Raw genomic sequence first — 83,503 nt, 5'->3', positions numbered from 1 at the left:
CCGGTGCAGTATGTGAACCGCCCCAACCTCGATTTTCGCGGCTTCGCGGGGACGCTCGCCTCCGGCATCCTGCGGGTCGGCGACAAGCTGGCGGTGCTGCCATCGGGCAAGGAGAGCACAGTGACCCGCATCGTCACCTTCGACGGCGATCTGGAGTACGCCCTGCCGGGTCAGGCCATCACGGTCACCTTCGCCGACGAGATCGACATCAGCCGCGGCGACCTGCTGGTGGATGTCGCCAAGCAGCCGCAAGTGACCCAGAATGTGCTGGCCCATATCGTCTGGATGGGGGAGGAGTCCCTGCAACCGGGTCGGGTCTACGACGTCAAACTGGCCACCAAGAAGAGTCGCGGTCAGGTGGAGGCTATCCGCCACCGCATCGAGATAAACAAGCTGGACGAACTGCCCGCGAGCGAGCTCAAGCTCAACGAGATCGGCCTGTGCGAGCTGAGCTTCACCGACCCGGTGGCGTTCGACCCGTATCAGGAGATCCGCGATACCGGCAGCTTTATCCTGATCGACCGGCTGACCAACGTCACCGTCGGCGCCGGCATGATAGTGGAAGGCTTGGCCGCCAAAGCGGTAAAAGGGCACTACAGCGAGTTCGAAATCGAGCTCAATGCGCTGGTGCGCAAGCACTTCCCGCACTGGCAAGCCCTTGCCATCGGTAACGACACAAGCAAGGAGTAAACCCATGACCTGGCAACAATTCCTGGTGCTGGGTCTGCTGGCTGCTCTCGTGGCCCTGCTGATCCAGGGCAAACTCCGCCCGGCGCTGCTCTTCTCGGGCGCCGTGCTCATCACCTACCTGAGCGGGCTGGCGGATATCAATGCCGTGGTGGCGGGTTACACCAACAGTGCCCTGCTGACGCTGGTGCTGTTGCTGCTGGTGTCGCTGGCGGTGGAGAAGACCCGCATCATGAGCTGGTTCGCCAATCTGGTGGGCACGGGTTCATTCAACAAGGTGCTGGTGAAGGTGTGGTTCTCCACCGCTTTCCTGTCGGCTTTCGTCAACAACACCGCCGTGGTGGCCTCCATGCTGGGAGCGGTCAAACGCAACCCCAACCATGCGCCGTCGCGGCTGCTGCTGCCCATGTGCTTCGCGGCCACCTTTGGCGGGGTGCTGACCCTGATCGGCACCTCCACCAACCTGATCGTCAACAGCTTCCTCATCAAGATGGGGGCACCGCCGCTCGGCATGTTTGACTTCTTTATGGTGGGGGCGGGCACCCTGCTGACCGGTCTGGTGGCCGTGCTGCTGTTTGCCCGTCACCTGCCGGAGCAGGATACCGAGATGAGCCGCGAATCCGGCTACTTTCTCGAAGCCAAGGTGGGCGCCGGTTCACCGCTGGCGGGGCGCAGCGTCAAGGAGAACGGCCTGCGAAGCCTGAAAAGCCTCTATCTGGCGGAAATCATTCGCGGCGAGCAGGTGATCTGCCCGGTGCAGCCGGAACACGAGCTGCACGAAGGGGATGTGCTGCTGTTTTGCGGCGACGTGGAGAGCGTCGGCGTATTGCAGGAGATGAAGGGGCTGGATCTCTACGGCCAGCACCGCCTCAACGGCCAGCATCTGGTGGAGGTTATTGTCAGCCACAGCTCGCGGCTGGTGGGTCAGACCATCAAGGATGCCGAATTTCGCACCCACTTCGATGCGGTGGTGCTGGCGGTGCGCCGTGGCGAAACCCAGCTTACCGGCGGCCTCGGCCAGATTGAACTACACGCAGGGGACACTCTGCTGCTGGCCCCCGGCCCCCAGTTTGCTCGCAACAAGTCGCTGGGGCGGGAGTTTGTGGTGGTAAGCGGGCTGGAAGCCTCCACCCGCCTCGATGGCAAGCGCAGCGCCGCCGTGGTGCTGGGTTTTCTCGGGGTGTTGGCGCTCTCTGTGTTTGATCTGGTGCCGCTGTTCAAGGGTTTGCTGCTGATGCTGGTGGCGCTGCTGCTCACCCGCATTCTGACCCTGGACGAGATCCGCCGCCGCTTCCCGCTGGATATCTGGCTGGTGGTGGGCGGGGCGCTGGCCATCGCCGATCAGCTGGAAAAGAGCGGACTGGCCAAGCTTATCGCCGACTGGCTGATGGGAGAGTTTAACGGTGCCAGCCCCATCATCGCCTTTATCGGTATCTATGTGTTTACGCTGGTGTTGACCGAGCTGATGAGCAACAACGCCGCCGCCGCGCTGGCCTTCCCCATGGGTTACCAGCTGGCGCTCAGCATGGATGTCTCGACCATGCCGTTTATTCTGGCGGTGCTGTTCGGGGCCAGCTCCAGCTTTATCCTGCCCTACGGCTACCAGACCAACCTGATGGTCTATGCCGCGGGCAACTACAAGATGCCGGACTACCTCAAGCTGGCGCTGCCGGTCTCGCTGGCCTATAGCCTCGGGGTGATTGTGATGGTGCCCCTGCTGTTTCCGTTTTAAGGCGTGAGCGCCAATCAAGGAGTGTGGGATGAGTAATATCGTATGGCACAAGCATGCCGTGGACAAACAGAGCCGGGCCGAATTGAAAGGACAAAAGCCGCTGGTGATCTGGTTTACCGGGCTCTCCGGGGCGGGCAAATCCACCCTGGCGGGGGCGCTGGAGCAGGCGCTGGCGGCACAAGGCAAGCACACTTATCTGCTGGATGGGGACAATGTGCGCCACGGCCTCTGTGGCGATCTCGGTTTCGATGATGCCGCGCGGCAGGAGAATATCCGCCGGGTCGGCGAGGTGGCGAAACTGATGGTGGATGCGGGCCTGATCGTGCTCACCGCCTTTATTTCGCCGTTTCGTGCCGAGCGGGCGCTGGTGCGCAGCCTCTTGGGTGAAGGGGAATTTGTCGAGGTCTTTGTCGATGCGCCGCTCGCCATCTGTGAAGAGCGCGACCCCAAGGGGCTCTATAAAAAGGCGCGGGCAGGGGAAATTCGCAATTTCACCGGTATCGACTCCGCCTACGAGGCACCGGAGCAGCCGGAAATTCATCTGCTTAACGCCGGTAAATCGGTGGAGGCGCTGGTGGATGAGCTGCTGACTGCCCTGCGGCAGGGGAACTACCTGTAGTGGTTGAGTTGTGCCATTTGATAAAGGGAGCTGGATTGTTATCTGGGCAACCGGTCCGTTGGCCACCACAGGTGCTGATGAGTTGGCAGCTTCTTTCATTTACGAAACTCCAATATCACTAACGCCTCAAACACCGGCGCAGCTTCGCTGCGTCCGGGTGATTTGACTTGTTATGCCTTATCTATTCATAGGAGAAGTAAATATTATCTTCTGCTTTTAAGGTTTTATAAATTTCGGTCAACTCTTTCACATAAGAAAGATTTTCTCTAATTTCTTTGATGGTTGGATTATCGTCAATTTGAAAAAATATTTTCTCCAGCTCTTCTTGCCTTTCATCTTCAATGAGCGTGAGTAGGATCTTCCGATTATCTTCGGTTAGTTCTACGGAAAGAACGTTATACTCCTCTCCCTCTATTGTAAGATCGTTATTTTCATACGCTACCTTTTTCGAAAATCCGATCTTTGCCAATCTCTCGTAACAATGTTCGGAAACACGAATAATCTTAGGCTCGTTCGTTGAATCAAAAAATGTTAACTCTAACATTATTCAGTCTCCTTTTTTTCTTTTAACTCTAATTCCTTAGCGACAGTCTCTCTTATGCGTTCAACTTCACCAGGCTCCAGGCCCTCATACAAAGTCACCCCCCCCTTATCAAGAATCGCCTTCGTCTTATGGGATGCGATCGCTTGTATTAGTAATATACTAACATTCCCTTTGTCTACGATATCTTGTGCTTGAGAAGGAAATATATTCTTCCTCGTCTTTACTTCTCCGAAAGATCTACTCATCATTACCATCCTTAGTGTACTTATACTTGCCTAAGTACTTGTCTAATGCACTGATTAAATCTTTTTTTCTATCCAGAGGATATTCAAAGTCTCCTCTACAATCATTATTTATAGATGGAGTAACAGGTATATCATGTAGCCTAGCAATTTCTACCACAAGTTTAATTGTATCTCTATGTTCCTCAAGTTTTTTTATCATCTTATCTTCATCAGTGCACAAAGCTAACCTCCTTGTTTCTGTCTCTGAGTGATTTCATAAAACGTTTTGTGATCTAAAAAATGATTTTTGCTTAATCCTTCCTTGCCTCCTGAAATTAATTTTTTCATGTAAGTCTTTGAGAATATTGATTTTAACTCACCCAAGGTGTGTTTTCTTTTAATATAGTCATCGAATACTTCCTCAATTGATTTTTCTTCAAGATGAAGCCCTGTAACCTCGGACAGATCTCTGAAAAATTTATTGAAAGATGATTTATCAAGCTCTATATTAAAGTCTTCGTCAAAGAAAAATCTCCTAAGAATCGAGGTATCAATGTTATCTTTAACATTGGTGGTGGCGATAATTATGTGTCTGTAGATCTGATTGCTACGCACCAACTCATCAATAATCGTGTTAAAGGTAAGCAATATTCTTTTTATGCTTTCGTTGTCATTTTGATACCTGCTTATTGTGAATGAGTCCACCTCATCCATCACGATAAAGCAGTATGAATTGTTTTGTTTTATTTCCTTATTTATTGACTTAAAGTAACTCCTCAAATTGGAGGAGGATTCTCCAAAATTATGAGATATTAGTTCGTCAACATTTAACCTTTTAATGTCAATATTATACTCACGCTTGAGCTTTTCATAAACAATGCTTGCAACTGAGCTTTTCCCTGTGCCAGGGTATCCATCAAATAAAAATGTCGGATATATCGACAGCTGTGAAAACTTCGATACTTGACTTGCGTCAGCATCCAAAAAAGCCTTGCAGTATTTGTATAGCCGTTCGATCTTTGCATCCATACAGTACAACTTAGTGAAGCTACTCAATATTTTTTCTCCTTTCACAAACATTGTCAATTTGAGGCATGACGCACCGATTACCGGAATTTTGTGAGCGAAGCGAATAAAATTTCCGAGTGCGGTGGCTTGTTAAATGTTCAGAGGCGCCGAACAGCGCCGGCTATTAGAAAATTCATTTGAGATACATTGCTAAAATACTTTAACAAATGATTCCTATTATTTTTGCTCATACCTCTTGTACCAACAGCAGATGACCAAGAAAGCCAATCAGCCCTCCCAACTCTCAGGTATTGCTCTCGTATATCTGGTAAGCCGAATCTTACATCTGGAATTTCTAATACCTTGCTTTTACTAATATCAGTAGCGTATTTATGTTCCAAAAGCTTTATCAAGATTGAGCTGTATTCAGAAGTTCCACTTAAATATTCTTCAGCTATTTTTGCAAACCAAAATAGTTGCTCTTCTGTAACAATTACTGAGTTGTCTAGGTGATCAATCATGACCTGAGCCAAAGAGCTTTTATCATCAATGTTTTTGCAGAAGTAAAATAGCTTTTTACTTAAATTTGGAAATCTATCAAAAAAAACTTCTATATATTCAAGTACATCTTCACCTTTATCATTCATAAAAGTAAGGATAAGCTCCGCATCCATTTCTTCTAGCTCTGGGTTATGAAGAAGGTTATACAAGTATTCTTGTTGCTCAGAATCAAGGGTCAATTCATCCTCAACCTCAACCTCCTCTTCACCGTTATACGTTTCTACGAGCTCTGTTCTTACATACAAAAGCTGCTTTCTAACTTCCTCTATGTGATCATCGATGCTCTCAATAGCAACCTTTCCCTGTTTTGTTTTAGAGTTATTGAAGCTAAGACCTTTCTCCCCTGCTAGCTGCTGAAGAAGAATAAAATCATGCTCCACCTTTTGCAGGTTATTTGAAAACAGATAAATATCATCCATAAATCGAAGCATTAAATCTGATTTCAATATTCTTGAGTTATCTAAGAACTTAAGGAACTCCGCGCCAATAACTTTGCATGGATGAATCCCCTGAGGTAAGCAATCTACACTTCGACCAGAGTTGATTTCTCTCAAAAACTGCCCCAGCCCCTCAACGTCTGATTGGTCCCTAGCTCCATCATCAAACCACTTTACAATGTCATGGTGATAAAGTGAGTTGAAATATGTAGCAATATCTAGTTTCAATCCATGTTCAAACTTGGCATTTGCTTCTGCGACAGATTTTTTAAAATCTCTATAGGCTTTGCTTAGAGGGATGGGCTTCCCGCTTTCGAAACGGTGCCCAAAGCTAATTCGGTTCTCTGAAAAATCTTTTCTGAATGAGGTTCGGTTTCTATTTATTAAGTCATATATATAAAATTCGGCAACGGGATCTAATTTTAATGTTCTCCTAAGATGCAAACCATGTTTTGCCGCATGGCATCTAGCTTGAGGAAGAAAGTGATGCGACTCTTCGTTATCATTCAATATGCTTTCATATATGTACTTGCTCAGTTCAGCTGCCGAATTTTCAATAACAATTCGATTTGTGTCCAAAGGGAACAACCCTTTAGAAAAGTCGTCATTGAAATACTCTACCGTTTTATCAACTGATGCCATTATTTACCTTAATACGTTTAACGGTGATTAGATGGAAGGCGGCACTAATCCGTTAGCAGAGCATTCCATATAACTCCGTAACATATTCACTGCCGTTAAGTAAAAATAATCATTAAATCATGATGTTATCAGCTTTCTTCTCGTGCTGGGAGCGTTCGATCGACCCCCTCTTTTTATGCCACTGTTACTACTGTATGAAAAAAAATCTCGTATGTTGGGCTAAAAATCTTAGGTTGGAGCTGAACGAAGTGAAGCCCAACGTTTACCGCGAAACGTATCTGCAAATTTGTTTTACCGATCGACCCAACCCATGTTTATTCCGCTCTGGTTGGCGTAATAATGCGCATCTGTTGGGCTTCGCTACGCTCTGCGCCAACCTACAAAAACCACGCTACCGCCCCTGAATTTCAGCCTCCAGTCTGCTGCTTGTTACCTGCGTTTTGGCACTGGTTTGGTTCATGGCTGACTCCTGCAAGAGGTTGCCAAGCGGCTATGTTACCGAACGGGGCTGGGGTGAAAAGCACAAGCGGGTCGTTTTCTGAGCAAGATCAATAAATTAATCATTAATGGGTTTAAATGTGGTCGCTCAACCGCTTGGGCCCATCAGCGCAGAGGGAAATCGGACAGTGAAACGGCAGTGTCGCCTTTTGCTGGCGGGCATTAAAAAACCCTATAGACCCAAAGGCCCATAGGGTTTTCTGCGGTGATTGTTTGTGTCGTGGTTATCTGGCCTGGCGAACCGGCACGGCGCGGGTGGTGGCCACTTCGTAGCGGCTCTGGGGCGCTGGAGCCCCTTTCTGGAACTGGCGTACCAGCCGGTCGAGATCGCTCAACTGGTTGACCAGCTGGGTGATGCCGTGCACGGCATGCTGGTTGCCAACGCTGGAGTCATCGGCCAAGGTCTTGATGCTGAGCACGTTGCGGTTGATCTCGGCGGTGACGTGGAACTGCTCCTGCACCGCCTGGGCAATCTGGCCGCTGCCGGAGGCCACCTGCTGCAGCATATCGTTGATCTGCTGGAGTATGGTGCCGGTCGCCGAGGCTTTTTGCTGGCAGCTTTCGGAGAGTTGGCAGCCCTTCTCCATCGCCTGCTCAGCCTCGCCAGAGCTGTTTTGCAGCTCGGTGATCATCTTCTGGATCTCGCTGGTCGAGGATTGGGTCTTGATGGCGAGGGTGCGGATCTCGTCGGCGACCACCGAGAAACCCCGACCCGCTTCGCCAGCCCGGGCCGCTTCGATGGCGGCGTTGAGGGCCAGCAGGTTAGTCTGGTTGGCGATGTTGTTGATCACATCGAGGATGCCGTCGATATCGCGGCAGTGGCCGACCAGCGCACTGATCACGCTCTTGGAGGTGGTCAGCTCGCTGTTCATACCCGCCACGGCAGCCACGGTTTCGGCCACGCTGTGGTTGCCGCTCTTGAACAGGTCGGCGGTCTCGTCCAGCAGGCTGGAGGATTCGCTGGAGCTCTGTGAAACCTCGCGAATGGATTCCGACATCTCGGTCACGGCAGTGGCTACCTGATTGGTTTCGGCCTGCTGCTGTTGCAGGTTGTCGGTGATGGATTCGGCGTTGCGCAGATCCCCCTCGGCGGCCTGCAGGATCTTGCTGCAAGTCTGCTGGGTACGGGCCAGCACGGCGTTGAACTCGGCCTGATTCATCACCATCGAGAGTTCGATGGCGGCGATGTTGTCCACCTTGTTGGTGTAGAGCAGCTGCATCAGCGGGTTGTCAAAGCGGCTGCGGGCCATCTTGTTGAGCTTGCCGAGGCGACGGGAGAGGACATTCAGGGTGATGGCCGCTATCGCCAGCGGCAGGGCGACCAGCGCCAGTTGCCAGTTCATGTCGTGGTTGTAGCCCAGCGCAAACATGGCGAGCAGGCTCAGCAGCAGGCAGAGGTTGATGGTCAGGGTATGGGAGAAGGTGGGCAGCTTGAGCGCCAGTGGCAGCTTGTTGTTGCGAAGGTCGGCATAGACCTTCTCGGCCCGCTGTTTGATCTCCTCGCTCGGGGCGGTGCGCACCGACTGATACTCCACCACCCGGCCGCTGGCATCCTTGATGGGGGTGACAAAGGCGCTGACCCAGTAGTGATCGCCACTCTTGCAGCGGTTCTTCACCGGCCCCATCCAGCTCTTGCCTTCGCGGATATGGTTCCACAGATCGGCAAAGGTCTGTTTCGGCATGTCAGGATGACGTACCAGATTGTGGTGTTCCCCCACCAGCTCGTCGAGCTGGAAGCCTGCTATCTCGCAGAACTCATCGTTGGCGTAGGTGATGCGGCTCTCCAGATCCGTGGTGGAGATCAGGCTCTGGTGGTCTGGATAGAGACGTTCTCTTTGGGTAACCGGTTGATTGATTCTCATGGCCTTACTCCCGAGCTGTGATGGTTAGATTTTGATCTACATCAAGACATCTGCAAGGGGTGGGCCAGCTGGCAAAAGCTAATGATTGATATGTTATTAGTGCCGTTTTGGCAGGAAAAGAACGTTGCTGTTTGCAATATGCAACGGAGCAGACGGGTGTGCCTCTGCGGCATCTGCAATTTGCAACCTATTCTGGTCAAGCCCATAAGCTTGGAGCCAGCAGCTGGATGCGAAGGAACCACGAACCGACGGGGCATCCGCTGCCCCGCCAGAGATCAGGGGAGAGGGTCGGGAGCGGGTGAAGAGGGGGCGCTGACGAGCTGCATCACTTCAATCTGGATCCCCTGCACCAGCACGGTTTTCAGATCCTGCAGGTACTCCTCCAGCGGCGACTCTTGCAGCAGTTGGGCGAGCTCGTTGCCCACCGGGGTGAGGCGGTAGTAGAGCAGGGTGATGTTGTTCTGCTTGCACTGCAGCCGCCAGCGCTGGTTGCCGAACTCCAGCTCGACCCCATCGGCGGGCAGCGGGCCGGATTCCAGCTCCGCGCGATGCAGCAGCCCCAGCTCAAACAGTTGCAGCAGGGCGTTGTAGGGCAGTCGGTATTTGCCAAGGCCGAGGCGCGTCGCCTTGGCGCGGCTCAGCAAGCTGGCCCCCTTGTGCAGCCCCAGCAGCAGTCGCTGCTCGTCGCTGCCGGTGTAGTGGCAGGTCAGCGAGCAGATGCGCTGGAACAGCTGGGCCTCGCGCTGGGTCATCTCTTTGAGGGTGGCGAGCGCCCGAATGGAGAAGCGGCCCGGCGTGGCGACTTCCAGCGCGAAGATCCGCCCCCACAGCTGCTGCATCGGCACCATGCTGATATCTTCCGCCAGTTGCAGGAAGCGGGTCAGCCAGTCGCTGTCCATCTCGCCGCCAGCCGCGGTCTCTTCGCAGTGGCGGGAGGCCATCACCATGATGGCTTCCAGATTGCGCTGGCGAGCAGCCTGATCTGCCAGATGGCGAAAGGTGGCGCGCTGTTCGAAGGTGCTGTCGGTATTGCGGGTGAGCATGCCGTCGATGCCGCGACTGCGGGCCAGGCGCAGGGTCTGCTCCTGGCTGCTCAGGATCGAACTCTCTTTTTTCGGGGGGGGGAGGTCTGCCATGCTGACTCCATTCGCACAGGTTCTGGAGCTGAATGTTACTCCAACCGGGATGCCAAGATAACAAAGCGGCCTCCGTGGAGGCCGCTTTTTTTGCAACGAGAGGATTACTCCTCGTAGACGCTCACCTCGACCGCTTCCATCGAATAGGAGGCGGTGGCCATCTCGTGGCTGGAGCTGATCGTGCGCATCTTGCCCTTCACCCAGATGGCATCCCACAGATCATCCACCGGCGCACCCTTGGGGTAGCTCACATAGATCACCTGATTGGTGGGGGGCGGCGGCACATGGATGCAGGCGCCGAAGTAGGGCACCAGCAGGAAGGCGGTGATCTTCTTGGCATCCCCTTCCAGCGGCACCACGAAGCCCGGAATGCGCACATCCTGGTTGTCCAGCTTCTTGTTTACCCCGCCCACCGGTTGCGGCACGGAGGCGAGATCCCCATCATGGTTCACCTGCGGAGGTGGCAGGAGTTTCTCCCCTTCCGGGATGAGCACATCCCAGTCGATGGTCTTGTAATCGGCGGCCAGGGCGGGCAGCACCAGCAGGCTGGCGAGCAGCGCCACAATTTTCCACTTCATCATCTGTCCTTCTGTTTCTATTTTGGGGCGTCTCGCTAGACGCGAATGCTCATACCATCGCTCAGGCTGTAGCGGTAAGCGCGGGCAGCAGGAAGCAGGCCAATCACCATGCCCGCCAGCCACACTACCCCCAGCAACTGCCACTCATAGGTGCTCGGCAGCCCCAGACTCAGTTGCAGGCCATAGTGGCTGAGCAGCCAGGGCGAGGCAAGCCCCTGCCCTAGATAGAGCACGGCGGCCCCGAGAGCGATGCCGACCGTGGTCAGCGCCATGGCCTCCAGCGCCAGCAGCAGGAACAGGTGGGCAGGGCCCGCGCCGAGGGATCGCAAAATGGCGAGCTCCCGACGCCGCTCGTTAAGCCCCGCCAGCAAGGTAGTCAGCATGCCGATAAGGCCCGCCACCACCACGAAACCGGCGATGACCGACAGCGCGGTTTCCGCCACGCTCATCAGGCTCCACAGCTCCTGCAGGGCGGCCCCCGGCAGGATCGCCATCAATGGCTCTTTGGGATAGGTGTTGACGCTGCGTTGCAGCTGGAACGCCAGGATCCGGTTACTCAAGCCCACCATAAAGGCGGTGATGGTTTTCGGGGTGAGATCCTGAGCCAGCGCCTGCTCCGGTGTCACGTTCTTGCTGTGGCGGCCGGTGTCCCAGCCCAGATGGATCGCCTCGATCCCCGCCAGCGGCACATGGATGGTGCGATCGATTGGGGTACCGGTCGGCGCCAGAATACCCACCACCTTGAATGGCAGGTTGTCGTGCTGGCTGAACGAGGTGTTGCCAGCGCCGTGGGCGATGACGATGGATTGGTCGAGGTGATAGCCGAGCTTATCGGCCACCTGGGCGCCGAGCACAGCTTCAAACGGCGTGTCGAATGGCCTCCCTTCCTGCAATTGCAGCGACTGTTGCTGACCGTACTTCAGGTGGGTGAAGTAGTCGCCATTGGTGCCGAGCACCCGAAATCCCTTGTGGGAGTCACCAAGGGAAAGCGGGATGGTCCAGGCGACGCCCGGTTTCTGTTTGATGGCTTGATAAGAGTCCCACCCCACGTTGTTGGTGGGGTTGCCGATGCGAAACACCGAGTAGAGCAGCAGATTCACCTGACCGGAGCGGGCGCCGACGATGAGATCGGTCCCCGAGACGGTGTTGGAGAAGCTTTCACGGGCCTGGGTGCGTACCCGCTCCACCCCGAGCAGCAGGGTGACGCTGATGGCGACGGCCAGCAGGGTGAGCCCGGCGGTAAGGCGGCGGGCCCAGAGACTTTGCAGGGCTAGCTTTAGCATGATGCCCTCCGGTTAAGTTGTTGCAGGTTTTCTACCCGCGGGAACAGGGGTTCGAGATAAGGGTCGTGGCTGACGAAGATCAGGGTCGAGCCCTGCTTGTCGCACTCCTCGAACAACAGCTTGATAAAGGCGGCCCGGTTGTCGGTGTCGAGTGCCGAGGTGGGCTCGTCGGCGATCACCAGCGGTGGCGAGCCGATCAGCGCCCGTGCGGCAGCAACCCGCTGCTGCTGGCCAATGCTGAGGGCATGGACGGGGCGATGCAGCGCGTCATCCGGCAGTTGCAGCTCCGCCAGCAGACGGCGCGCCTCCTGCTCCGGACTCCCTTGCAGGCGGGCCCGTTTGGCGGGCGAAAAGGTGAGGGCAGCGGTCACGTTGTCCTGCACCGAGAGAAAGGGCAGCAGATTGAACTGCTGGAAGATATAACCCAGATTGGCCGCCCTGAAGTGGTCACGGGCACGGCCAGAGAACTGGGCCAACGGTTGGCCCAGCACCTCCAGGGTGCCGTGGTTGGCGGTCTGGATCCCGGCCAGCAACCCGAGCAGGGTCGACTTGCCAGAGCCCGATGGGCCCTTGATAAAGACCCGCTCACCCTCGCGGATGGTGAGGGCGGGCAGATCGAGTACAGCGTCGCCACCTGGCCAGGCAAAGGCCAGATCGCGGATCTCAACCACGGCTTTTTTCATGGCGTTACCAGCTCAGCTTGTTGGCGGACGGGGTCAGTTCGGCAGCGGTCTGGCCGGTGGGCAGGATCCCCTGCACGCTCAGCTTCTCAAGGCTCGGATAGACGCTGAACAGGGTCGCCTCAAGGCCGGTCAGTTTGACTGGCGTGGCGCAGGTGTAGGTATACATGGCGCCCATGTCCGCGTGACCCGCTTCGTCATGATCATGGTGGTGTTCATGCTCGTCGCTGGCAGCCTTGTCATGGTCATGGTCGTGATCATGCTCTTCTTTGGCGGCTTGCAGCTCCTGCTGGGTCAGTTTGCAGCCAGCGGCCGGGTCGAAGCGGAACAGGGCATCAGGCTGCTGGAGGCGGGCGACCGCCTTGGCATATTGCACCTTCTCTTCATCGCTCTTGGCAGCGTGCTCGAAGCCCACCAGATCGGCGGCGGGGGCCTGCAGTTCGATCATCAACTGGTCGCCATCGACCACCAGATTGAGGTGGCCGTGGCCATGCTCGTGGGCACCGTGGCTGTGGCTCTCGTGTTCGTCGTGATTTGCGTGTGCGCCAAAGGCCGCAGCGGCCAGCAACAGAGTAACTGCTTTCATCTTTAATCCTTTTTCAAAACAAATAGCGAAATTAAACAAAGGGATAGAGAAAAGCAGAGGCGGGCGGCGCACGGATGGCATAGCTGTGAAGCGTGGCGGTATCCGCCGATCGTTGCATGGTTGCAACTACGGGCAGAACAGAGGTCGAACCGGAGAAACAATAGGGGGTAGCGGTGATGATCTGCTTGCCATCCAGATGGAGGGCGCAGACCAGGCAGTGATGGTCGTCGTGGCCGGGTAGGGCAGATTCAAACTGGTGCCGGGCAAGGGCAGGCTGCAGCCATAACCAGCCCAGCAGCAAGATCCAGATTTTCAGCTTGATACGACCCATAGACCCTTATGGAAAGGGCGCCATCAGCGCCCTTTCTCTCTGACTTAGAGATGGGACTTGATGAGCCCCATCACGGTAGCAATGTTGTTGGCATCGAGCTGGCCATCTTTGGCAAACAGCACTTTGCCCTCTTTATCCAGCAGAATGATCGCCGAGCTTTCCGGCGTCAGATCCCAGGCGTTGCGCGCCATGCCCTTGGCATCCAGCACCATGGCGGACCAGGGGAACTCTTTTTTGCTGTCCTCGGCACTGCTCTTCACGAAGCCGGAGGTGCCCCAGATGGCGTCATTGCTGTTGATGACGGTAACGGTCTGGTACTTGTCTTGCGGCAGCTTGGCGGCCTTTATCGCCTCGATCATCGGGGCGTTCAGCTCCTTGGCACTGGAGCGACCGGCAATATGCTGGATCAGGAACACCTTGCCGGTGAGCGAGGTGCTCTGCCACGGCTGGTAGCCGATATCCTTGCCATTCAGTACCAGCTCACCCTTGTCACTGATATTGACCAGCGGCACCGGGTTGCCATCCTTGAAGTTGTGAGCAAAGACCAGAGATGGCAGCAGCGCCAAAGTAAGTACGAGATGTTTCATCCTGATGACACTCCATTTGTTATGTTATAACGAGTTTCGGATTGAGGGAATGGGCGAGCTTCATCCTAAACTGATCGGATCTGTTTAAAAAGTGTTAAATAAGATCGCAATTCAGAAGCGTCGGCGCCCCGCCAGCCAGGTGGTTGGCTGGCAAGGGCGGCTAGGATGGCATGACATCGATAAAAATCAATGAATTGGCTGCTGGTCTGAGCTGTCTGCGTCAGTAGAGCGACTCGCTGATGAGGGGGATCTTGGCCATGGTCATCTGCTGGGCCAGCAGGGACGACCCGGTCAGCAGCACATGGCGCTGATTGTTGATCACCACCACATCACCGGGTACGCCACTGTCTGCCGTAATGGCCAGCCAGGCAGGGGAGACGCTGCCGATGCTGATATCCGGGTAGATGATGCTGAGCACATATTGCGGGGCCAGCTCCGCCAGCAGACTGGCCATCAGCAGCGCCTTCTCATCGCTGTCGGCCTTGTTATCCTGCAACGCCTGCAGTGGCGGTGCGAAGTGATCCAGCTGCTCCGGCTGGGTGGGAATGGCGTTCAGCCACTCCTGCAGCAGGCTGACGCTGGTGGCGAGATCCTTGGCGGCAAACTGCTGCGCCAGCGGCTTGAGATGCCCCTTGAAGTGGTAGAAGAGCTGGGAGTAATCGGGTCGCACGCAAGGCAGTTTGCGATTGGCAGGATGGACGCAGGGTATCACCCTCATCTGGTAGAAGGCATCCTCCTGATACTGTTGGTAGGCTTGCCAGAACAGCAGCGACTCCATGCTGTCGTCCCGCAGGGTGAAGGCCTGCTCCAGATTGCGAAACTTGGTAGCGGTCTCGGGGCTGCTCTGGTTGATCAGGTTGATGCTGTTGTAGAGCCGCGGGCTGATGTAGGCGTAAAGGGTCTCCAGCGGATTGGTGAGGGAAGCTTTCAGCAGGCTCATCTCGTGGCGACTGGCGGCCATCACCTGATCGTCGGTGGTCAGCTGGAAGTGCTTGCGCTGGCCATCGGTGGATTGCCACTGCCAGCTCATGTTGATTTCGCTGGCATTGCTTGTAGAACCAAGAGTGGTGCTGAGAGTGAGGCTGAGCAACAGCGCGGGGGTCAGCTTCATGGTGGTGCTTCCTGCAGTGGACGATAATTAACAACTAGGTGAGCCGGCACCACTTTGGTGATGTTTCGTTTTGTGATCTGGATAACAGATTGATGTGACTTTTAATTTAATTGTGAAATTAAGTCACTCTGGAGGGGTTATGAAGCCTTGGATCATAGTGCTGTTTGGGCTGCTCAGCCTGCCAGCCATGGCGGGTCAGGTGATCGTCAACAAGGGGATGTCCGTTGCTGATACCTTTGCCCTGCGCGATCAGTTGGCGCGCGAACACGAATGGCAGGAGTGGCTGCGCTACCAGCAGGCTATCAAGTGGCTGGAGGTATTGCCGGTCAACTGCGAGCTGATGAGCCAGCCGGGCGGCGGCTATCGCTGTGGCGGTGATTACTATCGTCCCTACCAGAAAGATGGTCGTGAAATATACATTCAGGGCAATCCTAGCGGAGATGCGGCCGGTCAGCTGCCGCAAATACCGACAAAAAAGGCGCCATAAGGCGCCTTTTTTACAAGCGAAGTGACGCTTACTTGGCAGCGTAACGCTCGGCAGAGGTCTTGATCTCGGCTTCTGCAGCGGCCTTGTCGCCCCAACCTTCCACCTTGACCCATTTGCCCGCTTCCAGCTCTTTGTAGCGCTCGAAGAAGTGCTGGATCTGGGCTTTCAGCAGTTCCGGCAGATCGTTCACATCCTGGATGTGGTCGTACTGCTTGGTCAGCTTGGAGTGCGGCACGGCAACGATCTTGGCATCTTCGCCAGATTCGTCGGTCATCTTCAGCACGCCAACCGGGCGGCAGCGAATGACGGAGCCGGCCAGCAGCGGGTAGGGGGTCGGAACCAGTACGTCGACGGGGTCACCATCCAGAGAGAGGGTCGCGTTCACGTAGCCGTAGTTGCACGGATAGAACATCGGGGTAGACATGAAGCGATCAACGAAAATAGCACCGCTGTCCTTGTCGACTTCGTATTTGATCGGGTCGGCATTCTGCGGGATTTCGATGATGACATAGATATCGTCGGGCAGGCTCTTGCCAGCCGGTACCAGGTTCAGGCTCATGATAATTCCTTCGTTGTTAGTATCAGGTTTGCAGGCCGATATTATAGCGATGTGATGTTAAATGACCATATTTCAGCGGTTATCGTTAACAAAGAAGGGGGATGTTTCCGCTTTGCGGCACTTTGATGTGTGCGGGATGCAACAAAACGGCTGTTTTGATGCTCTGCCGGTGAGCAAGGTCACCGGCAGAGCATGTGGAGTTGCGAGTAAAGAGGGTCAGAGCGAGTAGGGGAGTCTCGACTCGTTGACCAGTCGCGACAGGGCTGTCACTACATGAGGGTCAAACTGGGTACCGGAGCGGGACTGGATATACTCCATGGTCTGCGTCAGCGTCCAGGGCTCCTTGTAGGGGCGCTTGCTGAGCAGGGCATCGAACACATCGACTACCGCCACAATCCGCGCCGACAGCGGGATCTGCTGGCCAGCCAGCTGCTGCGGGTAGCCCTTGCCATCGAAGTGCTCATGGTGGCCCCGGGCGATCTCTGCCCCCAGCGAGAGGTAGCTGGTTCCCTCCACCATTTCGCCCGCCTTGTGCAGGATATTGGCGCCGATACCGGCGTGCTGCTCCATGATGGCCCGCTCTTCCGGGTCGAAACGGCCGGGCTTGTGCAGGATATGGTCCGGGGTGCCCACCTTGCCCACATCGTGCAGGATGGAAGCCATACCGATCATTTCGACAAACTCCGGAGTCAGTTGCTCCGGGTAGACCGCCATCTGCTTCAATTCGGCCACGATGGCATCCGAGAGCTTCTGCACCCGCAAGACATGCTCGCCGGTATCGGAATCACGAAACTCCGCCAGCGCCGCCAGCGCCACCACGGTGGCCTCCTGGGCACGAAGCAGCTGGTTGTAGAGATAGAGATTGTCGTAGGCCGCCGAGATGCGCTGGCAGAAGACATCCAGCAGGTCGCACTCGAGAGGATCCAGAGGCTGGGTCGGGGTGAAGCTCAACACGAACTCGCGGCCATTCTGGGCTGCAATATAGAGAGAGTCCTGCGGGTGTTCAAAGCGGTTGCAGCGCTCGTTTAACGCCTTCATGACCGACTCTTTCAGGGCAGAAAATTCATCAAGGCTCTTCTCCTCCAGCAGCGCCTCGTAGTCTCCGGTTGCCGCCAGGATCTCAAGCCCATGTTCGCCTGGACGGCGTTCGGCACAGATGGCCCCTTCGGTGCCCACATCGAGAATGGCGCTGATCTGTTTGAGCACGCCGGAAGCAAACTCCTTGAGTGAATGGAGATGGTAGAGATCGCCCGCGCCCTCCAGAATTTTGCCGAGTCCCTGTCGGCTCTTGTCGATGGCGCTGAGGGTTTCGTAGGAGCGAAGGGAGGCGATGACGGTGGTGAAGAGTTTTTGTACCGTCAACTCGGTCTTGGTCTTGTAGTCGTTGATGTCGTAATCGAGGATCACCCTTTGTTCCGGTGCCTGACCGGGTTGGCCGGTACGCAGCACGATCCGCACCAGCGAGTTGCGCATCTCGTTGCGGATCCGGTGCACCAGCCGCAAACCGGCATCTTCGGTCTCCATCACCACATCCAGCAGGATCAGGGCAATCCTGGGATTGGCCTCCAGCATGGTGGCGGCTTCTGCACCACTATAGGCGTTGAGCAGCTCGAGCGGGCGAGATTTGTATTGAATATTGGAGAGGGCAAGCCGGGTGGCGTGATGAATATCCGGCTCATCATCCACGATCAGCACTTGCCAGGGATTGAGTGCCTTGGGGACCACGACCTCTTCATCATCGAGTTCGATGATGTCGTCATCCAGCCAGATATCGTCCTTGTCTTGGGCACTGCTCATATCGGTTACGCCTCCGGCGCTCAATGAGTATGTGAAGAGTATGCACGATCACCTCTGTCAGGATCATCAGGATAAGCAGATATCGTGAGCTGGCACCGCCTCTTTCATCTTTACTCGAAAGGCTCAAGATAACTCTGGATCGATTTTTTCAACCAGGCCAATACTTTGCCGTGATAGGCATTTTCTGCCAGATAGACGCCATAGTCTCGCCACTGCAGGCTGAACTTGTGCTTCAGGGTCAGCAGGGTGCCTTGTCGCAGCTGGCTCTGGATCAGTGGCGAGGGGAGCACCGCCCAGCCCAGTCCGTCCAGCACCGCATTGCGCATCAACTCGAAGCTGGAGAGACCTATATGCTGGCCTCCCACAGGTAGCAGGCTTTTTACCGAAAATTCATCTACATACGAGAGGGTGACCTGGGTGTGATCGGTCAGATCCTGCTGTTTGACCCGCTTCAGTCCGGCTAGCGGATGGCTGGGGGCCACCACCATCAGGGTGCGGATCGGGTTGAGCACGTCGATATTGAGGCCGCTGCGCTCCTGATCTTCTGTGATAAGGCCAAAAGCGGCATCGACGAACCCCTCTTCCACCAGCGCTGGCAGTTCAGGCGGAGAGGCGAGCACCAGCGAGATACTGGTGCCGGGAAACTGGCTGTGCAAGGCGGCCAGCATCTCGCGCCACACTTGCTCGGGGATGGCGTCATCGCGGGCAACCCGCAGCGCCACTTCGGCCCCCGAGGCGTAATGTTTGCACTTCTGCTGCAAGCTGTTGGCTGCCTGCAGCAGGCGAGTGCAATCATCCAGCACCAGCTCGCCGATCTCGGTCAGGCGACTCTGATTGGCACCTCGTTCAAAAAGTTCGACGCCAAGCTCAACTTCCAGCGCCGCGATGGAGGTGCTGACGGCGCTGCGGCTTTTGCCGAGGCGACGGGCAGTGTTGGCAATAGAGCCACTATTGGCGGACTCTACAAAGAGTTCTATCTGATATAGCTTCATGTTTTACAGGCTATGGCGGAGTTTTTCACCATCACCTTAGCGTGTCGAACCAAGGCAAGGCAAACCTGTGGCGTCGGAATAATCGACGCTGAGCGATTGTCGCGAGTTGCTTCTCCCCGTTTACCATCTCTCCCGTCGAAGCAACAAAGGCATCTTATATGTTATTAAGTCGTATGTTTCTGGCCCGGCTGTTTTTGACCGGCGCCATCGTGACCGAGGTCGCCGGTACCTCCAGCATGGCCATGATCCCCGAGCAGGGAGCTGGCTGGATGAACTACATCCCGATGTGGCTGTTGATCGGTTTCTCGTACTGGTTGCTGGCGAAAGCCGCCAAAACAATCTCCATTGGTATTGCGTTTGCGCTTTGGGAGGGGCTCGGGATCACCTTGATCACCATAGTGTCGGTCATGTTCCTTGGTTACGATGTGACCGTTCAGGAGCTGATTGGCCTGGCTCTCGCGATAGTGGGGATTGTTATGGTGACCATGGGGGAGACCCATGATGAGCCCGCAGACAAGTCAGTAGAAGCGGAGGCCACAGCATGAGTCCGTTTGTGATTGTACTGGGTGCCGCACTGATCGATATCGGCGCCAACATGGCCATCAACCGCTCCAAGGGTTTTCGTTACAAGGGGTGGGGATTCCTCGGGATCATGCTGGTACTCGGCGCCTTTACCCTGCTCTCGGAAGCGGTAAGTGGCGGCCAGATTGACCTGGCTGTTGCCTACGCCACCTGGGGGGCTATCGGCATCGTCGGTACGGCGCTTGGCGGTTTGCTCTTCTTCGGTGAGCGGCTCAAGCCCATCGGCTGGGCTGGCATGATGGTGATGGCGCTGGCTGTCGTTATGCTGACTACCGCCTGATAACCGGAAGCAATAAGAAAAGCCGCCCGGTTTCGCCGGGCGGCTTTTTGTTTGGCCGACTGTTTGACCGACTCAGGCTCAGCACGGCGCTTCGTAGAGTTCCAGCGGCAGGCCGTCGGGGTCGGCGAAGAAGGTAAAGCGCTTGCCGGTCAGCTCGTCTACCCGGACCGGCTCTACCTCGACCCGATGGGCCAGCAGATGGGCGATAACCCGGTCAAGATCGCTGACCCGAAAGGCGAGATGGCGCAGGCCGCACGCCTCGGGGCGGGAGGGGCGCTCGGGAGGCGCGGGGAAGCTGAACAGCTCCAGCTGGCTGCCGTCCGGCAGGGCCAGATCCAGTTTCCACGACTGGCGTGCTTCGCGCAGGGTCTCGGCGATAATGGGTAGCCCCAGCACCTCGTGGTAGAAGTGGCGCGAGCGAGCGTAATCGCTGGCGATGATGGCAACGTGGTGGATGGCCTCAAACAGCGGCTGGTGCATGGTGACTCCTTGTAAGCGGGATGGCGAGACGGGCAGCCCGGGCTACCCGTCTCCCTCGGTCAGTTGAAGAATCCACCGAACCAGTCGTCCAGTGCGCTGCGTGGCGTACCCGGGCTGCTGCAGCTGGTCGGTGAGCCCATGGTCGATACCTTGGCCGGCACCTGCAGGCTGCCCGGGCAGTCGCTGGTGACGCGGGTGCCGCTGGCGCGGGAGAAGTTAGCCCAGGTGACCCCTTCCGGCATCTTCAATCCCAGACTGTTGACGCCGCGCTGGCTCATGTAGCCGCTAAAGAGCTGCAGGGCTCCGCTGGCACCGGTCAAACCTGCCGGGGTGTTGTCGTCGCGACCGACCCAGATACTGACCAGTTCGTTGTTGTCCATCCCGGCAAACCAGGAGTCGCGCAGCTCGTTGGTGGTGCCTGTCTTGGCTGCCATGGTGGCGCCGGGGAACTTGGCACTGAGGGCGCGGGCCGTGCCCTGACTCACTGTCTTGGTCATGGCGAACAGGGTCAGCCAGCTCGCTTGCTGGTCGGTGACCCGCTTGGCGGTCTGATCATGCTGATAGAGCAGGCTGCCATCTCCGTTCACCACGGCGCGAATGGCCGACAGCGGCTGGGTCAGCCCCTGATTGGCGATGGGCAGATACATCTGGTTCACCTCCAGCGGGGAGAGGGCCACCGCCCCCAGCACCAGCGACGGGTAGGGCTTGATTTCCTGCTGGACTCCCAGCTTGTGCAGGGTATCGACCACTTTTTCCAGCCCGACTTGCAGACCGAGATTGACGGTCGGCACGTTGAGGGAGCTGGCCAGCGCATCCATCAGCGGCACGCTCTGGCGGAACTTGCGATCGTAGTTTTGCGGCGTCCAGACCTGACCATCCTGACCGCGAATGCGGATCGGCTGATCTTTGAGCGGGGTCGCGAGCGTCAGACCGTTGGAGAGACCGGTGAGGTAGACCGCCGGTTTCACCAGCGAGCCGATCTGGCGGCGGGCATCCAGCGCCCGGTTGAACCCTGCGTAGCGGGGATCGCGGCCACCCACCAGCGCGACGACTTCGCCCTTATGCCAGTCGGAGACCACCATGGCCGCCTCCAGCTTCTTCTTGCCGCGCAGCTTTTCGATATCGGCGAGGCCCGATTCGACCGCCCGCTCGGCCGCGTGCTGGGCGATGGGGTCGAGACTGGTGAAGATCTTGAGGCCGGACTGCTTGAGCAGATCGGCGCCGAAGCGGCTCTGGATCTCTCGCTTGAGCAGTCCCATAAAGGCCGGGGTGCGGCCATAACTCATCTGGCCACGGGCGATGATGCCGAGGGGTTGGCGGCTGGCCAGTTCATACTCGGCCTGGGTCAGGCTGCCGTGATCCATCAGCAGCTTCAGCACCAGATCACGGCGGGTCTTGGCCCGATCCGGGAAGCGCCATGGGTCGTAATAGGAGGGGCCTTTCACCAGACCGACCAGCAGGGCGACCTGATCGATATCCAGCTCGTTGACCGGAATGCCGAAGTAGAAGTAGGAGGCGAGGCCGAAACCATAGACCCCTTGCGAGAAGTTTTGCCCCAGATAGACCTCGTTGAGGTAGGACTCCAGGATCTCGTCCTTGCTATAGCGATAGTCGATCAGCACCGCCATATAGGCTTCCTGCAGCTTTCGCCACAGGCTGCGTTCACGGGTCAGGAAGAAGTTTTTGGCCAGCTGCTGGGTCAGGGTACTGCCCCCCTGCACGGTGCGACCCGCGATCAGGTTGGCGAACATGGCGCGCATGATGGCCACTGGCGAGACGCCGCCATGCTGGTAGAAGTCGCGATCTTCGGTGGTGAGCAGGGTCACCAGCAGGCTGTCGGGCACTTCGGCGATACGCACCAGCAGGCGATCTTCCCGATCTTCGGTATTGAGGCGATCGAGCAGCACCGGATCCATCTGGGCGTAACCGAGCTGGCGCTGGTTCTCCAGCGACTGGATCCCCTCAAGGCGCGGGCCGTTGAAGGTGAGGCGCAGGCCGCGGGCTCCATCGGCGCCATCATAGAACTCGAACGGGCGGCGAATCAGCTCGATGCGGTTGCCGTTGATGGTGTATTCACCCGGCGTGTGAGGCTGGCGCACCTGCTTGTAGCTCAGCATGTTGAGCTCGCGCAGCATCTGGTCTCGCGACAGGCGCTGGCTGGGGTAGAGCTCCAGCGGGCGGCTGTAGACCATCACCGGCAACTGCCACTTCTCGCCATCGAAGCGCTCGCGCACCTTGGTATCGAGGTAGATGCCAAACACCACCATAAAGGCCGCCACCACCAGAGATAGCTTGAAGCCAAGCCAGAACAGCTTGCGCCAGATGGTGCGTTTGGGCGCTGCCTTCTTGGGGGCTCGCTTGCGTCGTTGGGTTGCCATAAATCCTCTTTGCTTTCTTTTCTACTTGTTATGTCGCATTCGCGAACGTCCGATCGGGCCTGGCCAATCGAACCTAGATACCCATCTTCTTCTTGGTGACCCTGGTCGGCATCGCCTCCAGCGGATTATCCGGCCAGTAGTGGCGGGGATAGCGTCCCTTCATCTCTTTTTTCACCTGTTCGTAGGATCCAGCCCAGAAAGCAGCCAGATCGGCAGTGATCTGCAGCGGTCGCTGGGCAGGGGAGAGCAGCTCCACTACCAGCGGCACCCGGCCATCGGCCACGCAGGGGGTCGAGCCTTGCCCGAACATCTCCTGAATCCGCACCGGGATCACCGGTGCCTGCCCTGGCTGATAGCGGATCCGCACCCGGCTGCCGGTGGGCGCTGCAAAGTAACTCGGCAGCGCCTCGTCCAGCCGTTTGGGCAACGGCCAGGGCAGGGATTGGCGCAGGATGTCGCTCATATTGAGCCTCTTCAGCTGCTCCAGCCGGGTCATACCGCTCACCGCTGGCAGCAGCCACTGTTCTAGGTCGGCCAGCAGGCTGTCGTCATCCATGGCTGGCCACTCCTCATCGGGCAGCCACTCACGGGCGCAGCGCAGACGGGCCAGCAGCCCTTCGCTGCTCTCGTCCCACGGCAGCACGTGCAGCCCCTTGCGGCGGATGCCCTGCAGCAGGCAGCGCCCTTTCTGCTCGTCAGAGAGTTCGGTCAGCGGTCGCTGGCTCAGCACCAGCTCGCCGATCACCTGCTGGCGCTCGGCGCGCACCCGCTCTTCCCGCTCATCCCAGTCGAACCACTGCCGTTCGCTCACCAGCTCCGGCAGCAGGCGTACCAGCTCGTCCAGATCGACCGGTTCGGCGATAAAGATGCGGCTGCCGCGATCGTTCTGCCCCATCTCGATGGCGATCAGCGCCCCTTGTCCCTGACAGGGATGACCTTCTACCAGATCGCAGCTCACCCCACCACTGAGTTGATAGCGACTGCCGCTACGCAGTTTGCCGATGCGATCCGGCCAGGCGAGGGCGCAGAGTAGCCCCAGCCACTGACCCTGCGCACTGGCAGGGCGCACGCCAAGCCGTTCAAACCAGCGAGCCGCCCCCTGACGCAGGGCACTTTGACGGCGGTGGAACAGCACAAAGAGGCGCTCCGATCCTCGCAGATCTTCTTCCTGCAACGCCACCAGATAAGCGGCATCGGCGACAATCCCTGTCAGACCCTCGGACTCCAGCTCGCGGGCGCGCAGCAGCATGCGAGCGAGGCGAGGGTGGGTACCGAAGGCCGCCATGGCGCGGCCAGCGGGAGTGAGTTGTTGCTCACCCTCCGGCTTCATGGCGCCAAGGGCCACCAGCAGCCGCTGGGCGCTGGCCACCGCAGCGGCGGGGGGCATGTCCAGCAGCGGCAGATCTTCCACCTTTGCTCCCCACTGGGCGGCGTCCAGCAGCAGGCCGGTCAGCTCCTGAGTGAGGATATCTGGCGGGCTCTGCTCGGCGAGTCGCTCCTGCACCTCGCTGCTCCAGAGCCGGTAGCAGACGCCGGGGCCGAGACGACCGGCGCGACCGGCCCGCTGGGTGGCGGAGGATTTGGCTATCTGGCGAGTCTCCAGTCGGGTGACACCGCTTTTCAGATCATAGGAGGCCCGTCGTTCCAGCCCGCTATCGATCACCACCGAAATCCCTTCGATGGTGAGGGAGGTCTCCGCCACATTGGTGGTGAGCACCAGCTTACGGCGGCCGGCAGGCGCCGGTTCGATGGCTGCCTGCTGCGCCGCCATGTCGAGGCGGCCGTAGAGGGGGGCGAGGGTCACGTCGTCCGGCAGTTTGTCTGCCAACCATTGCGCCAGTCGCTCGATCTCCCCCTGTCCCGGCAGAAAGACCAGCAGGCTGCCATCTTGCTCGGCCAGCGCTTCGATTACCACGGCGCCGACCTGCGGCTCCAGCCACTGCTGGCGATTGGCGGGGCGGTAGTGGTAGTCGATGGGAAAACCGCGCCCCTCGGAGCGAACTACAGGGGCATCCGGTAACAGACGCTCAAGCGCCATGCCATCCAGGGTTGCGGACATCACCAGTAGCTTGAGGTCATCGCGTAATCCCTGCTGGCTCTCGATGGCGAAGGCCAATGCGGTATCGGCGTGCAGGCTGCGTTCGTGGAACTCATCGAAGATGACCAGCGAGACGCCATTCAGCTCAAGGTCTTGCTGCAACATCCGGGTCAGCACGCCTTCGGTGACGATCTCTAGCCGGGTCGCTGAGCTGGTGCGGCTCTCGCCACGCACTCGCAGGCCGATGCGCTCGCCCACCTTCTCCCCCAGCTGGCGCGCCAGAAAAGTGGCGATATTGCGCGCCGCAAGGCGCCTTGGTTCCAGCATGATGATGCGGCCGGGCAGCCGGTTCTGACGCACCAGCTCCAGCGGCAGCAGGGTCGATTTGCCCGCGCCGGGGGGCGCCTGCAGGATCACACTGGTGTGGCTGTCGAGGGCGGCAAAGAGTTCGGGTAATACCGAAACGATGGGGAGCTGGGACAAAGCGATGAGCACCTTCTGTGGCAACCGGTAAAACGGCGCCTATTCTGCCACAGCCACCCGCACCACCGTGAGTGGATGTGCGGAGATGGTCACTCGGGTGGGAGGGTGGCGAGACATGGCCGGATGGCTGCCATAGAATGGGCCCATCCAATGAGCGTGAAAAAGGCATTATCACCACATGGCCAAACTCTTCTTTGCCCTGCCCGTCAAAGAGCTCGCCCCCGAGCTCATCGCCTGGCGCGATCAGCTGCCCTGGCCCTGGCCCGGTCAGCCGGTGCCGCAAGCCAACCTCCACCTGACCCTGGCTTTTCTGGGTGAGGCGGACGAGTTGACCACCCGCCGCCTGATCGCCGCCGTAGAGCGTCAGCACTGTCCGCCGCTCTCCATCAGGCTGGATGAGACCGGCTGGTTCAGCCGGGCCAAGGCCGCCTGGATTGGCCCGAAAGAGTGGCCCAACGAGCTGAACGTGCTGGCTAGGGCGCTGCGCCGCCACGGCGAGAAGTTGCGTCTTGGCAATGGCGAGCAGGGTTATCGCCCCCATGTCACCCTGTCGCGCAAGGCGGTCGAGGCCCCTGCCACCCTGCCTGCCCCAAATTTTCTGCTGCAGGCTGACGAGTTCTGCCTCTATCAATCCATCTCGACCCCGGACGGGGTGCGCTACGAGCCGCTTGCCTGCTGGCCGCTGCGCGCCCGGGTAAAAGAAGACGCGCGGAGGGCTAACCCGTGATCTTTGATCCCCCCCTGCAATCGGGCCAGCTGGTGGCCCGCTACAAGCGCTTTCTGACCGATGTGCAACTCGATAACGGCGAGGTCATCACTATCCACTGCGCCAATACCGGTGCCATGACCGGTTGTGCCGATCCGGGCACCCGGGTCTGGTACTCCACCTCCGATAACCCCAAGCGCAAGCTGCCCAACAGCTGGGAGATCGCCGAAAGCCCGGCGGGCCACTTTATCTGCGTCAACACGGCACGCGCCAACCTGATTGCCCGGGAGCTGATCGAGCAGGAGGCCATCGCTCCGCTGGCGGGTTACAGCCGGTTGCGCACCGAGGTGAAGTATGGCGAAGAGAACAGTCGCATCGATCTGTTGCTGGAAGATGACGAGAAGGGCAATTGTTACATCGAGGTAAAATCGGTCACCCTGCTCGACGAACGTGAAGATCCGGGTATGGGCTACTTCCCCGATGCGGTCACCGCCCGTGGTGCCAAGCATTTGCGCGAGTTGATGGCGATGAAAGCGGCGGGCCACAGGGCCGTGCTGCTCTTTATGGTGTTGCACTCCGGAATAAGCCGGATGCGCCCTGCAACCCATATAGATCCGCACTATAGTCTGCTAATTGAGCAGGCAATCGCGGCGGGGGTTGAAATTTTATGCTATCGGCCCCATGTTGGGGTGCAAGGCATGGTGGCTCAAGGGTTTATCCCGTTTGAATCTGGTCACCTGTTACCCGAGGGGAGTGCATAAATATTGGAGTGGGTAACATTATTGGTACGGCTCGTTTGCTTACCCGTTACCCTTCTGCTATAGATGTCGCCCTCAATTTATGGATGGCACGGGTAGCGTGCTGAATTAGGAGACAGGGCATGCCAACAGGCGAAAACAGGAAATCTCTGGGCCCCCTGGCCATTGCGGGTGTCGCGCCTTACCAGGAAAAGCCGGGTGAGGAGTACATGAATGACCAACAAAAGGCGCATTTTCGCAAGATCCTGGGTGCCTGGCGCAACCAACTGATGCAGGAAGTTGATCGTACCGTCGACCATATGAAAGACGAGGCTGCCAACTTCCCGGATCCCGTGGATCGTGCCGCGCAAGAAGAAGAGTTCGCTCTTGAACTGCGTACCCGCGACCGTGAACGCAAGCTGATCAAGAAGATCGAGAAGACCTTGCAGCTGCTTGAAGACGATGATTTCGGTTACTGCGAACACTGCGGTATCGAGATCGGTATCCGTCGTCTGGAAGCCCGTCCGACTGCCGACCTCTGTGTCGATTGCAAGACGCTGGCCGAGATCAAGGAAAAACAGATGGCCGGTTGATCCCGACCCTCTGGTATATGAAAAAGGGAGCTCGCGGGCTCCCTTTTTTATTGAGCTTTTGGCGGTCGCGCCCCAGAATGCAGCCTCAATGAATCGCTTACCCGAATAGTCATGCCAGTGAATTTCCCGTCCTCACCCCTTGTGCGCCCCTATGTCGGCCGCTTTGCCCCCTCACCCTCAGGCCCGCTTCATTTCGGTTCGCTGATCGCCGCCCTCGGCAGCTTTCTGCAGGCCAGAGCGCAGCAGGGACGCTGGTTGGTTCGCATCGAAGATATCGATCCGCCGCGGGAAATGGCGGGGGCAGCGCACCTGATCCTCAAAACCCTTGAGGCATATGGCCTCGAGTGGGATGGGGAGGTGATGTTCCAGAGCGCGCGCCATAGTCGTTATGACGAGATCATCGACCAGCTCTATCGGGCGGGGGATCTCTACTGGTGCCGCTGCACCCGGCGAGAAATCATGGCCGCGGGCGGTCTCTACAGCGGCCACTGCCGCACCCTCGGGCTTGCGGCCGAAGGTTGCGCCGCCCGGCTGCGCCAGCACCATCCGGTCTACCACTTCGACGATCGCTTGCAGGGCCATATCGCGGTCCCGGCGGCGCTTGCCGAGGAGGATTTTATTATCCGTCGCCGCGACGGGCTTTACGCCTACAACCTGGCAGTGGTGGTGGATGATATGGACAGCGGCATCACCGAGATAGTGCGCGGTGCCGATCTGCTGGAGCCCACGGTGCGCCAGATTGCCCTCTACCAGACCCTGGGGGCGCCGGTGCCCGACTGGGTGCACCTGCCGCTGGCGGTACTGGCCGATGGCAACAAGCTCTCCAAGCAGAACCATGCGCCTGCTCTGGCGCTCGATGAGGTGCGACCCGCCCTGTGGCAGGCGCTGCACTTCCTCGGCCAGTGCCCGCCGCCCGAGCTGATGGCAAGCCGGATCGACGAGATCATCGAATGGGGCATCGCCAACTGGCAGCTAGAACGGGTGCCCGCCAGCGAGAAAATCCCGCTGGACCTTGAGTAAAAAGAGCCGGTTTTCGTGTAATAAGGCGTGAGCTGGGCGCTGATAGACCGCTATTTTCGCTGGCAGACGGTTTCATGCGGGATCAATTGTCGGCACGGTTTTTCATTTGGTTAGGCGTGAGCTATGATAGGCCGCTATTTTTTGGCCTCCCGTCAATCTAGAAGTCATGAAGAGGTGTACCATTTTTTCCCAGATCGCAAACTTTTGCCGCAAGGTGCTCGGCAAGGAAGACGGCGAGCAGTCGGTGGAATCCCCCATTCCAGCCCGTGTCGCCGGTCAACGTCGTACCTTAAGCCGTGATCAGCACCCTATTTCGCGCAAAGAGATCAGCGAGAATGCACTCAAGGTGCTCTATCGCCTGAACAAGGGCGGCTACGAAGCCTACCTGGTCGGCGGCGGAGTCCGGGATCTGCTGCTCGGGAAGACGCCCAAGGATTTCGACATCGCAACCGATGCGACGCCGGAGCAGATCAAGGCGCTGTTCAGCAACTGCCGCCTGATTGGCCGTCGTTTCCGCCTGGCCCACATTGTCTTTGGTCGTGACGTGATCGAAGTGGCCACCTTCCGGGGTCACCACCATCAGGTCAATACCAGCAAACATGTGTCGGCCCAGTCTGATGAAGGCATGCTGCTGCGCGACAACGTCTACGGCACCATCGAAGAGGATGCCGAGCGCCGCGACTTTACCGTCAACGCCCTCTACTACAGCGCCAAAGATTTCACCCTGCACGATTTCGAAGGGGGTCTGGAAGATCTGGCCGAGCGCAAGCTTGAGCTGATCGGCGATCCCGAGACCCGTTATCGTGAAGATCCGGTGCGGATGCTGCGCGCCGTGCGCTTCGCCGCCAAGCTGGATATGACCATCAGCCCGCGTACCGCCGCCCCCATCAAGGCGCTGGCGCCTCTGCTGCAGGATATTCCGGCGGCCCGCCTGTTTGAGGAGACCCTCAAGCTGTTCCTGGCTGGCGACGGTCTGGCAACCTACAAGCTGCTGCGCGAGTATGGTCTGTTCCAGCAGCTCTTCCCGCAAGTGGCTGCGCTGTTTACCCCGCACGGCAACTCGCCCTACGAGCAGTTTATCGAGCAGGCGCTGATCGATACCGACACCCGCGTTCGTGAAGATAAGCGCGTCACCCCCGCCTTCCTCTACGCCACCCTGCTGTGGGGCTGCGTCGAGGCTCGCGGTCGGGTGCTGGAGAACGAGAGCGGTCTGCCCTGGTATGACGCCTTCATGCTGGCGGTCAACGAGGTGCTGGACAATCAGGTGCGGATCATTGCCGTACCTCGCCGTTTCACTACCGATGTCCGCGACATCTGGGCACTCCAACAGCGTCTGACCCGTCGTCAGGGCAAGCACCCCGAGCGCGCCATGGAGCATCCCAAGTTCCGCGCGGCGTTCGACTTCCTGTTGCTGCGCAACCGGGTCGAGCGCGGTCTCGGCGAGCTGGCCAGCTGGTGGGAGCGCTATGTTGCCTCCAATCCGGATGTGCGCCCGCAACTGCAGCGTGAAGCGACCCGTCGCCCGGCCAGCGGTGAGCGCGGTCGGGCCGGCGAAGCCCGTAGCCAAGATGGCGAGAAGCGCAGCAGCAACAGCCGCAACCGCCGCCGCCCGCGCCGTCGTAAACCGAAAACGGCCGAGTGACCACAGACGTGATGACCGAGGTCTTCATCGCCATTGGTTCCAACCTGTCTGATCCGCTGGGTCAGGCTCGTCGCGCCGTTGCCGCCCTGGCAAGGTTGCCGGAATCTGTGCTGGTGCAGGCCTCGTCGTTTTACAGCAGCCGCCCCATGGGGCCTGCTGACCAACCGGACTACGTCAATGCCGTGGCCCGGCTCAACACCCGGCTCGCACCCCTTGCGCTGCTGGATCAATTACAAAAAATCGAGCTGGAACAGGGACGTGTGCGCAAAGATGAGCGGTGGGGACCCAGAACCCTGGATCTCGATCTGTTGCTCTATGGGGATCAGGTGATCAACCATGAGCGCCTGATCGTACCCCACTACGGCATGAAGGAGCGGGAGTTCGTGCTGCTGCCTCTTGCCGAAATTGCGCCTGCTCTGGTGCTGCCCTGCGGCACCCCGCTCGCCCGACTGGTTGCCCGCTGCCCGCACAATGATTTGGCCATCATTGCCCCGCGTGCAGACGTACAGGAGCCTCTATGAGCAAGATCACCACCGCCAGCCTGCTGAAGATGAAGCAGGAAGGTCAAAAGTTCACCGCCATCACCGCCTATGATGCCACCTTTGCCAAGCTGTTCGACGACGAGGGGGCCCACGTGCTGCTTATCGGCGATTCGCTGGGCATGGTGCTGCAAGGGGGTCAGGATACCCTGGCGGTCAACATGGATGAGATGGTCTATCACACCCGCTGTGTGGCGCGCGGTGCCAGCAAGGCACTGGTGGTCGCCGACATGCCGTTCATGAGCTACGCCACCCCCGAGCAGACTTACCAGAACGCTGCCCGCCTGATGGCGGCCGGTGCCCGCATGGTCAAGATGGAAGGGGGCGACTGGCTCTGTGACTCTATCCGTCACCTTACCCGCAACGGGGTGCCTGTGTGTGGTCACCTCGGTCTCACCCCGCAATCCGTTCATGTCTTTGGCGGCTTCAAGGTGCAGGGGCGTGACGAGTTTCAGGCGCAGGAGATCTACCGCCAGGCCCTCGAACTGCAAGCGGCCGGTATCCAGCTGCTGGTGCTCGAGTGTGTGCCCACTGCGCTGGCCGAGCGCATCACCAAGGCGCTTCGCATCCCGGTGATTGGCATTGGTGCCGGCCCCGCGACCGATGGTCAAATTTTGGTGATGCACGATGCCTTTGGCGTCACCTCTGGCTATGTGCCCAAGTTCACCAAGAACTTCCTGGCCGAGACCGGCGATGTGCGTGCCGCCATCCGCCTCTATGTCCAGCAGGTGAGCGAGGGGAGTTTCCCCGGCCCGGAGCACAGCTTCAACTGACCCTGGCAGTTGCATGATGGGGGGGCTGCGGCCCCCGTCTCTGCTTCTCAGCCTCGCACAGTTAACCCGTATAGCTAATCCGTCTCTTATTGATTCATCTAAAGGTGAACTGCTGATAGCCATTTTCGTGCTTCATCCCGCCCGAGTGCTACTGGTAGATGCAACCCGTCTCTCTTTTTGATTTATCGGAAGGTGAACTGCTGATGTTGGTCGTAAATAATCCCGTCGTTCTGCGTGAGCAGATCAGCCAATGGCGCCGTGAAGGGCGTGCCATCGCATTCGTGCCCACCATGGGCAACCTGCATCAGGGCCACCTGACGCTGGTGAAAGAGGCGCACAGCCACGCCGAGAAAGTGGTGGTCAGCATCTTCGTCAACCCGATGCAGTTCGACAAGGCCGAGGATCTTGCCAACTACCCGCGCACTCTGGAGCAGGATTGCGCTGCGCTGGAAGCGGCCGGGGTCGATATGGTGTTCACCCCGACCCCGGAGATCATGTATCCGCAGGGGCTGGCGAGCCAGACCTTCGTCGAGGTGCCGGGTCTCTCCAATCTGCTGGAAGGGGCGCTGCGCCCGGGTCACTTCCGTGGTGTCAGTACCGTCGTCACCAAGCTGTTCAATCTGGTGCAGCCGGATGTGGCCTGCTTTGGCCAGAAGGATTACCAGCAGCTGGCGCTTATTCGCAAGATGGTGGCCGACATGGCGATGCCCATCGAGATCGTCGGCGTGCCGACCGTGCGGGCCGAAGACGGGCTGGCGCTATCTTCACGCAACGGCTACCTGACTGCGGCCGAGCGTGCCATTGCCCCCGAGCTGGCGCGCACCATGAACTGGATCGCCGAGCAGATCGAAGCGGGTGACCACCACCTGCCCTCCTTGGTGGCGCAGGCCAGCCAACGCCTCGACAACGCCGGTTTTCGTACCGATGCCATCGACATCGTCGATGCCGCCACCCTCGAATCCGCCACAGACGAGAGCGCGCAGCTGGTGATCCTGATGGCCGCTTATCTTGGCAAGGCCCGCCTTATCGACAATCAAGTGGTCACGCTGCAGCAAGCCTGAGCCCGCCACAACCAGGAGGACCCCATGTCCAAGAAGGTTTACTGCATCGCCCAATTCCTGCCCAAACCCGGTCAGGAGCAGGCCCTGTTTCAGGTGCTGCAGGCGCTCGAGCCCAACACCCTGCGTGAGGATGGCTGCCTGCAATATCGGGTGACCCGCCACATCGCCAGCCCGTTTGCCGAGGGGGAGAGCTTCCCCATCGTGTTCAACGAGATTTGGCAAGATATGGCAGCCTTTGAAGCCCACTGCCAGCGCGCGGAGATCAAGGCTTTCTTCGAGCGTTACTGTCTGGCGGAAGATGGTTTGGCCGCCAAGTGGAATGTCTGTGTCTATAGCGACGAACCCGAACAGTACGACGCTCCCGTAAAGAAGTAATTCCCCCGATTGCCAGCGGACGCCCCCTCGGGCGTCCGCTGCTTTTTCACGCCTGCACTCTCCTGCATTCCGGCGTTTTGTTCTGCGGCCCAGCCCGCATTTCCCTTCGTTTCTATCCACTTTTGGCCTGATGGCCACTACAGGTATTCATGATGTTTGTCCTGATTGCATCGCTTGTTTTCTGTCTGCTCTGTTTTGCCCTGACCCGGATTCCCTCTACTGTGCCGCTCTCGCGCAAGGTACTTGCGGGTCTGCTGCTTGGCGCCCTGTTCGGGCTGGCGCTGCAATTGGGGTGGGGCGCCGATGATGCCGGCGTTCAGCAGACTCTGGAGTGGGTCAATATCATCGGCGGCGGCTATGTCAGCCTGCTCAAGGTGGTGATGATGCCGCTGGTGTTCACCTCCATCCTCTCCGCCATCAACAAGCTGGAGCAGGCCCAGTCCCTCGGCAAGATCAGCGCCGTGCTGATCGGCTCCATGCTGACCCTGGTGATGATCGCCGGTGTGGTGGGGATGACCATCACCCACCTGAGCGGTCTCACCGCAGCCGGGTTGTTGAGTCACGGTAGCGACACGGCAGCCCTGCAACAGAGCATGAGCTCCATCGACAGTGCCCAGACCTTGCCTGCCTTGCTGCTCTCGCTGGTGCCCACCAACTTTGCCGCCGATATGGCGGGTAGCCGCGGCCTTTCGGTGATCGGCGTGGTGATCTTTACCGTGCTGGCCGGGGTTGCCCTGCTGCAGTTGAAGGCGGAGCATCCAAAGGCCGGTGCTCGCGCCGCCGTGGCCATCGACACCGTGCAACTGTGGGTGATGAAAATGGTGCGGGTGGTGATTGCGCTCACCCCCTATGGCGTGATGGCGCTGATCGCCCGGGTGGTGGCCCACTATCCGCTGAGCGAGATCCTCAGCCTGCTCGGCTTTATTCTGGTCTGCTACGTCGCCATTCTGGCGATGTTCGCGGTGCACATGGTGATCCTGCTGCTGATCGGCCAGAACCCGCTGCACTATTTGCGGGAAGTATGGGGCGTGCTCACCTTCGCTTTTGTCTCCCGCAGCAGCGCGGCTTCCATCCCCCTCAGCATCGAGACCCAGCAGCGTCTTGGGGTGCCCGCCAGCATCGCCAACTTTGCCGCCTCGTTCGGTGCCAACCTCGGCCAGAACGGCTGCGCCGGCATCTATCCGGCCATGATGGTGGCGATGATTGCTCCCATGCTCGGTATCAACCCGTTTGCTCCCCTGTTCCTGCTGACTCTGCTGCCGGTGATTGCGCTGGGCTCCATCGGGGTGGCCGGGGTGGGCGGCGGAGGCACTTTCGCCGCGCTGATCGTGCTCTCCACCCTCAACTTCCCCATCGCGCTGGTGGGGGTGATGATCGCCACCGAGCCGCTGGTGGACATGGGCCGTACCGCCCTCAACGTCAACGGCTCCATCATGGCGGCCATGATCACCAAGCGCCTGCTGGGTGAACAGGCGCAGAGCGACGTTGCGGAAGGCGAAGCGTCCCGAGTCGCCAGCTGACAGCCAGCATCGAAATGAGAGAAGCCCGCAGTTGCGGGCTTCTTTTTTGGGCGAAAGGTCGGGTTACTCGGCCGTGACGGGGTAGGCGGCCCCTTTCCAGGCGAAGATGCCGCCCGGTACCCGATAGACCTGTTGATAGCTCTGATTGACCGCCCAGGCGGCAGCATTGTGGCTGCGGCCACACTTGACGAAGCCGCAGTAGATCACTACTGGGCGGGCTTTGTCTTCACCCAGCAGTGCCTGGAACTGTTCCGCCGTGCCGCTTCCCTCGACGATCTCGCTCCAGTTGTCACCAGCCTTGGCCTCTTTCACAAAGGCAAAGTTCTTGGCGCCCGGGATGTGCTCCTTCTTGTATGAGTCCTCATAGGGCATGGTGTCGATGATCACCAGCTCCTCGCCCTTGTCCATCCGGGTCTTCAGCTCGGCCACGGTCAGCAGCTGATAGCCCCCCTGCTGCGCTTCCTGTGCCAGCTGTACAGCCGATTGTTCCAGCTTCACCTCCTGCTCGAACTGGTTGTCGCCACAGCCCGCGAGGGCAAAGCTGGCGGCGATCAGCGAGGCCAGCAGAGTGCGGGATCGCAATGTCATCATGTCACTACTCCTTTGGAACGGGAAAAACGGGGCGGGAAGTTCGCAGCAGGGCGCCCGCAAGCGTCAGTAGCAGCAGATCCCGCACAATGGCCTCCGGCAACGAGCTGAGATCAGCCCTGCCCAGACAGCCGCAAGAGATGTCGAGCCCGATGGCAACGCCATAGCCCAACACCGGAATAAACAGGGCGAGCAGCCCGATCACCAGCCAGAGCCCCCAGCGCTGGTTGGCGATCACCGCGAGGCCTGCGCAGAGCTCAAGGGCAATCAGCCCCCAGGCGGCAAACGGGATCAGCGGTGGCCAGAGCAGGCCAAAGGCGCCGATCTGCTCGATGAACAGGGCGGGGGAGGCCAGCTTGAACCCGGCAGAGGCGAGGAAGAATCCCCCCAGCGCCAGATTGGCCAGCATGCGCAACAACGCAGGCATTTCCTACCTCTTTATAGAGAGGGGTAAATTCTAACAATTCCCGATTGAGCCGCAATGACTAAACCCATGCCAAACAAGATAAATCTCGATTTTGCGAGACAGTGACCAGAATGGGGGCGCTAGACCCTGATGGTGGCGGTTGTGGAGGCGGGTTGTTGTGGCTGTGTCGATTGCTCCCTGTCGTGCTGGTGGGTCAGCAGTTCGGCAGCCAGCTCGATGGCCCGCTCGAGCAGTAGCAGCAGGCTGTCGACCGTCAGATGATCGAGCCACTCGCGGGCCCAGATCAGGGTCTCTCCCTGCTCGGTCTGATTCAGCAGAAACACTGGCTCGTCGCCAAGGTGGTTGAGCAGGGGCGTGTTGGGCATGGCGTGGCCCGGTAGCAGCAGATAGATCACCAGATGGCCATCATCCTCTGCCAGCGTAAGCACCAGTTCGTCGTTGATGGCCAGGGTGGTGGCTGTCTGTCCGGCCACCGGGAGCGGAAGTCCAAGTTGTGCGTACAGGGCGGTAATGAGAGCGTGATACATGGCCAAACCTCTGGCAGGGGAAGAGTGACACCCTATGCGGCTGATCGGTGGCTGCTTATCACTTATCGTCATTTTTTTAGCGTTTTTGGTCGGCGGGGCGGGTTATTGTGCCGAAATTGTGATCTGACATACATCTTTTACGGGTCAGTCCGAATCCTAAAAAAGCGGGACCATCGCTGACAGGGTGACAAGGGGGGGCGGCGTACGCTGAGGATCCTCTCTCTCATCAACGCAGGTTTCTTGTCATGAAAATTGCCTCCCCGGATATCGATGTAAGCCGTCATCAGCAGACAACTCCTGATGCTACACCTCCTGCTACTGCTCGCCTTGGCAACGCCAGACTACGGCTGCTGGATGCCGGTAACCGGGAGTTCGATAGGGGGATCCGCCGTGGTATTGGCCATCGGCAGAGCCCGGAACTCAAGGCGGTCAAGCAGGCAGTGCGGCACTATCAGGCCTAGCCAACGCGTTCACTGGCCGGACTGGCGAAGATTGAACAGGCGCTGCAGTTCTGGATCGACTCGGGCAAGAACCGCTCTCGTCAGCAGGATCCCGTGTTGCAAAAACTGGTCGATGACATCGCTGTCCGCCGTCAGGCGTTGGCGCAGGGTGGCAAGCCTCCCTCATTTCAGCTGGCGTGGGTCTGCAACGAGCAGGGGAGAGTCAATCAGCCTATCGAGAGTAACCAGCAGATCCGCCAGTGGTGCAGCGAGTTGGCTCGCCTGCAACAGGAGGGGGCCAACGACTTGTTCAAGCGGGAGCTGCAAGGGGGGCTAGACCTGATGTTCGGGGTGAGTGAGGGGATGATGGCGCGACGGTTGGAGCGGGCGCCTACCCGTGAAGAGGTCGCAGCAAGCCACGAGTGGCAGCTGTTTTGCGGGACCTTGCGTCAGGCTCTGCCTGCACTGGGTGAGCTCAAGCCGCAAGCCACTGCCGAGGAGAATGGTCGCGATATCCTGCTGACCCACAGTCAGCTACTGGAGCTGGGCCACCTCAAGGAGGTTCTGGATCTCAGCATTCAGCAGCAGGTGAGCAAGCAGGGGGAGATAGGCCTGCTCAGGACCGAGCTGCTGACCGCGCTGGTGGATGGACTGGATGAGCCCTGGCTTGAGCGCGAGGCGCAGGAGAAGGCGCTCTGGCAGGGAGAGGCCGCATCAGGAAAGCACTATCAGAGTGGTGTGCGGGCCGAGCTCAAGAGCCCTCTCTCTGCGGCCAGCAAGGAGCTGAAGCCGGGTGAGCCTGTGAGCCAGAAGGCCTTTGGCGGGCTTGGGCTGGTCAGTGCCAGTGCGCTGGTGGAGGCTTTCGCCAAGATCGAGATTGGCAAGTGGGAGGGGCGTCGCGACACATCGGTAGGAGAGTTTGCCGGCAAGGTGGCTCTGACTCAGGAGAACAAGGCGAGTGCCAAGGCCGAGCTGGTGATTGGCAAGGCGGAGGGCTCATTGGTGTTCAATCCCGTGAACAAGATCGTCAATGATACCGACGGATCGCGTTACACACCGGGGCCCCATGACCTTAGTCTGCTGCGCATCGGTGCCAGTGCCGAGCTGGTGAGCAGGCTGGGGCTGTCGGTTGAGGGGAGCTGGACTATCGGCAATCTGCTTAACGCCAAGCTGGAGGCCGGTGCTGCGGCTATCATGACCCCCAATGGGCCAGTGGTCAGCGTGACGGCCAACGCCTCGGCCTTTGCTGTTATGAAAGCTGAGGGGAGTGCCCAGCTCAGTCTGCTCAAGAGCCAGTATGCGGATGCCTATACCCTTTCGGCCAAGGTACGCGCCTCCGCCAATCTGGGGGTCGGTGCATCGGCCGGTGCCACTGCGGCTTTCGGGCCACAGGGAGCAAAGTTTCATACTACCCTTGGCGTGACACTGGGGGTGGGGTCCGATGTCGGTTGGGAGGGCGGAGTCAATGCCATGGCTACCAAGGCTTATGCACTGGAGCTGGCCGCTCGTGCGGTAAGCAACTTTGATCAGCGCAAAGGGGAACTGCTAGATGGACTGGCGATGGCGGCAGGGAATGAAAACCGTCTCTTCGAACTGGCCCAGCGGGTCGATAACCGGATTGTCACTCTCGCCACCCAGTTGGAGGAACTGCAGCTGGCGGCCAGCTAGAACCGGATCCGGATGCAGGAGAGCCTGATCGATCCCGATCTCGCGGCTGGTCGCACCGCCATGGCGCAGGCTATCGACGATGCTTTCGGTCAGGAGCAGGTCGATGAGCAGGGGTGCGTCACGGTTCCCGAGCGGGCCGCCGAGCGCAGCGAAAAGCTTGAGCTCACCGCCCGGCTGCTAAAGGAGCACGCCATCCGGGTCTAAGTCATCCCGAGGCTGGCAGGACAATGAAAACGGGCACCGCGAGGTACCCGTTTTGGCTATCAGTGGCGCAGGCCGGTGCCGCGGGAGATAAGCCACCAGGCGATACCGTAGAGGGCCACGATAAAGCCGATGATGATGAGGTAGGCGGTGCCGAGCGGCACGTCGGAGATGCCGAGGAAGCCGTAACGGAACGCGTTCACCATGTAGATGATGGGGTTCACCTGGGAGACGCCCTGCCAGAAGGGGGGCAGCAGGCTGATGGAGTAGAACACCCCGCCCAGATAGGTGAGCGGCGTCAGCACGAAGGTGGGGATGATGCTGATGTCGTCGAAGGTCTTGGCAAACACCGCGTTGATAAGGCCACCCAGCGAGAAGAGGATGGCGGTCAGCAACACGGTCACGCAGACGCTGAACAGATGGTGGATCTGCAGCGGCACGAAGAACAGCGACACCAGGGTGACGATGAGACCGACACAGAGGCCGCGCGCCACGCCACCGCCCACGTAACCGGCGATGATGACGTAGTTGGGTACCGGCGCGACCAGCATCTCCTCGATATTGCGCTGGAACTTGGCGCTGAAGAAGGAGGAGGCGACGTTGGAGTAGGAGTTGGTGATCACCGACATCATGATGAGGCCGGGCACGATGAACTCCATGTAGGTGAAACCGCCCATGTCACCGATGCGCGAACCGATCAGGTTGCCGAAGATGACGAAGTAGAGGCTCATGGTGATGGCCGGTGGCACCAGGGTCTGGATCCAGATCCGGGTAAAGCGGCTCACCTCCTTGGCCAGAATGCTCTTGAAGGCGATGTAGTAGATGGCCAGATTCATGCTTTTCTCCCCTCTTCGACCAGATTGACGAACAGCTCTTCCAGCCGGTTGGCCTTGTTGCGCATGCTCACGACCTGCACCTGCTGGCTCGACAGCTGCTCGAACAGGCTGTTGAGTGACTGGCTCTTGTCGAGGTCTACCTCAAGGGTGCGCTCATCCTGCATGCGGCCGTTGAACTCTGGCACCTCAGGTACGGCAGAACCTGGCGCAAGGTCGAGCAGGAAGGTCTCGCGACCCAGCTTGCCCAGCAGATTCTTCATGCTGGTGTTCTCGATCAGGCGACCCTTGTCGATGATGCCGATGTTGCGGCAGAGCATCTCGGCCTCTTCCAGATAGTGGGTGGTGAGAATAATGGTGACGCCCTGCTCGTTGAGATCCTTGAGGAAGGTCCACATGGAGCGGCGGATCTCGATATCGACCCCGGCGGTCGGTTCATCGAGGATCAGCAGCTTGGGCTCGTGCATCAGGGCGCGGGCGATCATCAGCCGGCGCTTCATGCCGCCGGAGAGGGTGCGGGCTGGCATGTCGCGCTTCTCCCACAGATCGAGCTGGCGCAGGTACTTCTCGGCGCGGATCTTGGCTTCCGCCTTGGGCACGCCGTAGAAACCGGCTTGATGGGTGACAATCTGGATCACCTTCTCGAACTGGCTGAAGTTGAACTCCTGCGGCACCAGTCCGAGCTGAGCCTTGGCCTGTTCCAGATCGCTGTCGATGTCGTAGCCAAATACTTTCACCTTGCCGGCGCTCTTGTTCACCAGCGAGCTGATGACGCCGATGGTGGTGGATTTGCCCGCGCCGTTCGGGCCGAGCAGGGCGAAGAAATCCCCCTGCCTGACGGTAAGATCGATGCCTTTAAGGGCTTCGACGCCCCCCTGATAGGTCTTTTTCAGGCCGCTGATTTCCAGTGCGTTCATTGCAACCTCTGTGATGGTTGAATCCGGCTCGATACAGAAAAGGCGGCCAAGGCCGCCTGCACAGAGTAAAGGGCGCAAGGCCGCTTCACCCGTGATATTCCTGAACCTGGCTTACTCCTGAGGTACCACTTTGCCGATAAACGGCAGGTTGCGATACTTCTGGGCGTAGTCGATGCCGCAGCCGACCACGAATTCGTCCGGGATGGCGAAGCCAATCCAGTCGACCGGCACCTGCACTTCGCGGCGGGAGGGTTTGTCCAGCAGGGTGCAGATGGCCAGGGATTTCGGCTCGCGCAGGGAGAGGATCTCGCGCACCTTGTTGAGGGTGTAACCGGTGTCGATGATGTCTTCCACGATCACCACATCCTTGCCCTTGATGTCGTCGTCCAGGTCTTTGAGGATGCGGACGTCACGGGTGCTGTGCATGCCGGAGCCGTAGCTGGAGGCGGTCATGAAGTCCAGGGTGATGGGCAGCTGGCACTGGCGGCAGAGGTCGGCCAGGAAGATGCAGGAACCGCGCAGCAGCGCAATCATCACGACTTCGTCAGAACCCTGATAGCGGGCGGTGATCTCTTCACCCAATTTGGCGATCCGGGCGGCTACTTCAGCCTCGGAGATCATCACCTCGACGGTGTGTTTCATCACTTACTCCCATAAGGCCAAAGGGGATTTGGCCGTTCATGAATATCAAAACCGATGATTCTACCACTCATGTTGAAGGGTGCTAGAGATACGTGGTGCTTTTATCGGCTTATTTTAATTGATAGAGTTAGCAGGCACTCAGGCATGATTAGTTAAAATACTATAAACACCATAATCAATAACTATTAGATGATAAAAACTATGGAACCACGCGCAGAAATAAGACGTCGTACCCGGCTGTCGCCGGAAGCTCGTCGCTCCCAATTGATGGAATGTGCCATCGAGGTGTTCTCCCGTCGCGGCATTGGCCGTGCAGGTCACGCCGAGATAGCCGAACAGGCCAAGGTCTCTGTGGCTACCGTCTTCAACTATTTCAACACCCGCGAGGAGTTGGTAGATGAGGTGCTGGCCGAGATCGAACGCTTTGTGAACCAGATGCTGTCGCAGGCATACGGTGACCAGGGCTCCATTTTCGACAAGATCCAGCGTCATGTACGCCTCTCTGTCGATGCCGCCTACGATCAACCGGATTATGCCGGTATCTGGCTGGAGTGGAGCTCATCGGTTCGGGAAGAGGTATGGCCCCGCTATACCCGGCTGCTCGATCAGTGCCTTGAGCTGATCGCCAGCGAGCTGCAAACCGCCATGGATGCAGGGGAGATCACCAGCGTGCTGTCGGCACAGGATCTGGCCCGCTCTTTGACCGGTTTTGGCTATGTGATGATGCAGATGATCAATCAACCTCAGCGCCCGGCGCGCCAAGAGGTGACTGATTTCCTGTTCAAGTACGTGACTGCGCCAATTCAGGCTCGCTAACACGGCTTAACGAAAAAACGGCGTCACTCATTGAGTGGCGCCGTTTTTTTATGGCCGAATGTGGCGGTCACTTCACTGGTGGCCATAGCCCCAGCGGTGGGTCAGCTCATGCTCGACACCCAGATGATCGAGGATGCGGGCGACCATAAAGTCCACCAGATCGGCGATGCTTTTCGGCTCATGATAGAAACCGGGGGCGGCAGGCATGATGGTCACGCCAAGACGAGCCAGTTTCAGCATGTTCTCCAGATGGATCGCAGAGAAGGGGGTTTCGCGGGGCACCAGGATCAGCTGGCCGCGCTCCTTGATCACCACATCCGCCGCCCGCTCCAGCAGGTTGTCGGAGGTGCCGTTGGCAATGGCCGAGACGGTGCCCATGGAGCAGGGGCAGACCACCATCTGTTTGGGCGCGGCCGAGCCGGAGGCGACCGGCGAGAACCACTCTTCCTTGCCACAGGCGACTATCTGACCCTCTTTGGCGCCATATTGGCGACAAAGATAGGCTGAGAGCTCTTTCGGGGAGCCGGGCCAATCCTGCTGCTGCTCTGTCTTGAGTACCACACGAGCCGCCGATGAGGCGAGCAGGTAGACCCGATAGTCCGCCTGCACCAGACACTGGAGCAGGCGCAGGGCGTAGGGTGCGCCGGAGGCGCCGGTCAGCGCCAGGGTGATCGCTTTGTTCATAGTTCGCCGTGGTAATCCTTGAGGCGGGCGATCAGCTTGTCATGAATGCCACCGAAGCCGCCGTTGCTCATGATCAGAATATGGTCGCCATCGCGGCTCTCGGCCACCAGCCGGTTGATCAGGGTCTCCAGATCGTTGAATACCTTGGCCGGACGGGTCATATGGGCCGTCACCTCGCCGAGATCCCAGCCGATGTTGGGCGGCTGGAAGAAGAACACCTCGTCGGCGCCATCGAAGCAGCCAGCCAGCTCCTCCTTGTGAACCCCCAGCTTCATGGTGTTGGAGCGAGGCTCCAGCACCGCCAGAATACGTGAGCTGCCTACCTTGGCGCGCAGGCCGCCGAGGGTGGTCTCGATGGCAGTGGGGTGGTGGGCAAAGTCGTCATAGACGCTGATGCCGGCTACCTCGCCCTTGAGCTCCATCCGCCGTTTGGGGGATTTGAACTGGCAGAGCGCCGCAATACCGTGCTCGACCGTCACGCCGGCATGACGGGCGGCAGCGATGGCCATCAGGCCATTGTTGACGTTGTGCTCGCCGATGCACTCCCAGTGCACCTCGCCCTGCTTCACCCCGTCCAGCCATACCTCGAAGGCAGAGCCATCGTCGGCCAGCTTGACCGCCTTCCACTTGGCATCGTCCTGACCCACCAGCTCCACCTCGCTCCAGCAGCCCATCTTGCGAACGGCGGCCAGGTTCTCGTCCCCCTTGGGGAAGAGCACTCGACCGTTGCTCGGCACGGTGCGCATCAGGTGGTGGAACTGGCGCTGGATGGCGGCCAGATCCGGGAAGATATCCGCGTGGTCAAACTCCAGGTTGTTCATCACCAGGGTACGCGGGTGGTAGTGGACAAACTTGGAGCGCTTGTCGAAGAAGGCACAGTCATACTCGTCCGCTTCGATGACGAAGAAGGGGGCGGAGCCGAGACGGGCGGAGACCGGGAAGTTGCCTGGCACGCCGCCGATGAGGAAACCGGGCTCCAGCTTGGCGTACTCCAGCACCCAGGCCAGCATGCTGGCGGTGGTGGTCTTGCCGTGGGTGCCGGCGACGGCCAGTACCCAGCGATCTTGCAGCACGTGCTCCAGCAGCCACTGGGGGCCGGAGATGTAGGGCAGATTGCGGTCCAGTACATATTCAACACAGGGGTTGCCGCGGCTCATGGCGTTGCCAATCACCACCAGATCCGGCGCCGGATCGAGTTGGGAGGGGTCATAGCCTTCGGTCAGTTCGATGCCCTGTTGCTCGAGCTGGGTACTCATGGGGGGATAGACGTTGGCATCCGAACCGGTCACCCGGTAACCAAGCTGTTTTGCCAACACCGCCAGACCACCCATAAAGGTGCCGCAGATCCCGAGAATGTGAATATGCATACCGCTTCCTTTCGCAGTAAAGGGAAGTGCGCATTCTAGGGGGTGTTGCCGTGGTGGCACAAGCCGCACTCATGGTGAGAGGCCCACAGATGCAGCACCGGAGGCAGAAATCTTGGCGCTGTTGGGATATGCGAGATTGGAATGGGCGGTCGGGCTTTATTTGAGGCTTGATATTGTGTCGCACTTTCTTACAATTCTTCGGTTTTGTGACGCACGCTGCAGTTTTACGATATCGCCCTTTTCCAAAGGAGAGTCCCCATGGGCAAGTTCCTGCTTTGCTATCTGGTCGGTGGGCTGGTGGCCATCAGTTGGGCTGCGCTGCCCGCTCATGGTCCCTGGGATCAGTGGGACCTCGCGATTTTTCATACCGTTAACGGCTGGCTCGGCCAGTCGGTTCTGTGGGCCGATCTGGTGGCCATCACCAATAACCGGCTGTTCGATCTGGCGGTGTTGGCCTGTATGGGGCTGATCCTGGCCCGATGTTTCTTTGCACGGGATCTGGCAGGTCGTCGCCAACTGGTGGCGATGGGGATAGTGATGCTGCTGAGTGCACTGGTGATCAACCAGCTTGGCCACCGATTGCCGGTGGAGCGACCCAGCCCGACCCTGATGGTGGCTGATGCGCTGCGGGTGACCCAGATCAGTGCTATTCCGACCAAGGACTCTTCCGGTGACAGCTTCCCCGGGGATCACGCCCTGTTTCTGATGATCTTCGCCGGCTACGCCTTGCGTTATCTGCCGCGCTGGGCGGGAGTCACCGCATTGCTGATGGTGCCGATCTTTTCCGCGCCGCGCATTCTGGCTGGCGCCCACTGGTTTACCGATGTCTATGTCGGTGCGCTGGGGCTGGCGACCCTCTGTCTGCCCTGGTTGCTGCTGACCCCGCTGGCGGATCGGCTGATAGAGCGCATCGCCCCCCGATTGGCCCGTGTGCCGCTGCTGCGCAGTCAGACCCACTGATTGAACGTCGCAAAATAAAACGCCCCGACATGAAAATGTCGGGGCGTTTTATTATCAACCCGCGAGATATCAGCCTTGATAGCCGTTCGGGTTGTTGCTTTGCCAGCGCCAGGTATCGACCATCATCTGCTCAAGACCGCGCTCTGCCTGCCAGCCCAGCTCGGCACGGGCCAGCGTCGGCTCTGCCCAGCACTCGGCGATGTCGCCCGGGCGACGGGGTTTGATCTGGTAGGGAATGGGGCGGCCGCAGGCCGCTTCAAACGCCTTGATCATCTCCAGTACCGAGTAGCCCTGACCTGTGCCCAGGTTGTAGGTGAAGACACCGGTGTCGTTCTTGATGCGCGCCAGTGCTTTCAGGTGGCCGATGGCCAGATCCACCACATGGATGTAGTCGCGCACGCCAGTGCCATCCGGGGTCGGGTAGTCGTTGCCAAATACCCCCAGCTCCTTGAGCTTGCCGACACCCACCTGGCTGATATAGGGCAGCAGGTTGTTGGGGATGCCGTTGGGATCTTCACCAATCAGGCCGCTCTCGTGGGCGCCGACCGGGTTGAAGTAACGCAGCAGTACGATGGCCCAGCGGGGATCGGATTTGGCGAGATCGCGCAGGATCTCCTCCACCATCAGCTTGGAGCGACCATAGGGGTTGGTGGCGCTGGTGGGGAAATCTTCCCGCAGCGGTACCGAGGCTGGATCGCCATAGACGGTGGCCGAGGAGCTGAATACCAGCCGGAAAACCCCGGCCTTGGCCATCTCTTCGCACAGCACCAGAGTGCCGCTGATGTTGTTCTGGTAGTAGGTGAGCGGGATCTGGCTCGACTCTCCGACCGCCTTGAGGCCGGCGAAGTGGATCACCGATTCGATCTGGTGGTTGGCAAACAGCTGCTGCAGGCAGGCTCTGTCCAGCACGTCCCCTTCGACGAAGATGACCGGCTTGCCGGTGATCTGCTCGACCCGCTTGAGTGACTCCGGTGAGGAGTTGGATAGGTTGTCGAGTACCACGACCTGCTGCCCCGCGCCGAGCAGCTCAACCAGGGTGTGGGAGCCGATATAGCCAGCGCCCCCTGTGACCAGTATTGTCATTTTTTATCCCGTGTTCTGGTGAAACTGGGGCAGAGTCTAGCGCCCCTGTCTACTTGGGAAAAGGTTGGGATACCGATGACGCCTTCACCGCACCTCACAAAAGCCTTCACCACGTCTCAATAATCGAGACTGATATCCCCTTTCGCAGTGCAGGAACAGGCCAGAGCAACGCCGCTCTCCAGATCCTGCGCACTCAAGGTCATCACGCTCTGGCGCTCGATGTCACCTGTGGTGGTGCAACGACAGCTGCCACATACCCCGGCGCGGCAAGCGGCCATTATGGTTTCGCCCGCCGCTTCCAGTGCCGCCAACAGGGTCTGACCTGGCAGGATCTTCACCTTTTTGCCGCTCTTTTTCAGGGTCAGCCAGAAATGGTCGCTGGTGGCGGCGGCGGGCTCTGCTGAAGGAAAACCAAAGGACTCCTGATGCAGCTGCTCCGGCGGTAATCCCAGCTCCGCCAGCATGGTTCTGACCGCCGCCATATAGGGGGTTGGCCCGCAGAGATAGACATGGCGTTTGCGCAGATCCGGGGCCAGCTCGGCCAGCATGGCGGGGGTGAGTCGGCCAATCCTGGGGTGATCTGCAGGGGCCTCTTCCAGAATCAGGGCATGGCGTACACCGGCATGGGCCTCAGCCAGTGCAGCCAAGTTATCTGCGAAGATCACATCTGCTGGCGAGCGGGCGCTATGGATAAAGCGGATATCGGCATCCGGTCGTTTGGCGAGCTCGTCTCGCAACATGGCCCACATGGGGGTAATGCCGGAACCGGCGCTCAAGAGCAGTGGCCGTTCGCAAGGCAAGGCGGTCAGGTTGAAATCGCCGAACGGGCCATCGGCCCGGATCTCGTCGCCCACTTGCAGGGTCTGGTGCAGATGGCGAGAAACCCGTCCCACATCCTTGATAGTCACTTGCCAGCATGCATCCTGCGGGCTGGAGGAGAGGGTATAGGCGCGGCACTCCGGCTGGCCGTCTATCTCGGTGTGCAAGGTTATGCACTGGCCAGCCAGTACGGGAGGGAGGCTGCCAGAAAGCGGCGCCAGCTGCCAGCTCACGACGTCGTGGGTGTTCTGTTGGCGGCCAATGCAGGTGAGCGTGAGAGAGGTCATCACAAGGCTCCTTAGGTTTGAAACGGTTCGAAAAACGTCTGGTGAAAAAGCCGGGTCCAGAAAAAAGGCGAGCCGGGCGGCTCGCCAAACGCTTACAACATGAGGTGCCGATCAGGCCGCCAGGATCTCGGCCAAGTCAGCCTCGGCGGTGGTGGTCCCTTTCAGGCCGAACTGCTCCTCCAGCACCTTGAGCAGCGCCGGGGTGAGGAAGGCGGGTGCGGTCGGGCCGGTACGAATGTCCTTCACCCCGAGTGAGAGCAGGGTGAGCAGAATGACGATGGCTTTTTGCTCGAACCAGGAGAGCACCAGCGTCAGCGGCAGATCGTTGACCCCGCACTCGAACGCCTCGGAGAGTGCCAGCGCCAACTGGATGGCGGAGTAGGCATCGTTGCACTGACCCACGTCCAGCAGACGCGGAATGCCGCCGATGTCGCCAAAGTCGAGCTTGTTGAACTTGTATTTGCCGCAGCCCAGGGTGAGCAGCAGGCTGTCGCGCGGCGCCGCCTTGGCAAACTCGGTGAAGTAGGCGCGCTCGGCCTTGTCGCCGTCACAGCCACCCACCAGGAAGAAGTGGCTGATCTCCCCGGCTTTGACCTTCTCGATCACCGCGGGGGCGGCCTGCATCAGGGCGTTGCGGGCAAAGCCGATGGTGATGAAGTGCTCGAGCTCAACGTGCTTGAAGCCTTCCAGCGCTTGGGCCTTGGCGATCACGGCGGAGAAATCATCTCCCTCCAGATGGGTGACGCCCGGCCAGCCGACGATGGAGCGGGTGAAGATACGATCCGAGTAGTTGCCCACATTCGGGTCGATGATGCAGTTGGAGGTCATCACTACGGCGCCCGGGAAGTTGGCAAACTCCTTCTGCTGGTTCTGCCAGGCGGAGCCGTAGTTACCCACCAGATGGGGGTACTGCTTGAAGAAGGGGTAGGCCAGCGCGGGCAGCATCTCGCCGTGGGTGTAGACATGAATGCCGGTTCCCTTGGTCTGCTCCAGAATGAGCTTGAGATCCATCATGTCGTGGCCGGAGACCAGAATGCACTTGCCGGGGATCGGCGTGACCCTGACCCGGGTCGGCTCCGGATGGCCGAAGGCGCTGGTTTCACCGAGATCCAGCATCTCCATGATTTTGAAGTTGAGCTGACCGATCTCCATGGCACAGCTGAACAGCCGACCCATTTCGCTCGGGTCTGTGCTGAGCCAGCTCATGATGCGGTGGAATTCGGCGGCCACCTCGTCACTCTGCTGATCCAGCACCCGAGCGTGCTCCATATAGGCGGCGGCACCCTTGAGGCCGTAGAGACAGAGCAGACGCAGCCCCATGATGTCTTCGTTCACTTCGTTCTTGCCCCGATTGGGGGCGGCTGGCGCGGCATGGGCAAGTTGTTCCAGCAGCTCGGCACCGGGTTCGAAGTAAGCGGAGTGTGGCAAGTCGTTGACCTGCACCGCCATGGCGGTCAGACGATCGGCCAGCTGCTGGCGATAGGTGAGGGCCTGATTGACGTAGGCCACGATGCGATTCGAGTCGAAGTTGACGTTGGTGAGGGTGGCGAAGAAGGCCTTGGGCACGAAGGCATCGATCTCGCGGTCGATGATGCCCTGCTCGCGGGCGGCCAGCGCCCAGGCGCTGAGCCCCTGCAGGGTGTAGATCAGCACATCCTGCAGATCCGAGGTTTCCGCCGTCTTGCCGCACATACCTTGTGCGTAGGCACAGCCGTTGCCAGCCGGGGTACGAATTGTCTGTTCACATTGCACACAAAACATCATGCCTCTCCTAATTGGACATTTCAGTTGTCTGTTTTGTGGCGATTCTATTCCTCTCGCGAAAAACTTAATAGGCATTCAATTTGCCAATTAAGATTCCCTTGATGCAGATCAAAAACAAAAAAAGCCGCCCAAACAGGGCGGCAAGCGGGTGGATAAAAGGAGAGACAACTCAGGTTTGCAACAGAACATAACAATCAGACGGATTGGGCCGTGGTCTGGTCAGGAGCTTTCGGCCCGGTACTTACTCAAGCCAGCATACGTACGCTGTAGTCGGCTTGGTTCACTATCAGGCCAGATAAGCGCGCAGCATCCAGACCAGTTTTTCCTGCTGCTGCACATAGTCGGAGAGGATGGAGGCAGTGCCTTCATCACCGGCTTCGGCGGCCTGACCCAGAATACGGCGCTGGGCGACCAGCAGTTCGCGGAAGCTATCCAGCAAGGATTCGACACAGGCGCGGCCATCGTGCAACCCTTTTTGCTCTGGGATGGCAGAGACTTTCAGGTATTCACTGAAGCTGTGCATTGGCACGCCATCCAGGGTCAGGATCCGCTCGGCCAGTGCATCGACTTTCAGCAGCAGGTCGTTGTAAATCTCTTCAAATTTCAGGTGCAGTTCGAAGAACTGGTTGCCACGGATATTCCAGTGGAAGCCGCGCACGTTCATGTAGAGGATCTGGTAGCTGGCCAGCAATTTGTTCAACTCGGCTGCCAGGGCTTGTGATTGAGCAGTATCAAGACCAATCGGGCTTTTCATCATTCACCTCCAGATTTGGAAATCGGTTTGAAATTCTCTTTCGGAACGCAGTCAGAGTAACGCCTTGCAAAATGCAGGGACAATTGCTTGTGCCTAACTGTTTGATAGCTAACGGCTATCAAACAGTACGCAGCAACGGTGACAATAGATGAGGATTAGGGGAAGTATTTTTCGAGCAGCGCCATCAGGATGGCCTGGCACTCGCGGTCCGGTTTGCTATCGACCTTGCTGGCGCGAAAGTGGAGCTGAAAGGCGCCCATGACGGCGTGGCTCTGCTCATCCCACTGGCCGCTCCGGGGCAGGCCATAGCCATAGCGGGCCAGCTGCTGCTGCCACATGGCCGCATCCCAATCGGGCAAGGGGCTGGCCAGTAACTCGGCCACCCGACCTTCATCTGGCCAGGCGCCGACTCCGTACGTCAGATAGAGCTGGCGCCAGGGGAAGTGAGGGCCGGGATCCTGCTTGCGCTCGGGAGCGACATCGCTGTGGCCCAGCACCTGGGTCGGTGGAATCTGGTAGCGGGCGGCCAGCTCCCGGCTGAGGGCGCCGACGGCGGCAATCTGCTGCGGGGTATAGGGTTGCCAGCGGCGGGCATCGGGGGCCAGCGGCTCATCTTCTGCTGGATAGCCGAGGTTGACGATCTCGATGCCAAGGGAGCTGGCATTGAGCCCGGCATATTGGTGCCAACGGCTGCGTCCGGCATGCCAGGCGCGCGCGCTGTCCGGCACCAGCTGATAGACCGGTAGCGGGGTCTCGTGGCTGTTGCGGGGGATCAGGTAGTGGGCGCTCACCTTGTGCTCCGGCTCGGTCAGCAGGCGCAAGGAGTTGGCATCATCTTCGTCGGTGTAGTGGAGGATCAGAAAGGCGATCCGCTCGTTCTGGTTGGCGCTCTGATAGCGGGTCGAGAGCTGGTACTCGGACGGGGTACAACCACCCAGCAGCAGAACCAGTGGCAGAAAGAAGAGGGGAAGAAGAGAGCGCCAGCGCCATCCCCCTGCCGCAGCTAGGCTGCTGAACGTGGGAGGTGTGAGTCGCTGGCACATGTCGAAGGCCCAGTCTGGTCAGTCGCGCGGCTGGTCAGCCGCGGTATTTGGCCGTGAGGCCGATCAGGAAGTTGCGCAGGATCTGATCCCCGCAATCCTGATAGTGCTTGTGATCCTTGGAGCGGAACAGGGCACTGAGCTCGGACTTGGAGAGGTTGAAGTCGGCGAGCTTGAGGGTGCCGAGCATGTCCTCTTCCTTGAAGTTGAGACCGATGCGCAGCTTGCGCAGGATCATGTTGTTGTTGATCCGGTTCGGGATCACCTGGGCCGGTGCATCTTCCCGCACACCGCGGCGGGCGATGATGAAACCGTCGAGGAACTGGCTCAGGGCCGAGTCGGGACAGGCGACATAGCCTGCCTCTTGCTCTTCACCTTCCGCTGCCTCTTTCATCAACCAGCTGTGCAGCTGGGCGTGAGTGACCGTCAGGTTGCCCTTGGCAAACATCTCGACCATCTGGTCGTTGCTGATGGTGAGGGCGTAGCGCAGACGGCGCAGAATATCGTTGTTGGTCATGCTGACTCCTGTGTAAACGGCGCAACTTTACCATCTGGCGGCCCTCGCGTCAGAAAAAGCGGGGGCCGATACAGTTCAGGTCAAGCTCATCAAGCCTTGCCGAGATAGCGGGGCGCCTCCTGGCGCACCAGTTCCAGCGCATCTTGCAGCTCCAGCAGTTCGGGTTCCAGTTCGCTGACCGGCACGCCGTCACGCAGCTGTTGCTCCAGCTGGGAGAGCAGCCGTTGCAGCCCCGGCACCCCGGAATAGGCACAGCCGCCGTTGAGGCGATGGAGCTGTGCCAGCACTTCACTATCTTCAATTTCGCCAGCCAGCGCGCTATCCAGCACAGGTTCCACTTCGTCGAAACTGGCCAGCAGCATGGTCAGCATCTCTCTGGCGAGATGCTCTTTCCCCGCCGCTTGCCGCACCGCCAGTGCCCAGTCGATCTGTTGGGCACCATTATTCTGGTGGCGGCGATGGGCAAAGTCGGTGATGAGCTGGGCCAGCATGCTTTCGTCGATGGGTTTGGCCAGATAGTCGTCCATCCCCTGGCGGATCAGCCGCTCCCGTTCGCCGGGGATGGCGTGGGCGGTCACCGCCACGATCGGGGTGGTGGTGTTGAGGGACTGGTTGCGGATCGCCTGGGTGGCGCTGATGCCATCCATGATCGGCATCTGGATATCCATGAAGATGATGTCGAACGGCTGGCTCTGGGCCTGCTTGACTGCTTCCTTGCCGTTTTTGCACACCACCACCTGACTCACCATCTCCTTGAGCATGGCGGCGATCAGCTTGAGGTTGGCGGCGTTGTCATCCACCGCCAGCACCTTGATTGGCTGCAACTGGCGCGGCGCAGGTTGAGCAGGCAGCTTCTGGCGGCTCGATTCCGGCGAGAGCAGGGCGTGCAGCAGCTTGCGGTGGTTGACCGGTTTGGAGAGACAGTGCTGGGCGCCATGGGCCAGCATCGCTTCATAGAGCGCCGGCTCGTGGCTGCTGAGCAGCACTATGGTGTTCTGCTGCTGGCCGTTCAGTCTGTCGAGACGGCCGATCACCTGCTGCGGCGTATGCAGGGTGCTGCTGCCGATGATCACCATCTCCTGCTCGCTCATCTCGGGCCAGGGATCATCGCTGGTCAGTGGGTGCACGTCGAGGCGCCACTCCGCCAGCAGGGCGAGCAGAGAGGCTTGCGCGAAGGGATCCGGTTCCAGCAGCCAGAGCCGTTTGCCACGGATCCGATCCAGCGGCAGTTGATCGGTCTGGGGCAGGGGGGAGACCTCCACATCCAGACTGAACGAGAAGATGGAGCCTTTGCCGAGTTCCGATTCGAAGCGGATCTGGCCGCCCATCTGCTGCACCAGCTTCTGGGTGATGACGAGGCCCAGGCCCGTGCCGCCATAACGGCGAGAGATGGAGGAGTCGGCCTGATTGAAGGCCTGGAAAAGCTGATGTTGCTGCTCTTGGGAGATGCCGATGCCGGTATCACGGATCTGGACGTTGAGCCTCACCTTGTGGTTGCCACTGCCGGTCTGCTCGATATGGACATCCACGTTGCCCTGTTCGGTGAACTTGATGGCGTTGCCGGTGAGGTTGGTCAGCACTTGTTGCAGACGCATGGGGTCGCCGGTGAGGTAGTCCGGCACATCGGCATCCACCCGCAGGGAGAGCTCCAGCTGCTTGTCGTGGGCGCTGGGGCCGAGCAGGTGCATGGTCTCGTTGAGGGTGTCGCGCAGGCTGAACGGGATATGCTCCAGCTGCAGCTTGCCCGCTTCCAGCTTAGAGAAGTCGAGGATGTCGTTGATGATGCCAAGCAGGTTGCGCGCCGACTTCTCGATGGTCTGCATGTAGTCGGTCTGGCTCGGGGTCAGGCTGGTTTTCAGCAGCTGGCGGGTAAAACCGATGACCCCGTTGAGCGGGGTACGCAATTCGTGGGACATGTTGGCCAGAAACTCCGACTTTACCCGCGCCGCCTCCTGCGCCCGCTTCTTGGCCATGTCGAGCTCGACGTTCTGGATCTCGATCTGCTCCAGGGTTTCGCGCAGGTCAGAGGTGGCCTGATCGATATTCTGCTGCATCTCTTCGTGATATTCGGAGAGCGCCTTGGCCATGGCGTTGATGCCGTTTTTCAGCATATCCAGCTCGCCGGTGAGCTGGCCGCTGACCCGGGTATCGAGGCGCCCCTCCCTGATCTTGTGCACCGCCTGCACCATGTTGGTGATGGGCTGGGTCACGCTCTTGACCAGACGGAAGCCAAACAGGGTGCTGAAGGCCACCCCGATGAGCACCATGATCACCGCAAAGAAGGTGTCGCGGTATTGCAGCAACATGGCCCTGTCGGTCGCCATCTGCATCGAGATGTAGCCGATCATCGGCGGCTCTACATCGCTGGGCAGCGGGAAGCCATCCAGACTGGTTTCAGCCTGGATCGGGGTGCGCAAAATGATGTCGTCCCCCTGAAACGTCACGCTGGTCAGATCCGGAATGGGCTCGCCATCGGGCAGTCTGAGTCGGGTGAAATCCCGGTGATAGTTCGAGGTAACGAACAGCTGGTTGTCCTGGGTGAAAACAGCGATGGACTTGATAAAGGGAGAGTTCTTGCGATGGGTCAGACCAATCAGCCGCTTGAGGGATTCTCGGCTGTGCTGGGTCATCCCGTATTCACTGGCGATTGCCAGTGGTTCGATGATGTTGATCCCCTGATCAATGAGGTTGTTTTCCAGCTGCTGGTAGCGGTGGAAGGTGAAGTAACCGGCCATCAGGCCACCGATGATCAGGGTCGGCAGGATGGTGAAGGCGAGAACGCGTGCTCTCAGGCCATATTTGGTCATACGAACAGGCCACCAGTGAACAGGGTTGGCGATAGGGTTGATGGCAATACACGGGCTCTGTGGCCGTATTTGGTCATACTATTATTCTTGTGGGACAATACCCGGCAGCAGATTCCACAATCATGACATAGCCACCTATAGGCACCAAGTTTTATGGCCCAGTTTTTCAAGCCCCAAAAGAAGTCCACCCAGCTCCAACGCATTGAATTTACGATAGACACCCTCGATCACCACTGCGTCGGTATCGGTCGCCATCAGGGCAAGGCGATCTTCGTCGAGGGGGCTCTGCCCGGCGAGACCGTCAAGGCACGCATCACCGAAGAGAAAAAGCAGTATGGTCACGCCGCCTTGCAGCAGGTGGTGACCCCGGCGGCCAACCGTATCGCCCCCTTCTGCAGCCACTATCGCGAGTGCGGCGGTTGCAGTGCCCAGCACATGTCGGTTACCGATCAGCAAGCCGCCAAGGCGGCCGGACTGGTCAGCCTGTTCGAGCGGTTGGGCAACATCAAGGCGCCGGCACTGGAGCCGGTACTGACCGGTGAAGATCGTGCCTATCGCCGGGTCTGTCGTCTGGCCATCAAATTTGACAAAAACGGTCGCTGCACCCGGGTCGGTTTCCGCCGTCGCAACAGCAACGATCTGGTGGAGATCGACAGTTGCCCTGTGCTGGCCGAGCCGCTCTCTGCGCTGATTGCCCCGCTGCGTGAGTGCCTCAATCGCCTCAAGAGCCAGCGCGAGCTGGGCCATGCGGAGCTTATCCAGGCCGAGCAGGGGATCATGATGCTGCTGCGTCACACCGGCCGTCCCAATGAGGCGGATCGCGCCCTGCTGGTGGAGTTTGCAAAAACGCAGGGGATCGACCTCTATCTGCAGGCGGCGGATGATCGCATCGAAGCGCTGCAGCAACAATTTTCCCCGTCCTACTCGCTGGATGGCCTGTCTCTTGCATTTGCTCCCGGCGATTTCATTCAGGTCAACGGCCCCATCAACCAGAGCATGGTTGAGCAGGCGCTGACATGGCTCGGGGCGAGCAAGGATGACAAGGTGCTCGATCTCTTCTGCGGTATCGGCAACTTCACCCTGCCGCTGGCCCGTCAGGCTCGCGAAGTGGTGGGTGTGGAAGGTGAACTGGCCATGGTGCAGCGGGCCGAAGAGAACGCCCGTCGCAACGGCATCACCAATGCCCGTTTCTACAAAGCCGACCTGAGCGATGACATCGTCGGCATGTCCTGGGCGCGGGAAGGGTTTGATCTGGTGCTGTTGGATCCGGCTCGCCCAGGCGCGCTGGAAGTGATGGGACACGTCGTGAAACTTTCACCCAAGCGGGTGGTCTACGTCTCCTGTAACCCGGTCACCCTGGCGCGGGACAGTCAGGTGCTGGTGAGAGGGGGTTACCGTCTGGTGCGGCTCGGCATGCTCGACATGTTCCCTCACACCGGTCATCTGGAGTCCATGGCGCTGTTTGAACGGGAGTAAATGACTCATCAGTTCGGCGATGCCGGATAGGTCATCCGGCATGTTCGTTACTCTTTGAGCAGGTGTGTATATGAAGTAATCCTGCTCATCGGTACGGCGATGCGGATGTGTAATCTGGCATGTCTGCGGCTGTTTGAGCTGATGTGATTGGGGTAATCTAGACCCTCGTCGTTCGGCAGGGCCTGTTGGCGCGCTCTATTGTCTTTCTGGACAATATGCCTTGAAAAGTGCGCTGGATATCCCCATTTGAGGCAATCTCATGAGGGGAGAAAGTGACAGCTTTCGGCCCGATAATTTAAAGGATTGATACCATGGTTGCGGTTCGCGATATTCATTTGAAAGACAACTTCACCCTGGAAGAGTGGGTCAGCTCGCTCTCCTTGAGTGACAGTGAAAAGGATCAGCTGCGAACCGTCTACCAGTATTGTCTGACGCTCGGTGACGAGGCGTTGACCAGCAAGCTGCTGGTACGCGGCATCGAAATGGTGGGCATCCTGCAGATGCTCAGCATGGATATCGGTACCCTCAAAGCGGCCATCATCTACCCCTTCGTCGAAGCCGGTCTCATCAGCCAGGAGCGGATGGACGAGGATTTCGGCTCCAAGATCGCCAAGCTGGTGGAAGGGGTGCTGGAGATGGAAGCCATCCGCTCCCTGCAGACCCTCCATCGCAGCGAAACCTCGCCGGAGCAGGTCGACAACGTGCGTCGCATGTTGCTCGCCATGGTCGAGGATGTGCGCGCCGTGGTGATCAAGCTGGCGGAGCGGATCGCCTGCCTGCGGGAAGCGAAGACGGCAGATGAAGAGACCCGGGTGCTGATGGCCCAGGAGATCACCAACATCTATGCACCGCTCGCCAACCGTCTGGGCATCGGCCAGCTCAAGTGGGAGCTGGAAGATCTCGCCTTCCGTTATCTGCACCCGGATACCTACAAGCAGATCGCCAAGCAGCTCGACGAGAAGCGGCTCGACCGTGAGCGCTATATCCGCGAGTTTGTGCAATCCCTGCGTAATGGGTTGAAAGAGGCGGGAGTTGACGCCGAGGTGTACGGTCGGCCGAAACACATCTACAGCATCTGGCGCAAGATGCAGAAGAAGCACCTCGAATTCAACGAGTTGTTCGACGTGCGCGCGGTGCGGGTAGTGACCAAGCGGCTGCAGGATTGCTATGCGGCGCTCGGTATCGTCCATACCCAGTTCCACCACATTCCTCGCGAGTTTGACGACTATGTCGCCAACCCCAAACCCAACGGCTACCAGTCAATTCACACCGTAGTGGTGGGACCTGAGGGCAAGACGGTCGAGATCCAGATCCGTACCGACCAGATGCATCAGGATGCCGAGCTCGGCGTCGCGGCGCACTGGCGCTACAAGGAAGGGGCACAGGTAGGCGGCAAGGCCAACACCTTCGAAGACAAGATCGAGTGGCTGCGCAAGCTGCTCGCCTGGCAGGAAGATCTCTCCGAGAGCGGCTCCCTGCTCGAAGATCTGCGCAGTCAGGTGTTCGAGGACAGGGTCTACGTTTTCACCCCGAAAGGGGATGTCATCGACCTGCCGGCAGGCGCTACCCCGCTCGATTTTGCCTATCACGTCCACAGCATGATCGGTCACCGCTGCATCGGCGCCAAGATTGATGGCCGCATCGTGCCGTTTACCTACGCGCTGCAGACCGGCGATCAGGTGGAGGTGATCACCCAGAAAGAGCCGAACCCGAGCCGCGACTGGATGAACCCCAACGCCGGCTTCCTGCGCTCCAGCCGGGCGCGGGCCAAGGTGGCGACCTGGTTCAGAAAACTGGATCGGGACAAGAATATCGTGGCCGGTCGCGAGCTGTTCGAGAAGGAGCTGGATCGCCACAACCTCAGCATGTCCAAGATCGACAAGGGCAACATGCTGCGCCGCTTCAATCTGGAGAGCACCGACGATCTGCTGGCCGGTATTGGCAGCGGCGATATCCGCATCAACCAGGTGCTCAACTATCTCGACACCTGCTACAACAAGCCGACGGCGGAAGAGGAAGATCGCCGTCTGTTGGAGAAGCTGGAGCAGAAGGCCAATGCGCCGATGCGCCACAAGCCCAAAGACCACATCGTGGTGGAAGGGGTCGGCAACCTGATGACCCATATTGCCCGCTGCTGCCAGCCCATTCCGGGGGACTCCATTCAGGGCTTCATCACCATGGGGCGCGGGGTGTCCATCCACCGGGAAGATTGCGAGCAGTTGAAAGAGTTGTCACGGCGCAACCCCGAGCGGCTGATCGATGCGGTGTGGGGGGAGAACTACTCCGGCGGCTATGGCCTCACCATCCGGATCATCTCCAACGATCGCTCCGGCCTGCTGCGCGATATCACCACAGTACTGGCCAACGAGAAGATCAATGTGATGGGGGTGCGCTCACGCTCCAACGTGCGCGAGCAGACCGCCGAGATCGACATGGAGCTGGAGATTTACAACATCAACGCCTTCAACCGGGCGTTGGCCAAGCTCAGTCAGCTCAACGATGTGATCAGCGCCAAGCGGCTGTGATAGCGAACCGACCGGCCCCAGTGGCCGGTCTGCATTTACGACCCTTTTTGAACGAATCGAAAGCGAATATCCCATGTCCCAACGTTACGATCTGCCTCAACTGCTCGACATCATGGCTCGCCTGCGCGATCCGCAAAACGGCTGCCCTTGGGATCTGAAACAGAGCTTCCAGACCATAGTGCCGCATACCCTGGAAGAGGCCTACGAGGTGGCCGATGCCATCGAGACTGAAGATTGGCAGGGGCTGAAAGGGGAGTTGGGGGATCTGCTGTTTCAGGTGGTGTTTTACGCCCAGCTGGGTAAAGAGCGGGGCTTGTTCGACTTTGCCGATATCGTCGATACAGTGAGCGAGAAGCTCATTCGCCGTCACCCCCACGTTTTTTCCGATGCAGACCTCTCCAACGAGCAGGCGGTAAAAGCGAACTGGGAGGCGGAAAAAGCCAAGGAGCGCGCGGCCCTCGACAAAGAGAGCGTGCTGGACGACATCCCGCTCTCGCTGCCTGCCCTGACCCGCGCCGCCAAGATCCAGAAACGCTGTGCCACCGTCGGTTTTGACTGGAAGACGTTGGGGCCTGTGGTGGACAAGATCCACGAAGAGATCGACGAGGTGATGGAAGAGGCATTGATGGCCGATGTGGACGAGGCGCGGGTGAGCGACGAGCTCGGCGACCTGCTGTTTGCCACCGTCAATCTGGTGCGTCATCTGGGCAAGGATCCGGAGCAGGTACTGCGAGGCGCCAACGCCAAGTTCGAACGTCGTTTTCGTCAGGTTGAGCAGATAATCGCCGCAGAAGGCTTGAAAATGACCGATTGCACCCTCGAAAAGCTCGATGCCGCTTGGGATAAGGCGAAGGAAACCGAGCAAAGTTGATTTGGCGCAAGATGGGGGGGCGGTGAGCCTGATAGATTTTTGCTCATTGTTTGGGAGAGGGGTTTTTGGTATACTGTTTCCCCGTCCTGCTTCATCCCCGAAGCACCCCTTAAAATTCCCTAAACTTCTTTCAGGTTCAGCATGACGACCAAATATATTTTTGTTACTGGTGGCGTTGTTTCATCCCTCGGCAAAGGCATTGCCGCAGCTTCTCTGGCAGCCATTCTGGAAGCCCGTGGTCTGGATGTGACCATCATGAAACTGGACCCGTACATCAACGTGGATCCGGGCACCATGAGCCCGACCCAGCATGGTGAAGTGTTCGTAACCGAGGACGGGGCCGAAACCGATCTGGATTTGGGCCACTACGAGCGTTTCATCCGCACCAAGATGACCCGTCGCAACAACTTTACCACCGGCCGTATCTACGCCGACGTACTGCGTAAAGAGCGTCGTGGTGACTATCTGGGCGCCACCATTCAGGTTATCCCGCACATCACCAACGCCATCAAAGAGCGGGTGATTGCCGGTGCCGAAGGCCATCAGGTTGCCATCGTCGAAGTGGGCGGTACCGTAGGTGACATCGAGTCCCTGCCGTTCCTCGAAGCCATTCGTCAGCTGGCTGCCGAAGTGGGCCGCAACAACGCCATGTTCATGCACCTGACGCTGGTTCCTTACCTGGCTGCTGCCGGTGAAGTGAAGACCAAGCCGACCCAGCACTCCGTCAAAGAGCTGCTCTCCATCGGTATCCAGCCGGATGTGCTGATCTGCCGCTCCGACCGTGCCATTCCGGCCAATGAGCGCGCCAAGATTGCCCTGTTCTGCAACGTGCCGGAGCGCGCCGTCATCTCCATGAAAGACGTCGACTCCATCTACAAGATCCCGGCACTGCTGAAATCCCAGAACCTGGACTCCTACTTCACCGAGCGTTTCGGTCTGGAGTGCAAAGAGGCCGACTTGTCCGAGTGGGAACAGGTTATCTACGAAGAGGCCAACCCGACTGGTGAAGTAACCATCGGTATGGTCGGCAAGTACGTCTCCCTGCCGGACGCCTACAAGTCCGTCAACGAGGCGCTCAAGCACGGTGGTCTCAAGACCCGTCACTCCGTCAACATCAAGTACATCGACTCTCAGGATATCGAGACCCGTGGCGCCGAGCTGCTGGAAGGTCTGGACGCGATCCTGGTGCCGGGTGGCTTCGGTGAGCGCGGTGTGGAAGGCAAAATTCTGGCTGCCCAGTATGCCCGCGAGAACAAGATCCCCTACCTGGGTATCTGCCTCGGCATGCAGGTTGCCATGATCGAATTCGCTCGCAACGTGGCGGGAATGGAAGGGGCTCACTCCTCCGAATTCAAGAAAGATTGCGCGTATCCGGTCGTCGGCCTCATCACCGAGTGGGTGGATGAAGAGGGCAACGTCGAGACCCGTACCGAGAAGTCTGATCTGGGCGGTACCATGCGTCTGGGTTCCCAGCTCTGCCACCTGGTCGAAGATTCCAAGGTGCGTCAGATGTACGGCAGCCCGACCATTTACGAGCGTCACCGTCACCGTTACGAAGTCAACAACAAGCTGCTGCCGCAGATTGAAGCGGCAGGTCTGAAAGTGACCGGTCTCTCCGCCGACAAGAAGTTGGTGGAAATCATCGAGATCCCGGATCACCCCTGGTTCGTGGCTGCGCAGTTCCACCCGGAGTTCACCTCTACTCCTCGTGATGGCCACGCTCTGTTCGCCGGTTTTGTGAAGGCGGCAGGCGAGTATCAGAAGCGTAATTTGAAGTAATTGAAAATAAATGCGGTTGGGGCACTGTGCCACAGCCGCTTTTTTTGGCATATTTTTGTTGTTTTTTTACGAAACCTGAGGAAATACACATGTCCAAGATCGTTAAAGTGATCGGTCGTGAAATCATCGACTCCCGTGGTAACCCGACCGTTGAGGCCGAAGTTCACCTGGAAGGTGGTTTTGTTGGTATGGCAGCCGCTCCGTCTGGCGCGTCCACCGGTTCCCGCGAAGCGCTGGAACTGCGTGACGGCGACAAGAGCCGTTTCCTGGGTAAAGGCGTGCTGAAAGCCATCGAAGCTGTAAACGGCCCGATCGCTCAAGCTCTGCTGGGTAAAGATGCCAAGGACCAGGCCACCGTTGACCAGATCATGATCGACCTCGACGGTACCGAGAACAAATCCAAGTTCGGCGCCAACGCCATCCTGGCTGTTTCTCTGGCTAACGCCAAAGCTGCCGCTGCTGCCAAAGGCATGCCGCTGTACGCCCACATCGCCGAGCTGAACGGCACCCCGGGTGTTTACTCCATGCCGCTGCCGATGATGAACATCATCAACGGTGGTGAGCACGCCGACAACAACGTCGACATCCAGGAGTTCATGATCCAGCCGGTTGGCGCCAAGACCCTGAAAGAAGCCGTTCGCATGGGCGCAGAAGTGTTCCACAACCTGGCCAAAGTGCTGAAGTCCAAGGGCTACAACACTGCAGTTGGTGACGAAGGTGGTTTCGCTCCGAACCTGAAATCCAACGCCGAAGCGCTGGAAGTTATCGCTGAAGCCGTTGCCGCTGCTGGTTACAAACTGGGCACCGACATCACCCTGGCTATGGACTGCGCTGCTTCCGAGTTCTACGACGCAGAGAAGAAAGAGTACAACCTGAAAGGCGAAGGTCGTGTCTTCACCTCCAACGGTTTCTCCGACTTCCTGGCTGACCTGACCACCAAGTTCCCGATCGTCTCCATCGAAGATGGCCTGGACGAATCTGACTGGGAAGGTTTCGCCTACCAGACTGCTGAGCTGGGCAAGAAAATCCAGATCGTGGGTGACGACCTGTTCGTAACCAACACCAAGATCCTGAAGCGCGGTATCGACAACGGCATCGCCAACTCCATCCTGATCAAGTTCAACCAGATCGGTTCCCTGACCGAAACTCTGGCTGCCATCAAGATGGCCAAAGACGCTGGCTACACTGCCGTCATCTCCCACCGCTCCGGTGAGACCGAAGACGCTACCATCGCCGACCTGGCTGTTGGTACCGCAGCTGGCCAGATCAAGACCGGTTCCATGAGCCGTTCTGACCGTGTTGCCAAGTACAACCAGCTGATCCGTATCGAAGAAGCTCTGGGTGCCAAAGCTCCTTTCCGCGGTCTGAAAGAAGTTAAAAACCAGGCTTAATTTGCTGGTTTGCCAGCCTCGGCTGGAATGAAAAAACCGGAACCCTTGGGTTCCGGTTTTTTTATGCCTGATCCTTGCCACAACGGCCTGAGAGGCTAGGGGGTTGTCGGGGTCAGATAAAGGTGAGCGTGCGCTGATAGCGCCCTGCATGCGCCTTGAAGCCCAGCTTTTCAAACAGGGCGATAGAACGGACGTTATCTGCATCGATCTCTGCGGTGAGGCAGGTGACCCCCAGTGTAGTGGCGTGGGCGAACAGTAATCCCAGCGCCTCCGACATAAACCCTCTGCGCCAATAGGCCGCATTGAGCAGGCAGCCTACCTCGCAGCAGTGGCCCGCCTCGCTGAAACTGTGCAGGCCGCAGGTGCCGATCACCTTATTGCCCTCCCGTTCGACAATCGCCCACTCCAGCGACTCACCCGTTTGCTCCAGCAGCACCACGCTCGCCATCATCTGCGCCACCATGGCGGGAGAGGTAAAGCAGGGATCAGAGGCAAACTCCATGGTCAATGGATTGCCATAAATCTCGAACAGATCGGCAGTATCGTGCGGGCCAATGGTGCGCAGCGCAATCCGTGTGCCGGTTAAGTCGGGCTTCATAAATCTCCTTGCGCGGGTGTTAGCCAGCAAAGATACAGGTGAATACAGAGATCATGTGAAAGTCGGTCTCTAAAGGAAACTGCTGCTATCACGAATATTGTTATCGTGAAAGTCCGATTACATTATTGCTAATAAAAACTATTGGCCTAATTTTTTTTTGTTATTCTCACATGTTGCCTGATAAATTATTTGACTGTAACCAAGAGCTAGATCTTCAATAAAATCTTCCCCAATTGTAGGAAATCCATATACGAGAGGCTCGCTTTCTATGATCTTGAATAGATCATACAGGTAGCTGCTAGCTTTATTGTAAACATGTACAACTCCAAATGGCCGATTCATTATAATTTCTTTATTTAATTCTTCTTCACTAATGATATTGTATTGATCGCCTGTTATGTCAATTGCAACATCATTTATTTCTAGCCAGTAATGGGTTATGTTTTTATTTTTTCCTGTGGCTCCACTTATACCTTTAATCTCCATATTTGGCCATAACAAAAGAAAATGATAGGCTAAAAGCATAGAAGATAACTTACAACTCATAATTGGAAAGCACTCAATTACTAGCTTTGTGTTTTTCTTATCACACCTCTCAAGTAAACCCCTGAATTTAGTTGCTTCCTCTTCTATTTCAGTGATTGTCGGCAAAAATTGACACTCCTTGATTACACATTATTCTGGGTATAAAACCTTGCCTGTTTCTGTAATGGTAATTATTTTTTTCTTTTGAAGTACTATGGCAATTTTCTCTTTATCTGCATCAGATATTCCGCCCTGGAATTGAAACATTGCGCCGATGGAGTTTAGAAGGGTACTTTTCTTTGCCGGCTTTAGTTTCAGCAGTCGCTCAGCGACATAGGTGATATTGTTTATGTCATTGGCCGGTCCTTCCGGTTTTCTTTGCACTGGATACTCTTCTTCTTCCTGCTTTCTTGCTAATTGAATTAGAAGTTGGGCAAGCCTGAACTTATCTCGGTAGCTAAGTTCTTCGCATATTTTAGCAATCTCTTCGTATTTCATTACTAGTCTCCATGCTGAGTTATTGAATTTAATATAATGCTAATTTACGTTGCCATTAACTTATTGGTACTAAACTCAAGATCAAAAAATAAAGATAGCCATCGAGATTTAAATGGCAGAGTACTTGATAGTACCTCTCGAATATTTTTATGTACCTAGTGCAGTAAGCCAGTAAGAACAATAGTCTTCTCCGTCATAAATAGAAGAACTCAATTGTTCGATGTTTTTTGAACCAATTCTAGCGGTACAGTGCAGACTTACCTCCCTGATAGCAGGTAGTAAAAAACAAACCTCATATCTATTTAATTTGTTAACTTTTTCTTCTTTTTCTAGAAAAACGAGTCTATCATTTATCAGAGTTTTGATTTTAGCGTATTTTTCAGATATCAACGCGATATTTACATGTGAATTATCAAATAAGTCCATGAGTTCAGAAAAGTCTTTTTTCAGGTTTTCTAGTTCTGTTTTTACGTTCATTTTCGTCATTACTATTCCTAATAATATGTATAACAGTGATTAGACATAAAGAGGCGATGCTTTTATGTTTGATCCTTCTGTATGATCATTGCTATATTGTCAATAAGCTGAAAAATCAATTTATAATAATGTTGTAATTTTAGCTTGAAATTATGACTTTGCTTTACCTTTGGCAATGTAAAAGTGCTGTAATAATGAAATTATAACACCACCATTTTTAGCAAAATGTAATTACCTCATAGTTCATTACGGACCTCATATTAATAGTATTTCACTATATTGCTAAAACTGAATTTTAACTGATTCCACATTGCGCGTTGCCTCGCCATGATAAACCGCTTCGATATTATTGCCGTCCGGATCGAGCACAAAGGCGGCGTAGTAGTCGGGGTGGTAATTACGCTCACCGGGGGCGCCGTTATCTTTGCCGCCATTGGCCAGTGCGGCCTGATAAAAGCGATCCACCATGGCGCGATCTTTTGCCTGAAAGGCAAGGTGGTGGCGACCGGTCAACACCCCCAGTGCGGCGGGGCTGTCGACAGCGGTGACAAACAGTTCGTCTGCCCAGAAGTAGCCCTCACCTGTGCCGCCCAGCGGAATATCGAGGGTGGTGAGAATGGCCGTATAAAAGCGCTGGCTGGCGACCAAATCTTTGACCACCAGTTGGATATGGTCGATCAAGCGACCACGATGCAGGGTTTGTGTTTCCATACACCACCTTGATTTGCATGTTGTGGATGAGTCAGCGGCTTGCCGGTCAGTTTGTTTGGATCAAAAAGGGACCGGGCGAGATATGGCATGGCTACCGCCCCTGAATTTCAGCTTCCAGTCTGCTGCGTTTCACCAACGGGATGGGGTTGGCATGGCTCATGGGAGACTCCGACGAGGCAAGTGTTGCCAAATGGCAATATTAACCATGGCGCTGTGGAGAGAAAGCTCAATATTGAGATTTTCTGTGCAAGATCAATAAATTAATCAAATGTCACCTACGATTGATGACGCGCCGAGATAGCGTGAACAACCATTCTTGAACTATCTCCATAGAATATTCATGGTCATATCCGGCTTGAACCAGCATAAAACTCTTTGTTATTGTCCGCCTCCCCCGCCGAAATAGCTTATTTATCTATAAATCAACAGGATAGCATTATGTGGTGGCGTCGCGGGGGCATCTGCTATCGGGAAGGAGAGTTATGAAGTCGCAGTTCAAAGTGGCGCTGGCCATGTTGGCCCTGTTCGTCGTCCAAGGCTGCACAGCCCCGGATTCATCCACCAAGCACAATGCACCCGGCCCGGTGCTGACAGTGCATTACGAAAGCGCCCCCCTGATCCCCGTCACCATAGCGGGTGAGCAGTACCAGTTTTTGCTGGATACCGGGGCCAGTATCACCTTTATCGATCGTCGTCTGGCCAGCCGTTTCAAGGCGCTGACCTTAAGCGAATTGCCCAGGGCCTATCAGGCTGATTTTGCCACTGTGAGCAGCGTGTCGAGCCAACTGGGCAGCGAGCAGCTTGGCTTTGTTGAGCCGCAGCCCTTCTCGCTGGGGTCGGTCACCATTGATGACAGCGATCTGTGGGCAACAGTTGATTTTGATCTCTTCTCCCAGTCTCTTGGCAGCCGTATCGATGGCATCCTCGGGATCGACACCATCCGCCGTTTCAACTGGGTGTTTGATCGCGACAGGCATCAGCTCACTGCCTCGTTGACGGCACCGTCGGCAGCCACTTTCGAGCGTTGCATCGGCTATGAAGACAGCTACAACCGCTCCCCGGCAGTGTATCTGACCCACGGCGAGAGCAGCGTGCGCATGTATCTGGATACCGGGGCCGATCAGAGCTATGCCGACCATGCCTTTATCGACTTTATGGCCAGCCAGAAGGCGATCTCTGGCGAAGATGCGATGCCACGCAAAGGGGTGGATGCCAGCGGTATGGTGGAGGGGCGTGAACATATCCTCACCGGCCTGCACTTTGATGAGCGCCAGCTCGGTGAGCTGCGCGTGTCGGAAAACAGCAATGAGCAGTATGGTCTGGGGCTGGATTTTGTTAACCGCTTCAATCGCTTTGCGATCATGCCCGGGCGGATGATGCTCTGCTACGACGCCGACAGCCTGGCGCGCAAAGTGCCGCCAGTCCTGCGCAATATCGGGGTGCGTTTTGATGGCAAGCATCTGCAGGTCTACTACAGCGACGAACGGGATCTTGCCCCCTATGGTCTGGCCAACGGCGACATTCTGGAGCAGATCAACGGGGTGGCTTATCGTCCCCTCGATATCGACAAGGTGCGTGAACTGCTCAGCACTAGCAAGCCGGGGTCGCTCAAGTTGCGGATTGTGCGGGAAGGAAAACCGCTGGATATCGCTATCTAGTCAAGGTGGGGGGCGGCAAGACGAGCCGCCCCCATGAGCCTCAGCCCTTGGTCGGATTTTCCATGCAGGTGAGGGTTGGCTGGCCGTAACGCTCCAGCGTGGCGTCGTCCCCCTTGGTGAAGAAGGTGAGGTTTTGCCCTTCATAACGGGCGCCGCTGGCGCTGGGGGCTTCATAGGCGAGCACTTGTTGCTGCTTGTCGCCCTCGCTCAGGTTGATCACCGCGGCGGGCAGCTTGGCATCGTTATAGAAGTAGGTAGAGAGAGTGACGCTCTTGCCGCACTTGTAGTTGACCGGAGCCGGCACCATCAGCTGGCCGCCGCTGATCTGCAGTTCGGTGATCCGCAGCAGGTAGTTATCCTCCACACACTGGCGCAGATCCTGCCCCTTCCAGCAGTCGTTGCGACCCTTGATCCAGCCGCGCTGCATGGCGCGCTCGGTCTTGAGCTGCTCGGGAGAGAGCGCAGCAATCGCCTTGGGGTAGAGGGCCGCCAGTTCGTTATCAAGGGCGGCCAGTCCGGCATCCTTGCAGATCAGGGTTTCGACCGACCCGGAGGCTTTGGTGCAGTCAAAGGAGGGGGTTGCGGCGCTGGCCAGCAGAGGGGCAAACAGCAGGGTGGCAAGCAAGGTCTTGTTCATCGATAGATTCCAGCAATGAGGAGGGCATATCTGCCTACTACAGCACACTCTACAGGGCAATGCAGCAGGGGAGCCGAGCGCATTTTGCGCAGCTGCGTGTGCTGGCGACCGGTTTTGCCGCGCTACTCCAGTGGGGAAGGGCGCGGTTGCTGGATGAGGCCAGCTTGTTTGAAAACCGCTCAGGAGTGGTCGCTATTTTGAGCATTCAGACAGGCTTTGAGCATTGCACTTTCACTCCTGTTCGAGAGGCGTGCTAGATTTGCCGCCTTTTCTTAATAACAAGAAGGTTAGCTATGTTCAGGTTGATGACGGGGGCCTTGCTGGCCATCATGCTGTCCGGTTGTGCGGCCATGTTTAACGGCACAAGCCAGCAGGTTTCCATTCGCAGTCAGGATCCCGATGCGGAGATCTACGTCAACGATATGCTGCTGGGCCACGGCAATGTGATCACCTCGTTCAAGAAGAAAGAGGAGTACACCATCACGGTCAAGCGTGCTGATTGCTACTCGGTGACGGTGCCGGTCTCCAAGTCGTTCGATGCCACCACCCTGCTCGGGATCTTTGTCGATTTCGGCGTGGTCTCCATTCTGGTGGTCGATGGGGTTGGCACCGGCGCCTGGCAGAAGTTTGATCAGAATGCCTTTATCGTTGACCCCATCTGCAAGAAAGCCTGATCGTTATTGATGGGGCATCGGGTGATGTATCCAGATACAGATCTTTGCTGATGTGAAAAACCCGACACTCCTGGCCGGAATGTCGGGTTTTTTGTGGCCGCGATAAAGGGGGAGGCGGCTTGCCCGGTCGATCAGGCCAGCGCCAGTTGCTGACTGCGGGCGCGCCACAGCCGCTCGTGGAAGAAGAACACCACGGTGTTGATGGCCGGTTCGATCATCGCCATCACGCCGCCGGTGAGCAGCTCGCCACTCAGCAGGAAGGCCACTCCGAAGGCCACCGAGAAGTGGACCACCGCGAAGCTGCTGGTCTTGGCCTGCAGGCTGTGATTTGGCTTGAGCGTGTGCCAGCCAAGGTCATGAAAGTAGAAGGCGACCGTGTTGACGGCGGGCTCGATCAGGGCGATCAGACTGGCGGTCAGCAGCTCACCGGTCAGCAGGTAAGCCACGGTAAAGGCGACACCGAAGTGCAGGATGGCAAAGCTGATGGTCTTTTTCATGATGGCGGCTCCCTCTGTTGATGATGAGAGTATCCGCCGAAATGAGATTAAATGAAAACTATTCTCATCTATTGCCAGAATAGAGAGAACCTATCAACGGGCGAGTGGCCGGTGTGGTTCAGCGGTTGCCAATCGCAGCCAAGGCGATAAAGTACAGGTTCTTCACACTTGCCCATGAAAAAGGATCTTTCATGAATATCAATGCCACCCTGCTTGGCCAGTTCATTGCGTTGCTGATGGTCATCGTCGGCCTCATCGCCTGGCGACTGGCGCGCCGCAAGAGCGAGCATCCGGCGCTGGTCACCCTTATCTGCTCCCTGCTCTGTCTGTTTCCGCCCTTTGGCCTGCTGGCCTTGTTGCTGGTGGCGCTGAAACAGGATCTGCCTGTCCGCTCATAGGGGGAGCAGGCTCAGGCTGCCGCACACACCGGCCGCACCAATAGCAAAAGCCCCGTGATGGGGCTTTTGCTTTTGAACTCGGTGAGCGCCGTAGGGGCGGGGGATTAATCCTCGGCCTTGTTGAGCCACTCCACCTTGTACTGGGCGCCAGCACCCTGTGCCAGCTTGGCGCAGAGGGGCTTCAAGAAGGCTTCAATCTGCTCGTCCAGCATCCAGGGCGGGCTGATGATCAGCATGCCTGAGCCGTTCATGCCCCAGTCGGCAGTCTGACCGGCCACTTCCAGCTCGGCCACCAGCACGTTGCCGAAGTTCTCCCGCTTGATGGCTCGCAGCATGTCGCGGGATTTGTCCGCCTCCTGCCCGAGGATCGGATACCAGAGGGCGTAGATGCCGGTGGCCCAGCGTTTCTGCGCCTTTTTCAGGGTGTCGACCACGGCGAAGTAATCTTCCTTGAGCTCATAGGGCGGGTCGATCAGCACCAGCCCGCGGCGCGGGGTCGGCGGCAGCAGGGCGATCAGCCCCTCGAAGCCGTCACGGTGGTGCACGGCGACGCGGGGGTCATAGCCCATGTTGGCGCGCAGATCTTCGACCTCGTTGTTGTGCAGCTCCATCAGCGCCAGCTTGTCGTGCTCGCGGGTGAGGCGACGGGAGAGCTCCGGCGAGCCGGGGTAGTAGTGCAGCTCGCCATCGCTGTTCATCTCTTCGATGATGCCGAGATAGGGGGCCATGGCAGACCATTGGGCCCGCTCGTCCCACAGGCGGCCGATGCCATCGGCATACTCGGCCTTCTTCTGGGACCAGTCGCCGCGCAGGTCGTAGAGACCGCCACCGGCATGGGTGTCCAGCACGATGAAGGGTTTCTCCTTCTTCTTGAGGGACTCGATGATCAGGGCCTGAACGGCGTGTTTCAGCACGTCGGCATGGTTGCCGGCGTGAAAGGCGTGGCGATAGCTCAGCATATTAGATCTCTGAGGGGGCCCTGCTGGGCACCCAGTAACGATAGATAGTTCAACAAATTGCGGCTGTTGCCGCGAAACAGGGAGAGGCTGCGCAGGGTCTGCAACAGGACGCCCTGTTGCAGCCGCTCCAGCTCCAGTTCGTGGGCCAGCATCGACTGATACTGCTGCTCGTCGAGCCGCGCCTTGGCGCTCTGGCGCAGGGCGCGCCACGGGGTCAGCACCGCCTCGGTCTGCACCAACGCCGGTTGCAGGTCGGTGAGATCGACCACGATGCCGAGCTGATCGAGCCGGTGCAGCAGCAGCGCGAGATTGACGTTGCCCCCCTGCTCCTGCACGGTGAGCCAATCCTGGCTGCGCTCACCATAGACCTTGCCGCTCCAGTGCCAGAAGCCGATCGGCGTCGGCAATTCGTGGACCGCGACCCGCTCGCTGGCCATCAGCTGTTCGTCACGCAAAGAAGGCTTGCTCCATGGTTTCCAGCTCTTCGGAGAGGCTCATCCACTCCAGCTCCACCTCTTCCAGCTGCTCCTTGAGGGGGCCCTGGGATTTGAGCAGTTCGGAGAGCTTGGTTTTAGCGCTCTCTTCGTAGATGGCGGGGTCGGCCAGTTGGCTCTCGATGTCGCCAAGCTTGCCCTGCAGCTTCTCCATGCTCGCTTCGAGCTTTTCGAGCTTCTGGCGCAGTGGACGGGTTTGCTGGCGGAACTCCGCCTCGCGCCGCTTCTGATCCTTGCGCGCCACCGCCGAATTGGCAGAGACGGGGCCATCGGCCGGTTTGGAGTTGGCCTCTTTCTCCTGCTCGCCGAGCCACTTGTGGTAGTCGTCGAGATCGCCGTCGAACGGCTCGACCCGACCACCGTGCACCAGATAGAAGTCGTCGGTGGTGGTACGCAGCAGGTGGCGATCGTGTGATACCACTACCATGGCCCCTTCGAAGCCTTGCAGCGCCATGGTCAGGGCGTGGCGCATCTCCAGATCCAGGTGGTTGGTCGGTTCATCGAGCAGCAAGAGGTTCGGCTTTTGCCAGGTGATCAGCGCCAGCACCAGCCGCGCCTTTTCGCCGCCGGAGAAGGGGGCCACCTTGTCGAGCGCCTTGTCACCGTGGAAGCCAAAGCTGCCCAGATAGTTGCGCAGCTCCTGCTCGGTCTTGTCCGGCGCGAGGCGCACCAGATGATCGAGCGGGGTGTCGTCCAGACGCAGGGTCTCCAGCTGATGCTGGGCAAAGTAACCGATGCTCACCCCGGCGCTCACTTCCAGCTTGCCGGAGAGCGGCGGGTTGGAGCCCGCCAGCATCTTGATAAAGGTAGATTTACCGGCGCCGTTGCGACCGAGCAGACCGATACGGGAACCGGGTACCAGATTGAGTTTGATCTTCTCGAGGATCACCTTGTCACCGTAACCGGCAGAGAGGTTCTCCATGGCGATGAGCGGGGTCGGCAGGGCCGAGGGCTCGCGAAACTCGAAGCTGAACTCGGAGTCGGCGTGGGCGGGCAGGATCTTCTCCATCCGCTCCATCGCTTTCAGGCGGCTCTGGGCCTGACGGGCCTTGGAGGCCTTGTAGCGGAAGCGGTCCACATACGCCTGCATGTGGGACATTTCCCGCTGCTGCTTCTCGTACATCGACTGCTGCTGGGCCAGATGTTCGGCGCGCTGCAGTTCGAAATCGGAGTAGCCGCCGGTGTATTCGTTGAGTTTGCCGTTCTCGATATGGATGATGCGGCTGATGACCGAGTCGAGGAAATCGCGGTCGTGAGAGATCAGCACCAGCGTGCCCTGATAGCCCTTGAGCCACTTCTCCAGCCAGATCACCGCATCGAGATCCAGGTGGTTGGTCGGTTCATCCAGCAGCAGCAGATCGGAGCGGCAGAGCAGCGCCTGAGCGAGGTTGAGGCGCATGCGCCAGCCACCGGAGAAACTGCGCACCGGCGAGCTCAGCTGCTCGTCGCTGAAACCGAGGCCGTGCAGCAGTTCGGCGGCGCGGGCGCGAATGCTGTAGGCGCCGATGGTATCGAGGCGGCCGTGCAGCTCGGCCACCAGCAGACCATTGTCATCCTGCTCGGCCTGCACCAGCTGAGCTTCCAGCGAGCGGAACTCCTTGTCGCCGTCGATCACATACTCGAGCGCGGAGCAGTCGAGCGCCGGGGTCTCCTGCGCGACGCCTGCAATCTGCCAGCCAGCGGGCAGGCTGAAGGTGCCGCTGTCGATGGCCAGCTCGCCCCGTACCAGTGCAAAAAAGGTGGACTTGCCACAGCCGTTTTTGCCCACCAGACCCACTTTGTGGCCGGGGTGAATGGTGGCGGAGGCGTTGTCCAGCAGCTTGCGGCCGCCGCGGATCAGTTCGATTTGACTGGCAACTATCATGGGTGGGATCTGCTTGCTCAAAATGGAGGAGAAAAACTGGCGCGGATCTTACGTGAAATGACGCTGATTTGCACTGTAGCGAAGGGCTGGCCACTGGCTGGCGCTGCAAAAACATGCCATAACAGAGAAACCAGTTTGGTTACGGGAGGTTAGCATGCATATCAGGGATATTATGACGACCCGGGTCGCCACCGTTTCAATGGATGATCGACTCCGAGTCATCAGGGATATCTTCGAGCAGGCACACTTTCGCCATCTGCTGGTGCTGGAAGAGGAGGAGCTGGTAGGGGTCATCTCGGATCGGGATCTGTTCCGCGCCATCAGCCCCTATCTCGACTCCGAAGCTGAGATGAGCCGCGATACCGAAACCCTCAACAAGCGGGCCCACCAGATCATGAGTCGTCAGCTCGTCACCATCGCTCCCCATCTCACCGTGCGCGACGGCGTCAAGCTGATGCTGGAGAAGGGGGTATCCTGCCTGCCGGTGCTGGAGAATGGCGCCCTGGTCGGCATCATCAGCTGGAAGGATTTTCTCAAGGCGGCGCTGGAGAGTGATGCGCTGGGCTGAGCCCGGGTACATAACAGTCATCTGTCACCGTAGCTGCTTGTGCCCGTCCTTGAGGGCCATAAGGGTACACGAAATGAATAGAGGGGAGCCAAGGCTCCCCTCTCTCTATGTGGTGGCTGGTGGCGCAGGTAAGTGCACCCCCTGCTGCTTCATCATGACTCCGGGGGCCCCTTGGCCAGGCTGGATGGGCCACTGCCGGAGAGGTGCGGCTGCAAGTGGGTGCGGATCTCCTGCAGAGTACGCTGGTACTGCTGGGCATGTTGATCCAGAAACGCAGGGCTGTGCTTGAGGCGCCGCTCCAGGGTATCGACCAGCAGCGCTACCTTAGGGGCAGCCATGCCCGTCGGCCAGCTGTGTTGCAGCAGTTCCAGCAATTGCCAGGCATCGCCGGGCAGGGCAGGGAACTCCTCCAGCAACTGCAAGCCGGCCTGCAGAGCCAGTTGATAATCACCTTTTTGTATCCCCTGATGGCGGGTCTGGCGCAAGCTGGTCAGGCGCTGCTCCCGCGTCGTCAACCGTTGGCCCAGTTCCGTTAGCAGATGGTGAAACAGTTTACGGGTCAGTGGGTGGGGCGCGACACGGTCACGGTAGTGTGCCAGTTGGGCGAGATAACGCTGGGCATGATGGGGCAGGCCACAAAACTGACAGACGGCAAAGCCCAACAACAGGGTGAGATGGTTCTCGCTCGCCTGGTTGGGTTGATGGTGGGCGATCAGGATCAACGCCTCGTCGAAGCAGTAATCCAGTCCCTGCATCAGTGCTTGCAGCAGCTCGTACTCCTGGGGAGGCAGGTTCACTGTTCGCTGCAGGTGGGTCCACTCCTGTTTCAGGGAGCGGATCCGGTTGCTGGACGGTGCATGCCACAGTACCGCCAGCATGGCATTGATCATGAAGTGGTCGATGGCCAACCGGACGCGCAGCTCACTGAAATAGTGAAGATTCAGGGTGCTGGCTTGTTCCAGTACCTTCCTCTCGTCTTGCTGTAACAGTCCCAGAATCATGGCCAGCTGATGCCAGCGTGGTTGATGAGGGCGGACTTGCTGCAGCTGCACCATGGTCTCCCAGGCTGCCTGCCACTGATGTTGGTGCAGCTGGCTGGCGAGTTGCAGCTCCAGTCGGGTGGCGGTCGGCAATATGGCCTGATGACGCTGCAAGTCAGTTTCGGCACTCTGCAGTTTGCCCAATCCCAACATGGCGTAAAACAGTCCGACCCTTGGCCAGCTTGCCCGATACTCGTTGGCACACAGGGCATAATGCTGAGCGGCAGTGAGCTGTTCGCTGGATTGCAGCAGCAGGTAGCCCTTGAACCGATCCAGCCAGGGGGCAAGGGGGCGGTTGTCCCGTTGATAGAGCAGGTCTTCACAGAGTGCGGTCGCCAGTTTCCACTCCCGCAGCAGGGCCGGAGGGGCGAGGGTGTGGGTCATTTTGCTCAGTTGTGCCAACTGCTTGAGCACAGTCGTGAGCTCTCCTGCCATGAAGGGGAGTGGCAGATGGAGGGAGAAGTAGAGGTCCGAGGGGAGAAAATCCTGCTCGTTCTGGTCCGCATCCAGCAACAACAGGACGCAGGCGGGTTGCAGCAGGCCGAGGTAGTGTGCCTCATGCAGCAGGCGGGCGCCGTCATGGCCCAGTTTTCTATTTTGCTGGCAGACAATGGCATCGAATGGCTGTTGTTGCAGCAGGGTGAGCAGACCGCTGCGTTCCTGACCCGGATGGCTGTGGTGGTGGATCCGTTCAGCAGGAATACCCTGTTCGGTCAGTTCTCTGGTGATGGCGCTACGGAGCAGGGGATCCTCTTCGAGCAGCAGTATCGTCATGCACGCGTCCTTTCAATACTCCACGAGTAGATCAGAGTAGACCCAAGAGGAACATAGCGACAACTCTGCGGAGGGAGGAAAAGTGACAGTAGTCAGCGCGGGAAGGGAGAGGGCACTATAGGTGGTTACCGGGAGCCATGTACCCCGGTGAGAAAGACACACTCTGTTTGACGGATCAGGTGTGAACCACTCCCTAGTTTCCCTTGCCAGCTGACTTCGAGCTTGCCGAGGCGGCCCAGATGGCGCAGCTCGAACTCGTAGCGCTGGCAGAGGTTGTCCTGGGGCAGGCTCGCCATCCCTGCAGGCAGTCGGTATTGATAGCGCAGGAGTGGCCCATCCTCCAGCGTGCTGGCCACCGGCACCAGCCCCTCTGGGGTGGGCTGCGGCGCCCCGAGTGCGCGGCGCAAACTGAGCGGCGCATCGATCGCCTTTTGATAGTGCAGGCCGTTCATCGCCGCCAGCTCCTCTTCCAGCCGTTGCAACTCCCCTTCCAGTCCATTGAGCGCGGCCCCCAGCTGCTGGTGGGTCGTTGATGAGGCGCAGCCACCCAGCAACAGGGTGGCAAGCAGCAGGGCGGCTCTGATGGGGGGCACGGCATCTCCTTGGCAATGACGATGAAGCGTGAAGGTCAGGTCGGCTGGCCTGACTATAGCAGGGGATTGCTCGGGGGCGTCCCCTGCAGCAGTTGGGCCAGACGGGCCAGCCCCTCGCCGACCCGGGCGTCGGTGGCGGGTTGGCTCAGGCTCAGGCGCACCCCCTGCGGAGCGGCAAACTGACCGGCGGCGAAGTGTTCCCCGCTCGCCACGCCAACGTCAAGGGCATCGGCGGCGGCAGCAAACTGCTGGCTGCGCCAGGGCTCAGGCAGTGGCAGCCAGGCGTGCATGCTGCCCGGCTGCCAGCGGGCGGCGGGCAGCAGGTGGCGCAGCAGTTCGCCACGGCGTTTGAGGATCTCCCGCTGCTGCTCGACCAGCGGCATGATCTGGCGCTGACTGACCATTTTGCAGGCGAGCTCGATCAGCAGCGGGCTCACCATCCAGCTCGACAGCCGCATGGTCTGGGCGAAGGCGCTGCGCAGGGCCGGGGGCGTCAGCACGAAGCCCACCCGCAGGCCGCCGCAGGCGATCTTGGCCAGACTGCCCAGATAGATGACCCGCTCCGGCGCCAGATTGACCAGAGGGATCACAGGTTGCTGGGGCAGCAGGCCGTTGACGTCATCCTCGATGATCAGCAGATCGTGGCGACGGGCGATGGCGACGATGGCCTCCCGCCGCGCCAGACTCATGATGGCGGTGGTGGGGTTTTGCAGGGTCGGGGTGAGGTAGAGCAGCTTGGCCCGGCGGGTACGGCAGGCGGCGTCTAGCGCCTCGGGCTGCAGTCCCTCCTCGTCCATCGCCAGCCCCACCACCTGATTCTTCAGTTGGCGAGCGTTGCCCAGCATGCCGGGGTAGCTCAGCCCCTCGCACAGGATGGTCTCCCCCACGCAGCCGGTCGCCAGCAGCGCCAGCATGATGCCGTGCTGGGCGCCGTGGCTGAACAGCAGGCGATCCTCACTGCAGGCCACCCCTTGCTCCGCCAGCCAGTCGACAAACTGCTGGCGCTGATCCGGTCGTCCCGCCTCCTTGTCGTAGCCGAGCAGGGCGTTGAGATCCCCGTCCGCCACTTCCCCCAACATGGGGCGAATGATGGCCGCCCGATCCAGCTGCACCGGCAGGTTCTGCCACAGCTCGATGCGGTGCCCCTCCTCCTGGCGGATCACCCACTCATTGGCGGGATCCGTGTTCGCTCCCTTGACCCAAGTGCCGTGTCCCACCCGGGCGGCCAGCAGGCCACGCCGCTCCGCCTCGCTGTAGGCGCGGGTGACGGTGCCGACGGTGACACCCAGACGATCCGCCAGGGATCGGTGGGTTGGCAATCGGGTCTGCGGTGGCAGCTCGCCATTCACGATCCCCTGTTCGATCGCTTTGACCAGCTTGAGGTAGAGGGGGCCATCGAAGGCCGCAAGGTCGGGCGTCCAGATTGTCATGGTGACAATAAATCCATTGATCAAAATTTGTTGTCAATATAGCGTGAATTTCAACCTGATAACAACCAAATAGCACACATTGTATCGATACAATGTGGCAAGCAAGGAGTCACAATATGACGATGGAGTGGTATGTCACCCTGTTCGGTTTTGCCGTACTCACCTGCGGTACGCCGGGGCCCAACAACCTGATGTTGACGGCCTCCGGTGCCAACTTCGGGGTGCGTCGCACCCTGCCACATCTGCTTGGGGTGGGGCTGGGGCAGCCGGTGTTGCAACTGGTGCTGGCGCTGGGGCTCTATCCGCTGTTCGAGCGCTGGCCTTTATTACGCCTCGGTTTGCAGATCTTCGGCAGCCTCTATCTGCTGTGGCTGGCGTGGCGTATCGCGGTGGCTGGTGCGCCGGGGGATCCGGCCCGGAGGGCCCGTCCGCTAACCATGCTGGAGGGGCTGGGCTTTCAGTTCCTCAATCCCAAGGCGTGGATGATGGGGATCTCCGCCATCAGTCTGTTCAGCCTGCCCGGCTCCAGTTACTGGTCGAGTCAGCGGGCGGTGATGGTCATGTTTGTGTTGGTGGCCCTGCCGGTCTGCTTTGTCTGGGTACTGTTCGGCCATCAGCTGAGTAACTGGATAAGCTCGGATCGGGGCTGGCGGCGACTCAACGGTTCCCTCGGCCTGCTGACGGCGCTCTGCGTAGTCATGCTCTGGTATTGAGCCGTGCTGCGCTGATGGGGGAGGTGGCCGAGAAAGAGGCATTTCTGGCTTGTCGCCACGGGGTTGGCTCTGCATATTAGAAGGCTTTCCCCATAACGGGGGCGTTGCATCGACAAGAGGTTGAGATGGATCTGAACTGGTTACTGCCCCTGGCTGGGTTTGCTCTGGTTACCTGCGGCACGCCGGGGCCCAACAATATGTTGCTCACCAGCGCCGGCGCAGCGCAGGGGTTTCGCCGCACGATTCCCCTGCTGGTTGGGGTGGTCGGGGGGATCAATCTGATGATCCTCGCCACCGCGCTGGGGCTTGGCGTGGTGTTCGAGAAGGTGCCGCTGCTGCACGACGGCCTCAAGATTATTGGCTCGGCCTATCTGCTCTGGCTGGCGTGGAAGGTGGCGACCGCCAGCGGCCCGGCCGAGGGGAACCGGCCGCTCATTCCCGCTCATCAGGGGGCCATGCTGCAACTGCTCAATCCCAAGGCATGGATGATGGCGCTCTCCGCCATCAGCGGTTTCACTCTGGCGGGGGAGGCTTACTGGCCCTCCGCGCTCTGGGTGTTGGTGATCTTCTTTATTACCGGCCTCTACACCGGGGCGTTCTGGGTGCTTTTTGGTGCCCAGGTGCGACAAATCATTCGCACCGCCCGGGGTTGGCGGCGTTTCAATCTCGGCATGGGGCTGGCGACGGCCGCCTGTGTCGCGATGATCTGGATTTAGCCCGGGGTTGACCCGGGCCTTTACCGGCTGTCTTGTTGGCCCTGCGGGGCCTTTTTTATCTCGATCCCGTGACCTTGCCTGCAAGGTGGCGTGGTTCTGCCCTCCCTTGGGATAAAAGGAGTTCCTATGAAATGTATCGGTCTGCTGGGTGGCATGAGCTGGGAGTCCACCGTCAGTTATTATCAGGCGCTCAACCGCAGGGTGCGGGCACAGCTCGGTGGCTTGCACTCGGCGCGGGTGCTGCTCAATAGCGTCGACTTTGCCGGTATCGAGCGGTTGCAGCATGCCGGTGACTGGCCCGCTACCGCCCGCCTGCTGGCTGCGGAAGCGCGCAAGTTGCAGGATGGCGGCGCCGATTTCTTGCTGATCGGCACCAACACCATGCACAAGGTGGCGCCCGAGATTGAGGCGGCCATCGATATTCCGCTGCTCCATATCGCCGATGCCACCGCGGCCAAATTGCAGGCGGACGGGATAACCCGGGTTGGCCTGCTCGGCACCCGCTTCACCATGGAGCAGGATTTTTACAAAGGGCGCTTGCAGGAGCGCTTCGGGTTGGCGGTGCTGGTACCCGATGAGGCCGGGCGGGAGCGGGTACACAGGATCATTTATGACGAGCTCTGTCTGGGGGAGATCCGTGCATCGTCGCGGGCCGAGTATCTGGCCATTATCGCGGGGCTGGCGGCCGCTGGCGCCGAGGCGGTGATCCTCGGCTGTACCGAGATTGCCCTGCTGGTGGGGGATGCCCAGGCTGCGGTGCCGCTCTACGACACCACTGCCATCCATGCCGAGGCGGCGGTCGCGCTGGCACTGGCATCCGATTAATAAACTGGTCAGATCTCACTATTCATGCTTGTCTCATACCCCTTGCCATAAAAGCGTGTAAAATTGCGCCCTGAATTTTCCCCGGCCAACGCGGGTTGGCTGCGGTTTCCTAGCATGCAAGGCTGACATTGTGACTGAAGTAGATAGATTCGCGGATATTCGCCCCTACCGCGATGAAGAAGTGCCGGCAGCCATCGAACGGCTGATCCAGGATGATGAATTTATCGGCGCCATCGCCAAATACCGTTTCGGTTCCCTGATGAGCTGGCTGGGTTGGGCCATCCGCCCGCTGATCCGTCAGGTACTGCGCTACAAGTGGGCCAAGGTGACCACTGTGCATCAGGTACAGATGGGCGTCACCAACTATATGACCCGGATGATCGCCACCTCCACCAAGGGGGTGACCTTCTCCGGGATCGAGCATCTTAAGAAAGAGCAGGGCTATCTGTTTGTCTCCAACCACAGAGACATCGCCATGGACCCGGCGTTCGTCAACTGGGGGCTACACACCCACGGTTTCGATACCGTGCGCATCGCCATCGGTGACAACCTGCTGCGCAAACCCTGCGCTACCGAGCTGATGAAGCTCAACAAGAGCTTTATCGTCAAACGCTCCGCCAAGGGGCCGCGGGAGATGATGAAGGCGCTCGGCGAGCTGTCTGCCTATATTGGCAACTCGGTTCACGAAGGTCACTCCATCTGGATTGCCCAGAAGGAAGGGCGCGCCAAGAATGGCGATGACAAGACAGATCCGGCCATCCTCAAGATGTTCTACGTCGACGGCAAGAAGCAGAAGATCGACTTCGTCGACTACATGCGCAGCCTCAATATCGTGCCGGTCAGCATCAGCTACGAGCTGGATCCGACCGACAAGGCGAAGGCGCGCGAGCTCTACGAGAAGTCGGTCAACGGTAGCTATGAGAAGGGCGAGTTCGAGGATATCGAGAGTATCGTCGCCGGTATCGTCGGCATGAAGGGGCGGGTACACGTCTCCTTCGGCGCGCCGATCACCGAGGGCTTCAGCGATCCGGACGAACTGGCCGCGCTGATCGACAAGGCGATCTGGAGCAGTTACCACCTATTCCCCAGCAACTATCTGGCGGCCGATGTTTCCGGCAAGGCCAATACCATCGAACAGGCGGCCTTCCTGACCCGTCAGTCAGAGGTGCCGGAAGAGCACAAGGCGATCTGGCGGGCCATGTACGCCAAACCGGTGGAAAACGCCAAAAAGGCTTGAATGAAACCGGTTGTTAAACGGTTTTGCGAAAAAAACGGGCGCTGATGCGCCCGTTTTTGCGTCTGGTCAAAGTCGAGGGGGAAAGGGTGGTGAATAATATGGTTTCAGCTGGTACGATCACTATGAAAATGGGATTATGTCTCTTGGCAAGGTGCTGACGAGTGTGTAACAGTGCCCATATAGCTGAACATGAGCAAAAGCTCTAAACCGGTTTGCACGGATTGCAGACGGCATTATTGAAGGACCTGTCACAGGTCCTTTTTCATTGGCTGGCAAAGATGCCGCTCAGATATACCTAACAGGAAACAGACGCCATGATCACCGGTAGCCTGAACACCCTGCAGCGGACGCCGCTGCCCGCCCCGCTGGCCCATATCATGGCCGAGGTGGTGAAGAGCGTGGCTCACTGGGGTGACGCTCCGCTCGGCAAGACCGAGATCGATGGTCTCAACCTGTTCTGTCTGGTGCGCGAAGATCTGACCGAGCCAGCCGCGGATCGCCGTGGCGAATTCCATCAGCAGTATCTCGATATCCAGTTGCTGCTGCGCGGTGAAGAGTGGATTGGTGTGGGCCCCCACGACTATGTGAGCGACGGCGCCGACCATCCCCATCCCGACCTCTGGTTTGTCGATGACGAGCAGACCAGCTACCTGGCGCTGCAACCGGGCGATTTCGCCATCTTCTGGCCGGGCGAGCTGCACCGCCCGCTCTGTACCTTCAATCAGCCCGCCAAGGTGAAGAAGCTGGTGGTCAAGGTACACAAGGATCTGCTGGCTATCGCCTGAGCACTCCCATTGAGGCGAGCCCTGCGCAGCTGATGCGTTGAGACTCGCAAGCATTGAAACCAGTGATACGCACCACAAGTTGCGATGACTCTTTCAAGAGCAAGAATTGAAACCAGTGATACGCACCACAGGTTGCGATGACTCTTTCAAGAGCAAGAATTGAAAAATTGGACGCACCCTCCTGCGACCATAAGCCCCCGGCAGGGGAATCCCATCCTCTTTTGGATGACACGACACTGTCGGCATAAAGCCGAAGCACAGGAAGATGTAGAAAATGAGCAAGTTGGTATTGATCCTTAACTGCGGTAGCTCTTCCCTGAAATTTGCCGTAATGGACGCCGAAACAGGTGAGGACATGCTGTCCGGCCTGGCCGAATGCTTCAATCTGGATGATGCACGTATCAAATGGAAACTCCACGGGGTCAAGGGCGAAGCCATGCTGGGAGCGGGTGCCGCTCACCAGGAGGCCCTCGACCATATCGTGGGTCACATCCTGCCGCAGGATCCGACTCTTGCCGAGCAACTGGTGGCCATCGGTCACCGAATCGTACACGGTGGCGAGCAGTTCTCCCGCTCCGTGCGTATCGATGACGGCGTGATCGCCGGTATCGAAGCCGCCATTCCGTTCGCCCCGCTGCACAACCCGGCCCACCTCATCGGTATTCGCGCCGCGCTGAAAGTGTTCCCGCAGCTGTCCGAGAAGAACGTGGCCGTCTTCGACACCGCTTTCCACCAGACCCTGCCGCAAGAGGCCTACCTCTATGCGCTGCCGCACAAGCTCTACCGCGAACACGGTATCCGTCGTTACGGTGCCCACGGTACTTCTCACCGCTACATCGCGGAAGAAGCCGCGAAAGAGCTGGGCAAGCCGTTGAATGAACTGAACATCATCAACTGCCATCTGGGTAACGGTGCCTCTGTCTGCGCCATCAAGAACGGCGAATCCGTAGACACCTCCATGGGTCTGACTCCGCTGGAAGGTCTGGCGATGGGTACCCGCTCCGGTGATATCGATCCGGCCGTGGTCTTCTTCATGCACGACCAGCTCGGTTACAGCGTGGAGCAGATCAACCACACCCTGACCCGTGAGTCCGGTCTGCTGGGGATGACCGAAGCGAGCAGCGATTGCCGCTACGTCACCACCAACTACGCTACTGACGCCGGTGCCAAGCGCGCGCTGGATGTCTTCACCTACCGTGTGGCCAAGTATGTCGGCGCCTATGCCGCTGCGATGGACGGTCGTCTGGACGCCGTGGTCTTCACCGGCGGTATCGGTGAGAACGCCGCCATGGTGCGCGAGATGGTGCTGGCGCGTCTGGCCCTGTTCGGCTTCAAGGTGGACAAAGAGGCCAACAACGCCGCGGTACTGGGTGGCGAAGGTCGCATCACCACCGCCGACAGCCGTTGCGCTATGGTGATCCCGACCAACGAAGAGCTGGTCATCGCCCGCGATGCCCTGAGCCTGGTCTGCTAAGTCAGCCTCGCTTTGAAACAACGCCCGGCCTGTGCCGGGCGTTGTCATTTCTGGCGTACGCCGATTTGACATGGGGGAGGGGAGCGGTACCCTGACCACCACTGTTTTTGCAGCCAGCGGGCTGCCAGGTTCGGGAGAGAGCAATGAAAGAGGCGTTTTTTAACTGGTTGTCGGGCCTTGGGGTGGAAGTGACCAGCATGATGGCGCTGGTGATCGCGCTGGGCTTTATCGTCATCACCTCGTTGCTGCTGCACATGGCGCTGCACCGGGTGCTGCTGGTCCGGCTGGTGGGGATCCTCGGCAAGGCCAAGCAGGTGTGGCTGCCGCCCCAGCTGCAACAGCGCCTCTTCAACCGGCTCGCCTTCGTGCTGCAAGGGGCCGTGCTGCTTGGTCAGGCGGAGATCTGGCTGCCCCGTCAATCGGATAGCCTCAAACTTATCGAGATGGTGGCCCAGCTCTGGATCTTGCTGTTCCTGCTGCTGGCCTTCTTCGCCCTGCTCGACTGCCTGTTGTCGGTGAGCCGCTATACCCGCCTTGGTCGGGATTTGCCCCTGCGCGGCATCTTCCAGGGGGCCAAGCTGGTAGGCAGCATTCTGGTGGGCATCCTGATGATCGCCCTGCTGCTCGGCAAGTCGCCGCTGTTCCTGTTCAGCGGTCTGGGCGCCATGACCGCAGTGCTGATGCTGGTGTTCAAGGACCCTATCCTCGGGCTGGTGGCGGGGATCCAGCTCTCCGCCAACCGGATGCTGAGCGTCGGTGACTGGCTGCAGATGGACAAGTACGGCGCCGATGGCGAGGTGACCGACATCGGCCTCACCACGGTCAAGGTGTCGAACTGGGACAAGACCATTACCACCATTCCTACCTATGCCTTGATCTCCGACTCTTTCAAGAACTGGCAGGGGATGACCGAGTCGGGCGGCCGCCGCATCAAGCGCAGCGTCAATATCGACATGACCAGCGTGCGTTTTCTGACGGCCGAGGAGCAGTTGCAGCTCAAGCAGGCGCAACTGCTGGCTCCCTATCTCAGCCGCAAGGAGCAGGAGCTGAGTGCCTACAATCAGCAGCTGAGCGATGCCCTGAGCTGCCCCATCAACGGTCGTCACCTCACCAACCTCGGCACCCTGCGCGCCTATCTGGATGCCTACCTGCGCGCCCATCCCGGCATTCGCAAGGACATGACCCTGATGGTGCGCCAGCTGGCACCCACGTCAGACGGTCTGCCGCTGGAAATTTACTGTTTTACCGCGACTACCGCATGGGCCGATTACGAAGGGATCCAGGCCGATATTTTCGACCATATATTCGCCATCATTGAGCAATTTCATCTGCGGTTGCATCAATCTCCCACAGGTTACGATATGCGTGCCTGGCAACGGGGATAAACAGGGAAATGGGGCGGGTCGAGGACGCGGAAAAAACCGCATATTAATCATCGACCCGTCGCCACTTGTCAGTTGAAATTTGCCGTGCAGAGGAGAAAAATGGCGGCCTTCTCTTCGCGCCCCTGATCCCCTCTTGATCAGCTGCCAGCCCAGAGACGTCACTTCAAGTCATCATCATGGGAAAGTTATGAAGCTCCTTCGCAATAGTGTGGCAACACTCTGCTACAGCCTGCTGCTGACCGCTGCGCCGGTTTTCGCTGTTGAATATGCTCTGCCTGCGGCCAACAGCCGTCTGGTAGGGGAAAATCTGGAATATGTGGTTCCGGCCGAAGAGAACGGCCAGCCGCTGGAGGCCATTGCGGCCAAATTCCAGCTGGGGCTCACCAACATGACCGAAGCCAACCCGGATGCGGATCCCCTGCTGGTACAGACCGGCGAGAAGCTGGTGATCCCCCAGCAACTGATCCTGCCGGATGCACCCCGTGAAGGGATCGTGCTAAACGTGGCCGAGATGCGCCTCTACTACTACCCCAAGGGTAAAAAAGTGGTGGAAGTGCTGCCCATCGGCATCGGCCAGCTCGGCACCGACACCCCGGAAAACTGGGTGACCAGCGTGCAGCGCAAGAAAGCGGGCCCGACCTG

General features: G+C 58.6%; 84 protein-coding genes and 1 pseudogene. 38 read left to right on the top strand and 47 right to left on the bottom strand.

All coding sequences use genetic code 11. From position 1 onward, the window contains the following. From G5358_RS01195 to cysC, 3 genes are all read left to right on the top strand, one after another. Positions 1-690, top strand: a 690-nt coding sequence (locus G5358_RS01195) for an elongation factor 1-alpha C-terminal domain-related protein (RefSeq protein ID WP_421323436.1), incomplete at its 5' end; no start/stop codon positions are given. A 4-nt stretch (positions 691-694) separates the two neighbouring features. Then, positions 695-2,419, top strand: coding sequence for an SLC13 family permease (locus G5358_RS01190; protein WP_005354701.1), 1,725 nt, complete (start codon positions 695-697; stop codon positions 2,417-2,419). Between the two features lie 28 nt (positions 2,420-2,447). Then, positions 2,448-3,038 (top strand): adenylyl-sulfate kinase, encoded by a 591-nt coding sequence (gene cysC / locus G5358_RS01185; RefSeq protein ID WP_421323435.1) that lies wholly within the window; start codon positions 2,448-2,450, stop codon positions 3,036-3,038. A 181-nt stretch (positions 3,039-3,219) separates the two neighbouring features. Here cysC and G5358_RS01180 read toward each other — a convergent pair whose 3' ends face one another. The 13 genes from G5358_RS01180 to G5358_RS01120 form a co-directional block, all read right to left on the bottom strand. Then, positions 3,220-3,582, bottom strand: coding sequence for a hypothetical protein (locus tag G5358_RS01180; RefSeq protein WP_421323434.1), 363 nt, complete (start codon positions 3,580-3,582; stop codon positions 3,220-3,222). A gap of 237 nt (positions 3,583-3,819) precedes the next feature. Beyond that, positions 3,820-4,047 carry a hypothetical protein gene (locus tag G5358_RS01175; RefSeq protein ID WP_421323433.1) on the bottom strand — a complete coding sequence of 76 codons (228 nt, stop codon included), beginning with the start codon at positions 4,045-4,047 and terminating at the stop codon, positions 3,820-3,822. A 2-nt stretch (positions 4,048-4,049) separates the two neighbouring features. Then, on the bottom strand, positions 4,050-4,835 hold the full coding sequence (locus G5358_RS01170; RefSeq protein WP_421323432.1) for an ATP-binding protein: 786 nt from the start codon (positions 4,833-4,835) through the stop codon (positions 4,050-4,052). 137 nt (positions 4,836-4,972) lie between these two features. After that, the gene (drt5, locus tag G5358_RS01165; RefSeq protein ID WP_279505894.1) at positions 4,973-6,454 is read right to left on the bottom strand and encodes an antiviral reverse transcriptase Drt5; all 1,482 of its coding nucleotides are present in this window, start codon (positions 6,452-6,454) and stop codon (positions 4,973-4,975) included. A 722-nt stretch (positions 6,455-7,176) separates the two neighbouring features. Then, a complete protein-coding gene (locus G5358_RS01160) occupies positions 7,177-8,814 on the bottom strand; it encodes a PAS domain-containing methyl-accepting chemotaxis protein (protein ID WP_421323431.1) in 1,638 nt (545 codons plus the stop codon). 275 nt (positions 8,815-9,089) lie between these two features. Next, positions 9,090-9,950, bottom strand: coding sequence for a TIGR03899 family protein (locus tag G5358_RS01155; RefSeq protein ID WP_005335692.1), 861 nt, complete (start codon positions 9,948-9,950; stop codon positions 9,090-9,092). A 104-nt stretch (positions 9,951-10,054) separates the two neighbouring features. Beyond that, entirely contained in the window at positions 10,055-10,531 is a 477-nt protein-coding gene (locus tag G5358_RS01150) for a DUF3299 domain-containing protein (protein ID WP_041234071.1), read from the bottom strand. Between the two features lie 32 nt (positions 10,532-10,563). Next, positions 10,564-11,811, bottom strand: coding sequence for an ABC transporter permease (locus tag G5358_RS01145; RefSeq protein ID WP_421323430.1), 1,248 nt, complete (start codon positions 11,809-11,811; stop codon positions 10,564-10,566). Further along, positions 11,805-12,494 carry an ABC transporter ATP-binding protein gene (locus G5358_RS01140; protein WP_421323429.1) on the bottom strand — a complete coding sequence of 230 codons (690 nt, stop codon included), beginning with the start codon at positions 12,492-12,494 and terminating at the stop codon, positions 11,805-11,807. Before G5358_RS01140 ends, G5358_RS01145 begins: the two co-directional genes overlap by 7 nt. A 4-nt stretch (positions 12,495-12,498) precedes the next feature. Continuing rightward, on the bottom strand, positions 12,499-13,077 hold the full coding sequence (locus G5358_RS01135; protein ID WP_421323428.1) for a DUF2796 domain-containing protein: 579 nt from the start codon (positions 13,075-13,077) through the stop codon (positions 12,499-12,501). A 31-nt stretch (positions 13,078-13,108) separates the two neighbouring features. After that, positions 13,109-13,408, bottom strand: coding sequence for a hypothetical protein (locus tag G5358_RS01130; RefSeq protein WP_421323427.1), 300 nt, complete (start codon positions 13,406-13,408; stop codon positions 13,109-13,111). A 44-nt stretch (positions 13,409-13,452) separates the two neighbouring features. Further along, positions 13,453-13,995, bottom strand: coding sequence for a YtfJ family protein (locus G5358_RS01125; protein ID WP_064335472.1), 543 nt, complete (start codon positions 13,993-13,995; stop codon positions 13,453-13,455). 220 nt (positions 13,996-14,215) lie between these two features. Next, complete coding sequence (locus G5358_RS01120; RefSeq protein ID WP_421323426.1) at positions 14,216-15,106, bottom strand: hypothetical protein; 891 nt, start codon at positions 15,104-15,106, stop codon at positions 14,216-14,218. Between the two features lie 139 nt (positions 15,107-15,245). Between G5358_RS01120 and G5358_RS01115 the strand changes: the two genes are divergently transcribed. Next, complete coding sequence (locus G5358_RS01115) at positions 15,246-15,593, top strand: hypothetical protein (protein ID WP_421301084.1); 348 nt, start codon at positions 15,246-15,248, stop codon at positions 15,591-15,593. Between the two features lie 28 nt (positions 15,594-15,621). Here the strand turns inward: G5358_RS01115 and ppa are convergent, their stop codons facing one another. The 3 genes from ppa to G5358_RS01100 form a co-directional block, all read right to left on the bottom strand. Continuing rightward, on the bottom strand, positions 15,622-16,152 hold the full coding sequence (ppa, locus tag G5358_RS01110) for an inorganic diphosphatase (RefSeq protein WP_005335667.1): 531 nt from the start codon (positions 16,150-16,152) through the stop codon (positions 15,622-15,624). A 216-nt stretch (positions 16,153-16,368) separates the two neighbouring features. Then, positions 16,369-17,949, bottom strand: coding sequence for a DUF3369 domain-containing protein (locus tag G5358_RS01105; protein ID WP_216952039.1), 1,581 nt, complete (start codon positions 17,947-17,949; stop codon positions 16,369-16,371). Between the two features lie 110 nt (positions 17,950-18,059). Next, positions 18,060-18,941, bottom strand: coding sequence for a LysR family transcriptional regulator (locus tag G5358_RS01100; RefSeq protein ID WP_216952038.1), 882 nt, complete (start codon positions 18,939-18,941; stop codon positions 18,060-18,062). A gap of 158 nt (positions 18,942-19,099) precedes the next feature. Here G5358_RS01100 and G5358_RS01095 point away from each other — a divergent pair, with 158 nt between their 5' ends. Both G5358_RS01095 and G5358_RS01090 read left to right on the top strand, forming a co-directional pair. After that, on the top strand, positions 19,100-19,486 hold the full coding sequence (locus G5358_RS01095; protein ID WP_005335660.1) for a DMT family transporter: 387 nt from the start codon (positions 19,100-19,102) through the stop codon (positions 19,484-19,486). Beyond that, positions 19,483-19,803 carry an SMR family transporter gene (locus G5358_RS01090; protein ID WP_005335659.1) on the top strand — a complete coding sequence of 107 codons (321 nt, stop codon included), beginning with the start codon at positions 19,483-19,485 and terminating at the stop codon, positions 19,801-19,803. The genes G5358_RS01095 and G5358_RS01090 overlap by 4 nt, the downstream gene beginning before the upstream one ends. A 78-nt stretch (positions 19,804-19,881) precedes the next feature. Here the strand turns inward: G5358_RS01090 and G5358_RS01085 are convergent, their stop codons facing one another. From G5358_RS01085 to hrpB, 3 genes are all read right to left on the bottom strand, one after another. Continuing rightward, complete coding sequence (locus tag G5358_RS01085; RefSeq protein ID WP_216952037.1) at positions 19,882-20,283, bottom strand: VOC family protein; 402 nt, start codon at positions 20,281-20,283, stop codon at positions 19,882-19,884. A 59-nt stretch (positions 20,284-20,342) separates the two neighbouring features. After that, entirely contained in the window at positions 20,343-22,661 is a 2,319-nt protein-coding gene (gene mrcB, locus G5358_RS01080) for a penicillin-binding protein 1B (protein ID WP_421296860.1), read from the bottom strand. Positions 22,662-22,734: 73 nt separating this feature from the next. Continuing rightward, positions 22,735-25,182 (bottom strand): ATP-dependent helicase HrpB, encoded by a 2,448-nt coding sequence (hrpB, locus tag G5358_RS01075; protein WP_216952035.1) that lies wholly within the window; start codon positions 25,180-25,182, stop codon positions 22,735-22,737. A gap of 178 nt (positions 25,183-25,360) precedes the next feature. On the opposite strand from hrpB, the gene thpR reads away from it, so the two are divergent. From thpR to G5358_RS01025, 10 genes are all read left to right on the top strand, one after another. Further along, the gene (gene thpR / locus G5358_RS01070) at positions 25,361-25,909 is read left to right on the top strand and encodes an RNA 2',3'-cyclic phosphodiesterase (RefSeq protein ID WP_421323425.1); all 549 of its coding nucleotides are present in this window, start codon (positions 25,361-25,363) and stop codon (positions 25,907-25,909) included. Then, on the top strand, positions 25,906-26,649 hold the full coding sequence (gene sfsA / locus G5358_RS01065; RefSeq protein WP_216952033.1) for a DNA/RNA nuclease SfsA: 744 nt from the start codon (positions 25,906-25,908) through the stop codon (positions 26,647-26,649). Before thpR ends, sfsA begins: the two co-directional genes overlap by 4 nt. Before the next feature lie 119 nt (positions 26,650-26,768). Next, entirely contained in the window at positions 26,769-27,218 is a 450-nt protein-coding gene (gene dksA, locus G5358_RS01060) for an RNA polymerase-binding protein DksA (protein ID WP_005335644.1), read from the top strand. 111 nt (positions 27,219-27,329) lie between these two features. After that, positions 27,330-28,238, top strand: coding sequence for a tRNA glutamyl-Q(34) synthetase GluQRS (gene gluQRS, locus G5358_RS01055; protein ID WP_118854600.1), 909 nt, complete (start codon positions 27,330-27,332; stop codon positions 28,236-28,238). 166 nt (positions 28,239-28,404) lie between these two features. Then, entirely contained in the window at positions 28,405-29,880 is a 1,476-nt protein-coding gene (gene pcnB / locus G5358_RS01050) for a polynucleotide adenylyltransferase PcnB (protein WP_216952032.1), read from the top strand. Positions 29,881-29,891: 11 nt separating this feature from the next. Then, entirely contained in the window at positions 29,892-30,401 is a 510-nt protein-coding gene (folK, locus tag G5358_RS01045; protein ID WP_216954449.1) for a 2-amino-4-hydroxy-6-hydroxymethyldihydropteridine diphosphokinase, read from the top strand. Beyond that, positions 30,398-31,192, top strand: coding sequence for a 3-methyl-2-oxobutanoate hydroxymethyltransferase (gene panB / locus G5358_RS01040; protein ID WP_128815565.1), 795 nt, complete (start codon positions 30,398-30,400; stop codon positions 31,190-31,192). The genes folK and panB overlap by 4 nt, the downstream gene beginning before the upstream one ends. A 203-nt stretch (positions 31,193-31,395) precedes the next feature. After that, positions 31,396-32,253 carry a pantoate--beta-alanine ligase gene (panC, locus tag G5358_RS01035; RefSeq protein ID WP_005335639.1) on the top strand — a complete coding sequence of 286 codons (858 nt, stop codon included), beginning with the start codon at positions 31,396-31,398 and terminating at the stop codon, positions 32,251-32,253. A 24-nt stretch (positions 32,254-32,277) separates the two neighbouring features. After that, a complete protein-coding gene (locus G5358_RS01030) occupies positions 32,278-32,628 on the top strand; it encodes a putative quinol monooxygenase (RefSeq protein WP_005354654.1) in 351 nt (116 codons plus the stop codon). A 152-nt stretch (positions 32,629-32,780) separates the two neighbouring features. Further along, a complete protein-coding gene (locus G5358_RS01025; protein ID WP_421323438.1) occupies positions 32,781-34,148 on the top strand; it encodes a cation:dicarboxylate symporter family transporter in 1,368 nt (455 codons plus the stop codon). A 63-nt stretch (positions 34,149-34,211) separates the two neighbouring features. On the opposite strand, the gene G5358_RS01020 is transcribed toward G5358_RS01025, so the two are convergent. The 3 genes from G5358_RS01020 to G5358_RS01010 all read right to left on the bottom strand — a co-directional run bounded on the left by G5358_RS01020 (position 34,212) and on the right by G5358_RS01010 (position 35,690). Next, a complete protein-coding gene (locus tag G5358_RS01020) occupies positions 34,212-34,739 on the bottom strand; it encodes a rhodanese-like domain-containing protein (protein ID WP_421323424.1) in 528 nt (175 codons plus the stop codon). 4 nt (positions 34,740-34,743) lie between these two features. Beyond that, complete coding sequence (locus G5358_RS01015) at positions 34,744-35,163, bottom strand: MauE/DoxX family redox-associated membrane protein (protein ID WP_421323423.1); 420 nt, start codon at positions 35,161-35,163, stop codon at positions 34,744-34,746. A 119-nt stretch (positions 35,164-35,282) separates the two neighbouring features. Further along, positions 35,283-35,690, bottom strand: a complete 408-nt coding sequence (locus G5358_RS01010) for a hypothetical protein (protein ID WP_421222850.1) — start codon at positions 35,688-35,690, stop codon at positions 35,283-35,285. A 245-nt stretch (positions 35,691-35,935) separates the two neighbouring features. On the opposite strand from G5358_RS01010, the gene G5358_RS01005 reads away from it, so the two are divergent. From G5358_RS01005 to G5358_RS00995, 3 genes are all read left to right on the top strand, one after another. Further along, complete coding sequence (locus G5358_RS01005) at positions 35,936-36,151, top strand: hypothetical protein (RefSeq protein ID WP_421323422.1); 216 nt, start codon at positions 35,936-35,938, stop codon at positions 36,149-36,151. A 96-nt stretch (positions 36,152-36,247) separates the two neighbouring features. Next, complete coding sequence (locus G5358_RS01000; RefSeq protein WP_421323421.1) at positions 36,248-37,798, top strand: hypothetical protein; 1,551 nt, start codon at positions 36,248-36,250, stop codon at positions 37,796-37,798. A gap of 12 nt (positions 37,799-37,810) precedes the next feature. Beyond that, positions 37,811-38,002, top strand: a complete 192-nt coding sequence (locus G5358_RS00995; RefSeq protein ID WP_421222855.1) for a hypothetical protein — start codon at positions 37,811-37,813, stop codon at positions 38,000-38,002. A 59-nt stretch (positions 38,003-38,061) separates the two neighbouring features. Here G5358_RS00995 and G5358_RS00990 read toward each other — a convergent pair whose 3' ends face one another. From G5358_RS00990 to hpt, 3 genes are all read right to left on the bottom strand, one after another. Beyond that, a complete protein-coding gene (locus G5358_RS00990; protein WP_005362866.1) occupies positions 38,062-38,835 on the bottom strand; it encodes an ABC transporter permease in 774 nt (257 codons plus the stop codon). Beyond that, positions 38,832-39,749, bottom strand: a complete 918-nt coding sequence (locus G5358_RS00985) for an ABC transporter ATP-binding protein (protein ID WP_019445350.1) — start codon at positions 39,747-39,749, stop codon at positions 38,832-38,834. The genes G5358_RS00990 and G5358_RS00985 overlap by 4 nt, the downstream gene beginning before the upstream one ends. A 111-nt stretch (positions 39,750-39,860) precedes the next feature. Further along, positions 39,861-40,391: a hypoxanthine phosphoribosyltransferase gene (gene hpt / locus G5358_RS00980; RefSeq protein WP_005335618.1), complete on the bottom strand. Its 531-nt coding sequence runs from the start codon at positions 40,389-40,391 to the stop codon at positions 39,861-39,863. A 201-nt stretch (positions 40,392-40,592) separates the two neighbouring features. Between hpt and G5358_RS00975 the strand changes: the two genes are divergently transcribed. Next, on the top strand, positions 40,593-41,207 hold the full coding sequence (locus G5358_RS00975) for a TetR/AcrR family transcriptional regulator (protein ID WP_005362858.1): 615 nt from the start codon (positions 40,593-40,595) through the stop codon (positions 41,205-41,207). A gap of 72 nt (positions 41,208-41,279) precedes the next feature. On the opposite strand, the gene G5358_RS00970 is transcribed toward G5358_RS00975, so the two are convergent. Together G5358_RS00970 and mpl are read right to left on the bottom strand one after the other, a co-directional pair. Beyond that, positions 41,280-41,891, bottom strand: a complete 612-nt coding sequence (locus G5358_RS00970) for a flavin prenyltransferase UbiX (protein WP_042052375.1) — start codon at positions 41,889-41,891, stop codon at positions 41,280-41,282. Beyond that, positions 41,888-43,258 carry a UDP-N-acetylmuramate:L-alanyl-gamma-D-glutamyl-meso-diaminopimelate ligase gene (gene mpl, locus G5358_RS00965; protein WP_421323420.1) on the bottom strand — a complete coding sequence of 457 codons (1,371 nt, stop codon included), beginning with the start codon at positions 43,256-43,258 and terminating at the stop codon, positions 41,888-41,890. The genes G5358_RS00970 and mpl overlap by 4 nt, the downstream gene beginning before the upstream one ends. A gap of 258 nt (positions 43,259-43,516) precedes the next feature. Here mpl and G5358_RS00960 point away from each other — a divergent pair, with 258 nt between their 5' ends. Further along, positions 43,517-44,218 (top strand): phosphatase PAP2 family protein, encoded by a 702-nt coding sequence (locus tag G5358_RS00960; protein WP_021229543.1) that lies wholly within the window; start codon positions 43,517-43,519, stop codon positions 44,216-44,218. A gap of 69 nt (positions 44,219-44,287) precedes the next feature. Here the strand turns inward: G5358_RS00960 and galE are convergent, their stop codons facing one another. The 7 genes from galE to barA form a co-directional block, all read right to left on the bottom strand. Then, positions 44,288-45,301 carry a UDP-glucose 4-epimerase GalE gene (gene galE / locus G5358_RS00955; RefSeq protein WP_421323419.1) on the bottom strand — a complete coding sequence of 338 codons (1,014 nt, stop codon included), beginning with the start codon at positions 45,299-45,301 and terminating at the stop codon, positions 44,288-44,290. Positions 45,302-45,417: 116 nt separating this feature from the next. Beyond that, positions 45,418-46,407 carry a 2Fe-2S iron-sulfur cluster-binding protein gene (locus tag G5358_RS00950; RefSeq protein ID WP_421323418.1) on the bottom strand — a complete coding sequence of 330 codons (990 nt, stop codon included), beginning with the start codon at positions 46,405-46,407 and terminating at the stop codon, positions 45,418-45,420. 111 nt (positions 46,408-46,518) lie between these two features. Beyond that, positions 46,519-48,168, bottom strand: coding sequence for a hydroxylamine reductase (gene hcp / locus G5358_RS00945; RefSeq protein WP_421323437.1), 1,650 nt, complete (start codon positions 48,166-48,168; stop codon positions 46,519-46,521). Between the two features lie 289 nt (positions 48,169-48,457). Next, a complete protein-coding gene (locus tag G5358_RS00940) occupies positions 48,458-48,925 on the bottom strand; it encodes a Dps family protein (protein WP_005343312.1) in 468 nt (155 codons plus the stop codon). Positions 48,926-49,080: 155 nt separating this feature from the next. Further along, positions 49,081-49,968: an N-acetylmuramoyl-L-alanine amidase gene (locus tag G5358_RS00935; protein ID WP_421323417.1), complete on the bottom strand. Its 888-nt coding sequence runs from the start codon at positions 49,966-49,968 to the stop codon at positions 49,081-49,083. 34 nt (positions 49,969-50,002) lie between these two features. Continuing rightward, complete coding sequence (locus tag G5358_RS00930) at positions 50,003-50,482, bottom strand: DUF1456 family protein (RefSeq protein ID WP_005335594.1); 480 nt, start codon at positions 50,480-50,482, stop codon at positions 50,003-50,005. Positions 50,483-50,571: 89 nt separating this feature from the next. Next, on the bottom strand, positions 50,572-53,289 hold the full coding sequence (barA, locus tag G5358_RS00925) for a two-component sensor histidine kinase BarA (protein ID WP_421323416.1): 2,718 nt from the start codon (positions 53,287-53,289) through the stop codon (positions 50,572-50,574). A gap of 153 nt (positions 53,290-53,442) precedes the next feature. Here barA and rlmD point away from each other — a divergent pair, with 153 nt between their 5' ends. From rlmD to eno, 5 genes are all read left to right on the top strand, one after another. Next, entirely contained in the window at positions 53,443-54,765 is a 1,323-nt protein-coding gene (gene rlmD, locus G5358_RS00920) for a 23S rRNA (uracil(1939)-C(5))-methyltransferase RlmD (RefSeq protein ID WP_421323415.1), read from the top strand. A gap of 311 nt (positions 54,766-55,076) precedes the next feature. Then, on the top strand, positions 55,077-57,290 hold the full coding sequence (gene relA, locus G5358_RS00915) for a GTP diphosphokinase (protein WP_118854614.1): 2,214 nt from the start codon (positions 55,077-55,079) through the stop codon (positions 57,288-57,290). A gap of 73 nt (positions 57,291-57,363) precedes the next feature. After that, a complete protein-coding gene (gene mazG / locus G5358_RS00910; protein WP_421323414.1) occupies positions 57,364-58,161 on the top strand; it encodes a nucleoside triphosphate pyrophosphohydrolase in 798 nt (265 codons plus the stop codon). A 141-nt stretch (positions 58,162-58,302) separates the two neighbouring features. Next, a complete protein-coding gene (pyrG, locus tag G5358_RS00905) occupies positions 58,303-59,940 on the top strand; it encodes a glutamine hydrolyzing CTP synthase (protein WP_005335584.1) in 1,638 nt (545 codons plus the stop codon). A gap of 89 nt (positions 59,941-60,029) precedes the next feature. After that, on the top strand, positions 60,030-61,331 hold the full coding sequence (gene eno, locus G5358_RS00900; protein WP_005335583.1) for a phosphopyruvate hydratase: 1,302 nt from the start codon (positions 60,030-60,032) through the stop codon (positions 61,329-61,331). 112 nt (positions 61,332-61,443) lie between these two features. On the opposite strand, the gene G5358_RS00895 is transcribed toward eno, so the two are convergent. From G5358_RS00895 to G5358_RS00875, 5 genes are all read right to left on the bottom strand, one after another. After that, positions 61,444-61,929: a GNAT family N-acetyltransferase gene (locus G5358_RS00895; protein WP_421323413.1), complete on the bottom strand. Its 486-nt coding sequence runs from the start codon at positions 61,927-61,929 to the stop codon at positions 61,444-61,446. Between the two features lie 138 nt (positions 61,930-62,067). After that, the gene (locus G5358_RS00890) at positions 62,068-62,580 is read right to left on the bottom strand and encodes a hypothetical protein (RefSeq protein WP_421323412.1); all 513 of its coding nucleotides are present in this window, start codon (positions 62,578-62,580) and stop codon (positions 62,068-62,070) included. A 24-nt stretch (positions 62,581-62,604) separates the two neighbouring features. Beyond that, positions 62,605-62,952 (bottom strand): hypothetical protein, encoded by a 348-nt coding sequence (locus tag G5358_RS00885; RefSeq protein ID WP_042052364.1) that lies wholly within the window; start codon positions 62,950-62,952, stop codon positions 62,605-62,607. Positions 62,953-63,099: 147 nt separating this feature from the next. Then, positions 63,100-63,438 carry a hypothetical protein gene (locus tag G5358_RS00880; protein ID WP_421323411.1) on the bottom strand — a complete coding sequence of 113 codons (339 nt, stop codon included), beginning with the start codon at positions 63,436-63,438 and terminating at the stop codon, positions 63,100-63,102. Between the two features lie 273 nt (positions 63,439-63,711). Continuing rightward, positions 63,712-64,140, bottom strand: coding sequence for a VOC family protein (locus tag G5358_RS00875; protein WP_421323410.1), 429 nt, complete (start codon positions 64,138-64,140; stop codon positions 63,712-63,714). Positions 64,141-64,622: 482 nt separating this feature from the next. Between G5358_RS00875 and G5358_RS00870 the strand changes: the two genes are divergently transcribed. Further along, the gene (locus G5358_RS00870) at positions 64,623-65,798 is read left to right on the top strand and encodes an aspartyl protease family protein (RefSeq protein WP_421323409.1); all 1,176 of its coding nucleotides are present in this window, start codon (positions 64,623-64,625) and stop codon (positions 65,796-65,798) included. Between the two features lie 40 nt (positions 65,799-65,838). On the opposite strand, the gene G5358_RS00865 is transcribed toward G5358_RS00870, so the two are convergent. Then, positions 65,839-66,435, bottom strand: a complete 597-nt coding sequence (locus G5358_RS00865; RefSeq protein WP_064341585.1) for an MliC family protein — start codon at positions 66,433-66,435, stop codon at positions 65,839-65,841. A gap of 293 nt (positions 66,436-66,728) precedes the next feature. On the opposite strand from G5358_RS00865, the gene G5358_RS00860 reads away from it, so the two are divergent. Continuing rightward, complete coding sequence (locus G5358_RS00860) at positions 66,729-67,109, top strand: hypothetical protein (RefSeq protein WP_108539757.1); 381 nt, start codon at positions 66,729-66,731, stop codon at positions 67,107-67,109. A 131-nt stretch (positions 67,110-67,240) separates the two neighbouring features. Here G5358_RS00860 and G5358_RS00855 read toward each other — a convergent pair whose 3' ends face one another. Beyond that, entirely contained in the window at positions 67,241-67,606 is a 366-nt protein-coding gene (locus G5358_RS00855) for a DUF2061 domain-containing protein (RefSeq protein WP_040068342.1), read from the bottom strand. Positions 67,607-67,797: 191 nt separating this feature from the next. Between G5358_RS00855 and G5358_RS00850 the strand changes: the two genes are divergently transcribed. Continuing rightward, positions 67,798-68,004 (top strand): hypothetical protein, encoded by a 207-nt coding sequence (locus G5358_RS00850; RefSeq protein WP_270656499.1) that lies wholly within the window; start codon positions 67,798-67,800, stop codon positions 68,002-68,004. Positions 68,005-68,108: 104 nt separating this feature from the next. Here the strand turns inward: G5358_RS00850 and G5358_RS00845 are convergent, their stop codons facing one another. From G5358_RS00845 to G5358_RS00835, 3 genes are read right to left on the bottom strand one after another with little or no spacing between them, the layout of a single operon-like run. Further along, positions 68,109-68,963 (bottom strand): 23S rRNA (adenine(2030)-N(6))-methyltransferase RlmJ, encoded by an 855-nt coding sequence (locus G5358_RS00845; RefSeq protein WP_421323408.1) that lies wholly within the window; start codon positions 68,961-68,963, stop codon positions 68,109-68,111. Beyond that, complete coding sequence (locus tag G5358_RS00840; protein WP_042052355.1) at positions 68,957-69,418, bottom strand: DUF2390 domain-containing protein; 462 nt, start codon at positions 69,416-69,418, stop codon at positions 68,957-68,959. Before G5358_RS00840 ends, G5358_RS00845 begins: the two co-directional genes overlap by 7 nt. Further along, positions 69,411-71,321 (bottom strand): ABC transporter ATP-binding protein, encoded by a 1,911-nt coding sequence (locus G5358_RS00835; RefSeq protein ID WP_421323407.1) that lies wholly within the window; start codon positions 71,319-71,321, stop codon positions 69,411-69,413. The genes G5358_RS00840 and G5358_RS00835 overlap by 8 nt, the downstream gene beginning before the upstream one ends. 154 nt (positions 71,322-71,475) lie before the next feature. On the opposite strand from G5358_RS00835, the gene G5358_RS00830 reads away from it, so the two are divergent. Continuing rightward, complete coding sequence (locus G5358_RS00830; protein WP_227341361.1) at positions 71,476-71,889, top strand: CBS domain-containing protein; 414 nt, start codon at positions 71,476-71,478, stop codon at positions 71,887-71,889. Between the two features lie 152 nt (positions 71,890-72,041). Here the strand turns inward: G5358_RS00830 and G5358_RS00825 are convergent, their stop codons facing one another. From G5358_RS00825 to G5358_RS00815, 3 genes are all read right to left on the bottom strand, one after another. Further along, the gene (locus tag G5358_RS00825; RefSeq protein WP_216952011.1) at positions 72,042-73,703 is read right to left on the bottom strand and encodes a hypothetical protein; all 1,662 of its coding nucleotides are present in this window, start codon (positions 73,701-73,703) and stop codon (positions 72,042-72,044) included. 125 nt (positions 73,704-73,828) lie between these two features. Then, entirely contained in the window at positions 73,829-74,296 is a 468-nt protein-coding gene (locus G5358_RS00820) for a hypothetical protein (protein ID WP_421323406.1), read from the bottom strand. Between the two features lie 53 nt (positions 74,297-74,349). Then, positions 74,350-75,726, bottom strand: a complete 1,377-nt coding sequence (locus tag G5358_RS00815; protein WP_421323405.1) for a PLP-dependent aminotransferase family protein — start codon at positions 75,724-75,726, stop codon at positions 74,350-74,352. A 116-nt stretch (positions 75,727-75,842) separates the two neighbouring features. Here G5358_RS00815 and G5358_RS00810 point away from each other — a divergent pair, with 116 nt between their 5' ends. The 8 genes and pseudogenes from G5358_RS00810 to G5358_RS00775 all read left to right on the top strand — a co-directional run. Next, complete coding sequence (locus tag G5358_RS00810) at positions 75,843-76,439, top strand: LysE family translocator (protein ID WP_421323404.1); 597 nt, start codon at positions 75,843-75,845, stop codon at positions 76,437-76,439. A 125-nt stretch (positions 76,440-76,564) separates the two neighbouring features. Further along, positions 76,565-77,155, top strand: coding sequence for a LysE family translocator (locus G5358_RS00805; RefSeq protein ID WP_075114588.1), 591 nt, complete (start codon positions 76,565-76,567; stop codon positions 77,153-77,155). Between the two features lie 126 nt (positions 77,156-77,281). Next, positions 77,282-77,980, top strand: coding sequence for an aspartate/glutamate racemase family protein (locus G5358_RS00800; RefSeq protein WP_421323403.1), 699 nt, complete (start codon positions 77,282-77,284; stop codon positions 77,978-77,980). Positions 77,981-78,110: 130 nt separating this feature from the next. Next, positions 78,111-79,217 (top strand): 1-acyl-sn-glycerol-3-phosphate acyltransferase, encoded by a 1,107-nt coding sequence (locus G5358_RS00795; protein WP_421259420.1) that lies wholly within the window; start codon positions 78,111-78,113, stop codon positions 79,215-79,217. Positions 79,218-79,531: 314 nt separating this feature from the next. Beyond that, positions 79,532-80,002, top strand: coding sequence for a YhcH/YjgK/YiaL family protein (locus G5358_RS00790; protein ID WP_421323402.1), 471 nt, complete (start codon positions 79,532-79,534; stop codon positions 80,000-80,002). A 274-nt stretch (positions 80,003-80,276) separates the two neighbouring features. Beyond that, the gene (locus G5358_RS00785) at positions 80,277-81,476 is read left to right on the top strand and encodes an acetate kinase (protein ID WP_005335525.1); all 1,200 of its coding nucleotides are present in this window, start codon (positions 80,277-80,279) and stop codon (positions 81,474-81,476) included. A gap of 143 nt (positions 81,477-81,619) precedes the next feature. Further along, positions 81,620-82,861 (top strand): mechanosensitive ion channel family protein, encoded by a 1,242-nt coding sequence (locus G5358_RS00780; protein ID WP_101529604.1) that lies wholly within the window; start codon positions 81,620-81,622, stop codon positions 82,859-82,861. A 187-nt stretch (positions 82,862-83,048) separates the two neighbouring features. Continuing rightward, positions 83,049-83,503, top strand: a pseudogene (locus G5358_RS00775) (L,D-transpeptidase); the annotation flags it as partial.

The sequence above is a fragment of the Aeromonas sp. 604176 genome (genome assembly GCF_049170755.1).
Lineage (GTDB): Bacteria > Pseudomonadota > Gammaproteobacteria > Enterobacterales > Aeromonadaceae > Aeromonas > Aeromonas veronii_A.
Note: the sequence above shows the minus strand (reverse complement) of the source record. Positions and strands in the feature narration are given on the sequence as shown.

Coding starts and splice junctions, on each gene's coding strand:
- G5358_RS01190 (WP_005354701.1), top strand. CDS start 695: ATGACCTGGCAACAATTCCTGGTGCTGGGTCTGCTGGCTGCTCTCGTG.
- cysC (WP_421323435.1), top strand. CDS start 2,448: ATGAGTAATATCGTATGGCACAAGCATGCCGTGGACAAACAGAGCCGG.
- G5358_RS01180 (WP_421323434.1), bottom strand. CDS start 3,582: ATGTTAGAGTTAACATTTTTTGATTCAACGAACGAGCCTAAGATTATT.
- G5358_RS01170 (WP_421323432.1), bottom strand. CDS start 4,835: ATGGATGCAAAGATCGAACGGCTATACAAATACTGCAAGGCTTTTTTG.
- drt5 (WP_279505894.1), bottom strand. CDS start 6,454: ATGGCATCAGTTGATAAAACGGTAGAGTATTTCAATGACGACTTTTCT.
- G5358_RS01160 (WP_421323431.1), bottom strand. CDS start 8,814: ATGAGAATCAATCAACCGGTTACCCAAAGAGAACGTCTCTATCCAGAC.
- G5358_RS01155 (WP_005335692.1), bottom strand. CDS start 9,950: ATGGCAGACCTCCCCCCCCCGAAAAAAGAGAGTTCGATCCTGAGCAGC.
- G5358_RS01150 (WP_041234071.1), bottom strand. CDS start 10,531: ATGATGAAGTGGAAAATTGTGGCGCTGCTCGCCAGCCTGCTGGTGCTG.
- G5358_RS01145 (WP_421323430.1), bottom strand. CDS start 11,811: ATGCTAAAGCTAGCCCTGCAAAGTCTCTGGGCCCGCCGCCTTACCGCC.
- G5358_RS01140 (WP_421323429.1), bottom strand. CDS start 12,494: ATGAAAAAAGCCGTGGTTGAGATCCGCGATCTGGCCTTTGCCTGGCCA.
- G5358_RS01135 (WP_421323428.1), bottom strand. CDS start 13,077: ATGAAAGCAGTTACTCTGTTGCTGGCCGCTGCGGCCTTTGGCGCACAC.
- G5358_RS01130 (WP_421323427.1), bottom strand. CDS start 13,408: ATGGGTCGTATCAAGCTGAAAATCTGGATCTTGCTGCTGGGCTGGTTA.
- G5358_RS01125 (WP_064335472.1), bottom strand. CDS start 13,995: ATGAAACATCTCGTACTTACTTTGGCGCTGCTGCCATCTCTGGTCTTT.
- G5358_RS01120 (WP_421323426.1), bottom strand. CDS start 15,106: ATGAAGCTGACCCCCGCGCTGTTGCTCAGCCTCACTCTCAGCACCACT.
- G5358_RS01115 (WP_421301084.1), top strand. CDS start 15,246: ATGAAGCCTTGGATCATAGTGCTGTTTGGGCTGCTCAGCCTGCCAGCC.
- ppa (WP_005335667.1), bottom strand. CDS start 16,152: ATGAGCCTGAACCTGGTACCGGCTGGCAAGAGCCTGCCCGACGATATC.
- G5358_RS01105 (WP_216952039.1), bottom strand. CDS start 17,949: ATGAGCAGTGCCCAAGACAAGGACGATATCTGGCTGGATGACGACATC.
- G5358_RS01100 (WP_216952038.1), bottom strand. CDS start 18,941: ATGAAGCTATATCAGATAGAACTCTTTGTAGAGTCCGCCAATAGTGGC.
- G5358_RS01095 (WP_005335660.1), top strand. CDS start 19,100: ATGTTATTAAGTCGTATGTTTCTGGCCCGGCTGTTTTTGACCGGCGCC.
- G5358_RS01090 (WP_005335659.1), top strand. CDS start 19,483: ATGAGTCCGTTTGTGATTGTACTGGGTGCCGCACTGATCGATATCGGC.
- G5358_RS01085 (WP_216952037.1), bottom strand. CDS start 20,283: ATGCACCAGCCGCTGTTTGAGGCCATCCACCACGTTGCCATCATCGCC.
- mrcB (WP_421296860.1), bottom strand. CDS start 22,661: ATGGCAACCCAACGACGCAAGCGAGCCCCCAAGAAGGCAGCGCCCAAA.
- thpR (WP_421323425.1), top strand. CDS start 25,361: ATGGCCAAACTCTTCTTTGCCCTGCCCGTCAAAGAGCTCGCCCCCGAG.
- dksA (WP_005335644.1), top strand. CDS start 26,769: ATGCCAACAGGCGAAAACAGGAAATCTCTGGGCCCCCTGGCCATTGCG.
- gluQRS (WP_118854600.1), top strand. CDS start 27,330: ATGCCAGTGAATTTCCCGTCCTCACCCCTTGTGCGCCCCTATGTCGGC.
- pcnB (WP_216952032.1), top strand. CDS start 28,405: ATGAAGAGGTGTACCATTTTTTCCCAGATCGCAAACTTTTGCCGCAAG.
- folK (WP_216954449.1), top strand. CDS start 29,892: ATGACCGAGGTCTTCATCGCCATTGGTTCCAACCTGTCTGATCCGCTG.
- panB (WP_128815565.1), top strand. CDS start 30,398: ATGAGCAAGATCACCACCGCCAGCCTGCTGAAGATGAAGCAGGAAGGT.
- panC (WP_005335639.1), top strand. CDS start 31,396: ATGTTGGTCGTAAATAATCCCGTCGTTCTGCGTGAGCAGATCAGCCAA.
- G5358_RS01030 (WP_005354654.1), top strand. CDS start 32,278: ATGTCCAAGAAGGTTTACTGCATCGCCCAATTCCTGCCCAAACCCGGT.
- G5358_RS01025 (WP_421323438.1), top strand. CDS start 32,781: ATGTTTGTCCTGATTGCATCGCTTGTTTTCTGTCTGCTCTGTTTTGCC.
- G5358_RS01020 (WP_421323424.1), bottom strand. CDS start 34,739: ATGATGACATTGCGATCCCGCACTCTGCTGGCCTCGCTGATCGCCGCC.
- G5358_RS01015 (WP_421323423.1), bottom strand. CDS start 35,163: ATGCCTGCGTTGTTGCGCATGCTGGCCAATCTGGCGCTGGGGGGATTC.
- G5358_RS01010 (WP_421222850.1), bottom strand. CDS start 35,690: ATGTATCACGCTCTCATTACCGCCCTGTACGCACAACTTGGACTTCCG.
- G5358_RS01005 (WP_421323422.1), top strand. CDS start 35,936: ATGAAAATTGCCTCCCCGGATATCGATGTAAGCCGTCATCAGCAGACA.
- G5358_RS00995 (WP_421222855.1), top strand. CDS start 37,811: ATGCAGGAGAGCCTGATCGATCCCGATCTCGCGGCTGGTCGCACCGCC.
- G5358_RS00990 (WP_005362866.1), bottom strand. CDS start 38,835: ATGAATCTGGCCATCTACTACATCGCCTTCAAGAGCATTCTGGCCAAG.
- G5358_RS00985 (WP_019445350.1), bottom strand. CDS start 39,749: ATGAACGCACTGGAAATCAGCGGCCTGAAAAAGACCTATCAGGGGGGC.
- hpt (WP_005335618.1), bottom strand. CDS start 40,391: ATGAAACACACCGTCGAGGTGATGATCTCCGAGGCTGAAGTAGCCGCC.
- G5358_RS00975 (WP_005362858.1), top strand. CDS start 40,593: ATGGAACCACGCGCAGAAATAAGACGTCGTACCCGGCTGTCGCCGGAA.
- G5358_RS00970 (WP_042052375.1), bottom strand. CDS start 41,891: ATGAACAAAGCGATCACCCTGGCGCTGACCGGCGCCTCCGGCGCACCC.
- mpl (WP_421323420.1), bottom strand. CDS start 43,258: ATGCATATTCACATTCTCGGGATCTGCGGCACCTTTATGGGTGGTCTG.
- G5358_RS00960 (WP_021229543.1), top strand. CDS start 43,517: ATGGGCAAGTTCCTGCTTTGCTATCTGGTCGGTGGGCTGGTGGCCATC.
- galE (WP_421323419.1), bottom strand. CDS start 45,301: ATGACAATACTGGTCACAGGGGGCGCTGGCTATATCGGCTCCCACACC.
- G5358_RS00950 (WP_421323418.1), bottom strand. CDS start 46,407: ATGACCTCTCTCACGCTCACCTGCATTGGCCGCCAACAGAACACCCAC.
- hcp (WP_421323437.1), bottom strand. CDS start 48,168: ATGTTTTGTGTGCAATGTGAACAGACAATTCGTACCCCGGCTGGCAAC.
- G5358_RS00940 (WP_005343312.1), bottom strand. CDS start 48,925: ATGAAAAGCCCGATTGGTCTTGATACTGCTCAATCACAAGCCCTGGCA.
- G5358_RS00935 (WP_421323417.1), bottom strand. CDS start 49,968: ATGTGCCAGCGACTCACACCTCCCACGTTCAGCAGCCTAGCTGCGGCA.
- G5358_RS00930 (WP_005335594.1), bottom strand. CDS start 50,482: ATGACCAACAACGATATTCTGCGCCGTCTGCGCTACGCCCTCACCATC.
- barA (WP_421323416.1), bottom strand. CDS start 53,289: ATGACCAAATATGGCCTGAGAGCACGCGTTCTCGCCTTCACCATCCTG.
- rlmD (WP_421323415.1), top strand. CDS start 53,443: ATGGCCCAGTTTTTCAAGCCCCAAAAGAAGTCCACCCAGCTCCAACGC.
- relA (WP_118854614.1), top strand. CDS start 55,077: ATGGTTGCGGTTCGCGATATTCATTTGAAAGACAACTTCACCCTGGAA.
- mazG (WP_421323414.1), top strand. CDS start 57,364: ATGTCCCAACGTTACGATCTGCCTCAACTGCTCGACATCATGGCTCGC.
- pyrG (WP_005335584.1), top strand. CDS start 58,303: ATGACGACCAAATATATTTTTGTTACTGGTGGCGTTGTTTCATCCCTC.
- eno (WP_005335583.1), top strand. CDS start 60,030: ATGTCCAAGATCGTTAAAGTGATCGGTCGTGAAATCATCGACTCCCGT.
- G5358_RS00895 (WP_421323413.1), bottom strand. CDS start 61,929: ATGAAGCCCGACTTAACCGGCACACGGATTGCGCTGCGCACCATTGGC.
- G5358_RS00885 (WP_042052364.1), bottom strand. CDS start 62,952: ATGAAATACGAAGAGATTGCTAAAATATGCGAAGAACTTAGCTACCGA.
- G5358_RS00880 (WP_421323411.1), bottom strand. CDS start 63,438: ATGACGAAAATGAACGTAAAAACAGAACTAGAAAACCTGAAAAAAGAC.
- G5358_RS00875 (WP_421323410.1), bottom strand. CDS start 64,140: ATGGAAACACAAACCCTGCATCGTGGTCGCTTGATCGACCATATCCAA.
- G5358_RS00870 (WP_421323409.1), top strand. CDS start 64,623: ATGAAGTCGCAGTTCAAAGTGGCGCTGGCCATGTTGGCCCTGTTCGTC.
- G5358_RS00865 (WP_064341585.1), bottom strand. CDS start 66,435: ATGAACAAGACCTTGCTTGCCACCCTGCTGTTTGCCCCTCTGCTGGCC.
- G5358_RS00860 (WP_108539757.1), top strand. CDS start 66,729: ATGTTCAGGTTGATGACGGGGGCCTTGCTGGCCATCATGCTGTCCGGT.
- G5358_RS00855 (WP_040068342.1), bottom strand. CDS start 67,606: ATGAAAAAGACCATCAGCTTTGCCATCCTGCACTTCGGTGTCGCCTTT.
- G5358_RS00850 (WP_270656499.1), top strand. CDS start 67,798: ATGAATATCAATGCCACCCTGCTTGGCCAGTTCATTGCGTTGCTGATG.
- G5358_RS00845 (WP_421323408.1), bottom strand. CDS start 68,963: ATGCTGAGCTATCGCCACGCCTTTCACGCCGGCAACCATGCCGACGTG.
- G5358_RS00835 (WP_421323407.1), bottom strand. CDS start 71,321: ATGATAGTTGCCAGTCAAATCGAACTGATCCGCGGCGGCCGCAAGCTG.
- G5358_RS00830 (WP_227341361.1), top strand. CDS start 71,476: ATGCATATCAGGGATATTATGACGACCCGGGTCGCCACCGTTTCAATG.
- G5358_RS00825 (WP_216952011.1), bottom strand. CDS start 73,703: ATGACGATACTGCTGCTCGAAGAGGATCCCCTGCTCCGTAGCGCCATC.
- G5358_RS00815 (WP_421323405.1), bottom strand. CDS start 75,726: ATGACAATCTGGACGCCCGACCTTGCGGCCTTCGATGGCCCCCTCTAC.
- G5358_RS00810 (WP_421323404.1), top strand. CDS start 75,843: ATGACGATGGAGTGGTATGTCACCCTGTTCGGTTTTGCCGTACTCACC.
- G5358_RS00805 (WP_075114588.1), top strand. CDS start 76,565: ATGGATCTGAACTGGTTACTGCCCCTGGCTGGGTTTGCTCTGGTTACC.
- G5358_RS00800 (WP_421323403.1), top strand. CDS start 77,282: ATGAAATGTATCGGTCTGCTGGGTGGCATGAGCTGGGAGTCCACCGTC.
- G5358_RS00790 (WP_421323402.1), top strand. CDS start 79,532: ATGATCACCGGTAGCCTGAACACCCTGCAGCGGACGCCGCTGCCCGCC.
- G5358_RS00785 (WP_005335525.1), top strand. CDS start 80,277: ATGAGCAAGTTGGTATTGATCCTTAACTGCGGTAGCTCTTCCCTGAAA.
- G5358_RS00780 (WP_101529604.1), top strand. CDS start 81,620: ATGAAAGAGGCGTTTTTTAACTGGTTGTCGGGCCTTGGGGTGGAAGTG.